100 protein-coding genes, 3 tRNA genes and 4 pseudogenes (2 of these 107 running past the window's edge) are annotated in these 115,343 nt (G+C 45.1%); 46 read left to right on the top strand and 61 right to left on the bottom strand.

Translation table 11 applies throughout. The features are described 5' to 3' along the window. The 5 genes from BDI_RS03790 to BDI_RS03770 all read left to right on the top strand — a co-directional run. Positions 1 to 195: the 3' end of a linear amide C-N hydrolase gene (locus tag BDI_RS03790; protein WP_005857563.1), read on the top strand. Its footprint begins 792 nt before the window's first position; only the last 195 of its 987 coding nucleotides appear in the window; its start codon lies off the left edge, out of view; it ends in the stop codon at positions 193 to 195. A gap of 99 nt (positions 196 to 294) precedes the next feature. Then, positions 295 to 1,176 carry a helix-turn-helix domain-containing protein gene (locus BDI_RS03785; protein WP_005857566.1) on the top strand — a complete coding sequence of 294 codons (882 nt, stop codon included), beginning with the start codon at positions 295 to 297 and terminating at the stop codon, positions 1,174 to 1,176. A gap of 95 nt (positions 1,177 to 1,271) precedes the next feature. Further along, a complete protein-coding gene (locus tag BDI_RS03780; protein WP_011966160.1) occupies positions 1,272 to 3,653 on the top strand; it encodes a hybrid sensor histidine kinase/response regulator in 2,382 nt (793 codons plus the stop codon). Between the two features lie 83 nt (positions 3,654 to 3,736). Next, positions 3,737 to 5,257: a sensor histidine kinase gene (locus BDI_RS03775; RefSeq protein WP_005857570.1), complete on the top strand. Its 1,521-nt coding sequence runs from the start codon at positions 3,737 to 3,739 to the stop codon at positions 5,255 to 5,257. 24 nt (positions 5,258 to 5,281) lie between these two features. After that, complete coding sequence (locus BDI_RS03770) at positions 5,282 to 5,965, top strand: response regulator transcription factor (protein WP_008772374.1); 684 nt, start codon at positions 5,282 to 5,284, stop codon at positions 5,963 to 5,965. Here BDI_RS03770 and BDI_RS03765 read toward each other — a convergent pair. Further along, positions 5,955 to 6,212 (bottom strand): TIGR03905 family TSCPD domain-containing protein, encoded by a 258-nt coding sequence (locus BDI_RS03765; RefSeq protein ID WP_005857574.1) that lies wholly within the window; start codon positions 6,210 to 6,212, stop codon positions 5,955 to 5,957. The two genes, BDI_RS03770 and BDI_RS03765, sit on opposite strands and share 11 nt — an antisense overlap. Positions 6,213 to 6,295: 83 nt before the next feature. Between BDI_RS03765 and BDI_RS03760 the strand changes: the two genes are divergently transcribed. The 3 genes from BDI_RS03760 (at position 6,296) to BDI_RS03750 (ending at position 10,605) form a co-directional block, all read left to right on the top strand. After that, complete coding sequence (locus tag BDI_RS03760; protein WP_011966159.1) at positions 6,296 to 7,615, top strand: bifunctional folylpolyglutamate synthase/dihydrofolate synthase; 1,320 nt, start codon at positions 6,296 to 6,298, stop codon at positions 7,613 to 7,615. 23 nt (positions 7,616 to 7,638) lie between these two features. Further along, complete coding sequence (locus tag BDI_RS03755; protein ID WP_005857578.1) at positions 7,639 to 9,054, top strand: MFS transporter; 1,416 nt, start codon at positions 7,639 to 7,641, stop codon at positions 9,052 to 9,054. A 444-nt stretch (positions 9,055 to 9,498) separates the two neighbouring features. Further along, positions 9,499 to 10,605 (top strand): site-specific integrase, encoded by a 1,107-nt coding sequence (locus tag BDI_RS03750; RefSeq protein WP_011966158.1) that lies wholly within the window; start codon positions 9,499 to 9,501, stop codon positions 10,603 to 10,605. A 267-nt stretch (positions 10,606 to 10,872) separates the two neighbouring features. Here BDI_RS03750 and BDI_RS03745 read toward each other — a convergent pair whose 3' ends face one another. The 11 genes from BDI_RS03745 to BDI_RS03695 form a co-directional block, all read right to left on the bottom strand. Then, positions 10,873 to 11,628 carry a S1C family serine protease gene (locus BDI_RS03745; protein ID WP_011966157.1) on the bottom strand — a complete coding sequence of 252 codons (756 nt, stop codon included), beginning with the start codon at positions 11,626 to 11,628 and terminating at the stop codon, positions 10,873 to 10,875. After that, complete coding sequence (locus BDI_RS03740) at positions 11,615 to 12,247, bottom strand: membrane protein (protein ID WP_011966156.1); 633 nt, start codon at positions 12,245 to 12,247, stop codon at positions 11,615 to 11,617. The genes BDI_RS03745 and BDI_RS03740 overlap by 14 nt, the downstream gene beginning before the upstream one ends. Before the next feature lie 2 nt (positions 12,248 to 12,249). Next, complete coding sequence (locus BDI_RS03735) at positions 12,250 to 13,878, bottom strand: hypothetical protein (protein WP_011966155.1); 1,629 nt, start codon at positions 13,876 to 13,878, stop codon at positions 12,250 to 12,252. 9 nt (positions 13,879 to 13,887) lie between these two features. Further along, positions 13,888 to 14,811, bottom strand: coding sequence for a hypothetical protein (locus tag BDI_RS03730; protein WP_011966154.1), 924 nt, complete (start codon positions 14,809 to 14,811; stop codon positions 13,888 to 13,890). Between the two features lie 6 nt (positions 14,812 to 14,817). After that, positions 14,818 to 18,210: a cell division protein FtsA gene (locus BDI_RS03725; protein WP_011966153.1), complete on the bottom strand. Its 3,393-nt coding sequence runs from the start codon at positions 18,208 to 18,210 to the stop codon at positions 14,818 to 14,820. Positions 18,211 to 18,217: 7 nt separating this feature from the next. Further along, positions 18,218 to 19,612: a hypothetical protein gene (locus BDI_RS03720; protein ID WP_011966152.1), complete on the bottom strand. Its 1,395-nt coding sequence runs from the start codon at positions 19,610 to 19,612 to the stop codon at positions 18,218 to 18,220. Positions 19,613 to 19,623: 11 nt separating this feature from the next. Beyond that, positions 19,624 to 20,082, bottom strand: a complete 459-nt coding sequence (locus BDI_RS03715; RefSeq protein ID WP_011966151.1) for a hypothetical protein — start codon at positions 20,080 to 20,082, stop codon at positions 19,624 to 19,626. Positions 20,083 to 20,085: 3 nt separating this feature from the next. After that, on the bottom strand, positions 20,086 to 21,273 hold the full coding sequence (locus tag BDI_RS03710) for a hypothetical protein (protein WP_011966150.1): 1,188 nt from the start codon (positions 21,271 to 21,273) through the stop codon (positions 20,086 to 20,088). A gap of 259 nt (positions 21,274 to 21,532) precedes the next feature. Beyond that, on the bottom strand, positions 21,533 to 22,741 hold the full coding sequence (locus BDI_RS03705) for a site-specific integrase (RefSeq protein ID WP_011966149.1): 1,209 nt from the start codon (positions 22,739 to 22,741) through the stop codon (positions 21,533 to 21,535). Between the two features lies 1 nt (position 22,742). Beyond that, positions 22,743 to 23,165 carry a conjugal transfer protein MobA gene (gene mobA / locus BDI_RS03700; protein ID WP_011966148.1) on the bottom strand — a complete coding sequence of 141 codons (423 nt, stop codon included), beginning with the start codon at positions 23,163 to 23,165 and terminating at the stop codon, positions 22,743 to 22,745. Between the two features lie 280 nt (positions 23,166 to 23,445). Next, the gene (locus BDI_RS03695) at positions 23,446 to 23,913 is read right to left on the bottom strand and encodes a DUF3408 domain-containing protein (RefSeq protein ID WP_011966146.1); all 468 of its coding nucleotides are present in this window, start codon (positions 23,911 to 23,913) and stop codon (positions 23,446 to 23,448) included. Positions 23,914 to 24,366: 453 nt separating this feature from the next. On the opposite strand from BDI_RS03695, the gene BDI_RS03690 reads away from it, so the two are divergent. Further along, a complete protein-coding gene (locus BDI_RS03690; RefSeq protein WP_011966145.1) occupies positions 24,367 to 24,678 on the top strand; it encodes a helix-turn-helix domain-containing protein in 312 nt (103 codons plus the stop codon). A 39-nt stretch (positions 24,679 to 24,717) separates the two neighbouring features. Continuing rightward, positions 24,718 to 25,011 carry a helix-turn-helix domain-containing protein gene (locus BDI_RS03685; protein ID WP_011966144.1) on the top strand — a complete coding sequence of 98 codons (294 nt, stop codon included), beginning with the start codon at positions 24,718 to 24,720 and terminating at the stop codon, positions 25,009 to 25,011. Positions 25,012 to 25,243: 232 nt separating this feature from the next. Here the strand turns inward: BDI_RS03685 and BDI_RS03680 are convergent, their stop codons facing one another. The 7 genes and pseudogenes from BDI_RS03680 to BDI_RS03650 all read right to left on the bottom strand — a co-directional run bounded on the left by BDI_RS03680 (position 25,244) and on the right by BDI_RS03650 (position 30,864). Beyond that, positions 25,244 to 25,618 (bottom strand): hypothetical protein, encoded by a 375-nt coding sequence (locus tag BDI_RS03680; RefSeq protein ID WP_011966142.1) that lies wholly within the window; start codon positions 25,616 to 25,618, stop codon positions 25,244 to 25,246. Between the two features lie 28 nt (positions 25,619 to 25,646). Beyond that, the gene (locus BDI_RS03675; RefSeq protein WP_011966141.1) at positions 25,647 to 26,858 is read right to left on the bottom strand and encodes a site-specific integrase; all 1,212 of its coding nucleotides are present in this window, start codon (positions 26,856 to 26,858) and stop codon (positions 25,647 to 25,649) included. 13 nt (positions 26,859 to 26,871) lie between these two features. Next, a pseudogene (locus BDI_RS03670) lies at positions 26,872 to 27,567 on the bottom strand (site-specific integrase); the annotation flags it as partial. 89 nt (positions 27,568 to 27,656) lie between these two features. Further along, a complete protein-coding gene (istB, locus tag BDI_RS03665; RefSeq protein ID WP_011965959.1) occupies positions 27,657 to 28,412 on the bottom strand; it encodes an IS21-like element helper ATPase IstB in 756 nt (251 codons plus the stop codon). A gap of 11 nt (positions 28,413 to 28,423) precedes the next feature. After that, positions 28,424 to 30,022: an IS21 family transposase gene (gene istA, locus BDI_RS03660; RefSeq protein ID WP_011965960.1), complete on the bottom strand. Its 1,599-nt coding sequence runs from the start codon at positions 30,020 to 30,022 to the stop codon at positions 28,424 to 28,426. A 100-nt stretch (positions 30,023 to 30,122) separates the two neighbouring features. Beyond that, positions 30,123 to 30,476, bottom strand: a pseudogene (locus BDI_RS03655) (ArdC family protein); the annotation flags it as partial. Between the two features lie 160 nt (positions 30,477 to 30,636). Beyond that, entirely contained in the window at positions 30,637 to 30,864 is a 228-nt protein-coding gene (locus BDI_RS03650) for a hypothetical protein (protein ID WP_041525546.1), read from the bottom strand. 100 nt (positions 30,865 to 30,964) lie between these two features. Here BDI_RS03650 and BDI_RS03645 point away from each other — a divergent pair, with 100 nt between their 5' ends. After that, positions 30,965 to 31,315: a hypothetical protein gene (locus BDI_RS03645; RefSeq protein ID WP_011966138.1), complete on the top strand. Its 351-nt coding sequence runs from the start codon at positions 30,965 to 30,967 to the stop codon at positions 31,313 to 31,315. A gap of 179 nt (positions 31,316 to 31,494) precedes the next feature. Here BDI_RS03645 and BDI_RS03640 read toward each other — a convergent pair whose 3' ends face one another. The 5 genes from BDI_RS03640 to BDI_RS21450 form a co-directional block, all read right to left on the bottom strand. Further along, on the bottom strand, positions 31,495 to 31,893 hold the full coding sequence (locus tag BDI_RS03640) for a hypothetical protein (RefSeq protein ID WP_005648588.1): 399 nt from the start codon (positions 31,891 to 31,893) through the stop codon (positions 31,495 to 31,497). A 22-nt stretch (positions 31,894 to 31,915) separates the two neighbouring features. Beyond that, positions 31,916 to 33,424 carry a Fic family protein gene (locus BDI_RS03635; RefSeq protein ID WP_041525649.1) on the bottom strand — a complete coding sequence of 503 codons (1,509 nt, stop codon included), beginning with the start codon at positions 33,422 to 33,424 and terminating at the stop codon, positions 31,916 to 31,918. A 129-nt stretch (positions 33,425 to 33,553) separates the two neighbouring features. Beyond that, positions 33,554 to 34,192 carry a recombinase family protein gene (locus tag BDI_RS03630; RefSeq protein ID WP_011966136.1) on the bottom strand — a complete coding sequence of 213 codons (639 nt, stop codon included), beginning with the start codon at positions 34,190 to 34,192 and terminating at the stop codon, positions 33,554 to 33,556. Continuing rightward, entirely contained in the window at positions 34,189 to 34,905 is a 717-nt protein-coding gene (locus BDI_RS03625) for an Abi family protein (protein WP_011966135.1), read from the bottom strand. The genes BDI_RS03630 and BDI_RS03625 overlap by 4 nt, the downstream gene beginning before the upstream one ends. Before the next feature lie 99 nt (positions 34,906 to 35,004). Continuing rightward, positions 35,005 to 35,292 (bottom strand): hypothetical protein, encoded by a 288-nt coding sequence (locus BDI_RS21450; protein WP_011966134.1) that lies wholly within the window; start codon positions 35,290 to 35,292, stop codon positions 35,005 to 35,007. A gap of 224 nt (positions 35,293 to 35,516) precedes the next feature. Here BDI_RS21450 and BDI_RS03615 point away from each other — a divergent pair, with 224 nt between their 5' ends. Further along, on the top strand, positions 35,517 to 36,275 hold the full coding sequence (locus BDI_RS03615; protein ID WP_005842209.1) for a ParA family protein: 759 nt from the start codon (positions 35,517 to 35,519) through the stop codon (positions 36,273 to 36,275). A gap of 4 nt (positions 36,276 to 36,279) precedes the next feature. Beyond that, entirely contained in the window at positions 36,280 to 36,537 is a 258-nt protein-coding gene (locus BDI_RS03610; protein ID WP_005648607.1) for a hypothetical protein, read from the top strand. 188 nt (positions 36,538 to 36,725) lie between these two features. Here the strand turns inward: BDI_RS03610 and BDI_RS03605 are convergent, their stop codons facing one another. The 3 genes from BDI_RS03605 to BDI_RS03595 are packed head-to-tail and all read right to left on the bottom strand — an operon-like array spanning position 36,726 to position 40,040. Beyond that, on the bottom strand, positions 36,726 to 37,847 hold the full coding sequence (locus BDI_RS03605; RefSeq protein WP_011966133.1) for a fimbrillin family protein: 1,122 nt from the start codon (positions 37,845 to 37,847) through the stop codon (positions 36,726 to 36,728). Positions 37,848 to 37,890: 43 nt separating this feature from the next. Further along, complete coding sequence (locus BDI_RS03600; RefSeq protein ID WP_007856438.1) at positions 37,891 to 38,811, bottom strand: DUF5119 domain-containing protein; 921 nt, start codon at positions 38,809 to 38,811, stop codon at positions 37,891 to 37,893. Next, positions 38,808 to 40,040 carry a DUF3575 domain-containing protein gene (locus BDI_RS03595; RefSeq protein ID WP_162467694.1) on the bottom strand — a complete coding sequence of 411 codons (1,233 nt, stop codon included), beginning with the start codon at positions 40,038 to 40,040 and terminating at the stop codon, positions 38,808 to 38,810. Before BDI_RS03595 ends, BDI_RS03600 begins: the two co-directional genes overlap by 4 nt. 1,301 nt (positions 40,041 to 41,341) lie before the next feature. Between BDI_RS03595 and BDI_RS03585 the strand changes: the two genes are divergently transcribed. The 3 genes from BDI_RS03585 (at position 41,342) to BDI_RS03575 (ending at position 42,686) form a co-directional block, all read left to right on the top strand. After that, positions 41,342 to 41,542, top strand: a complete 201-nt coding sequence (locus BDI_RS03585; RefSeq protein WP_007659485.1) for a winged helix-turn-helix domain-containing protein — start codon at positions 41,342 to 41,344, stop codon at positions 41,540 to 41,542. Between the two features lie 124 nt (positions 41,543 to 41,666). Beyond that, positions 41,667 to 41,903, top strand: coding sequence for a winged helix-turn-helix domain-containing protein (locus BDI_RS03580; RefSeq protein WP_007659486.1), 237 nt, complete (start codon positions 41,667 to 41,669; stop codon positions 41,901 to 41,903). 351 nt (positions 41,904 to 42,254) lie between these two features. Beyond that, positions 42,255 to 42,686, top strand: a complete 432-nt coding sequence (locus tag BDI_RS03575) for a hypothetical protein (protein ID WP_224205128.1) — start codon at positions 42,255 to 42,257, stop codon at positions 42,684 to 42,686. Positions 42,687 to 42,768: 82 nt separating this feature from the next. On the opposite strand, the gene BDI_RS03570 is transcribed toward BDI_RS03575, so the two are convergent. From BDI_RS03570 to istA (BDI_RS03545), 6 genes are all read right to left on the bottom strand, one after another. After that, the gene (locus BDI_RS03570) at positions 42,769 to 43,074 is read right to left on the bottom strand and encodes a hypothetical protein (protein ID WP_005783170.1); all 306 of its coding nucleotides are present in this window, start codon (positions 43,072 to 43,074) and stop codon (positions 42,769 to 42,771) included. 492 nt (positions 43,075 to 43,566) lie between these two features. Then, on the bottom strand, positions 43,567 to 44,022 hold the full coding sequence (locus BDI_RS03565) for a DUF4425 family protein (protein WP_007659490.1): 456 nt from the start codon (positions 44,020 to 44,022) through the stop codon (positions 43,567 to 43,569). A gap of 18 nt (positions 44,023 to 44,040) precedes the next feature. Further along, entirely contained in the window at positions 44,041 to 44,547 is a 507-nt protein-coding gene (locus BDI_RS03560) for a conjugal transfer protein TraO (RefSeq protein WP_005842170.1), read from the bottom strand. Between the two features lie 4 nt (positions 44,548 to 44,551). Next, positions 44,552 to 45,259, bottom strand: coding sequence for a hypothetical protein (locus BDI_RS03555; RefSeq protein WP_007659494.1), 708 nt, complete (start codon positions 45,257 to 45,259; stop codon positions 44,552 to 44,554). A 134-nt stretch (positions 45,260 to 45,393) separates the two neighbouring features. Next, entirely contained in the window at positions 45,394 to 46,149 is a 756-nt protein-coding gene (gene istB, locus BDI_RS03550; RefSeq protein WP_011965959.1) for an IS21-like element helper ATPase IstB, read from the bottom strand. Between the two features lie 11 nt (positions 46,150 to 46,160). After that, positions 46,161 to 47,759, bottom strand: a complete 1,599-nt coding sequence (istA, locus tag BDI_RS03545) for an IS21 family transposase (RefSeq protein WP_011965960.1) — start codon at positions 47,757 to 47,759, stop codon at positions 46,161 to 46,163. Between the two features lie 764 nt (positions 47,760 to 48,523). On the opposite strand from istA (BDI_RS03545), the gene ispE reads away from it, so the two are divergent. The 4 genes from ispE (at position 48,524) to BDI_RS03525 (ending at position 53,774) form a co-directional block, all read left to right on the top strand. Next, entirely contained in the window at positions 48,524 to 49,339 is an 816-nt protein-coding gene (gene ispE / locus BDI_RS03540) for a 4-(cytidine 5'-diphospho)-2-C-methyl-D-erythritol kinase (protein ID WP_008779736.1), read from the top strand. Beyond that, positions 49,336 to 49,917, top strand: coding sequence for a class I SAM-dependent methyltransferase (locus tag BDI_RS03535; protein WP_005857587.1), 582 nt, complete (start codon positions 49,336 to 49,338; stop codon positions 49,915 to 49,917). The genes ispE and BDI_RS03535 overlap by 4 nt, the downstream gene beginning before the upstream one ends. Before the next feature lie 11 nt (positions 49,918 to 49,928). Next, positions 49,929 to 52,421, top strand: coding sequence for a S9 family peptidase (locus BDI_RS03530; protein ID WP_009017272.1), 2,493 nt, complete (start codon positions 49,929 to 49,931; stop codon positions 52,419 to 52,421). Between the two features lie 198 nt (positions 52,422 to 52,619). Next, entirely contained in the window at positions 52,620 to 53,774 is a 1,155-nt protein-coding gene (locus tag BDI_RS03525; RefSeq protein ID WP_005857592.1) for a carboxymuconolactone decarboxylase family protein, read from the top strand. Positions 53,775 to 53,858: 84 nt separating this feature from the next. On the opposite strand, the gene BDI_RS03520 is transcribed toward BDI_RS03525, so the two are convergent. Further along, complete coding sequence (locus BDI_RS03520) at positions 53,859 to 54,860, bottom strand: malate dehydrogenase (protein WP_005857595.1); 1,002 nt, start codon at positions 54,858 to 54,860, stop codon at positions 53,859 to 53,861. A gap of 154 nt (positions 54,861 to 55,014) precedes the next feature. Here BDI_RS03520 and BDI_RS03515 point away from each other — a divergent pair, with 154 nt between their 5' ends. Beyond that, positions 55,015 to 56,865, top strand: a complete 1,851-nt coding sequence (locus tag BDI_RS03515; RefSeq protein ID WP_011966128.1) for a YgiQ family radical SAM protein — start codon at positions 55,015 to 55,017, stop codon at positions 56,863 to 56,865. A gap of 126 nt (positions 56,866 to 56,991) precedes the next feature. Here the strand turns inward: BDI_RS03515 and BDI_RS03510 are convergent, their stop codons facing one another. From BDI_RS03510 to BDI_RS03500, 3 genes are read right to left on the bottom strand one after another with little or no spacing between them, the layout of a single operon-like run. After that, positions 56,992 to 57,372 carry a RidA family protein gene (locus tag BDI_RS03510; RefSeq protein WP_005862903.1) on the bottom strand — a complete coding sequence of 127 codons (381 nt, stop codon included), beginning with the start codon at positions 57,370 to 57,372 and terminating at the stop codon, positions 56,992 to 56,994. Positions 57,373 to 57,399: 27 nt separating this feature from the next. Then, on the bottom strand, positions 57,400 to 58,146 hold the full coding sequence (gene rlmB / locus BDI_RS03505; RefSeq protein ID WP_008778406.1) for a 23S rRNA (guanosine(2251)-2'-O)-methyltransferase RlmB: 747 nt from the start codon (positions 58,144 to 58,146) through the stop codon (positions 57,400 to 57,402). Positions 58,147 to 58,195: 49 nt separating this feature from the next. Next, a complete protein-coding gene (locus tag BDI_RS03500; RefSeq protein WP_005857603.1) occupies positions 58,196 to 58,786 on the bottom strand; it encodes a thymidine kinase in 591 nt (196 codons plus the stop codon). 283 nt (positions 58,787 to 59,069) lie between these two features. Between BDI_RS03500 and BDI_RS03495 the strand changes: the two genes are divergently transcribed. The 5 genes and pseudogenes from BDI_RS03495 (at position 59,070) to BDI_RS03475 (ending at position 66,292) form a co-directional block, all read left to right on the top strand. Next, the gene (locus BDI_RS03495; RefSeq protein ID WP_011966127.1) at positions 59,070 to 60,110 is read left to right on the top strand and encodes an efflux RND transporter periplasmic adaptor subunit; all 1,041 of its coding nucleotides are present in this window, start codon (positions 59,070 to 59,072) and stop codon (positions 60,108 to 60,110) included. A 5-nt stretch (positions 60,111 to 60,115) separates the two neighbouring features. Next, positions 60,116 to 63,157 carry an efflux RND transporter permease subunit gene (locus tag BDI_RS03490; protein WP_011966126.1) on the top strand — a complete coding sequence of 1,014 codons (3,042 nt, stop codon included), beginning with the start codon at positions 60,116 to 60,118 and terminating at the stop codon, positions 63,155 to 63,157. Between the two features lie 9 nt (positions 63,158 to 63,166). After that, positions 63,167 to 64,477 carry a TolC family protein gene (locus BDI_RS03485; RefSeq protein WP_005857609.1) on the top strand — a complete coding sequence of 437 codons (1,311 nt, stop codon included), beginning with the start codon at positions 63,167 to 63,169 and terminating at the stop codon, positions 64,475 to 64,477. A gap of 3 nt (positions 64,478 to 64,480) precedes the next feature. Further along, the gene (locus BDI_RS03480) at positions 64,481 to 65,521 is read left to right on the top strand and encodes a sensor histidine kinase (protein ID WP_005857611.1); all 1,041 of its coding nucleotides are present in this window, start codon (positions 64,481 to 64,483) and stop codon (positions 65,519 to 65,521) included. Next, positions 65,514 to 66,292: pseudogene (locus BDI_RS03475) on the top strand (LytR/AlgR family response regulator transcription factor). Before BDI_RS03480 ends, BDI_RS03475 begins: the two are co-directional and overlap by 8 nt. Here the strand turns inward: BDI_RS03475 and BDI_RS03470 are convergent. The 10 genes from BDI_RS03470 to rpmB form a co-directional block, all read right to left on the bottom strand. Next, a complete protein-coding gene (locus BDI_RS03470; protein WP_008779727.1) occupies positions 66,289 to 66,921 on the bottom strand; it encodes a hypothetical protein in 633 nt (210 codons plus the stop codon). The pseudogene BDI_RS03475 and the gene BDI_RS03470 sit on opposite strands and share 4 nt — an antisense overlap. Positions 66,922 to 66,996: 75 nt before the next feature. Then, positions 66,997 to 68,661 (bottom strand): DNA repair protein RecN, encoded by a 1,665-nt coding sequence (gene recN / locus BDI_RS03465; RefSeq protein ID WP_008779726.1) that lies wholly within the window; start codon positions 68,659 to 68,661, stop codon positions 66,997 to 66,999. 7 nt (positions 68,662 to 68,668) lie between these two features. Continuing rightward, positions 68,669 to 69,580 (bottom strand): DUF4835 family protein, encoded by a 912-nt coding sequence (locus BDI_RS03460; RefSeq protein WP_005857619.1) that lies wholly within the window; start codon positions 69,578 to 69,580, stop codon positions 68,669 to 68,671. Beyond that, on the bottom strand, positions 69,577 to 70,782 hold the full coding sequence (gene coaBC, locus BDI_RS03455) for a bifunctional phosphopantothenoylcysteine decarboxylase/phosphopantothenate--cysteine ligase CoaBC (protein ID WP_011966125.1): 1,206 nt from the start codon (positions 70,780 to 70,782) through the stop codon (positions 69,577 to 69,579). Before coaBC ends, BDI_RS03460 begins: the two co-directional genes overlap by 4 nt. 49 nt (positions 70,783 to 70,831) lie before the next feature. Beyond that, on the bottom strand, positions 70,832 to 71,983 hold the full coding sequence (locus BDI_RS03450; RefSeq protein ID WP_005857622.1) for an iron-containing alcohol dehydrogenase: 1,152 nt from the start codon (positions 71,981 to 71,983) through the stop codon (positions 70,832 to 70,834). 4 nt (positions 71,984 to 71,987) lie between these two features. After that, a complete protein-coding gene (locus BDI_RS03445) occupies positions 71,988 to 72,758 on the bottom strand; it encodes a 3'-5' exonuclease (RefSeq protein WP_005857624.1) in 771 nt (256 codons plus the stop codon). Positions 72,759 to 72,768: 10 nt separating this feature from the next. Next, a complete protein-coding gene (gene dnaN, locus BDI_RS03440) occupies positions 72,769 to 73,893 on the bottom strand; it encodes a DNA polymerase III subunit beta (protein ID WP_005857626.1) in 1,125 nt (374 codons plus the stop codon). Positions 73,894 to 74,113: 220 nt separating this feature from the next. Next, on the bottom strand, positions 74,114 to 74,266 hold the full coding sequence (locus BDI_RS20085; RefSeq protein ID WP_005638125.1) for a DUF4295 domain-containing protein: 153 nt from the start codon (positions 74,264 to 74,266) through the stop codon (positions 74,114 to 74,116). A 16-nt stretch (positions 74,267 to 74,282) separates the two neighbouring features. Continuing rightward, on the bottom strand, positions 74,283 to 74,471 hold the full coding sequence (gene rpmG / locus BDI_RS03435; protein WP_005857628.1) for a 50S ribosomal protein L33: 189 nt from the start codon (positions 74,469 to 74,471) through the stop codon (positions 74,283 to 74,285). A gap of 19 nt (positions 74,472 to 74,490) precedes the next feature. Next, entirely contained in the window at positions 74,491 to 74,730 is a 240-nt protein-coding gene (gene rpmB / locus BDI_RS03430) for a 50S ribosomal protein L28 (protein WP_005857630.1), read from the bottom strand. 234 nt (positions 74,731 to 74,964) lie between these two features. On the opposite strand from rpmB, the gene BDI_RS03425 reads away from it, so the two are divergent. From BDI_RS03425 to htpG, 11 genes are all read left to right on the top strand, one after another. Then, positions 74,965 to 75,567: a nitroreductase family protein gene (locus BDI_RS03425; protein ID WP_008772394.1), complete on the top strand. Its 603-nt coding sequence runs from the start codon at positions 74,965 to 74,967 to the stop codon at positions 75,565 to 75,567. A gap of 14 nt (positions 75,568 to 75,581) precedes the next feature. Then, on the top strand, positions 75,582 to 76,931 hold the full coding sequence (lpdA, locus tag BDI_RS03420; protein ID WP_005862949.1) for a dihydrolipoyl dehydrogenase: 1,350 nt from the start codon (positions 75,582 to 75,584) through the stop codon (positions 76,929 to 76,931). A 28-nt stretch (positions 76,932 to 76,959) separates the two neighbouring features. Then, positions 76,960 to 77,703 (top strand): lipoate--protein ligase family protein, encoded by a 744-nt coding sequence (locus BDI_RS03415; RefSeq protein ID WP_011966123.1) that lies wholly within the window; start codon positions 76,960 to 76,962, stop codon positions 77,701 to 77,703. Positions 77,704 to 77,806: 103 nt separating this feature from the next. Next, positions 77,807 to 79,141 (top strand): dihydrolipoamide acetyltransferase family protein, encoded by a 1,335-nt coding sequence (locus BDI_RS03410; protein WP_011966122.1) that lies wholly within the window; start codon positions 77,807 to 77,809, stop codon positions 79,139 to 79,141. Between the two features lie 22 nt (positions 79,142 to 79,163). Then, positions 79,164 to 81,197 carry an alpha-ketoacid dehydrogenase subunit alpha/beta gene (locus BDI_RS03405; RefSeq protein WP_005862955.1) on the top strand — a complete coding sequence of 678 codons (2,034 nt, stop codon included), beginning with the start codon at positions 79,164 to 79,166 and terminating at the stop codon, positions 81,195 to 81,197. A 33-nt stretch (positions 81,198 to 81,230) separates the two neighbouring features. Next, complete coding sequence (locus BDI_RS03400; RefSeq protein ID WP_005857641.1) at positions 81,231 to 81,734, top strand: flavodoxin; 504 nt, start codon at positions 81,231 to 81,233, stop codon at positions 81,732 to 81,734. Positions 81,735 to 82,058: 324 nt separating this feature from the next. Then, a complete protein-coding gene (locus tag BDI_RS03395) occupies positions 82,059 to 82,499 on the top strand; it encodes a MarR family winged helix-turn-helix transcriptional regulator (protein ID WP_005857644.1) in 441 nt (146 codons plus the stop codon). Beyond that, positions 82,480 to 83,799, top strand: coding sequence for a TolC family protein (locus BDI_RS03390; protein WP_008772398.1), 1,320 nt, complete (start codon positions 82,480 to 82,482; stop codon positions 83,797 to 83,799). The genes BDI_RS03395 and BDI_RS03390 overlap by 20 nt, the downstream gene beginning before the upstream one ends. Before the next feature lie 15 nt (positions 83,800 to 83,814). Continuing rightward, positions 83,815 to 84,885, top strand: coding sequence for an HlyD family secretion protein (locus BDI_RS03385; RefSeq protein ID WP_011966121.1), 1,071 nt, complete (start codon positions 83,815 to 83,817; stop codon positions 84,883 to 84,885). Then, a complete protein-coding gene (locus BDI_RS03380; RefSeq protein ID WP_011966120.1) occupies positions 84,882 to 86,486 on the top strand; it encodes an MFS transporter in 1,605 nt (534 codons plus the stop codon). Before BDI_RS03385 ends, BDI_RS03380 begins: the two co-directional genes overlap by 4 nt. Before the next feature lie 170 nt (positions 86,487 to 86,656). After that, positions 86,657 to 88,711, top strand: a complete 2,055-nt coding sequence (htpG, locus tag BDI_RS03375; RefSeq protein ID WP_005857652.1) for a molecular chaperone HtpG — start codon at positions 86,657 to 86,659, stop codon at positions 88,709 to 88,711. A gap of 57 nt (positions 88,712 to 88,768) precedes the next feature. On the opposite strand, the gene BDI_RS03370 is transcribed toward htpG, so the two are convergent. Then, positions 88,769 to 89,092, bottom strand: a complete 324-nt coding sequence (locus BDI_RS03370; protein WP_005857654.1) for a thioredoxin family protein — start codon at positions 89,090 to 89,092, stop codon at positions 88,769 to 88,771. A 112-nt stretch (positions 89,093 to 89,204) separates the two neighbouring features. Here BDI_RS03370 and BDI_RS03365 point away from each other — a divergent pair, with 112 nt between their 5' ends. The 5 genes from BDI_RS03365 (at position 89,205) to nrfA (ending at position 93,479) form a co-directional block, all read left to right on the top strand. Further along, on the top strand, positions 89,205 to 91,523 hold the full coding sequence (locus BDI_RS03365; protein WP_005857656.1) for a patatin-like phospholipase family protein: 2,319 nt from the start codon (positions 89,205 to 89,207) through the stop codon (positions 91,521 to 91,523). Positions 91,524 to 91,599: 76 nt separating this feature from the next. Further along, a tRNA-Arg gene (locus BDI_RS03360) sits at positions 91,600 to 91,676 on the top strand. A gap of 27 nt (positions 91,677 to 91,703) precedes the next feature. After that, positions 91,704 to 91,777 (top strand) — tRNA-Arg (locus tag BDI_RS03355). Between the two features lie 28 nt (positions 91,778 to 91,805). After that, a tRNA-Arg gene (locus tag BDI_RS03350) sits at positions 91,806 to 91,879 on the top strand. 196 nt (positions 91,880 to 92,075) lie between these two features. Next, the gene (gene nrfA, locus BDI_RS03345) at positions 92,076 to 93,479 is read left to right on the top strand and encodes an ammonia-forming cytochrome c nitrite reductase (protein ID WP_317194545.1); all 1,404 of its coding nucleotides are present in this window, start codon (positions 92,076 to 92,078) and stop codon (positions 93,477 to 93,479) included. Here the strand turns inward: nrfA and BDI_RS03340 are convergent. Then, positions 93,476 to 95,791: a sensor histidine kinase gene (locus tag BDI_RS03340; RefSeq protein WP_011966118.1), complete on the bottom strand. Its 2,316-nt coding sequence runs from the start codon at positions 95,789 to 95,791 to the stop codon at positions 93,476 to 93,478. The two genes, nrfA and BDI_RS03340, sit on opposite strands and share 4 nt — an antisense overlap. A 100-nt stretch (positions 95,792 to 95,891) precedes the next feature. Between BDI_RS03340 and BDI_RS03335 the strand changes: the two genes are divergently transcribed. Together BDI_RS03335 and BDI_RS03330 are read left to right on the top strand one after the other, a co-directional pair. Further along, entirely contained in the window at positions 95,892 to 96,353 is a 462-nt protein-coding gene (locus tag BDI_RS03335) for a hypothetical protein (protein ID WP_008772406.1), read from the top strand. A gap of 97 nt (positions 96,354 to 96,450) precedes the next feature. After that, the gene (locus BDI_RS03330) at positions 96,451 to 97,722 is read left to right on the top strand and encodes a phosphoglycerate kinase (protein ID WP_005862970.1); all 1,272 of its coding nucleotides are present in this window, start codon (positions 96,451 to 96,453) and stop codon (positions 97,720 to 97,722) included. A 91-nt stretch (positions 97,723 to 97,813) separates the two neighbouring features. Here BDI_RS03330 and pulA read toward each other — a convergent pair. Both pulA and dnaB read right to left on the bottom strand, forming a co-directional pair. Further along, a pseudogene (gene pulA, locus BDI_RS03325) lies at positions 97,814 to 99,811 on the bottom strand (type I pullulanase). A gap of 129 nt (positions 99,812 to 99,940) precedes the next feature. Next, the gene (gene dnaB / locus BDI_RS03320; protein WP_008779715.1) at positions 99,941 to 101,458 is read right to left on the bottom strand and encodes a replicative DNA helicase; all 1,518 of its coding nucleotides are present in this window, start codon (positions 101,456 to 101,458) and stop codon (positions 99,941 to 99,943) included. 90 nt (positions 101,459 to 101,548) lie between these two features. Between dnaB and BDI_RS03315 the strand changes: the two genes are divergently transcribed. Together BDI_RS03315 and BDI_RS03310 are read left to right on the top strand one after the other, a co-directional pair. Next, complete coding sequence (locus BDI_RS03315; RefSeq protein ID WP_011966117.1) at positions 101,549 to 102,442, top strand: immunoglobulin-like domain-containing protein; 894 nt, start codon at positions 101,549 to 101,551, stop codon at positions 102,440 to 102,442. 377 nt (positions 102,443 to 102,819) lie between these two features. After that, complete coding sequence (locus tag BDI_RS03310; RefSeq protein WP_008772410.1) at positions 102,820 to 103,746, top strand: magnesium transporter CorA family protein; 927 nt, start codon at positions 102,820 to 102,822, stop codon at positions 103,744 to 103,746. A gap of 93 nt (positions 103,747 to 103,839) precedes the next feature. Here BDI_RS03310 and BDI_RS03305 read toward each other — a convergent pair whose 3' ends face one another. The 10 genes from BDI_RS03305 to BDI_RS03260 form a co-directional block, all read right to left on the bottom strand. Next, positions 103,840 to 106,083 (bottom strand): GH92 family glycosyl hydrolase, encoded by a 2,244-nt coding sequence (locus tag BDI_RS03305; protein ID WP_011966116.1) that lies wholly within the window; start codon positions 106,081 to 106,083, stop codon positions 103,840 to 103,842. A 40-nt stretch (positions 106,084 to 106,123) separates the two neighbouring features. Further along, a complete protein-coding gene (locus BDI_RS03300) occupies positions 106,124 to 108,301 on the bottom strand; it encodes a glycoside hydrolase family 20 protein (RefSeq protein ID WP_011966115.1) in 2,178 nt (725 codons plus the stop codon). 127 nt (positions 108,302 to 108,428) lie between these two features. Continuing rightward, positions 108,429 to 108,674 carry an RNA recognition motif domain-containing protein gene (locus BDI_RS03295; RefSeq protein ID WP_005857680.1) on the bottom strand — a complete coding sequence of 82 codons (246 nt, stop codon included), beginning with the start codon at positions 108,672 to 108,674 and terminating at the stop codon, positions 108,429 to 108,431. A gap of 605 nt (positions 108,675 to 109,279) precedes the next feature. After that, positions 109,280 to 109,624, bottom strand: coding sequence for a 50S ribosomal protein L20 (gene rplT / locus BDI_RS03290; protein WP_005857682.1), 345 nt, complete (start codon positions 109,622 to 109,624; stop codon positions 109,280 to 109,282). 105 nt (positions 109,625 to 109,729) lie between these two features. Next, on the bottom strand, positions 109,730 to 109,927 hold the full coding sequence (rpmI, locus tag BDI_RS03285; protein WP_005857684.1) for a 50S ribosomal protein L35: 198 nt from the start codon (positions 109,925 to 109,927) through the stop codon (positions 109,730 to 109,732). A gap of 55 nt (positions 109,928 to 109,982) precedes the next feature. Beyond that, positions 109,983 to 110,609 carry a translation initiation factor IF-3 gene (infC, locus tag BDI_RS03280; RefSeq protein WP_008779711.1) on the bottom strand — a complete coding sequence of 209 codons (627 nt, stop codon included), beginning with the start codon at positions 110,607 to 110,609 and terminating at the stop codon, positions 109,983 to 109,985. 33 nt (positions 110,610 to 110,642) lie between these two features. Further along, the gene (gene thrS / locus BDI_RS03275; RefSeq protein ID WP_009017253.1) at positions 110,643 to 112,598 is read right to left on the bottom strand and encodes a threonine--tRNA ligase; all 1,956 of its coding nucleotides are present in this window, start codon (positions 112,596 to 112,598) and stop codon (positions 110,643 to 110,645) included. A 90-nt stretch (positions 112,599 to 112,688) separates the two neighbouring features. Further along, positions 112,689 to 114,812, bottom strand: coding sequence for a tetratricopeptide repeat protein (locus BDI_RS03270; RefSeq protein WP_011966114.1), 2,124 nt, complete (start codon positions 114,810 to 114,812; stop codon positions 112,689 to 112,691). A 41-nt stretch (positions 114,813 to 114,853) separates the two neighbouring features. Further along, positions 114,854 to 115,186, bottom strand: coding sequence for an acetyl-CoA carboxylase biotin carboxyl carrier protein subunit (locus BDI_RS03265; protein ID WP_009275044.1), 333 nt, complete (start codon positions 115,184 to 115,186; stop codon positions 114,854 to 114,856). A 12-nt stretch (positions 115,187 to 115,198) separates the two neighbouring features. After that, positions 115,199 to 115,343: the final stretch of an acyl-CoA carboxylase subunit beta gene (locus tag BDI_RS03260; RefSeq protein ID WP_005857693.1), read on the bottom strand. Its footprint extends 1,403 nt past the window's final position; 145 of the gene's 1,548 nt are visible here — the last part of the coding sequence; the start codon falls outside the window, past its right edge; its stop codon occupies positions 115,199 to 115,201.

Here is a 115,343-nt window from a genome sequence, read left to right as displayed (position 1 = left end):
AACCTGATTTATTTCTTTGAGTCGAGCCTGACCCCGAACACTTTCTGGGTACGACTGAGAGACATGGACTTATCGGAGGGTGCGCCGGTACTTAAACTATCCATCGCCAACGGTGAGACCTATCATGGCAACACTTCAAAAGACTTTAAGCCGGCGCAACCATTCAAGTTTATGGGTGTAAAGGATCTTATTTAGTCTTGGCTAACTATTTTTTGGGATAATATGTTCCATATTTCCTTTTACAACATTTGAGTTTCAATTAATATTTATATTTGACGTCAAAAATCTTACAATATGGATAAACAGTTCCTCTGCCTTGATTCACCTACAGACTTTATGGTTGGTAAATACATATCCGCCGATGAACTCAAGGAGTTTATAAATATTCCTTGTAAGATAAAAGCCGGGGTCTTTATCCTTTGCATGGAAGGGCAAATACGCTCAACTATCAATATGTCAGAATTGACCACCTCGAAACTCAATGTTGTAACGCTATTGCCCAATAGTCGCATACAAATACATGAGATATCCCCCGACATCTTGATCTATTTCATAGCGTTCTCTTTCGATTTTATGTGTTACGCAAATTTTATCAAGAGCACGATGGGTTATCTACTTATGATTTACAGGTATCCGATTATAAAAATATCCCAAAACAGGGCCAACCTGATCACGAACTTCTACGAGCTTCTCTATCAATATGCCGTATATCCCGATATCTTGAACAATAAAGAGATGATAAAGGCCATTTTCATGATGTGTAGTCAAGGTATCGCAGAAATATACAGTAAAAATTACCCATTAGAGAAACAGGAACTTACACGTCCGTTACAAATCTATCAAGAGTTCCTAAATATGGTATTAAGATACTATACAAAAGAGCATAACGTATCGTTTTATGCCGAGAAGTTGGGCCTCACGTTCTCCTATTTCTCGACATCCATCAAAAAAGCGATCGGCGAGACTCCCCAAGAGATCCTCACGCAAACAATAATCATAGACGCTAAGACACAGTTAAAAGGGACTAACCAAGAAATCAAAAACATAGCGATGGACCTCGGCTTTAATAATCTATCGTTCTTTAATAAGTTCTTCCGTCGAAATGTAGGCATGACTCCACAAGAATACAGGGGTAAATCGTATACCTATTCTTGTTACCAGAAAACATCCGACTAGCCGAAAGCAAAAACGGAACATATTATCAAAAAGAAGAATTTCAAGGGTACCTTTTATAATTTTTACTTTTGTAGAATAATATAAAAAGACATACGATGGAAGGGCGAGAGACGGATCTAGAATACAACTTATTGATGGGGCTTACGGGAGCTAGCGTCAGCAAACATTTATTGGATGAGCATTTCACACTTTTATGGGCAAATGACTTCTATTACGATATGATAGGTTACCCCAAAGAAGAATATGAAGCTCTTTTCCACAATAAACCCGATTTGTATTTTAAAGGTCATGATGAAGCTTGGAATATATTATCCAAGAATGTTTACGAGACGATAGCTAATAAAGCCAGCGGTTACGAAACCGTTATCCAGATGCCAACGAGAAAAGGGAAAAGATGGACTAAAATCACCTCAACGTTTACCGACCAACTACAAGACGGCATCCCTATCTCCTATACGGTAATGACCGATGTAGAGGACGTAATGCGAAGGCGGATCGAGCAAACGATCACTTATGATAATATCCCCGGCTTCATATCCAAGCATAAGGTACATAAAGACGGCAGTTTTACATTGCTGGAGGCAAATGATAAATATATGGACTTCTCTGGTATCGATAAAAATTCTTTTTTATCTTTCAGTCCTTTCTCCCGTTTAGATGAAACAAGCCGTAATACGATGAACGCACATATCCCCTGTATGCTAAAAGGGGAACCTGTACATTTCGTTATCCAGTCGAAAGACAAAAACGGCAACGGCGCTTGGCTACAGTTGAACGGGGAATGTATCGGCTGGGAAGGTGACGAGCCTATCTATCTTATCGTTTACATCAATATCACCGACATTACCGAACAGAGGGAGTTGCAAAAGAAACTGGAGAAACAGTCAAAGCAACTTAAAGAAGCACTAAAGTCGGCGGAACAAGCCAACCAAGCCAAATCTGATTTTCTCGCCCGCATGAGCCACGATATCCGTACACCCATGAACGCCATCATGGGAATGGCGACTATAGCCAAAGCCCATGTAGATGAACGTGAAAGAATATTAGATTGTATGGAAAAAATCAATGGAGCCTCTAAATTATTATTGAGTCTGATTAATGAGGTTCTCGATATGTCCAAGATCGAAAGTGGCAGGTTAATTCTTTCGGAGGATGAGTTCAATGTGGGTGAGCTCTTGCAAGACTTGGTCGTTATGATGCAACCGGAGATCAAAAACAAACAACAAACTTTAAATATACACGTCAAGAACCTTAGGCATGAGAATGTAAAAGGCGATACGCAGCGTATCAAACAGGTATTGATGAATATCCTCTCGAACGCAATTAAGTATACGCCGGAGAATGGGCGAATCACGATAGAAATCTACGAGAAGGACCCTCATAACGGCATCGGAAATTATCAATTCGTGTTTGAGGATAACGGAAGAGGTATGAAACCGGAGTTTCTGGATAAGATTTTCGAGCCTTTCGAGCGTGCGAGCGATGATGAGATCAAGAGGATACAAGGCACTGGCCTCGGGATGTCGATCAGCCATAAGATCATTCAGATGATGGGAGGAGATATCAAGGTGGAGAGTGAATATGGCAAAGGTTCCCGCTTCACCATTGACATGCCATTGGTTTGTCGGGATCAGAAGCCCGATGATAAGATAGAGGTAGAAGGTTTAGAGGTTCTTGTGGTAGATGATGATAAGATCGCTTGTCTAAACACGTCTAGCTGTTTGCGAGAGATCGGGATAAACAGTGAATGCGTATATTCAGGTAGCGAAGCTATAGAAAAAGTACGACAGCATCATTTAGCGGAGAAAGAGTATTTCGCCGTGATCATTGACTTGAAGATGCCTCAAATGAACGGCATTGAAACAACCCGGCAAATCAGACGTTTCGTGGGAGCGGACGTACCGATCATCATTCTCTCCGCATACGATCTTGAGGAATATGAGGCAGAGGCTAAGGAGGTTAAGGCCAATGGATTCATCACCAAGCCTCTCTATAAGTCCAAGCTACTCCAAGTATTGAGATCTTTCCTTGACGAAGGAGACCAGCCGGAACCGATCCGCCCATTCAAGTTATCAAACGTCGATTATTCCGGCAAGCGCATCTTGCTGGTGGAGGATAACGAGTTAAATCGTGAGATCGCCGTAGAGATCATCGGCAGCACCGGTATCACTATCGATACGGCGATAAATGGGCTCGACGCCGTACATAAAGTCGCCCAATCGGAAGAAGGATTTTACCAGATAATACTGATGGATATCCAGATGCCTATCATGGACGGTTATGAGGCGACCCGGCAGATTCGTTCCCTCCAACGAAGGGATATCGCACATATGCCAATTATAGCCATGACCGCCAACGCTTTTTCCGAAGACGTGACAAACGCTATCAAAGCGGGCATGAATTATCATTTGGCTAAACCGATTGATATTGGGGCGTTGATGGGCATCCTTAGTAAATATTTACAAGCGCCCGCATAAAGTTTATCTTGCGTATTAAAAGTTCATGTAATAAAATTGTCTATTTTTAGCGATCAATTCGATTATAAGCATAAAGAGACTTCATGAACATCAGACTTCGTTTTAAGTTAATCGCTTTGTTGATCGTCCTATCGCTGGCCGGGCTTTTGGTTTTCCAAGGATACTGGCTGAAAGGTTTATATGATACATTATATAAACAGATGGAGATCAATATAGAGGAAGCGATGAAGATCGCCGACTATAAGGAGTTGTTCCTGCGCATCCGATCTATCAAAAAAGAACAGGGAGCGCTGGGACCTCAAACCCAAGATGTGTACTTCAGCTCAGAGCTAGATCCGTCTAATAAGCAGAAGATGGACGCAAAAGCTTCGATCCATCCGCAGAAAGAAGATCCTGACCTTAACCGGGAAGATATCTTCAAGACGGCAAATCCCGACTCACACATGAAACTACATATCGATTACGGGGATGAGGAGGACTTTAGCTCGATAGACTCTACCCTAACGGATTACCTATATGTAATCGGCGAGGTGGAGGACATGGTGCAGCAAGCGATGCACGCGAATATAGATTCTATAAAACCAATTGATTTCAAGACCTACAACAAATTATTAACCTCGGAGCTGGAGGCAAGAAACATCGTAACGGAACATGAGCTGGTAACGATTTATAAACCAAACAACGGGGACGAGAAGGGTTGGATGCATCTGGACAAGCCGGAACGATTCACTACGTGGAAAAACCCCGTGCATTTCGATTACCCGCTCCATAACGAGAGCACGTTACAATATCGCCTGTTCCTCAAATCGCCGGCCAGCGTGATACTCACCCAGATGAAAGGCATCCTGATCTCCTCCTTCCTATTACTTTTGCTGATCATTTGCGCTTTCATATACTTACTCCGCACCATCTTAAAGCAAAAGACCGTGGAAGAATTGAAGACCGATTTCACCAACAATATGACGCATGAGCTGAAAACCCCGATCAGCGTCAGCTATGCCGCCGTAGACGCATTATTGAACTTTAGCGATCCCGTCAACGAGAAACAGAAGAAATACCTGACGATCGTTAAAGACCAACTTATCCATCTTACCGGATTGGTGGAACAAATCTTGACACTCGCCGTAGAGAACCGCAGTACCTTCCGCCTGCGCCCCGAAACCATCTCATTAAACGAGTTGGTGAACTCCCTCATCGAGCAATACAAACTGAAAGCGAGCAAACCCGTGGAGTTTACTTGCTCCATCCCCGAGGATATAGAATTGGTGGCCGATCGTACCCACCTATATAATATGTTGAGCAACCTTATCGATAACGCGATCAAATACGCCGACAAGGAACCTTGCCGCATCGAAGCGACAGCCCGGCAAGACAATCACGAAACGACAATCTCCATAACCGATAACGGCCCGGGTATCAGCGAAGCCAACCAGCGGCAGATATTCGACAAGTTCTTCCGGGTTCCCAGCGGGAATATCCACAACGTGAAAGGTTATGGCCTAGGATTATATTACGTAAAAGACATGATGGGTAAACATGGAGGAACAGCCCGTGTGGAAAGCGTCCCCGGCAAAGGCTCCACCTTTACCCTGCATTTTAAATAATAATCCGAAAATAAAGTATCAAATATGGAAAAGATAAAAGTACTACTAGTAGAAGACGAGCCTACATTGGCCATGATCATCAAGGATACGCTGGATGGGAACGAGTTCGATATCACCCTAGCTGCGAATGGCGAGGAGGGCCTCTCCCGTTATGCGGAGATCAACCCGGACATTATCGTAGCGGATATCATGATGCCCAAGATGGATGGTTTCACGATGGTCAAATTGATCCGTAAGACGGATACGCACACCCCTGTCCTATTCCTATCGGCCCGTTCCGCGGCCAACGACGTGGTAGAGGGCTTCGAGCTGGGCGGCAACGATTACTTGAAAAAGCCTTTCGGCATGGCGGAATTGATCGTGCGCATCAAGGCGTTACTGCATAAGGTGTCCGTCCAAAGACCGGAAGCCACCTCTTTCCGTATCGGGCTTTATACGTTCGATTCCATCACGCAGACATTGGTCTACCGGGGAGAGAAACAACTCCTCAGTAACCGGGAATCCGAGATATTGAAGCGCCTTTGCGACAATAAGGACCAAGTATTACCGATGAAAGAGATCTTGATAGACCTTTGGGGGGATGATTCTTTCTTCAACGCACGCAGCCTGCATGTCTTTATCACCAAGCTACGTCATAAGTTATCGAAAGACGAGTCTATCAAGATTTTGAATATCCGGGGAATCGGATATAAACTGATCATTGATTGAATTGCTTCAATGCCTGTGCCATCTGGTCCGGGCATGAAGTTCCCCTTCCATGACAATCGATGCCAGACAAACGACCGATAGCGTCTTCGATGCGCATACCTTTCAATAAGGCGCACATGCCTTGCCCGTTACCGTGGCAACCTCCTACAATCTGCACATTCTCGATCACGCCATCCTTCGCGTCGATCACCATCAACTTAGAACAAACACCTCCTTGAGGCGTATAGGTTATACGTCGTGTTTCCATTTTCTTTTTCTCTCCTTTTTATAAACGAGTCGCAAAGGTATAAATAAAATTAACTACATTTGTAGCATCTAATTTACAAAAACATGACATACGAGGAAACGCTACACTATCTATATACCAGCATCCCGGTCTTCCAACACAGCGGAGCTTCCGCTTACAAACCCGGTCTTGGTACAAGTATCGCCCTAGATGATTATCTGGGAAATCCGCATAAAGCCTATAAGACCATCCATGTAGCCGGGACAAACGGCAAAGGCTCGGTCAGCCATCTATTGGCGGCCATTCTCCGGCAATCCGGTTTCAAGGTCGGGCTTTATACCTCTCCCCACTTAGTGGACTTCCGGGAACGCATCCGGGTGAACGGGAAAAAGATCTCCCAAGATTACGTGGTTGATTTCGTCGAGCGTCATCGTTCTTTCTTCGAGCCTCTCCATCCTTCTTTCTTCGAGTTAACGTCCAGCATGGCTTTTGAGTATTTCCGCGACCAGCAGGTAAATTACGCGGTTATCGAGGTCGGGCTTGGCGGTCGTTTGGACAGTACGAACATTATCACTCCGATCTTGAGTATTATCACGAATATCAGTCTGGATCATACGCAATTCTTGGGAGATACGGAGGAGAAGATAGCGGCGGAGAAAGCCGGCATTATCAAGAAAGGCGTACCGGCACTTCTTGGGGAAGCCGAGAAACAATCGGTTTACGACGTTTTCAAAAACAAGGCGGAAGAAGTTGGCGCACCTTTCTACTACGCCCAACGAATGGACATGGTAAAAGACGAGTGCAGGCTGACGGTCGGTGGCAAATGGTTCTTCCCTTCCGTTGAATATGGAGAAATCCAAGGAGAACTTGGCGGTGAGGTGCAGGTAAGAAATGCTGTCACCGTATTATCCGCCATCCATATATTACGAACGGAATTGGGTGTAGATATCATCCCGGAAGCGGTACACGAGGGTTTCGCCCACGTAACGAAACTGACGGGATTGATGGGACGTTGGCAAACCTTGCGATCCAAACCGACCGTCATTTGCGACACGGGGCATAATGTAGGAGGCTGGGAGCATCTAGCGGAGCATCTGAAAGTCTTGCGTCAATATTGCGGGCAAATCTATATGATCGTCGGCATGGTAAACGACAAGGATATCGATGGCGTATTATCCTTGATGCCGCAAGACGCTTTTTATTTCTTCACGCAAGCCTCCGTGGAGAGAGCGATGCCCGTAGAGGATTTCGCCGTGAAAGCCATGCGTCACGGACTGTCCGGTACCCTTTGCGATACGGTGCAAGACGCTGTCGAGAAAGCGTTAAGAAGGGCTCGTGAGAACGACCTGATCTTTATCGGAGGCAGTACGTTTATCGTAGCGGACGCTCTCCCCTTGTTCATGAAAGAAGACGAATACAAATAATATAACTCTATAAAACAAATATCATGATAGAAAAAATTCATCAGAAACTAAGCGACTCGAAAGTCGCACGCTGGAGTGTACTCGCTTTGGCGGCATTCACGATGCTTTGCGGATACTTCCTTACGGATGTAATGGCTCCGCTTAAACCGATGTTGGAAGAACAGCTAAGCTGGACGAGTACGGAATATGGTTGGTTCACCAGCGCTTACGGCTGGTTCAACGTATTTCTCTTCATGTTGATCATTGGTGGTATCGTTCTGGATAAGATGGGTGTCCGTTTCACGGGTGTCGCTTCCTGTATCTTGATGATTATCGGTTGTTCCATTAAATATTACGCCATCTCGGATGCGTTTACGATGGAAGGAGAGCTTTTCGGATGGAAAGCGCAAGTGATGGTGGCCGCCCTCGGATACGCGATCTTCGGTGTCGGCGTGGAGACCGCCGGTATCACGGTATCTAAGATTATCGTACGGTGGTTCAAGGGAAAAGAGATGGCGTTGGCTATGGGCTTGGAGATGGCTACGGCTCGTTTGGGTACGGCCTTGGCTTTATCTATCACGGTTCCCGCCGCCAAGTACTTCGGTAGTATCTCCGCTCCTATCTTGCTTTGTCTTTGTATGTTGTGTATCGGTTTGATCGCCTTCCTCGTATTTTGCGTGATGGATCGCAAGCTGGACGCTTCGATGGACGCTATCGAGCAAGCCGAGGAGGAAGAGCCTTTCCGTTTGAAAGATATCTTATTGATCGTTACCAATAAGGGTTTCTGGTTGATCGCTCTGCTTTGCGTATTATTCTATTCGGCCGTATTCCCCTTCTTGAAATACGCTACGGACTTGATGGTCAATAAATATAACGTAGATCCGGAGTTGGCGGGAAATATCCCGGCTATCTTACCTTTCGGCACGATTCTTCTGACTCCGTTCTTCGGTAATTTATACGACCGCAAGGGTAAAGGGGCGACGATCATGATCTTTGGCGCCTTGATGTTGATCGGCGTGCATTTATTATTCACGCTTCCGATCTTGAATCAGTGGTGGTTCGCCACGATCGTGATGATCGTATTGGGTATCGCTTTCTCCTTGGTCCCATCGGCGATGTGGCCATCTGTTCCGAAGATTATCCCGGAGAAGCAATTAGGCACGGCTTATGCCTTGATTTTCTGGGTACAGAATATCGGTCTGAGTATGGTTCCCTTATTAATCGGCTGGATATTGGATACGTATTGCAAGATCGACAATGGTACGGGCAAACCGGCTTACGACTATACGATACCGATGGCAGTCTTCACCTGCTTCGGTGTACTCGCCCTCTTCATCGCCTTGATGTTGAAACGTGAGGACCGGATCAAAGGCTACGGCCTTGAATTGCCGAACATCCAAAAGGACGCCGATAAAGCCGAGGCCGAGATAATCGCTAAAGAGATGATCGCGGAGCCTTAATAAAGCTCATAACCCTAAATAAATGGAAGGCGCTGTAAACTTGATTTACTGCGCCTTTCTTTTTGATGACTGAAAACCATCGTCATTGGAACACACAAAAAGTTCGTTTGAAAAAGAGGAGTAGCGAAACAACTACAATATGCCTTATTCATAAAATCTTTTTTAGCGGTAATATTAATAAAAAAGTCGGAGATTTTTAGAAATAGTTGCATAATGGCGACACACCGCTTGAATTCAGCGAATTAATGGGATTGTTTTTCACTTCCATTTGAAAAACGACGCTGCAAAAAGCACATTTGAGCATGAGTTACGTTACCTAATCGTTACCTTGTCCAAGTCTATAAAACAGACAATATAAGCAGTTATTTTTCAATTGTTTGCATTATTCTTCATAGCTTAAAACAACTCGATAAATAGTAATTTTGTAACAAAAATAATCGAGTTATGAGGAGTACCTTTCGAGTTCTGTTCTACACCAAGAACCAGGCCATAAAAAATGGCCGTGTCCCTGTCATGGGGCGTATTACCGTCAACGGAACGACGGCGAGTTTCAGCTGCAAGCGTGATGTTCCCCTTGCCCTTTGGGATGCCAAAGGCAACTGTGCCAAAGGCAAATCCGAGGAGGCAAGACGGCTGAACCGGGAGCTGGAGAACATCAAGGCACAGATCGGCAAGCACTATCAATATCTCTCGGACCACGATTCGTTCCTGACAGCCAAGAAGGTCTATGACCGCTATAACGGCTTTGGCGAGGAGATCCATTCGTTGATGGAGATCTTCAATATCCAGATCCGGGATTACAAACGGCAGATCGGCAAGACGAAAGCCCAAAGCACCTACCGGGGGTTGGTGGACGAGTACAAGTGTCTGTCCTGTTACCTGAAGGACAAGTTGGGTACGGAGGATATCCCCCTGATGTCGCTGGACATGGATTTCATCAAGAACTATTACAACTGGATGCTTTCCGTGCGCGGGCTGGCCAAGTCAACGGCCTTCGAGCGCGTCAACACACTGAAATGGCTGATGTATCTGGCAATGGACGAGGGATGGATCCACAAGCACCCGTTCAAGAAGTTCGTGTGCAAGCCGGAATACAAGAAACGTCCTTTCCTCTCGGAGGAGGACCTGCAACGCGTTATCAGCGTCAAGCTGAGCTACAGGCGGCAGCAGGCCATCCGGGACATGTTTGTTTTCATGTGCTTCAGCGGCCTGGCCCATGCCGACCTGAAGGAACTTTCTTACCGGAATGTCCACACGGATTCGGACGGGAACACCTGGCTGGTTGGAAACCGTGTGAAGACCAAGGCACCCTATGTTGTCAAGCTGCTCCCGATAGCCGTCGAGCTGATCGAGAAATACAGGGGGGTGAACGAATTCAAGGTTTCTCCGGACAGGGTGTTCCCCGTGGGGGAAATAGGGAGTATGGAGGACAGTCTGAAACGTATCGGCGAGAAGGCCGGCTGCAGTGTCCGCGTCAGCCCGCATGTCGGAAGGCATAGCGATTTTTCTTTCTTGCTAAGATACAATGTATTACAATATATTTCGGCTTGATAGGTAACGATTTAGAAACCAGCGAAATTCCGTGTTTTACCTCGTTTTGCAGTAATTCAAAAGAACGCTTTTTCTAAATGCAAAGGTAATATTATTATTTTGAATAATCCACTGTGTTATCATAGAACTGAGCAAACCACATCACTTTCTTAGATTATATAATCAAGCTAAATGACAATCACCTATATCGAACAAGAGTCGCAATCAAAAAAAGCAATTACTGTTATTATTAATATGAGAACTCTAATCAATGCCTACAAGCCTGCATTATTTGTTTTTTACATATGGTTTTATCACATCAATGCTCCATGCATAATTTAGATTGGCTTGTGAGCCGTCTGCAAACGAACCGGATGTGATACCGACTACTTCTCCGTATTCATTTATCAATGCGCCACCACTGCTACCGTGATCAATTAAAGCAGAAATTTGCATTAAATTTTTGTCACGCCATTGCGATACCTCTCCTGAAGAAAAGGTATTTTCAAGTCCACGGGGGCTACCAATAGCATAGACTTTTTCACCCACATTCGGTTTGTATTTGGCAACGGGAATAAAATCTGTATTGGAAACATCTACACGGAATAGAATAAAATCTTCATTTTCACTGCTCATGATCACTTCCTCTACTTTGTACACCTTATCGCTTCCAGCTAATTTAATCCCTTCCTCACCAATGCCAGTTCCTTTGAACACATGATAATTGCTGACAGCCAAACCATCTTTGTTGATAAAGAATCCAGAACCTTGGTACATATTGTAGCCATCCGAAGTAAACACCATAAAAACTGACGTATTATATTTCGAAAAAATTTGAGAACCATCAAGCTTATTTTTATCACCACGATTATTTACAACTGATATTGTGACGTTCCTTGCTTTTTTATTAGGAGACACTAGTACTGACTGTGACTGTTGTGAAGTTACAATCTTATCATTCCTTTCACCATGTCCTGATTTATGAGCGCATGAATACAGACATATAATAGAAACTGTTGATATTATGAAATTATTTATTTTCATTGTTTTCAAAAATGTTTTTTGGCAATATATGAATAAGGAAACGCTGATTCTCTCTTTCGTCATTTGTTTCTCGCATAGAATGAGTATCAAGTTTGCCATCTCCACTGCCAGATATTAGAATTTCGCAATTACTCCCAAATGTAATACGTGAATCTTCAATCCAAAAACGCATAAGTGCTAATGCCCGTTGGTAACTTAATTCATAATTATAAAGGAAGTTGTCTTTTGACGCTTGCCCCTCTATTATAAGAATATATTGATTCTCACTATGGTTTTTTAAGAAATCTCGTATTTCGCGTCCTGCCGCAGCCAATTGACGTAATTGGGCTTCTTTATCCGTAGATACAATATCATTCAAGTCAGACTTTCCGGCAGGATAGCGAACTTGAATTGTTAGAACATATTTTTTGTAATCTGAACGATATTGAAAATAATCTCGACTTAAATCTTTTGTTGATTGCTCAACCTTTTTAATCTCTTGTAACTGAGCTTCTGTTGCCTCCATACGCTTATGTAGAAGAACAATTACAAGAATGAATAATACTAACATGACAAAAAACAAACTTGTCATCAAGTCTGAGTAACTTGTCCAAAAAAACGATTCCTTTTTCTGAGCCATAATTACTTTTTATTATTATCTTTAATAGAATCTGTTGTATTTAAGACCGCATCAGTAGTATTTTCTGCTTGTTTATTAACTATTTGCATCGGCAACTCTGTTGGCTGAATATGGATTTGTTGTGGCTGGCTCTTATCCTTTTTAACGGGGAAAAACATAAACACGATATTTAAAATGCAGGTAATGGCAATGATTACTAATGCAGCCCATCCTGAGACTTTCATCCACGCTGGTATGGAATCGCCAACACGAACACTATCATTTGTATCAAGTATTTTATTTACCTTTGTGGTCATCAAGGTTTGTTTGATAGACTGGGATATGTCATTCGCTAAACGGATGTTTGACATTTCTATTTTTTCAATCAGCTTGTCAAGTCTGACAGGAATTGCTGAAATTTCTTCCAATTGTTCAGACAATTGTGGCATTTGTGTCATTTGGGCACTAAATTGAGCCTTTAAATCATTTGTAAATTGTTCAAATGACTCTCGTTCAGATTTAAGAATTTCTTTGAATGACTCACTTTGTTCAATAAACCTTTTGTGCAGTTCTTCGACATTTGATGATGTAGATTCCTTTATATTTTGGAGAGACTCTTGAAGTGTCCTGTCTGCATCAGCTGTTGTTTTAGCTATTTCTCCTTTATGACGTCCAAAGAAATCTCTTATTTCTTCAAGTATGTGGATTCGATTTGCTTGTTCATTATACAATGATTCAAATCTATGTATAGCTTCGGTGTATCCTTCAATATCATTGAGATATTGATTAAATACTTCCAATTTGTCTGTGCATTGTTGTAATTCTTCAAGAACACGCACATTAGCTTTTGCCATTTTCATAACATCCATGTCATGAACCGCTTTTATTATATCCGCTTGTATTGCATAGGACTGATTAACGGCATTTAGCGTATTCCCAAGATTTGATGTGTTTTGTGCGAATGTATTGTTGAATTTATTGAGATTTCTTACGAGATTGTTAAGTGCCTCGGATGTATCAGATGGTAATTCAGGAAGAAGTTCTGATTGCATCCAAGCAAAAAAAGAATTTTTCCCGTCTTCCTCATTAAGTTTGCATCTTTTGAAGAGAAGAGAATTGACTGTCGTAAGCAGAATACCACAAATAGAAGCCAGCATTGCCCATGCGACACCACTTAAAAGAGAATTAATTCCAGAAGCGGCACTCTGTGAAGCATTATCGATAACTCCGCCACCGCTGCTCATAAGAGTCATTATTGCATTAGACTGTAACAAATCCCACAATCCCATAATAACACCAGCCATTGTACCAGCCAATCCCCAATAAAGTGGAATAGGTGTCTGTGTAGCTATGTCATTTTCTACAGAATCACAGTGACGGTCAACCGCATCTTTCAGAAGACCAAAATCAATAACTGAACCGGAGTTATTTCCAAGATATTTATTGATGGATGTAATAATGCCGATAAATATTTTGTTACCATCCCCATATATGCCATCCACAAGAGAGGTTTCTGCATTACGTCTTATTCGCCATGAAGTTGTACCAGTAAAGATGTTACTGAATTGGCGCATACGCAAAAAGTTCTTCACAAAGAAAAACAATTGCATAAATATGATAATAATAATTATTATAGGTACTATTGAATGCATAATAGTTGATTATTTTTTTAAAGTTATAACTGCTTTTTTTACAATAATCCATTTATCTCCTATTTGTTGAGCCAGTCCTTTGTAATGAACGGACATATCAGTTGCCTCATTTTTAGATACCCCTTCAAATTCTACAGCCAAGTCCATATAGTCGCTGGATTTGATAGAGGAAAGAGATGCTATAGGCTCAAAATTAGCTGAACCATCAATAATTTGTGCTGAAAATCTTGCATCACTATCTTTTGATTCAAGTACTTTTTTAAAATACCCTGTGCCGTTTTCACCACTTATAGCTGTTCCAAAGTAACCTATTCTAGTTGGTTTTATCGGTGGGGTAATTGTAGATGGAGTCGGTGTTCCATGAACAAGAGTAGTCTTTTGTATTTTTAAAAGTTCATTCTCTAAATGTTGTATTTTTCGAGACAAATCAGAGATTTCATTATTGGGTATCGATGACGAGGCTGAATAATTTGTACGTTTAGTACCAGTAACATTTGGTTCAAATCGACGCTCATTTAATAGCTGTCTCAGTGATTCGATTTCTTCACGATGACGACTTAATCTATTATTACATTTCCCTGTTTTTCCAAATGCAAAAATTGATACTATCAAACCAAGCAATCCAATACCTCCACCAATAAGAATATACCATTTATTCGTTGCTTTTTCATCATTGATTTTCTTATTGTCCATTTTTACTTCGCTTAATTCCTGATAAACCTTTTCATATTTTTCGGTTAAATCCATTATTTTTTCTCGTAGATTGTTGATAGAATCAGTTATCGCTTTTTTATGCTTCTCATCAGATTGCGTTATGGAACTCTTTTTATGCATCTCTTCTAGAGAAGTGTTGGCAGCCACATCATTGCCACAACTACACAAGCAGATGTCCGCCAAGGCTAATGTGAGTAATGAGATTATAATTTGTTTCATGTGCTCTTATGATTGTTGTAATTCGTTATATATTTCTGCTGAAATTGCATTTAACACCCCTTTTATGGGATAATAGAAGAATGTTTCCTCTATCATATCTTCCGCCTCAGTTTCTTCACAACGCTGACTTATTCCTTTTTCAAGGAACGTGAGAAGATCTTTCTTTGCCATTTCTTGTGCGATACGAATAGATGATGGTTTAACTCCGAAATTTTTATCAAAATTGAATGCAGAATTCATATCAACAAGTACGAACTTGAAGAAATCCTCAACTGCGGTAACTGTACGCCTCTTGTAATCATCTTTAATGTTGGCATAGGTATCTTTTGGTGTCACTAATCCTGTACAATCACTCTTGAAAACAATAGTCTTATCTCTGTTGTCTTCATCTTCCGTACCGATAATGCCACCCTTACAAGTTGATTCTTTAGGGTTAGAGTCTTTTTCAAGACCCAGCAAATCCAATTCCTTACCATACGGTTTTCCGAGCAGTTTTTCAAATACCATTTTGGTATATCGCGCGAGTAATTTGGAGTCGGTTGTAATAACACGTATTACCTTGCTGCCATTGCCACTAAAAGAGATATGACGAGGAACTTCAAGGTTAAGTGACTTAACAATTTGCGCTATGTGATATACTATTGCCGTATAGAAAATAATAAATACAATCTTAAAATCTTCATCTTCTTGGAGTATATAATTAAAATCAATAGCTTTGACATTAACTCCGGCTCTTTGGGGAATAGTGTTGTCTTTAAGACCGAATAGGAATGATGCCATATTAGCAGGTTTGGTGTTATTCGGGCTATTGAACACGCGAATAAGATCCATTAAATTCTTCTCTTCAAGAAGTTTCAGAATTTCATTCTTATGCCAGTCAACTATACCGTTATCTTCATCAAGTTCTGAAAATGAATTTTCAAACAGAGTATTTGATGCAAACCGAAATGATGTCACATGACTTATATTCTTATCTTTCGCAAACGCAATATCAGTAGTGCCTCCACCAATGTCAACATTGATTAAATCCGTAGCCGTTGAATATCTCTTGAAGAAATATTGAATTGGTGCGGAAGATTCCGTCATATATCCAGTAACACCATTTCCAAAATATTTTTGGTAAGCATCATCCCATGTAGATTTCAATCTACGCAATCGCTTAGGTGCCATACTTATAGGATAAAACCATGTGATTTTAGTATGCTGCAAATCGCCATTATTAAGAAGGACCTTATTCCTAATGATAAGCATAAGGCATCTGACATACGACTCCATCACACAAAGATCATCACCATTACCCCATTTGATGTTACATCTGAAATTGTTGTAAGACAACTCACTGCGCTTATCATAAGTAAATGGAAGATTCACAAGCGTAAATGGTTCGACTACATTTGTCCAATCTATTGTCTTTGCGCAGGAAAGCACAGTCCGAGTTGGAAAATGAAAATCGGACAAGCCGATTTCTGAAGGAATAAAATCTTTCTCTATAAGTTCGGTTTCTTCAATCAAATCTTCAATTGAACCATATTCATTCTTTATAGGGATGAACATTTCACATAACTGTCTATCCTTAGCCGTGAAAGTAAAAACCTCTGGTTTTTCATTTCCTTTGCGGAACTCTATGTGGGTATTAGATGTACCTAAATCTATAGCGAACTCAAACCGTTCAACATTCCTTTGCTGTTTGAAAATCGGCAGCAAAATACCACAATATCCATGTGTGTTACGAACTTGAACGAAATCAAAATTCCTTTTTTCCAACAAATAATTATCAGCCTTAACCATAATCTGTTGGTCTTCATTACGACAAGTGCAGCTTTTTGGTAGGATTTTTTCACCATCACTAAAAAAACGGAATTCGTTTCTTCCTGTTGCAGACTGAACACATGATACAGTATAAATAGCGTCCTGTTCATTGTTGAATCTAACTTGCGGCATAATGAATCCTGTGAACTTAAATTCAGTCATTCCACCCTCATTATTCTGTACATCTGCACATCTATTATTATAGTAAAGCCGTATGTATTCAACGTATCTGATATTTCCAGCTCCTTTAATGGGTACACGGAGTGTAACCTTTACACCTGAATTACCTGCAAGTGTTTGCATCTCAAACATTGGTTTTCCATCCATCATATTTCCTCTTATCTCTTCCGGGGTGAAATATTCAAACAACAGAGGTTTTAAAGGAAGCAGATATGACAATTCTTTTTCTTCTAGTTTCAAATTTCCATCAAAATAATTTTCAACATTCAGACTATGAGGAACTCGAATAATTGTATCTTCCAATAAGTCACTAATTGTCAGATATGGATTAAGAGAACCATCAAACGGAAGTGTTCTTTTCATTAAATCCAATTCCGAATCAATATACGGAGCAACATTAGTCTTACCCCATTTGCTTGTGGTATACTGAAGGTCGCCATAGCGGTTTCCCGCCTCTATTGGGAGAACTAATGGAGAGAACTCACATTCTTTCGTGGTTTTTATGGTAAAATCACTAGTTGTCGTTACAGGGCGAGAAGTCTTTTTGTATAGTGGATAGCCCAAAACTTCTACAATGTCATTTTGTTGTACATCAACGACAGAGATTGAAGACAACTGATCAAGTACAGTTGATGTTATAGAAAGTAACTCGTTCTTCTTTCTTTGGTCTGTGATTGCTGAAAATGTTTTTGTGAGATAGGTGTCAAATTCAGGGAACAATCCTGCAAAATTGGGTATGTTCTTTCTTAACGCAAAGAAATATTTAACAAATTCAAAATCTCGTCTGTACAATGGTTGGTAGTTAGAATCAAATGGTTTATCCTCTCCAAAGAATATATCATTAACATATCCTAAATCATTGGCATTGCTAAAAAATAACGTAGCTGGTGATGTAGCACCGATAATATTTAATTCATCTGGCCCTTCTACATAATTTAATAAATATATGTTTCTCAGTGCTTCGAAGTTGTACGTTTTGGAGTCTGAGGACATATACTTACGGAGTGCATCTGCAAAATAACGATGACCAGAAATGCCAGATTGGTCAAGTTCAGTAAGCATAATTGACCAATCCCATTTAATGATTTCTACTTTACCATTGAATTTATCGATATTGAAAAATATTTCCGCAACATCAAGAGTATCAGATACCATCTTATGAAAAATGGTATTGCCATCAAGATTGGACAAATTATTTTTCCCTGATTTACAAACTTCCTTAAAGGCGGCTTTTATCAAATCAATCCGGGCGAATGGAGATGGTATTGAAGTTATTTCATGGCAGGCTGATGCTCCATCAGGATCCTCAATGGTATCACGACTTGCTGAATTATATGGGAACGCAGGACTATTGTTCCAGTCTTCATAAGTTGTTGTTCCCTCTTTATATAATCTGAATACTTTTGACATAGTGAAATTAGTTACTTAATTTTTCTGATACAAGTTTTTCCGTTCCGAGAAAGAACATTTCAAGAAACTTATCTTCAACACCTTTACTCTTGCAATTTTTTACAGCACTATTTAAGCGGTCTGTCATCAAGTTGTAATCTGAAAATTTGCTAAAAATCCGCTTAGGTTTTACACCTGTTACTAAGTCAAAAGGCTTATTTCCACAAGCAAGATTGAACAAATCAAGAGAACGCTTATTATCTTTCATCTCCCTTAACCATTCCTGATACTTTTTCAAAAATGTCGCTAAGTCACTGAAAAAAACTCCAGAATAAAAGTTCTCAAAATTACCCTTATTTGCGTTAAAACCACTGGAACGATAAACATCAAGTTTCTGAGTCAACGCATTAGCTGTCATCGTAAATTGAACCAACGGGTAGTAAAGCATTTCATACATCTTACGATAGAATGAATCAAATGATACAGCTCCAGATGTCTCTTTTATCCCAAGTTCCATATTTGCCGGGGTATCAAACTTTGATTTAGAGAAATCAACGATAGCCGTAGCTCCCAAAAATTCGATTAAGTGAGCTGCGTTTTGTTGGGCTGAACCTCCTTCGTGATTATCGTATGTACTTACCACATCGTCAGCAAGATAATATAAAGCATCAATACTTCCATTTTTACTTATGTTATTCTCGTAATACGCTAATGCTGACTTTGTTTTAGAAATAAAGGTTGACGAATCTATTTCACTTTCATCATTCGGCTTTAGCTTAAAATATGGAAGTATAGTTACAGCACCTATTGTGGCTTTGTTGATGAGGTCATAATTGGGAAAATGTTTCCCCTCACGTAGTGTTTTTAAAAGTAATGGAAATCCGCTCGCACCAGTTCCTCCAAAGATAGAACTTATGATGAATATCCTATCTCCGTCGCTAAAAGAATTAGCGAAATCATTAAAATCTGCTGAATGGGCTATTTGATTTAACACCACACTCCCAATATTAGGATTACCTTTGAATCCCACTTCCATTGATGATTCAAGATTTTTGTCTGAAAACAGCATCTTGGTCATTGCTTTATTAGGCTTTGACATTGAGGCGTATTCGATAAACTGTTGAAACGACTTATCATCGGTGTCGTTAATACGGAGAGTGTAATTAGGTAAAATTCTTTCTATTTCAGTATGAAAGAACCTACTTCTATTGTCGTTACTAAATTGCAATTTTTCTCTGATTGCAGTATAATTATTTAATAATGATACAGTTCTAGTAAGATCTGCGTTTGCAACATCTGGGTCAATTATTATGGGTACAATTTCATTGGCTCCGAACTTTACTCCAGAGGCTAACATCATGGCAAGAGAGCGAAGGATTCTTGACCCCGTCCCCCCTATTCCGAAAACAAATATTTTAGACATAACTTCTACGATTAGAATGGTGCACCAGAGCAGTTGGGACTCCACCATTTGAATATAAATGTGAAAACTATAAAAGCTAAGACAGAGAGAAACATATTGGAAACTCCAAAACAAATTATCTCTGCTCCACCAATATTGAGAGGAATTTGTAAATCTGTTGCTGGATCAATTGTTACCATCTTTCCTCCATAATAGTCTTTAAGCACCAATTGCCAGCCCACAATAAAGTTTATTAGAGCATTTACCATAAGGAAAATCCCCCATCCCCACCAATGGTTCAAGCGAGGGTGATTGATTGCATAATAAAATATTAAAACTATTGCCAAGCTTATGCCAAGCATTGTCCAACCAATTCCTATATAAGAGTTAGTCTGAGATAATGGAGAGGACTGTCCCCAAAGATAGTTCGCTAGTTCTATTCCAAAGAATTCTTCAAACCAGCAATAAATACTTCCAAATAATTCGCCCATAATTTATTTTCGTTTAACAGTGAATTTAAGCGTAGTTAATACATTATCTTTTTTATAAGCATCAGAGACTCCTCCGATTAAATATTTTATACCTGTCGTTTTATCGAGATTACCCTTTACATTTTCCCCAGATTCATCGTTCGATTCAAGAACCCAACTTGGCATATTCGGAGCCTTCAGTATCAAGTAATCTTCTGCAATATTTACTCCTTTGGGTATTGTAATATTAATAAAATGAGAATATTCTCTCTCAGTCGCTATTATCGGTTTAATATTTTCTATTATGAGGTTCTGATTATTAAAAGAATAATTATCAAGATTCAGCAGAACATCTTCTGATTGTAATGTTGTACAAAAGTCGGCACGAATAGTTGCATTATAATCACCTTTGATGGGATTAATTGTCTTGCTTATTAAAGCTCTGTTTGTTATATCATATGGTATAGAGGTTTTTGGGCAATATGAGATAATATTATCATATCCATATTTTTCCAATCCCTTGAAAAGTACTTCCGTATTTAATTTAGCCAGTACGTTGCTATTACCAAAAATCCAAATATAATATGGTCTTTTTACGTTGGTCAGAACTTCACTTCCTCCATTCTGATAAAAATACTTACCATTAAAATCAGATTTCATCTTCAATATTTCAACGCCAAGAAGAGGAATATTTTTTCTGCCTTTATTTATAGTATTCTTAATTGATATTTGACAAGTACTTAGAAATCTCTGTGCATCAGAGACAGGAAGATCTAAGATGCAATCCGACACAAATATACTCACTGTAGAATCAGTCATCGCGTCCAATACTGTACTTAACATTTTACTTAAATCCGAATTGGATCGGTTGCCACCAGCCTTTTGGAATGTTATTGGATTCATTGTCTTAATATATTGCTCCAAATCAGCATGATATGGTATAACACGATTGTTTATATAATATAATTGAGTCGTATCTACACAAGTGCTCAAATCACTTACATAATCAAAAATGGCATCTTTCAATTGAGACCCATCGCACATATAACCATCCATACTTCCAGAGTTTTCAATATAAACCTTGAGTATAGGTTTTATATCACTAATTTGATTTGGATTATTATCCGAATTGACTATAATTTCATCTCCACTACAACTAAGCAGTAGTATAAGAGTACTTATAGCAGTGATTGCAAATATTTTGTTGTTCATTTAATGTAATTATATAAAGTTTATATATAGTCTCTTGCCAAGAGACGGATAAGCATCTTTATCTCGTTGATAATGAGTAATATTTTACTTTTGCAAAGATAACTTCGCAAAACATCTGATATTTTTCGCAAAACAAAAAGAACATAATAGATAAGATTTTCAGCGTTTTATAACTTAAAAATCATTATTTTGCGTAACTTTGCATTGTAATATCCGTCTCTTGGCAAGCGTTGGACAGATTCGCTAAACATCCACTGCCTCACAGCAGATCCAGTATTTTCTTATTGGCTTTATCTACCACGGTGGTATCCAACGATGCAAGATAAATCTGCGTAGTGTTCTCAGAATCATGCCCCATACCTTCGCTGATGACAGAGATAGGCACATTACGGCTCTTGGCAATACTTGCCCATGAATGCCGACCGACATACATCGTCAAGGGTATTGGCAAATCCAGCAGTTTCCCGATTTTCTTCAACAGATGGTTTACCCGATGAAGTTCGTTGGTGTATTGTTTCCGATAATCTTCATCATGTTTTGTAATGATAGGCAAGAGGTATTCCGTTTCGTTTATTGGATATTTATCAACAATCTCCTGCATACATTTTTCCCATTTGATGAACAGTTGTTGTCCTGTCTTGCGTCTACGATAGGAAAGAGTGCCATTCAGCAAGTCTTTCTTTCTCAGATAAGCCATGTCAATGAACGACATTCCCCTTGTATAGAAACAGAACAGGAACATATCGCAGGCATAGTCAAGATTGGGCTTCAATGACAAGTCCAGTCCTTTGATACGTCTGATGTCATTGAGTGATAAGGCTCGCTTCATGGTTTTCTCCACTCCCGTGTAGACAGACTTGAACGGATGCCGTTGCTCCGTCAGTCCATTTTCCACCGCACGGTTATAGACGGCTTTCAGAATTCGCATATAGAATGATATGGTGTTGGGCGTATTTCCCCTGCCTTTCAAATAAGCCTCGTACTCCGCAAACAAATCCGCATTAAGTTGGTCAAATAAAACCTCTGTGTCATTCATAAAACTGCTGAAACTTCTGAGTGCGGCTGTATAAGTCTCCGAGGTGCGTATCTTCCCTAAACGTTTCAGTCTCGCTACCTGCTGGCTGATGTAAGCGTTGAATGACAGTTCTTGCCTGTTTTCATGAAAGCGCATGACTACATCATCCGTTACGAATGTGCCGGATTGAGATAACGTGTGTATAATCTTATTCAACCTCTCCTTGTCCCATCTGATACGGGAACCTATCGAAAGCAGATAGTTGTTTCGCTCTTGTTCGTTCGGAGTACAATGCATGGCAACCGCTTCGGAATGTATATCCCATTCCGAAGCGAAAAGCTTATAGTCGGTATATATCTGTCTGACCACGCGGTTGTGAATCACCTGATAGTAAAGTGTACCCTCCTTGCCGACTATGGTAGAAGGGCGAAACTTGACTTTTACCGATGCCATATCAGTCGGATTTTGATTGGTAACACTTCTCCATATTCCTTGAAAGTTCTATAATCTTCCGACTTAACTTCACAAGTTCAATGGTACATCTTTCCAACTTATAAAGCAAAGCCATCGCTTTCTTCTCAGAAAAATGACAACGCAGCTCTTTTACGGCTTGATTATAATTCGTGCCGATGGCACGGAACTGGGCGTGGAAATCGGACAGCTTGGTTGTGTAGTCCACCATTGCCTTGTCTACCTTCAACACCTTGAACTTCTGCCCGAAGAAGTGCGCCTTCAGAAAGACAGCTTTCGCGTACACCTGTGATTCCTCATACATCGTGAGAAATTTGTTCCATTCCTCATCATCGAAGCGCACCATCACGCAGTGCGTCTTCGGGTTCAACTTGGGATTTCTCCCGTACTTGTTGTTCTTTTTCATGCTTCTTATTCTTTCAATTTTATAGTTTATCCTTTGTTTAATCTTTGATTAAGGAACCCCGAAATTATCCGACTTCGGAGGATAATTCTGCCCACGGCGGTGCAAGGGTTTTTAGTTACTCCGGAACATCCGAGTAACTGAAAACATACCTTGCTGTGTCTTTGAGGACACAAAAATCCTCCGCCTATCGGATTGATTTCCGAGTGTAATAACTCACTTTGTGTATCGGTCGAACCGATGGAGTGCATCCAACGGCTCAACCTGTTCCACCGTAATCCCGTCAGAGTTTGCGCCACTGCTCGATGTCATTCCGGTAGGCATCGAGGTGCAGGCGGACAAGGTTCTCTATAAGTCCGGATGCGCTCATGCCCTTCCCTCCGAGGTAGCGGACAACCCTGTCCAGCTCGTCACGCACCGTCTCACTGACGAACACGGGCTTGCGGTTGATAATTTTGGGAACTTTGAGATAAGTGGTGCGGTACTCATCCAAAGACAGCCTGCGCTGTTTGCTGCTGATGCGCTTCTGCGGCATTGCCGCTTCTCCGGTCGCCACTCCTGACGGTTCATCTGCCATAGGAATTTCTGCTTCTTCCGTGACGGTCTTGCCGAGCTGTTCCGGCTCCTCCGGTTCCAGACCGATACTCCTGTAGAAGTCGTCTATCGACTTGGAGGTGTAGGGTTCCCTGCGCCCCATTTTTTCCACGATTTCACGAGCCTGCTGCTCTGTAATGTTTGGTTCTTTTTTCATTGTAAAAACAAATTGATTAAGTTATTGAATGTGGTCTTGGTCTATACCTCGACCGATTATCGGGAGCGAAGTAAGGTGCTTTAATGCAGTCAGTCAAGTACTTGGATTTTCTTAGGCATTTTTGTACGGTTTTGCTTTATGGAGACTGACAAATCGGTGCGGACTTCACCGATTTACCGGATATGAATAGCTGAAAGGACAAAGGTACGATTGGGGGCTATTTTAAATTAAGCCCTTATTTTGGCTGTGGCTTCCTTATAAAAAATGGGAATTAAAGGCTGAACGGAAATCGTATTCCACCGGCTTGCTCACAGATAACCGGCAAGCAGTACCCCGGACAATGACTACCGTATCGGCGCAACACGCTGCCACTTTTTGAAAATCCATTGCATGACAGCAGATAATGTATTTCTTTGTGGCAAAAGAAACAGTAACAATTAAAAGAAAGGCAATATGGAAATTGTATCAATCGAAAGAAAGACCTTTGAGGCAATGGTCGCCAAGTTCGACCGTTTCGTCAGCCGTATGGATGCCATCTGCCATCGGCACGGGGAAAAGAAAATGAGCGAATGGATGGATAATCAGGACGTGTGCCGTATGCTCAACATCAGCCCTCGCACGTTACAGACGCTTCGGGATAACGGCACGCTGGCTTATTCACAGATAAACCACAAGACATATTACCGTCCCGAAGACGTGGAGTTCATTGTCTCCGTTGTGGAGGATAGAAGAAAGGAAGCGAAGTTCAAAGGAAAGACTATATGAATTAAATATAATGACAACACCCACTAAATCCAGAGTAATATGAATGAGTTGATTAACAAGGACAACAAGTGGATAATCCACTTTATGGGCAGTCTTGACCGACTGCTTGATAATGTAGAGCATCTGACCGCCAATTACCGCCCGACATTGGGCGGTGAGCGTTTCTTCACTGACAAGGAGGTGTCGGCACGGCTGAAGGTGAGCCGCCGGACACTTCAGGACTACCGCAATGAAGGGCATATAGCCTATATCCAGTTGGGCGGTAAAATTCTCTACCGTGAATCCGACATCGAACGGATGCTGAATGACGGCTACCGCTCCGCCTACCGATAGAGGATAACTTGATTTTTCTTGAAGGAGTGTAGTTTGCCGTATGCCCTGTATTGCGGCAGCAATAGACTTTCGACAAAAAGAAAAAAGGAACGGCTTACGGATGAAGTGTCAATACTGCGCTTCGTCTGTAAGCCGTTCCTTTTCTGCTCTTTACCCATCAGTTGCTTATTTTTCGTTGCCGGATGCCTTTCAAACGTGTGGCAACGGAAACAAGTGGCTGACGGGATGAACCTCAACTATACCATCGGTTATTACTCCTGCCACAGGAAACAAACAACGTAACAGGCGTTTCTCTTTTGGTGGTGCTGATTTCATTTATTATAAACCGTCTGAACAAAGCACTTTCTTTACTGCATATCCTGAATGCAATGGCTATAACCATTTCAAGGTTGTAAACGTCATAACTGATACCATCCGGTTGCCTGATATATCGCATCGTATCGGCTTCATTCAGTTCATTGTTCTTATAGATTGCCCGTATCGTCTTGCGGACATCGCACGAGAACACCCCGAACAGGTCGGCAATCTCAAATTGCATCATCCATACGGGTGCGGTCGGCATAGTGACTGCACCCGTTTCACTGATTGTTATTATGCCTCTGCTCATAATTCCTTTATTTTATGATGATTATTTGCTATTTCTTCTTTTCGCCAGCCGATATTTCCTTTCTTCGTTCCATCAGTTTGTCCATATCTTTGGAAATTTTATCATCGGTTATCCGTGCATATCCCTGTGTCGTCCTGATATTGGAGTGTCCCATCATCTTGGCGATACTCTCAATCGGTATGTCCGCCGAAATCAAAAAAGTGCCGAAGCTGTGCCGACTTTGGTGATAGGTCAAGTTTTCCTCTTTCCCTATGGTTATTCCCAATTCATGAACCTCAAACCATAAGGCATCACGGTTGGGAAGAGGAAACACGGGCTTCTCGTCATCGGTCGTGTTATACAGCGACAATATCCGCTCCGCTATGGGATGTAAGGGTATGAATGCCTCTACCTTTGTCTTTTTCCGGTTGATGCGGATGTACCGTCTGCCATCAGCGTTTGTTCCGATATGGTGGGGATGAAGAAGTTTGATGTCCACATAAGCCAGTCCCGTCAGGGTGGAAAATATGAAAGCCCGTCTTGCCAGTTCCATACGCTTGTCATACATCGGTGTGGAAAGTATCTTCTTGAACTCCTCACGGCTGATGTACCTGTGCCTTGCTTCCGGCTTTGTCTCATACTCCAAGTCCTCACAGGGATTTACACGAAGAATCTCCTTATCGACTGCCAGATACAACAGGCGGTTCAACCAACGCAGGCAATGGTTGGTCTGGGAAACCCCGAAGTTCTTGCATTTCTTCAAGTGGGCTTTATAGGACTTGCCGAAATCCTCCGTCACTTCTTCAAGGGGAATGTCCTTTTTACCGATGGACGTAAGAAAATCCGTCAGGTACTTCTGATAATACATTGAACTTCGATAGGAAGAAGTCGAGTCTATTTCTTCGGAATGTTTCTTCAACCGCTCACGTTCCCATTCACCCATCTGTAGAAGAGTGGTCGGATGGATGTTGTTCAAGGATATGTGGTTCTTCAAAATCTCGGCACTGACCACGCCTTGCGATTTCAGTATCTCATTGTAGGCTTCCTCTGTCAGTCGTAAATATTCTCGTAAACGGTTATTTTCCCTTACGGATTTAATCTCGTTTTTCTTGCTGTTCCATTCTTCCGGTCGGCAATAAATCCCCGTACTGATGGCAGTCTGTTTGCCGTCAATGGTTATGCGGCAGAGTATGGCAGTCGTACCGTCAGCCTTTACTTTGCTGCGGTTAATGTAGGGTAAAAGTGAAAATGTACTTCGCATATCGTTTTCTGTATTAAAGAATTAATTGAAAATCTTTGGTGGCTTCTATGAACTTGTCCATGTCCTCGAAAAGTTTCTTCGGGCTGACACGGGCATAGACCTGTGTTGTAGAAATGTCGGAATGTCCCAGCATCCTGCTGATGGTTTCTATCGGCACACCTGCTTCAAGCGTAATCAGCGAGGCGAAGCTGTGCCTCGCCTGATGATAGCACAAATCATCCTTGATGCCTGCCAGTGCCGCCAACGCTTTCATGTGTCGTCTGAGATTTGACCAATGCAGCAAAGGGAACAGGGTGTCCCTATCCCCACTATGATATTTTTCAATCAGCGCAATCGCTTCCGGTAACAGTTTCACACTGGCACGAAGTTCGTTTTTCTTTCTTCGATACTTCAACCACAAAGCACCGTCCTCATCCGTATATAGGTTCTCGTGGGTAATCGAGACAACATCCGCATAACAGACCCCGGTGTAGCACCCGAAGAGAAACATATCCCTTGCCAGTATATGGGATTTGCGGTAAGCGGGTATTTCCACATCACGGATTCTCTCAAACGATTCACGACTCAATGCCCGTGGTGTCGTTTCTGTCTTCTTTGGTAAGGTAAAATGCTGGAAGTGGATTCTGTCGGCATATCCCTCCTTATACGCCAGACGGCATATCTTCTTCAGGATGGCAAGATGATGGCGGACGGTATCAATCGCATAACCTGTAGATACTAATTGAAAAGTGCACCGTATTTTAATTGAAAAGAGCTCCATCCATACTTGTTACAAAATTACATATAAGTTTAAAATCTTCATTTATCTTGTCTCATTTTTTGTGTTTCTTTGAGCCTATAAGAGAGTCCGGTCATATTTACCAGATAGGCTTTATGTGTAAGCCTGTCGACCATTGCCGCTACAAGCACCTTGTCCTTTATGATTTCATTCCATCTGTTAAAAGCCAAATTAGTAGTAATGATTGTAGCTTTTTTCCCGGCCCTTAAGGACAAGTGGTTAAAAAGCAGTTCTCCTCCTTCCTTGTCACAACTGACATATCCGAATTCATCACAGATAACCAGATCGTATTTTTCAAACCGTAATTGCAACGCCCGCAGTGTCTTTGCGGATTTGGCTTCCCTTATCTGGGTAAGCAAGACAGGGACTGAAGTAAACAATACGGTAAAATCCTGCTGGCAGGCCTTTATTCCTAAAGCCGTAGCAATATGAGTCTTTCCCGTCCCCGGATTTCCATACAGGACTATGTTTCTTCCCTCCCTGATGAAGTCCAGTGTTTCCAATTCAGGCAATATTATCTGTGCCTCTTTGGGCATGTCTTCCATGACAAGTTCATGCAGATACTTCATTTGTGGGAATCCCGCAGATTTTATCCTTGATTTTCTTCTACATTCCCTTCTTCTGACACTTTCCTTTCCAAGCAATTCGGTCAAGAAATGCAAATGGCTCCAGTTTTCTCCGGCTGCCAATGAAAGGGTGTATTCCAGTTCCTCTTTGAAGGCCAGCAGCTTCAGTTCTGTCGCATAGTCATAAATGGTTTCTTTTTCTGATTTCATATATTATAAACTTAAATGGTTGGTATTATATCATGCGCTTCATTGTATCCTGTCATGAGTGCCGTAATGCCTTCAAGCATATCCACGGCTTCTCTTTCTATATTCTCTTGTTGTGCCGGAAGAACAGGCGACTCCATGGATTCTTCCATCTCTTCCTGTGCGTTGCCATGCAACATGGCCTTTACCTGTTCCGGAGATATCTTTCTGACACCACGTCCGGTCAGTTCCCTGCATGCCCTGATGATGTCTGTCCCGGAAAAACCATTTTCCCATGCATAGTCCAGCAGCAGGACGAATGCCCTGTTGTCATTCTTGAAATAGCTGTCATACAGTCTTTTCAGTTCTTCCGGTGCTCTTTGCCAGACCACAGAATGAGGTAATGCACCCGGTTTACGGGAAAGTGTACGCAAGTAGTGCTCCAGCTTGATGCACCAGTCGCCACCACAATAACTGCGTTGGTGCGAGGCCACTTTCTCCTTCCCGTACAGGATGACGATTTTTTCACTGTAGACCTTGACATGTACTTTTTCTCCTACAAGGGAATCAGGTACGGAATAATGAACATTTTTCATGCTGACAGTCGACCACTTGTCCACGATGTACTCATTGACCTCAAAACAGCCAAGGTTGCCGGGAAAAGGCTTCAGCGATGACAAATCAGCCTCCAGACGCGATGATTTCTCCGCTGTTGAAAGACTGCCCTGCTCGTTGTTGACCTGCGTACACATTCGGTTCAAATGCTCCTGGGCGGAACGTATGTCATTGAAATGGTCAGTCAGGCAGAAAGCTTTCCTCCTGACATATTCCACGCTGCGTTCCACATGCCCTTTCTCCCATCCGGCCCGTACATTACAGAAACGGTACTCAAAACAATAGAAACCGGACATCTTCATCAGGGCTTCCGTAGGCTTCTTGTCACCACCGACAAAGCTCTTGACGGCTACACGCATATTGTCATAGACCATCATGGCGGGGACACCATGTATATCCCTGAAGAAGTTGCGGTGGGATTCCATGAAGGCAAGCGTATTCTGATGCCTGAAAAGGTAGGCGTATCTGCCATTGCTATGCCCGAAAGTGAATACGGCCAGATAAAACTTGGTCTTGACACCGTCAATAAAAAGAAGGACTTCACCCCAGTCAAACTCAACAATGCATCCCGGCTCATAGAACAACCGGATAAAGGCTTCGCTCTTTTTCTTCTCTTTGTATGACTCTATATTTTTTATATAACTGCACACTGTGGCATAACTGATGGTATATCCTTTGGATAACAGAAACTGGTGGATATCCTTCTTCAGCATGCGCTGCTTGCGAAGCCCCGTAGCTACCTTAACGGCATTCTTCTTCAGGCAAAACCCGATCTCGTCCTTAATCTCTTGTGTAAGGCGGCGAGGGCGGCGTTTGGAACTGTCATACTTGGGCTGGACGGTAAGCAAATCACTCAAAGCCTCTTCCGGATTATCAGTACGGATGGCTGATTCGTATTCTGAAAGAATATTGTCAACGGTATGACGGCTGACATGAAGTTCACGAGAGATACGCCGTTTGCTATAACCGCATACTCTATACATGTGTATTATTGATTGTCTTTCTACCATAGTCTTCATTTTACCTTTGTATTTGGATGATACAAAGGTCATTATACTTATCCTATGGCGGCGCACTTTTCAATTGGAATATTGGTGCACTTTTCAATTAGTATCTACACTTGTATTCCTCAAAGGTTATTTTCTTGCGTGTTTCCTTGTGGTACACGTAGAAAAGGAAGTAATAGACCGGAAACGATTTCGATCCTTTCAGCACGGAGATCCCGGCCTCTTTCGCCTGGTTGAATGTCATAAATACGGGTGTCTGGTACTGGAATTTCTCGCAAAGGAAAAGGAGTAAAAAGGCGTTGCCTCCGGTGTACCTGCGTCCTGTGAGGTTCTGCGGAAAGAAATTGCGTGTATTCGCCGCAATGGTGATCCAGGGCTTTTGCCAATTGTCCTCTACCTGCTGGATCTTCTCAATCATCAAATTTGCAAACTGTTGCGCTGCCTTGTCGAAATAATCAGTTTTCATAACTACGTCCCCCGTTCTTTATCCTGGTGGGTGAGCCAGTTCTAAAGGTTGTTATCTCTTTTTCTATACCTCTAAGATAGCACTTTTATTTGAGATATGCAAGTATTTAAACAACATTTAACTAACTATTTATCAGATAATTATATGAAAAAGTAGTATTTTAGTATATACTAAATTTAGTATTTACTACCTGATTTTTTCCGATAGTAAACTCCCCACCTCGCACCCTCTCCCCCCCCAAAAAACCTTGCGGATGCCTAAGATTCCGATGTTTTTGTATCAAGACAACCTCATTTTGGTTTTTCGGGGCTGTCGGTGTGGTCGTCTTGCGTTTACCTTGAGTTCCGAGGGGTTTTTGTATGAGAACACCCCAAACGGTTTTTTCCATAGCACAAGTTTTTTAGGAAAAATACTACCTGGCTTTAGCCAGGCTGGAGATTTTTTCTAAAAGCCGCTTGCGGCTCAACTTGGGATATGGAAAAAGCCGTTTGACCTTTGCAGACAAAAACCCCGGTCAAGGTAAACGCAAGGCGGCCACACCGGAAAAACTAAAATACCTCTCTCCCCTGAAAGGGGGTTTAAAACCGGGTTCGACAATCGGCTACCGGAGTACCCGGATTGTGCCGATCAGTGAAAAGTCAGGCGGCTTTTATCCGGCTGGCTTCACCGAACGGCTCTATCCGGAAATAGCCTACCTTAATCGGGTGGGTGGGGGTATTCATGCGTTAGGGATTGCAGTGGAAAGCCCACAGCCTTTAGGCGAGGACTTGGAGGCGGAAAGCCCGACCGTTTACGGGAACGCCCAAATCCTCCAAAAGAAAAGCGTACTAATATACTAAAATACTAAAAGTAGTAAATACTACATTCCAGGGAACAAGCCTCTATTCTTTTTAAAATCAATCCAGAAAAGCCATAAAATCCTTGTATAAACGAGATATACTCCCTATATTTGCGTAGTAATCCCCTGTTGTCCCTGTCGCAAGACAAACTCCAGGGTTTTGTTTTTATATACTCCCCCCTATACGGTAGCGTATGGATCTTTTTCCTGAATCACCTTTTTAATCTTGAACAGCCGTTCTTTGGTTAGCGGCTTTATAGTTTCCGGATCCTCACCGTCGAATGTTTCCCCGAAGATCAGATCGTCCACCTCCAGGCCATGATTAAAATTCTCCCTGATACAGTCCCTTAGCAACCAAAGGTTTTTGAGGTTCACCCAATCGGCCGTTATGTTCCTGATCCTTCTAAACATGATTATCGCAGTACGAAAATAATGCCCCACATGATCGTAATCATGGCAAACCCGTTTATCCAGATAATAAACATCTATTTCCTGGTTTTCTTCATCCTCCGCGATCCGGCAAAGGCAGAACGGGATCTGCTCCAGTTTATCCCATTCGATATATTCCGTTGATTTCATATTGTCATTATTATAAATATCATTACTTGACCAGCGAGGCTATCACTTTGGCAAATTCGGAAATATCCCCCTCCACGCTGGCCTTTTCCAACGCTTTCATATATTCTTTTCTACGCTCCACCGGAACAACCGTCCAGTTATAGCCTCCAGACGCAAGCATGGCGTTCAAGACGAACCGTCCCATTCTCCCGTTCCCGTCCATATAGGGGTGAATATACACGAAAAAGAAGTGTCCCAGGACAGCCCTTACCGCCGGGTGCGGCTCATTCTTCAAGAGATCGAAAAGGACGGGCATAGCGTCCCTGACCGCTTTCGGGTTCAACGGGATATGTTGCGATCCCCGTATATAGACCTGCCCGGTACGATAACCCACAAGATCCTCCCTTTGCAAGATCCCCACCGTAACGAACGGCATCCACATCTGCATATACCAGAGGGGATGATCCGCCCTTACCGCTTCCCCTGCGTTCTTTCCTTTCAGTATATCGGAGATCGTCCCCCTGACAGCCTGGAACGCCTGGTAATACCCACGTGCCACCAGTGCGTTTTTATGCTCCTTATCTTCTTCCTCCGGCTTCCAGTTCCCGACACGCACTTTCTCGATCAGTTCCGGGGAAACCCTATATCCCTCGATCGAGAGAGAATGATAAGCGTCCTCCGAATACTTTTCATCGACGGATCTCAAATACCCCTCCACGTCATCAATCTTTCCAGGGGCTTCGGGAAACAGTTCTACAACCTTATCCCTCATGTTCTCCCACATCAGGCGCAAGCGTGTGACGTAAGGCGACACCTCATAAACAAGGGGCGTTCGTGGCTGATCCTCGAACGGATCTTCTTCTCTCACGTCATACCCGAACCCCCGCATCGTGGAAACGATGCTGTCGGCGATTTCGCTGTTCCCGATGTTCCGGAACGCCCCGGCTATTCTTCCGGCACGAAGCGAAGCCCCGTTTTTCGTCAGTACCTTTAATATATCGGCAGCGTCCCGTATCATGGCCAGGCAGGTGCGGGCTGCGATCTTCTCCACTTGGAAATATCTCGGCGTGGCATATACCAGGGCTTCGGCAAGCGGATAGAGATTAAGGCCGTATTCCGGCTCTTTATATACCTGATCCGGAATCTCGCTTTGAAACACCAAAAGCGAGGTATCATACATCAGCTTTTGCGTGTTGTTATGGCCTTTCGGCGACTTGATAACCACCTGCACGGGCACGGTCGTTTTCCCCGAATACAGATCCAGCGACTGGTCGGCCGTCAAACACCACCGTTCCCCCAGCCGGACGGCCGCATATTTCGCAATAAAATACCAGAATGAGGTGTACCAGACCGTCGTATCCCCCTCTGTTCCCGGCCTGGCCGCAATATACCAGCCTTTCATTACTTCCTGCAACCAGCCGTTATCCAACAGCCGGGTTAAATGCGTCCTCCCTATCTCGGCCGTCCCTTGTAGAACGACACAGCGGTCTTTCTCCTGGAGCTTTCTTAATTCCTCCAGTGAAGCCACCATTTTCTCCGCCATTGTTGCCATACTACCGTTTTTATTTAGATTCTGATTATTTTCGTGCAAATACTCGTTTTTAGACATGTGCAAATACTCGTTTTTAATTTTGCGCATTTACTCGTATTTGTTGCAAAAATACAATATTTGTTCCGATAATCAGCTATTAATGAAGTCTTTTTTTACTTGTTGTATCGTCGAAACGGCTTTTCCCGTGAGCTTCGCCACGTTCCGGATCGAGTAGCCTTTCTTTAACAAGGCGATCGCCTCCCGGTATTCCTCTTTCCTCTGCTCGGCCGTTTTCCGGCTTCCCGGCTTCCGTCCCAGCCTGCCCCCTTTCTGGATGTACAACTCCCGTCCGCTATTAAGGCGGTCGATGATCCCCTGGCGTTCGATTGCGGCCAGTTCCCCCAATAGGGTAGTAATCAGAGAGGACAAGGGGTTTACCGTCTTGTCCGACCGTAATGTTTCCAGGTTCAGGTTTTGGATATACACGCATATTTTATGCGTGTGCAGCGTATCGAGTGCCTTTAGGATCTCCAGGGTGGAACGCCCCAGGCGTGAGATCTCGGTCAACAACAACATATCCACCCGGTTCTGCGGATCTGTGCAGTATTCCAGGCAACGGCTTAAAACCGGGCGTTCGATATTGGCCTTTCGTCCGCTTATCTTTTCCTCAAAGACCGCTGTCACCTCGTACCCCCGTCCGGCTGCGAACCTCTCCAGATCGACAACCTGCCGTTCGGTCGATTGCCTGGCCGACTGCGAGCTTACACGTGAATAGATAACCACATTCATCCCTTTTGCTTTTGCTCTTCCTTATCTATTGTTTTAATCACCTTATCCACCTCTTTCAAGGACGGCATTATTTCCGGATCTATCCAAGAAAGAAATTTGCTAATTAACCTATACATTTCCCTTACATAAGAAAAATCACATTTTTTATTTACAAAGCAAATAGGCTCATTATGATTAATGCGATTCCTCAATTCACGAACTTGTGTGATAACATCATTGACTTGTTTCCGTCCATATCCGGAAGGCAGTTTCTTAAATATGGTACAAGGGACACCGGATAATAGTATATAATGATGAACCTCATAAAAACTGTTCCAGAAGCCCAAGGTCTGTTCCGCTATAACCCTCCCTGCTGTAATCCTCGCGCCACGATCGGAAATTTTCTTTTCAGCTTTTTGCACTTCCGTCAGCAAGTATCTATTGGTTACTTGCTTCTTTGTACGCTTATTCGTGTGCGTCAAGGAAGAAGCTACCATAAACCCGTTTTTCTGATTTATGATCCAGTTCCCGTCCGAAAAATGATGCGCCAGGGCATAATGTAACTGATTCCGCAAGATAACTTCAAAGGAAGAAAGTAGCGGATGAAAAGCCTGCGCTATCTTCATATTGGCAAAATAAAGCATTACCGCCTTATTTTTATCTCCACTTGTAGCCCGATAATACTTAGCCACACGTGAATTTGAATATAACCTAACTATTTTTTTATATTTCATTTTTTGGTATTTGGAATAAGATTACTATCTTTGCATTGTAATGCTTGGTAAAGCCTCTGTTATCAAAACACGTAACCAAGTTAAGGATATACCCGTTCATCAAGAACGGGTTTTTCTTTTTATCCTCTTAGCGTTAACAAATGTAGCAAAATGATTTTCAAGTTCTGATACGCCATTCGCCTTTTTTACCGAAAAAGCTGCGTTCTTACCTTTAATCCAATATTCTATTGGCAGAATAGCATAATTAGTAGTATATCTTTGTTTGCCGTCATTACCCACATGTTCCAAAATGGAACATATGCTATCTATATCAAGTTCAACACTTTTATAAACACTGTTCAAATGCTTGGTAATATTGGCATAGTATGATTTTTCTTTGTTGTTCATTTCTTATTAGCTTGTTCAGTCACAAAGATAATGAAATAATTCTTTGATTAATTCCGGTACAGAAACAAAACGTACCGAAAGACGGAAACAGGATTTATTTCGGTACGCTTCCCCGATCGGCACAAAAAACACGCAAAAAACGAAAAATACTACTTTTAGTATTTTAGTATATTAGTATTTTAACTATATTTGCGGACATGACAACCATTTAAAAAACTGAATTTATGAGCAAAGCAAAAGTAATCTCCGTATTGAATCACAAGGGGGGAGTAGGAAAGACCACAACCACGATCAACCTGGGCGGTGCGTTACGTCAAAAAGGGTACAAGGTTCTTTTGATCGACCTTGACGGGCAGGCCAACCTGACCGAATCGCTGGGCTTCTCCGCGGAGCTTCCCCAAACGATCTACGGCGCGATGAAAGGCGAATACGACCTGCCGATCTACGAGCATAAGGACGGTCTTAGAGTCGTTCCCTCCTGCCTGGATCTCTCGGCCGTTGAAACGGAGTTAATCAACGAGGCCGGGCGGGAACTTATCTTAGCCCACCTTATCAAGGGCCAAAAGGAAAAATTCGATTATATCCTGATCGACTGCCCCCCCTCGCTGTCGCTGCTCACGCTTAACGCACTGACGGCCTCGGATCGGTTGATTATCCCGGTTCAGGCTCAATTCCTGGCAATGCGTGGAATGGCCAAACTTATGCAGGTCGTCCACAAGGTGCAGCAACGTTTGAACTCGGATCTTTCGATCGCCGGGGTCCTGATAACCCAGTACGACGGAAGAAAGAACCTGAACAAGAGCGTTTCGGAACTGGTACAGGAAACATTCCAGGGCAAAGTGTTCAGCACCCATATACGCAACGCCATTACGCTGGCCGAAGCCCCGACACAAGGGCAGGATATTTTTCACTATGCCCCAAAATCTGCCGGGGCAGAGGACTACGAGAAGGTATGTAACGAACTGCTAACAGAAATAAAGTAACCATATGGCAAAGAAGAACGATTTAAAAAACAGTATGTCGGCCGGGCTGACCGGGGGATTAGACAGCCTGATCCAATCCACGGCCGGGCAAAAAGAGGCTCAAAAGCCGAAGAAAGCGAAAACCGTGCATTGTAATTTTGTCATGGACGAAACCTATCACCAGAACTTAAAGCTGATCGCGATCCGCAAAGGCGATTCGCTAAAATCGGTATTGCAAGAGGCTATATCTGACTACTTGGATAAAAACAGTTCCCTGCTATAACAGCGTATCGGGAATATACAGGGCAAACACTCCACAAAAGAAATTCTCCAGGAAAAAGGTACGCAAAAAGCACCCCTACACATCAAAAAGTATATTGAAAATGCGATTCCCTATAAAAAACCCGTTGGCAGGGTTAATCTTGCGTATGTTTAACCTGCCAACGGGTACGATATTAATAAACGTTTGGATTAAGGTTGGACGTTTACGTCTTTATCTGCATCAACCCAGCCTGTTGTCTCTGCATCAAACTGGATCGGATTCAACACAGCCTCTCCCTGATCATCATAACCACCACCGAAAATCAACGTGTAGATATGACGCTTGCCCTGTTCCCATGTATCTCCGAACGGAACATAAATTGTTTTGTATTCGCTTGCTGAACCCAACAGATAAGCTCCGGACTGCCGGATTTTGCAGGCGATCTCCAGATAACATTGCTTCGCATTATCGGCCTCCAACTTGCTTTTGGTGGCTGTTTCGGAAACTTTCCAAGCAGTCAGCTCCTGTGGTATATTCAGCATAGGAGTATTTGTGGTAATATCGGTAGCTTCGGTATTGCTATTGACCGTGATGTTTGCGTTTTTCACTACGGTAAATGCGTGTGGAAATGCTAAATCAGACGAACTCCAACTTCCCGTTCCATCGGCTGCCGCAGGCAATGTGAAGGCGCCGGCAAATTTGAAATTATGAATCTTGATCACGTCGATGTCCACCTGCATGTTATCGTATTGGGTCTTTGCTTTGAATACGACCTGTGACAGAATATGTTTGAAATTAAATTTCACTATTCCGTTGTTCATGTCTTTTGTCTGGCCTTTGGCCATGGCATACATCACGTCGTAGTTTGCATGAGTAGTACCGCTTCCATACTCATCCATGCAGGTATAACTTATCTTTTGGACATCCTTGGTGGCTTCCCAACTATAAAACGCCATCATGTCTTCACTAACCGTTCCGGGATTGAACGCGTAAAAGTCCAAAGCCTCGGTAGGCCAATAACGAAGGTCGCTCGCATTGTCATAATCCCACTTACCATTTTTGTACACGATCTTCACTCCGTCATGTTCAAATTCCGTGTCGTTCTTTCCCATGAAGGCAGTACCATCCGCCGTAAAAGCGAACACGTCGAAATCGGTGTTCTTCAAGTTGGTGTTGGTAGTAGGGGTAGCCCTCGTTTCCGCCGCATTACTTAACACGTTAAAACCAATCGCATTTCGTGAGGAGGTTTCCACATTCGCAATCTCCTCTTCTGAGCAACTCATCAGTAGTACTCCAAAGATTGCCCAAAGCATTATTGTACTTTTTTTCATAAAATGAATAAAATTGTTAATAAATATAATTAATAAAACTCGATTACAACACTATATCCACATTCACATCATCCCAATCATCAACGTCCACATCAAATCCCGGACCGCCACTTCCCGGCTCGGATGGTACCTCATAATCAAAATTCAACACCAGATGCACATCACCGATATGCCCCGCTACCGGGACATCATGCACTTGGTCGCTCACGTCCTGTTCCAATACAGACATGCTGCCTGAACGGTTCTTGAGATACAGCCGGAAAACATTGGGCTCTCCTTCAAGTGCGGAATGTCCAAACGTATAGAATCCGCCTATAATCTGATTCCGTGAAACCATTCCATCAAAGAGCAGGCTCTCCGAAAGATCGGCGGGCAAACTGTCGCCGGACATGTTAAGCGAGCCGGACATGCCGGAAAGAGCGGCCCGCAAATCCGCCACCCTGTCCAGTCCCCGAATTCCGTTCACCTCATACGTGTAGTGACATACCATGTTTACGGGAGTTAGCCGTATTATCTTCGTGCTTCCTTCCGGAATGTCCTTGAGGATAACTCTGTCTATATGGTCGCCACACAGCCAGGGTGGGGTGACGGCCATTGTCTGGTTATCCGGCGACCGAACATCACGCGTATCGGCAGTAAAAAGCGTGTAACTGCCGTTTTCTTTCCAAACCATCCCGTCGGTATCGTAGTTGAAGCAAATTACCCGGTAATCATTCTCGGGGAGCTCCACTTCCCCATCCTCTCCTCCGGGGAAATCAAATATCCACGTGTTGCTTTCATCATCGGTCGGATAAAATACGACCCTCATGCCTTCAGGCTTGTCATGATTGGAAATCTTGGTCCAGTCGAATACTACCCGCACCGTGGCAAAGTGCGGATGATCGTAACATAAATCCTTATGCTCACAAGCCGTCAGTCCCATCCATAAAAATATGAACACCAGACTAAAGCGTATCAGTATCACTGCCTGCCTCCTTTCTTCCGGCTATAATTCCCCCGCCCGATCAACCACACCAAAGAGATACCCGCCTTGGTCGGGCCGAACCAGCGGCGTTTTTTAGTGGTCTGCCATACATAGTGACCGTCCAAAGGGATGTACTCCTTGTACAATCCTCCAAGGTAGCCGATTCCCAACGTGAAATCCACATTGAACCGATGTCCCACAGGTAACGAGTAGCCGTAAGCCACGCCTCCCCCGTAACTCCATTTATCCCCCAAGTAACCTTTCCCACCCAATTCGAAATCATAGGTGACGATCTGCCCGTACAATCCGACATGATGCCCGGAAAACGGTTTTTCCACCGCTCTCCGACCGAACCAGCGGCGCAACTCCACATCTCCCCCATAGATACGCCAATAATTATGCTTCCGATCACTTTTCCACCAGGCATACATCCAATTCCCGGCCACAGACCAGTTCTTTCCGACGTAAAACTCCACCCCTATATTCGGCACAAGCAACGCATCATAAAGCATGTTCGTTTTCACGGCCATGTAAAAAGGCCCATGTTTTTCCCCAGACTGGAAACCGCCCGTTTCTCCACCGAACGGAGAAAGCTTACAAGGTAAGTACAATGTATCATGCAGGTGGGAGATAACCTGCATGGCAGGGAACGACTTCCGTTTCGATTCATACCAAATATACAAACAAGATGCACGAAGATCCGGAAACAAATTCCGATACATGTACCGATATGGGATGCCGTACCGCAAGCGTTTCAATTCATTTATCTTGTTCTCCCCGTTTCCACTTGCTTCCACCTCGGAAACAATACCTTGCAGAAGCTCCACCGTTTCCGATTTACCGGGCATTCCGGGATCATTCTCCACCAAACGCAGCAATCCCCTCCAGTCACGCCCCACGAATACCGACGTTTTCAGCGTGTCGGGTAGCGGCGAGTAACCGCACACGTGATCGAACAAACGTTTCGCCCTTAGTTCAGACAAACGCCTGTTCAGTTCGATGCTCCCCTCGGGGGACGCCGCACCGACCACCATAATCTTGCAGATAGAGAAAGCCGTGTCCGGCCTGTATTCCAATATCCGGCGGCTGATCTTCTCTAACGACCGCCTGTTATCCCGTAAAGAGAGATCTATTTCCGTTCTACCCTTGTGGAAATATATTTTCACGGAATCCCGTGTCTCTTGAGCGGAAACGAAAAGAACGGAACACGATAAAAAAGAAAGGAGAATTACCTTGAAAAGTCTTAAATATAGGTTTCTACACACACTCGTGTGTGTGTGTGTGTGTGTGTGTGTGTGTGTTTATAAAAAAAATCAATATTTCCAACTTTTTTCTGTTTTTTTTGCATATAACTTACTATAAAATATCTGCTACCCCAGAAAGAGCAACTAACCAAAAACCTTTATACTTTTGAAACCTAATATTTTAATTATAAATTCTATACTTACAATTTTGAAAGCCGCAAAGATACATCATTTTTCGAAATTAACAGTTAATACGCAATATTTTCTACATAAAGATACAAAAAAAGAAAGCGATATCGGGGCGTTACACCATAAAAACAACCTATCGGTTATTATAAAATGATATTGCGCACCCGGCTGATCGGTACGGTTCTCCCACCATGCGGACAACATTAAGGTACTGCAAAAGTATCTTTTCATCTGCAAACAAGGATGTTCAAAAAGAACTTGGTATTTCATAAACACTGAATTTAAGATAATAGGGCAAAAAAATAAAAGGTTCGTAAACCCTTTTAGCCAACAATTTGTTATCTTTGTGCGGTCGTAAACCGACCGTGTTTTTACATTTTGAGAAAAAAAGCGTTTAGCTGATTTCTGTGCAAGCGAAAAGTCCAAAAATTGCATTATACACAGAGAAACAGATAAATGCTCCCCGTGATATGCGGGGGGTATCTCCTGTTTGTGTGTATAGGGCTTGGACTCCCTCGCTTGCGGATAGGCGAATGCCCTTCCGCTTTTTTTATGTTTATTGGCTTGGTGTAGGGCACAAGCGAAATCCTTATAGCAATGGAAAAGACACAGCGAAAACAGTCCCTAAACTGCTTGTCAAACACTCCTAAGCTGTTTGACCTCAAAGAACTACTTAGTTCGCTTAAGATCACCCCCGGACAAATGGGAAACATGAAAGGGTTGATATACATCGAAGGGCTGACGGAAAAACAAGTACGCCAAAAATTAAGCCATGCAAAGATCATCGGAACAAATAGATTCGGCATTAATTCCTGCCTGTATTATATCTTCTTTGAGGATGTAAAGGGGAGATATTTGTGCCTGTTTAACGGTGACAGGGAATGTTTCAGAGCGTTGTTTTTCAGTAAGGTATTACTAAATTAACCCCCTATAAGATAGAGTTGTAAAGTTCTTTTCATCCGCAAAATGAAATGAATAGAACGTAATATCTATATTGTTAAAATTTATTAACGGGGTAAATTCTAATTTGTATTTCTACACGCTTTGAATAATAAAATATATACATATTTTTGAACCATTAAAATATAAACTTTATCATGGAAAAAGCAAATATAGGATTTAAAGCCGGGATCATCTTTGAAAAATTAGGAGAAACCGGACTTATAACCATTGCCGAGCTTGCGAGAAGGCTAAATTTTGCGGCTGATGAAACCGCACTCGCCGCCGGGTGGCTCGCACGTGAGAATAAGATATACATCGAACGGCGAAACGGTTTGCTGTATATCAGGAAAGAGTGATACAACGTATCAAAAGGATAAACGATAAACGCTGGAATGTTTGCAGTGCGTAACACTATTGATGTAAAAGTGCTTTTCATTATCCATTTGAAACCATTTATCAATTTATAACAAATAACAAAGTATGGATAAGCACATCATCGGAGAGAACGCAGGGAAACTCTGGCGCTTATTAAGCACAGACGTACACCGAAAATGGACTTTACAAGAAGTCAAGGATGCAACAGGGTTCAATGACCTGGAAGCTGCCAGCGCAATAGGTTGGCTCGCACGTGAGGACAAAATCCAATTCGAACTTGAACACCACAGCACTAAGGATAAGAACGTCTTTTTATACCTTATGCTGAACGTGTATTTTTAAAGCCTGTTTAAAAATATTGCCCCCGGCGGGGTTTTCGCTGGGGGCTTCCTGCATTTGCATATATAACCTCAAAGGCAAGTCAAATCGGACGGGGTGGCGGTCGGACGGCTGAAAAGTCGAAAACGTAACACAGGCGTGTTACTACTTGTCTTTGACAAGGCATTTTTTAGGGGTGCTGGCATACAATCCGAAAGGGGCGGGAACGGCTGTTCCCGTTTGTTCTCCCTGCAACCTACAGGATATTAACCTTAAATCATTAAGTGATAAACACTATATTTAATAAACCCTTTTAGCCAACAAATTGTTATCTTTATGCGGTCGTAAACAAAAAATAAGCTTATGAAAACTGCTATGGAAAAAAAAGAAATCGGCTTAATGAGACAGATCGGTTATCTCTCTTTTGTCGTTGTTTTGTTGTATGGGCTTACGCTATTTGCGGTTTCTTGTGACAATGATGAAGATCCTCCTCTTCCTCCCGCAGTGGAAAAAGTAGTGCTGGCATTTGGTGTGGATCAGGGTGAAGGTCAGCTTTCGGCTAAACCGGAGTTGGAAAATACGGCTGCGGAAAAGATAGGAGAATTGATCTCTCCGGCTGAAATAGCGAAAGGCACAACGGTGCATTTTCGTGCTACCCATTCCAAATCATGGACAATCATGTATTGGAAAGTCAATGGCGTCATTATTCGTTCTGTGGAGCCGGAGCAGACTTTCGTCATCGATGAGCATAAGGAGGTTCGGGTTGCTTTCAAGCCTTACAAGTCACCGGAACCGGAGGGGCTGTAAAACAAACTGTGTCAGCAAAGCAATAAAATATTAATTTTGCTGACACAGTTTAATTGAATTCTCTTTTTGCTGTTCATTTGCTTTATTTCAGGACTTCGCCCTTCTCGTTGAAGAACACTTCGCTGTCCGTGCCTTCTGCATCGGTAAATGTCACCTTGTAGGTCTTTGTGCCTTCCTCGCTTTCCTCAACTGCGGCTTCCTTGATTGTCAGGTCTGCGAAATCCTTCTTGATCGTGTCCTGAACCGCCTGCGGCAGATCCTTTACCTCGATTGGCTTATAATCGTTCACCATTACCACAATCTCAACATCCGATACCATGTTGCCGGCGAATGCCACTGAACTACCCAATCCCATAACAAGTGCTACTGCAAATAATACCTTTTTCATAATCCAATCTATTTAAATATTTAACATATGGTTTCTGAAAGACAAAGAACAAACATTGTGCCAAACAAATAAACAAGTCATATATACCTGATAATCAAAAGCATACAAAAAACACATATATTTATTGAAGAACTGTTATCTGTGTATCATTTCCACAAAATGTGGAAATGATACACAGACTTTCTATAATTGCCTCCGGCGGGGTTTTCGCCGGGGGGCTTCTTGCATTTGCACATACAATAAGCAAAAAGAAAGCAATATCGGAGCGTTACACCATAAAAACAGCTAGCCGGTTATTACAAAATGATATTGCGTGTCCGGCTGATCGGGGCGGGTCTCCCACCATGCGGACAAATCCCGGTAACAGAATGACAAAGCGGACACCCAAAATTGCGTTAGGGATTGCAGGGTAAAGCCCGACCGTCCCACGGGAACGCCCAAAAGAAAAAGAATCCCCCGAACATTCATCCGGGGGACATTCAGGCCGTCACGTCAATTATAATACAGATTCAGATCATCCGTACTTATCTCCTTCCCGTCCCGGAAAACAAGGCTCTTTTTCTCGATCTCCTTTCCGTTTTTGTAAACGGTCACTACCCACTGCATCGGCTCGTTCACAACGCCGTCCTCTCCGTCCACGACACCACCGGAAACGGCAAACTCGATCGCCTTTCCCGTCGTACTTAACGTCACCTTTTCGACGGCCAGTTCTTCATCGCTTAGAATCACCGGGCTTGCGAGGCTTTCCCCCGTCGCCCCGTCTTTCAACTGCGTACCGTTGGCGACTACCACGACCGACTTAATGAAGCTGCGGAAATCTCCCGACTGCTCGATCGTTACCTCATACATCGCCCCTTTTCCTCCCGGTTCGTCGTCGTCCTTGCTGCAACCGACGAAACACAATGCCATGCACACGCATACGGCTGACAAATACAAATACTTTCTCATACCTTCAATTATTTAAGTTTATAAATAGATCACGCACCCCAGGCCGACATGGTTGTTATTCCGGAGAATGGAGTTAAACAACATTTCAAACCTGTATTCGGCAAAAAGAGCCACTTTCGGGCTTAGCAACATTTCCGGCCTTATCCCGACCTCGTACCCATACACGAAAGCCTTGCTTTTCTCCAGGTACACAAGATCGCTTTTCGCCTTGGCTTTCTGGTAGCCGATCGTCCCGGCTGCGATCCCCAGGAGCGAGAATTTCCGTCCTTTCAGGGCGTAATAGGCCAGCTCCGGGCCGACCGTCACGGTGTTTGCCTTTACCAGATCCCGGTTTAGATTCCGGTAATTAAGGTTTGCCCCCACCTTGAAAGCCTTGTACACCTTTCCAAAACCGAACGTCCCCTGCACCTGACTTTCATCCACGATATAGCCCAGCTTCACGTTCATATACTGGCTTCCGATATATTGTGCCCTGCACACGGCCACCAGGCACAAAAAGAGCGATAATACGGCAATTTTTCTCATAACCTCATTGATTTACTTGTATCGTTACATTCTCTTTCACTGGCAGACCGTAACGGCTTGAAACGGTAAACTCGATCACCGCCTGCCCGGTCGCATCCGGCCGGAACGTCACCAGGTTGTTTTTTTCCAGTGCCACGCCCTCGCCCCTTGTCGCATCATACCCGGAAATATACACCCGGCCGCTTCCCTTTACGAACCTGGCCGACGCTTTCACCCCGTAAAGTTCCGTATCAAGCTGCAAATAAAATTCCGCTTCCTCCGATACCAGCATAAGATCCGGCACGTTCTGGAAACGTATGTTTATCTCCGGGCTGGAAACTTTCAGTTTGATGCTGTCGGATCGTGTCACAAGTTCGCTGGCTACCCCCATGACGATATACGCCTCTCCCTCGGTTGCCGGGATAAAATCGAAATCCAGCCGATTGTTTGCCTTGAAATCATATTCAAACGTTTCTCCGGGGCTGTATTCGTTGTTATCCACCAGGATAACGCCGTCCCCGTCCCTGACCTCAAAGCGTGTCAATATCTGATCCCCGTTGTCCGGATCAAGATCCGAGATCGTAAGGGTGCAATTAATGGGCTTCCCCACTACGGCCGTATTGCCGTCTATACTTTTCAGCGTCACGGAAAAATCCCGGCTGACAAGTTTCAGTTCGTCGTCGCAAGACGACAAAAAGACCAAAGCGCACAAGGCGGTAACTAATTTTCTCATACGATTTATTTTATTTGTTCACGATAATACGGTCAAACAGAGCGTTGTAGATACTAATTGAAAAGTGCACCGTATTTTAATTGAAAAGAGCTCCATCCATACTTGTTACAAAATTACATATAAGTTTAAAATCTTCATTTATCTTGTCTCATTTTTTGTGTTTCTTTGAGCCTATAAGAGAGTCCGGTCATATTTACCAGATAGGCTTTATGTGTAAGCCTGTCGACCATTGCCGCTACAAGCACCTTGTCCTTTATGATTTCATTCCATCTGTTAAAAGCCAAATTAGTAGTAATGATTGTAGCTTTTTTCCCGGCCCTTAAGGACAAGTGGTTAAAAAGCAGTTCTCCTCCTTCCTTGTCACAACTGACATATCCGAATTCATCACAGATAACCAGATCGTATTTTTCAAACCGTAATTGCAACGCCCGCAGTGTCTTTGCGGATTTGGCTTCCCTTATCTGGGTAAGCAAGACAGGGACTGAAGTAAACAATACGGTAAAATCCTGCTGGCAGGCCTTTATTCCTAAAGCCGTAGCAATATGAGTCTTTCCCGTCCCCGGATTTCCATACAGGACTATGTTTCTTCCCTCCCTGATGAAGTCCAGTGTTTCCAATTCAGGCAATATTATCTGTGCCTCTTTGGGCATGTCTTCCATGACAAGTTCATGCAGATACTTCATTTGTGGGAATCCCGCAGATTTTATCCTTGATTTTCTTCTACATTCCCTTCTTCTGACACTTTCCTTTCCAAGCAATTCGGTCAAGAAATGCAAATGGCTCCAGTTTTCTCCGGCTGCCAATGAAAGGGTGTATTCCAGTTCCTCTTTGAAGGCCAGCAGCTTCAGTTCTGTCGCATAGTCATAAATGGTTTCTTTTTCTGATTTCATATATTATAAACTTAAATGGTTGGTATTATATCATGCGCTTCATTGTATCCTGTCATGAGTGCCGTAATGCCTTCAAGCATATCCACGGCTTCTCTTTCTATATTCTCTTGTTGTGCCGGAAGAACAGGCGACTCCATGGATTCTTCCATCTCTTCCTGTGCGTTGCCATGCAACATGGCCTTTACCTGTTCCGGAGATATCTTTCTGACACCACGTCCGGTCAGTTCCCTGCATGCCCTGATGATGTCTGTCCCGGAAAAACCATTTTCCCATGCATAGTCCAGCAGCAGGACGAATGCCCTGTTGTCATTCTTGAAATAGCTGTCATACAGTCTTTTCAGTTCTTCCGGTGCTCTTTGCCAGACCACAGAATGAGGTAATGCACCCGGTTTACGGGAAAGTGTACGCAAGTAGTGCTCCAGCTTGATGCACCAGTCGCCACCACAATAACTGCGTTGGTGCGAGGCCACTTTCTCCTTCCCGTACAGGATGACGATTTTTTCACTGTAGACCTTGACATGTACTTTTTCTCCTACAAGGGAATCAGGTACGGAATAATGAACATTTTTCATGCTGACAGTCGACCACTTGTCCACGATGTACTCATTGACCTCAAAACAGCCAAGGTTGCCGGGAAAAGGCTTCAGCGATGACAAATCAGCCTCCAGACGCGATGATTTCTCCGCTGTTGAAAGACTGCCCTGCTCGTTGTTGACCTGCGTACACATTCGGTTCAAATGCTCCTGGGCGGAACGTATGTCATTGAAATGGTCAGTCAGGCAGAAAGCTTTCCTCCTGACATATTCCACGCTGCGTTCCACATGCCCTTTCTCCCATCCGGCCCGTACATTACAGAAACGGTACTCAAAACAATAGAAACCGGACATCTTCATCAGGGCTTCCGTAGGCTTCTTGTCACCACCGACAAAGCTCTTGACGGCTACACGCATATTGTCATAGACCATCATGGCGGGGACACCATGTATATCCCTGAAGAAGTTGCGGTGGGATTCCATGAAGGCAAGCGTATTCTGATGCCTGAAAAGGTAGGCGTATCTGCCATTGCTATGCCCGAAAGTGAATACGGCCAGATAAAACTTGGTCTTGACACCGTCAATAAAAAGAAGGACTTCACCCCAGTCAAACTCAACAATGCATCCCGGCTCATAGAACAACCGGATAAAGGCTTCGCTCTTTTTCTTCTCTTTGTATGACTCTATATTTTTTATATAACTGCACACTGTGGCATAACTGATGGTATATCCTTTGGATAACAGAAACTGGTGGATATCCTTCTTCAGCATGCGCTGCTTGCGAAGCCCCGTAGCTACCTTAACGGCATTCTTCTTCAGGCAAAACCCGATCTCGTCCTTAATCTCTTGTGTAAGGCGGCGAGGGCGGCGTTTGGAACTGTCATACTTGGGCTGGACGGTAAGCAAATCACTCAAAGCCTCTTCCGGATTATCAGTACGGATGGCTGATTCGTATTCTGAAAGAATATTGTCAACGGTATGACGGCTGACATGAAGTTCACGAGAGATACGCCGTTTGCTATAACCGCATACTCTATACATGTGTATTATTGATTGTCTTTCTACCATAGTCTTCATTTTACCTTTGTATTTGGATGATACAAAGGTCATTATACTTATCCTATGGCGGCGCACTTTTCAATTGGAATATTGGTGCACTTTTCAATTAGTATCTACACTCCATGAAATCATAAAGGATAAATAAGTATCGATTATAGAGACCGTAAGCGAAAATGAGATAATCTTGACATTATGATCGAAATAACAGAATAACGATGTCAAGACCTTTTTACAAATAGAGAAAAAGAGGGAGAGACCTATGATGAAATCATACGTTTTCCCTCTTTTTCTTGCCTAAATACCCCTGTTTGGACTCAAAAGTAATAGAGTTAGGTAACACAAAAGGCTGTATTAGGCAACACGACCGTATGTATTAGGTAACGCAACCGTATGTATTAGGCGATACATACGGAAGAAACAGCCCTCGCATCCTATAGAATTGATCGATACACCCGTATAAAATGGCTATTTTCACCTAAAAATATGAGATACGATGAATTAATCTCGCTAGAATAAAAAGGCCTATTTCCATAAAACACTACAAGACAACCAGATGCTATTATTCTATGCCATTTTCGGAAGCAAGGCATACCTTAGCCCGGAAAAAACGCTTCTCCGGGAGTTTAGATTACAGAATGTCAAAACGTCAAACCTACTCTTTTACGCGTGATGCCCATCGTGGGCCCCTTATTAAAGCCATATATAGTTCACCCTATAAAACAGAACGTTTATAAGGATATCTTCTTATCTTCGCGTATCACATAAAACAAACATTAAATACTATGATCTGTTTCCCGAATGCCAAGATAAACCTAGGTCTGAACGTGGTAAGCAAACGTCCGGACGGTTATCATAATATAGAGACCATCTTCTATCCGATCCCCGTGAGGGATGCCCTCGAGATCGTCGCCTCGGATCGGACCTGTTTCACGCAAACCGGAATCCCGGTAGACGCTCCCCAAGAGAAGAACCTCGTCATAAAAGCACTGAACGCCCTAAAGACGAGATACGAGATTCCCCCGCTAGAGATCCATTTGTTGAAAGCGATACCTTTTGGCGCCGGGCTTGGAGGAGGTTCCGCCGATGCCGCTTTTATGTTGAAGCTGGTCAATGATTTCTGCGGTTTGGATATTCACCCGGATGAGTTGGAGGCGATAGCGTCCACCATCGGAGCCGATTGCCCGTTCTTTATCCGTAACACGCCGGTATTCGCGACCGGCACGGGAAACCAATTCGAGCCCGTGGACTTGTCCTTGAAGGATTATTATCTATGCTTGGTAAAACCGGATGTAGCCGTCTCCACCCCCGAAGCCTATTCGATGGTAACACCCGCCGCGCCCGAGACCTCCTTGAAAGAGATCATCCGGCTACCGGTATCCGAATGGAAAGAGCGGATGGTGAACGATTTCGAGCGAAGCGTATTCCCGAGACATCCCGTGATCGAGCGGATCAAGGATACCTTATACGAGGGAGGCGCCTTATATGCCGCCATGTCCGGCTCCGGATCGTCCGTGTTCGGTTTGTTCGAAAAACCAACCCATTTCAAGGAACAATCCCTGTTCAGCGATTGTTTTCTATGGGAAGGACAATTATCATGAATCAAATAGAGACTTTTTTTGATACGATGGCGGAACGCTGGGACGCTGTCTGCGTACATGATCCGGGAAAGATCCGGACGATATTGGATCGTACCAACCTGCGGCAGAACGCCCGCATCCTCGATGTCGGTTGCGGCACGGGGATATTGGAAAGTTACCTGCTGCCGTACGAACCCCGCCAAATCGTAGCTATCGATATAGCGGGCCAAATGATCGAGAAAGCACGCATGAAATATCCGGATCATCCGCTCATAGAGTTCCTCCAAGAGGACGCTATGAGCTACGAGGGGAAAGGATTCGACTATATTATCCTATATAGCGCTTACCCGCATTTCATGCGGCCGGAACGGTTGATCGAGCATATGAGCGGCTTGCTCGCGCCCGGCGGTAAATTGGTTATCTGCCACAGCGAGAGCAAGGAAAAGATCAATACGCACCACCATCGGCACGCCGATCGATTATCGCTGCCCTTGCCCCCGGCCCGAGAGGTGGCGGCATTGATGGAGCCTTATCTTCTTCCGCTCGTCGTAGAGGATACCGAACAGCTTTACATCGTTTGCGGAAAACGTTTATCCTAAACTAATTATATATGGACAGAAAAACTAACTTAATTCCGGCATTGCTTCTTTCCGCCCTTTCGCTTTACGCCATGGAAGACGTGAAAGTAACGCAATTCCAGCACGCAGGCCCGTTCACGGTCAACAAGCCGATCCTAGCGGACAGCCTCAACGTAAACGGCAAGCCTTTCGAGGCGAAGAATCTATTAAAAGCGACCTTACCGTTCGAGCAAACGCTTGCGAACGCCACGGTACTCGACGCTGACACGGCAGGCGCAATCACCTTCGCTGCCCCGCGAAAAGGATATGCCCTGCATCTATTCTCTTTCTTCTTGAACAGCGACCGATACGTAAAAGGCACGCTCGATATATCGGGTCCCGGGGCGTTCGAAGTATTCGTCAATGATAAACCGGTCGGAGCCTCCTCCGAGTTGGTGATGGAACCCCGCCGCTATCAAGTAGTCGTTAAATACCTGACAGCGGAAACAGACACTTGTCCTCCCAGCCTAAAGGCTACCTTCAAGAGCGAGGCGGAAGCGAAAGTCGTAGCTTCCTTGAACCCGGAGAAACGCTACACCCTTCTGAATATCCTAGAAGGAAAGGATTTCCAAGGCGTAAGTGTCTCCCCGAACGGAAAGTATGCCTTGGTAAAATACGTCAACCGGTTCCCGGAGAGCAAGAGCGAATCGTACGGGCAATTGATGGATGCCGCTACGGGACGGGTCTTATTGCAAGACGGAGGTTTCTTGACAACCGCCAAATGGATGCCTAAAAGCAACCGATTGTATTACACCCGCACCGGTCTGGACGGTACGGAGTTGGTAACCGTAGATCCGTCTACCTACCAACAAACGGTATTAGTCCCGAACCTTCCGAAAGGGCGGTTCGTATTCACCCCCGATGAGTCCACGCTTCTCTATACCGTAGAAGAGGAAGGTCCCAAGGAAGGGACGGACTTGATCCGTGTATTAGAGCCGGCAGACCGCATCCCGGGTTTCCGTGACCGCTCCTTCATCTGGCGTTATGACTTAAAAACAGGTTTGTACGAGCAACTTACTTTCGGGCATACGGACACTTATATCAATGATATCAGCGCTGATAGCCGCTATCTATTGTTCAGCACCAGCGACCGGGTGTACACCTCCTTGCCGCACTCCCGCAACTCCCTTTATAAATTGGATTTGCAGACCATGGCGATCGATACGATCTGGGAGAAAGCCCCGTACGTAAACCAAGCCGCCTTCTCGCCCGACGGTAAACAGTTATTGGTAGCTGGGGCAGGCGACGCTTTCGACGGGATCGGACGAAATATCAAGCAAGGACAGATCTCCAACTCGTACGACGGGCAGTTATTCCTATACGATCTGGCAAGCCGTAAAGCCTCCCCTCTCACCAAGGACTTCAATCCGAACGTGATCGATGCCGTATGGAACCGCTTCAACGGGCAAATCTATATCCTCTGCGAGGATGAGGATTATCAACGGATCTATACGTGCGACCCAGCAAACGGGAAGATCAAGCAAGTAGCCGCCTCCGAGGATATTATCATGTCGTATGCGTTGGCCGACAACGCTCCGGTTCTCTTCTATTACGGACAGAGCGCGTCCAACGCCAACCGCCTTTACGCTTACGACCTGAAAGGAGGAAAGAACCGCTTGGTGTATGATCTCTCGCAAGATAAATTAAAAGATATCGCCTTAGGAGAGGTACACGACTGGAACTTCAAGTCGGATGACGGGACGACTATCCAAGGTCGTTATTACCTGCCGCCTCATTTCGATCCGAATAAGAAATATCCGATGATCGTTTATTACTATGGCGGTACTTCCCCGACGAACCGTGCGCTGGAGATGCGTTATTCCATGCATATGTACGCCGCCCTCGGATACGTGGTCTACACCTTGAATCCGAGTGGAACAACGGGCTTCGGACAGGAATTCGCCGCCCGCCATGTGAACGCATGGGGCCTGAAGACCGCCGATGAGATCATCCAAGGTACCAAGCTGTTCTGTAAGGAGCATTCGTTCGTGAACGAGAAGAAAATCGGTTGCATCGGTGCCAGCTACGGCGGATTCATGACACAATACCTACAAACCCGTACGGACATTTTCGCCGCCGCTATCAGCCATGCCGGTATCAGCGCGTTGAGTAGCTATTGGGGAGAAGGTTATTGGGGATATGGCTATTGCTCCGTAGCGAACGCCGGGACTTATCCTTGGAACGCCCCGGAGTTCTTTACCAAGCAAAGCCCGTTGTTCAACGCCGATAAGATCAATACCCCGCTCCTATTGCTTCACGGCAACGCCGATACGAACGTACCCATCGGGGAAAGTATCCAGATGTTCGCCGCCTTGAAGATCCTAGGAAAGACCGTGGAATTCGTGCAGGTAGATGGCGAGAATCATGGTATCGTAGGTTATCAGAAGCGTATAGGCTGGCAAAATACCATCTACGCATGGTTCGCCAAATGGCTGAAAGACGAGCCGGAATGGTGGAAAGCCTTATATCCGGATCGTACTTTATAAGAATATTTATTTGAACGAAAGCGCCTGTGTCTCCCGCGAGGGAATCGCAGGCGCTTTATTCGTTTGCCCAACCCCGGCTGTCATCCGGATCAGCTCCGTTTACGAACGGTAATTTTGATACAAAGATCCGTAATATGTATACATGCGCCTGAGATAAATCCGAATATCTTTGTAATGTTAAACAATAATGATATCCTTATGAAAACAAAAGCAATCGCACTCTTCCTGCTAGGCTTCATACCAGCCTTCGCACAAGATATCCCAACTTCTAAAACAGAACAAAATATGGACAGAATCGAACGCTGTAAAAAGAATTACACCGAGCTATTCGGAGGCGAGGCATTGACCGGACAAGGAACAGATCCGGAAATGATGGACATTCTCCAGAAATTCATCTTCGGGGAGGTATTCCGCACAGGAGATCTTGATAAAAAGACCCGGGAGCTTATCACTTGCACCGTATTAGCCACGATGCAAACCTTGCCCCAACTGAACGCCCACGCCAAAGCGGCGCTAAACGTAGGCGTCACTCCCATCGAGCTACGGGAGGCGATATACCTATGCGCTCCGTTTATCGGTTTCCCGAAGACATTGAATGCCTTAAATACCATCAACGAAGTCTTTAAGCAACAAGGCATCGCTTTGCCTCTGGAGAGACAAGCTACCGTTACGGAAGAAGATCGCCACGAGAAAGGACAAGCCATACAAAGCCGGCTTTACGGCGAGGGAATCAAAGAGGCCATGAGGAACGTCCCGGGAAATATGGGTCCGGAAGTAGAGCGATTCCTCACCGAATTCTGCTTCGGAGATATCTATACTCGCAACGGGCTAGACCTGAAAACCCGGGAGTTACTGGCTTATTGCATACTAACGACCCTTGAAGCCGAAAGCCAACTACACTCGCATCTCGAAGGGAACTTACTGGCCGGCAATAGCAAGGAGACCTTAACGGCGGCGGTTATACAATGTCTTCCTTATATCGGCTTCCCTTCCGCTATCAAAGCGTTGAAAATCATTAAGGAATCCTCTCAGCCCGCCCCAAAGAAGAACTTAGTCCGCCTATCCAAGATCACGGTCGATCCCGCCCAGTTGGAGCGTTATAACGCCTTTCTGGAAGAAGAGATCGAGGCTTCCATGCGTCTAGAGCCGGGTGTTCTTACACTGTATGCCGTATCGGAGAAAGAACATCCAAATAAAGTAACCATCCTAGAGATTTACGCAGATCAAGACGCTTATAAAAGCCATATCCAAACGCCCCATTTCCAGAAATACAAACAAGGAACATTACAGATGGTGCAAGAGTTGGAGCTGGTAGATAGCACGCCCCTGATCCCCGGACTAAAGATAAAATAAAACAAGAATCCCCGCTTTCCGGCACGAAGCCATCTAAGCGGGGATTTCATATATCCGTGAAAATCTAAATGACTTGTTATTCGATCATTTGATATTCGGATTCAATTTATGCCATTCGGAAATAGCGGGAAGCACGCCCATAGCGATCACCTCGTCACGTAAAGCGCAAAGGTGCTTGTAGCTCTTCTCCAAGGCAGCCTCTTCTTCCGGTGTACCGTGCACCTCTTTCAACGCTACGCCGTCTTTCGTAATTGAGGTCTCCCAAGCCATCATGATATGATCGAACTTACCGTTTGATACATAAGCGCCAGCCGGCCAACGGAACGGTTTACCACCCATCGCAGCTGCGATCATCTCGATAGATACATATGACGGGCTTTGGAAGGAAGAACGGCCCCGCAAAGCGATAATGTTAGCGCCGCCCTTCGTAACCTTGGTTTGTATCTCCGCCCATTGATCTTTCGTCAAGGCATCCGTACCGATAAGTTCCGTCAAAGGCTTGCCATCCACCTTAGCGGTAGAGGCGAAAACAGCCATTTGCTCGCCATGACCGCCATACGTACGACAATTCTCAACCTGATCCATAGAGATACCGAAATGTTTTGCCAACTCACTGCGTAAACGAGTTGAATCCAATGCGGCCAACGTCGTAACCTGAGAAGGTTTCAAGCCGGAATACAATAAGGTAATCAAACCGGTAATATCCGCCGGGTTAAAAATAACCACGATATGCTTTACGTCCGGGCAATAAGCCTTTACGTTCTTGCCGAACTCCTCGGCGATAGCGGCGTTTCCTTTTAGGAGATCCTCACGGGTCATACCTGCCTTTCTTGCGGCACCACCGGAGTTAACGATATATTTAGCGCCCGTCAAAGCCTCCTTGATGTCTGAGGTAAAAGTGATGTTTACACCCTCGAAACCACAATGGAATAATTCCTCGGCGACTCCCTCCAAACCCGGTGCGTAAGGGTCGTACAAACAAATGTTAGAAGTTAGTCCCATCATAATAGCGGTCTGTGCCATATTAGAACCGATCATACCTGCTGCGCCGACAATCGTCAGCTTCTCGTCTGTGAGTGTTTTCATAAGAAACCTTGTTTTTAAATGTTTATTTTTCTTTTCGACACAAAGATACGAGATTGAGAACTCTTGTCCTAATCATAAAAACGAATCCCCCATAAATAAAAGTTATGAATAGCGTCTCTATGATTATTCCAAGATTATCACGTACCTTTGCATTATGAAAACATTTAAACTAGACAATTGGTTGCCCACAACGAAGAAAGAAGTCGAGGCACGGGGATGGGATTACCTCGACGTGATCCTTTTCTCTGGAGACGCCTATGTGGATCACCCCTCTTTCGGGGCGGCCGTGATCGGTCGTGTATTGGAAGCGGAAGGATTACGGGTAGCGATCGTACCGCAACCGGATTGGCGGGGAGATTACCGGGATTTCAAGAAGCTCGGCGTTCCCCGGCTTTTCTTCGGTGTATCCGCCGGTGCCATGGATTCAATGATCAATCATTATACTGCCAATAAGCGATTACGCAGCGACGACGCCTATACGCCGGACCAACGTCCGGGAATGCGCCCGGATTATCCGAGCATTGTCTATACTAAAATACTGAAAGAATTGTATCCGGATGTCCCCGTCGTATTGGGTAGCATCGAGGCCTCATTACGCCGGCTTACGCATTACGATTATTGGCAAGATAAGCTATTACCGGGAATCCTTGCCAGTAGCCCGGCCGATTTATTGATTTACGGCATGGGCGAGAAGCCGATCAAGGAGTTGGTGCGCCGCCTAAAGTCCGGCATTCCTTTCAACGAGATCAAGGACATCCGCCAAACGGTTTATCTGGCAGACAAAGAGGATGCGAAAGACGATGATATCGTGCTCTTCTCACACGAGGAATGCCTAAAAGATAAATTGAAACAAGCGAAGAATTTCCGGCATATCGAAGAGGAATCCAACAAATACAATGCCTCACGTATCTTGCAAAAGGTAGGAAAACAGGTGATCGTAGTGAATCCTCCTTTCCCTCCAATGACGGAAGCGGAGATAGATGCTTCCTACGACCTTCCCTACACCCGCTTGCCGCATCCCAAATATAAAGGGAAAGTGATACCGGCTTTCGAGATGATCAAGTTCTCGGTGAATATCCACCGGGGTTGTTTCGGAGGATGCGCGTTCTGTACCATATCGGCGCATCAAGGGAAGTTCATCGCCTCCCGAAGCAAGGAATCGATCTTGAAGGAAGTGAAAGCGATTACCGAAATGCCCGATTTCAAAGGATATCTAAGCGATTTGGGAGGCCCTTCCGCCAATATGTACCGTATGAAGGGGAAAGATGAGCGAATTTGCGCCAAATGCAAGAAACCGTCTTGTATCTCCCCCGTCGTTTGCAAGAACTTGAGTGCGGACCATACGCCGCTACTGGATATCTACAAAGCGGTAGATAGACTTCCCGAGATAAAGAAGTCGTTTATCGGAAGCGGCGTACGCTATGACCTGTTATTGCACCGTTATGCGGATGAGTCTTTAAACAAGGCAGCTCAAACCTATACCGAGGAATTAATCGCCCGCCACGTATCCGGCCGTTTGAAAGTGGCCCCAGAGCATACGCAAGACGAGGTGTTGAAACAAATGCGTAAACCGTCTTTCTCGCAATTCGGACAGTTCAAGAAGATATTCGATAAGGTAAACCGGCAATACGGGTTGAACCAGCAACTCATCCCCTATTTCATTTCCAGCCATCCGGGATGTACCGAGGCGGATATGGCGGAGCTGGCGGTGATCACCAAGAGCTTGCATTTCCAGTTGGAGCAAGTACAAGACTTCACGCCTACGCCGATGACATTGGCTACGGAGATGTATTATACTGGATATCATCCTTATACGTTGGAGAAAGTATATACGGCCCGCTCAAAAGAACAGAAGTTGGCACAACGCCAGTTCTTCTTCTGGTATAAACCCGAGTCACGCCGTCAGATCATGCAAGTATTGCAAAAGATGGGACGAAAGGATTTGATTGAGAAATTATTCGGTCGGAATGGTGGTACGAATCCCGCTCCCAGAAAAAGAAGATAATAGACTTTTGAGATTAGCTGTATCGATGAATTACGAGAGTAATCGCATCATATCACGGGAGTAGTCTTGATGGATAACGAGAGTAGTCTCAACAAGCGATGAGACTACTCTCGTTATTCCTTATGATTATTCTTTCACGGCGATCACCTCGATCTCTACCAAACCATTCTTCGGCAGTGTCTTAACGGCTACCGCTGAACGTGCGGGAAATGCGCCTTCGAATTGAGAGGCGTATACCTCGTTCATAACGGCGAAGTCGCCCATATCCGCTAAAAACACGGTTGTTTTTACGACATCATTGATGCTATAACCTGCCTCTGCCAAGATAGCGTGAACATTCTTGAACGCTTGGGCGGTTTGTTCCTTTACGGATCCCTCAACGAAAAGTCCCGTAGCAGGATCGATACCCAGCTGTCCGGAAGCGAACAGCATATTACCTACTTGCACCGCTTGGCTATACGGACCGATAGCGGCGGGAGCGTTTTTTGTAGCGATAACTTTCTTCATTTTCTTCTTTAGTTTATATACATATTATTATTGTTGCTCGTTCATACGTTGGCGAACCACTTCGTACACCAGAATAGAAGTGGCTACAGATACATTCAAGGAGCCGATCGTTCCGAATTGCGGAATCTTTACCATATTATCGCAGATGCGCAAGTTCTCCGGAGACACACCCGTATCCTCCGCTCCCATCACGATCGCTACCGGTCCTTCATACTTCACCGCCGTATAATTCTCCGCCGCTTTCTCGCTGGCGGCAAATACCTTCACCCCGCTTTGCTGCAAGAAACGGATCGCTTGGTTGATACTCTTCTCCTTACAAACCGGCAATACATGCAAGGCACCGGCAGAGGTCTTGATCGCATCGGCGTTCACCGAAACGCTTCCTTTTGCCGGAATCACGATCGCATCGACTCCCGCACACTCGCAGGTACGGGCAATAGCGCCGAAATTACGCACGTCCGTAACCCCATCCAGCAATACGATGAAAGGATCTTTTCCTTGCTCATACACAAAAGGAATGATATCTTCCAAGCTCTGGTAGGTAACCGCCGACATAAAAGCGATCACCCCCTGATGATTCTTTCGAGTCAAACGATCCAAGCGTTCAGCCGGAACACGTTGTACCGGTATCTCACGGCCTCTCAGTACCTCAAATAACTCTTTGGATAGATCCCCTTGTAAATCCCTTTTCACAAGGATCTTATCTACCTCCTTATCAGCCTGTATAGCCTCAATCACGGCACGAATGCCGAACACCATCTCGTTTTCTTTCATACTTTATATAACGCAAAACTATTAATTTCACAAATGTAGGGATAAATAATCAATTCTTCAAACCTTCAGCCTTCGCATAGCATTCCCGGCATAAAGGCTCGTATTCGGATTGTTCCCCTAAAAAGACCCGTTTATCATTTCCCACGATACGATGGGATACGTAAGCCAAACGTCCGCATTTCACGCAGATGGCATGCACTTTCGTCACCTCATCGGCGATAGCGCATAGCTCCGGCATAGGACCGAAAGGAACTCCCTTATAGTCCATGTCCAACCCAGCCACGATCACCCGGATACCGTTAGCGGCCAATTGATTGCACACGTTTACCAATCCCTCATCGAAAAACTGGGCCTCGTCTATCCCCACCACATCGATCTCGGAAGTGAACAATAGGATACTGGAGGAAGAATCCACCGGAGTAGAAGGAATCGAATTACTATCGTGCGAGACCACGTTATCCTGCGAATAGCGGGTATCAATCGCAGGCTTGAAAATCTCCACCCGCTGCTTGGCGAATTTAGCCCGCTTCAAACGGCGGATAAGCTCCTCCGTCTTACCGGAAAACATGGAACCGCAAATCACCTCGATCCGCCCTTGTCCCGGATACTGGAATATATGTTCTTCTGAAGGCAATGTCATTACTTTCTCCTTTTTTGCCGGCAAAAGTACATAAAAAAGCGGAACCGCGGAAGCTTACTCACCGTATCACCGGTTCTAATTGTCACTGCACAGGCGTTGCAGTGGGCATTGCCTATAGTGATACACGGTATAAGGCATCCATCGTCCGCCTCGTTATAAATTAAGGTTGGGCCGGTCTATTTTCCAGTTGAGCGACGGTATCTTCCGATTCAGTAAAAATCCGCCTTATTCCTTCATCCATTGCCTCTATTTTTGCCCGGTAACAAATAACTAGGTATATCTTATGAGAAGAATTTCATACATCCTGCTTCTGGGCATCCTTTTATCGGCATGCCAAAAGAACACAAAGTCCGAAGGCACGAACTTACCTGTCGAGGTGATCTCTCCAATAAAAAAGACAGAGATCGGCAGAAGTCGTGAATACACCTTTTTATCAAGGCCCTACAATGAGACGGTCCTATCTTTCCGCATCAATGGCCCCGTCTTAAATTTCGACTTACGGCCCGGACAAGCGTTCTCCAAAGACAGCACGATCCTCTCGATCGATAACCGTGACTTCTTGATTCGCAAGCAGCAAACAGAGGCGCTCTACTCGCAAACCAACCAAGAGTATAAACGGATCGAGGCCCTTTACAAAAAGAATAACATCTCCGGAAGTAATTATGAGAAGGCAAAAGCGGATTTCCTTGTCGCCAAATCCAATTACGAGACCGCCGTCAACGCCCTAAGCGATACCCATCTGAGCGCCCCTTACGACGGGTATATCCAAAATATCCATATCGAACCTTTCCAAGACGTGAAAGCGACCGAGCCAATCCTTACCTTCATAGAACTGGACAGGCTCAAGATCGAGACCTATATACCAGAGGAAGTCGCCTTACACTTATATGATAAAGAAAAACAGAAGCTATGTCAAATAGGAATCCATTTCGATACGGCTCCCGAACGGACAATCACCCCTTCCGATTTATATGTGTCTAAAAGTACGACAAACAATAACCTCTCTTATCTGCTGACCGCCATTGTCCCAAATCCAGATATGGAATGGCTGGGCGGAATGAGTGGAATCCTCTCGATCGACCTACCCAAAGAAGAGCGGTCTCAAAATCTATGGCTTCCCTTAACGGCTATCTGTCATCGCCCCCAAAAAGGAGATTATGTATGGGTGGTTAAAGGAGACAAGGTTAACTCCGTTCCCGTCAAACTCGGTGAGCAAAGAAATAACCAGATAGAGATCGTGGAAGGAATCACGGAAAATGACCTTGTCGTATTGACAAGGCAACGTTTCCTTTCCGAAAATAGTACCGTAACCATCCAAAAATAAGTAAGATGCAAAAATTCATCAAATATTTCCTGAAAAACAAAGCGGTTACATGGCTCCTGCTAGTCCTGATCTTGGCAGGGGGACTGTTCTCTTACGCAAAGATGGGAAAACTGGAAGATGCCCCGTTTACGATCAAGCAAGCCTTGGTACTTACCCCTTATCCCGGCGCCTCCCCCTCGGAAGTTCAGTCCCAAGTGACGGATGTGCTGGAAGAAGCCATTCAATCCTTAGGCGAGTTATACTATCTGAAGACAGAGAACCGGGCTGGACTTTCCAAGATCACGGTCTACGTGAAAAAGGAAATCCGGGCCGACGAGATGCAGCAGTTATGGGATAAACTACGCCGAAAGGTAAACGACGTACAAGGCAAATTACCTTCCGGAGCGGGAACCTCCATCATCAATGATGATTTTGGCGATGTATTGGGTGTTTTCTACGGATTGACCGGAGAATCTTATACCTACCGGGAACTGGAGGATCAAGCCAAACTGATCAAAGACGATTTACTGAAAGTAAAAGACGTGGCAAAGGTAGAGATCTACGGCATACAAACTCCCGTAATCGATATCCGGATAAACCCCACGATCTTATCCAATCGGGGTATTACGACAGCTGATATCAAACGGGCGTTCGACGGACAGAATAAAGTGGTAGACGCCGGGAGTATTCGCAACGGGGACACTCGCATACGTATCGAATCCACCGGTAATTTTTACTCCTTGGATGATATCCGTAACCTTACGATCGTATCTCATTCCGGCGAGCATTTCCGGCTAGGCGATATCGCCCGTATCGAAGAGGGTTACCAGACTCCGCCCCAAAACTTCATGCGCATCAATAACAAGCAAGCGGTCGGTATCGCTATCTCTACCATACCGACCGGGAACGTGGTCGATATGGCCAAAGCCGTGAAAAAGCGTATTCAATCATTTTCGGAGACCATGCCCAAGGGTTTTGAGCTCACCTCCATATACGACCAAGGATATGAGTCCGCCGTGGCCAACCAAGGATTTATCTTGAACTTGATCATCTCCGTCGTGACCGTAGTAGCGATCTTATTGTTCTTTATCGGTTTCAAAAACGGCCTTTTGATCGGTAGCGGATTGGTTTTCTCTATCTTCGCCACTTTAATTGTCATGTTCGCCAACGGGATCGCCTTGCAACGAATGTCTCTTGCCGCTATCATCATCGCGATGGGTATGTTGGTAGATAACGCCATCGTAGTATCGGACTCTGCCTTGGTAAATATGCAACGAGGCATGCGCAAACGTATTGCGATCATGAGGGCTTGCTCATCCACCGCCCTGCCTCTACTGGCGGCTACGGCTATCGCGATCCTCACGTTCTTGCCCATTTACTATTCACCGCATATCACGGGCGAATTACTTTCATCCTTAGTGATCGTGATCGGAGTATCCTTGATGTTCAGCTGGGTGTTCGCGCTTACGCAAACCCCATTCTTCATCCAAGAGTTTGTACGGCGCCCCAGACCGGAAGAGTTAACAGGGGAATTATTCTCCGGAAAATACTATGATTATTTTCGGTCTTCCCTACGCCTTGTCATCAAATACCGATACGCTACAGTAGGTATCTTATCCGTTCTATTGGTTATCTCCGCATGGAGTTTCCAGTTTATCCCGAAAGTGTTCGTGCCCTCGCTCGATAAGCAGTATTTCACTTTAGATATGTGGCTACCGGAAGGTACAGCCATCGAGGAAACCGATCGATACGCTACCGATATGGCCGAATCCATCCAAGAATATTCGCAGACGGAAATGGTTTCCTCTTATATCGGACGGACACCGCCCCGTTATTATCTATCGAACGTTAGCTTCGGTCCCCAACCAAACTATGCCCAATTATTGGTAAAATGTAAGACATCCGGAGAGGCCCGGGAATTGCATGCCTTGCTACAAGACTCTATTCGCTTAAAATATCCGGAACCGCTCATCAAGGTGAATAAGTTTGAGCTGAGCCCGCTTACGGAAGCCTTGATAGAAGCCCGTTTCCTCGGGCCGGACCCGGCGGTATTGGACTCTTTGGCTGGAGTAGCTATCGACATTATGCGAAGGAACCCGAAAGTAACCGATGCCCGGAATGAATGGGGTAATATGACCTATATGATACGCCCGGCATACGATCCGGTAAAAGCCGGTTCCTTAGGTATCACCAAGGCTCATTTGATGGAATCCGTCAAATCCATCGAGGAAGGTGCGGTTATCGGGATTTACCGGGATGAGGAAAAGAAAGTCCCGGTCTTATTGAAATCGGAGACGAGCGGGATCAACGACCCCCGTTCATTAGGTGATTTCTCGGTGTGGAACGGAGAGAAATCCGCGCCCTTGTCGCAAGTAACCCGACAGGTAACCTCCGCATGGGAATATCCGCAGATCAGGACCTACAACCGGCAATTGTCTATGGCAGCGATGTGCGGCGTGAAAAACGGTTACACCATGTCTGAGGTACACGGTGAGATTCGGGAAGAGATCGAGAAAATGAACCTGCCCCAAGGATATAGCTTCTTCTGGGATTCACAATATAAAGACCAGACAGAGGGATTGCAAGCCCTTGTCAAATTCTTCCCGCTGGCTTTCTTGATGTTGGTTGTTATATTGGTCGCTTTATTCTCCAATTTCCGTCAACCGATAATCATCCTTTGCGTGCTCCCTCTCTCCTTAATCGGGGTAGCGATCGGTATGTTACTTACCGGGTTCGATTTCGGCTTTTTCCCGATCGCCGGATGGTTGGGGCTCTTGGGTATGATTATCAAAAACGTAATCGTATTATTAGACGAGATTAACACGCAACGTCGTAACGGTATCTCTCCATACGACTCGATCATAGAGGCAACCATCTCAAGGACTCGCCCGGTCTTGATGGCGGCTACCACGACTATTTTAGGAATGGTGCCTTTACTTTTCGACGTAGCGTTCGGTGGAATGGCGGCGACTATTATCTTCGGACTCACCTTCGCCACCTTACTTACGTTATTCGTAACCCCGACGTTATACGCATTGTTTTACCGGATTCATTCACCTCACAAATAAACGATAAAAATGGACAAAGTATATATTATCAGCGGTCTCTTATCCTTCCTATCCTTCCCGTTAATCGCACAAAACAGCGATTATCAAGCGCAATATAGGGAAAAAGTCTTGGAATACAACCAAGACTTGAAAGCAGCGGGATACAACGAGGCCATGAAACAGGAAATGATCAAATCGGCCCGTGCGGATTTCAAACCGAAACTCTCGGCGGAAGGTAATTTCAATTATACCGGTAATCCGCTAGAATTATCGATTGATTTGCCATCTATGAATTCCCCCCTTTATTTTCAAGGTAAAGATCTGAAATATGGGGCGACTCTCTCCCTCTCGCAACCGATTTATACCGGAGGCGGCATTCGTGCCAACTACCAAAAAGCACGGCAAGAAAAAGAGTTGGCATCCAATGAATCCGATCGTATAAAAAGCAATACCCTACACGACGCCGATATCTACTATTGGAATGCGGTAGCCCAGCACGAGCTGGTTTTCGTGGCACAGGCATTTCGTACATCCATACAGCAACTGGTGGACGTCGTACGCCACCGGGTAGAAGTCGAATACATCGATCGAAACGATCTTCTTATGGCGGAGGTAAAGCTAAACGATGCAGATTTCCAGTTATTGCAAACTCGTGATAACGCCGAGATCGCACGTTTGGCCCTTAATTCTTTCGCTGGTGTAAACCCGAGCGATACCTTGCCGATCGATCATTCCGTAATCGCCCTCAAACAATTTATCCCTTTATCGGATGAGATAGATAACGCGATAACCAGCAGGCCGGAATACCGGATCGCCAAAAACAAGATCGAGTTACAGGAATCATCCCGGAAAATAGCGGATGCCCATTTCTTACCCCAATTCCATATTGGAGTAGATGGAAGTTATTCCTCACCGGGCTATAACTTCAAATCCGACCTAGATCCGAACTATGCGATCTACGCCAAGCTCAGTATCCCGCTCTTCGAATGGGGAAAACGTAAGAGTACCCGCAACGCTTCCTCGTACGCCATCAATATGGCTCAACAGAATCTCAGCAAGACGCAAGATAAGATCCGGCTGGAAATACAAACCGCCCATTACAACTATAAACAAGCTATCGATAAAGTCGAACTAACCGAGAGCTCATTATCAAAAGCATCCGAAAGTGAGCAAATGGCCATGGAGCGTTATAAGGAGGGGAATGTTTCCATCGTCGAGGTTATCAACGCTCAATTATATCATCAGCAAGCTCAGGTTAATTATATACAATCCAAACTAAACGCACAGATGGCGAAGACGGATTTCGAACGGGCAATTTATTATCTTCGCGAAAAAGAATAGGTCATGAAAGAAATATCATACGGGAAATCGGCATGTATCCTTTTGTTTTCGGCATTAGGGGTCTTTTCCTATTTCTTGCTGTTATATCATACGGAGCTACAAGAGCGCATCCCCGATATAAAGATCTCATTGATCGCTTTGTCCATCACGATAGCGGTATTCAACTTGTTCGGTTTCAGTTTACTGGTCAGCAGCCATTGGATGGCTACCAACTATCCATTATATTATATCGATAAAAGCCGGATGTTATGGCATTATCTGCTGGTAGCGATCCTATTGCTACTTATGAATTGTACCCTGTTTATCTCGTTGAAATGGATCACAAGCATTGGCGATCCTTTCGTGATCCGGGCAAAAGGGGCCGGTTTGGTAATAGCCGTCTGGTTCGTGGAGATGATCATTTTCAGCCTTCTCTTGATTAATTATTCGATGCGTTATACATTGAATTTATATAAGGAGAAACAAAGATTGGAAGCAGAATCTATACAAGCTAAATATACCGCTCTCCAAAGCCAGCTAAATCCTCATTTCCTATTCAATAGCTTGAATACATTGATAGCAGAGATAGAGTATGATCCGGCTACGGCAGTCAAGTTTACGCAGCATCTATCCGAGGTATACCGTTACGTGCTCCGCCAGCAACAGTGCCAGATCGTCTCTTTAAAAGAGGAGCTTGATTTTCTGGATTCCTATATATTCCTCCATCAAGTCCGGCTGGGAGATTGTTTGTCGTTGGAACGCGATCTTCCCGACAACGTCATTGACCATCAATTGCCCCCTCTGACACTGCAACTACTAGCCGAGAATGTCGTGAAACATAATTATATCGACGATTTTAACCCGATGACCATACGGGTATATACTGAAAGGAACAGTCGATATCTATGCGTCAGCAATACATTACGGCCTAAAAAAGTCTCAAACGCATCCGGTAAAGGATTAAAGAATTTGTCGGAGCGTTATCAATTACTATGTAAGCAGGATATCCAGATCCGAAAAAATGATCACCAATTCACCGTATCAATCCCACTTATTTATGAATAATATCCAAGTAGCCATTATCGAAGATGAGAAACCGGCCGCCCGGTTACTGGAAGGTATGATAAAGAAATTACGCCCGCAATGGGATATCATCAAGATACCCGGAAGCATCGAATCATCCGTGGCTTGGTTCGCTTCCCATCCGCATCCGGATATCGTTTTTCTGGATATCCAGTTGTCGGATGGAAATTCTTTTTTATTTATAGAACAGGCTTGTCCTACAAGTCTCATTATCTTTACGACCGCTTACGATGAATATGCAGTCCGGGCCTTTACGGTAAACAGTATTGATTATCTACTCAAACCGATACGACAAGAGAGATTGGAGGAAGCCATCCAAAAATTCGAGCATGTCACGTCTAAGTACAACCAGAAGCTCTTAGAGCAAAATGATTTATTGGAAGTACTCCATTCCCTCACGTATCCCGGCAAGAAATACAGGACCCGTTTCCTTATTTCCGGCAACGAGAAACTGATCACTTTACAGGTGGAGGATATCCCCACTTTTATTCATTAAACAAGATCACCTTCGCTGTCACACGCCAAAACAAGGAGTACATAATCGATTTCCCGCTGGATAAACTCATGGAACAATTAGATCCCGATAAATTTTTCCGGACGAACCGGCAGACGATCATAAATATCGAATCCATCGTGAAAATAGAGCCCTATTTTCAGAATAAGGTCATTGTCCACATAAAGCCGGAACATAAAGAGAAAATATTGGTCAGCAAAGAAAAATGGGCCTCTTTCAAGCTATGGTTGAATTATTAGACCTTTCGCCCATTGCTATAATACCGTTCTTTTCTATCGTCCCGATCCTTCTTATTCTTTTTAGGTTTGGGCTTATCCGGTTTCGCTGGTTTCCGATAGTCATGACGATGGTTGTCACGATCCCAATGTCTATCTGAGTCATGCCGGTCGTCTCTCCAATGATTGTCATGGTGAATGGTACCCCAGCGGTAATTCCAATAGTTATCCTCATATCGACGGCAGTCATGGGACGGGCGGCGATCCGGATATCTCGGATTCGCATACCATCCCCGATAATCATGGATACGTTGCGGATGCTCCCTTACAAAACGGACATATAGATTGAACTGGGCCGGAGTCAATAGACGTTGGATCTTACGATCCCTTTCCATACGCAAATCGTAAATACGGCGAGCCGCACGGTCCCAATACCGATAGTCACGGCGGGCCTCCTTCTCTATTTTCTGTCCGTACTTATGGATAATCTTATGGTATTCCGCTGCTTGGCGAGCGGGCAAATGCATCGCTTGCTCCATCCAAAGACAATTTTGACAATGCGGTTCATTCCACCCAAAACTGATCCAAAACTGGCTGTAAGCGGGTAAACTGCACAATATAGCCAACACACATAGTAAGCTGAATCGTTTCATGTCTTTTCAATTTTAAGTTAATAATAAAGCGAATCGTTTGTTCTTTTATCTAAGACTGCCCTACTTCAGAAAGGTTTAATCCTTGATACCCAACAAATCTTTCGCATTGGCAAGAGAAGCCTCTGTCAACGAGGCTCCGCTCAACATACGGGCCACCTCGTTCACACGTTCCTCCCCCTCTAATTGCTTGATACGGGTCAGCGTACGGTCTTTGGTATCCTTCTTATAAACAAAATAATGAGCTTGCCCCTTCGCCGCTATCTGAGGTAAGTGAGTGATAGCGAAAACTTGCATCTTTGTTCCGAGTTCTTGCATGATATCCCCCATTTTATCGGCGATATCACCCGATACCCCCGTATCTACCTCATCAAAGATAATAGTAGGTAAAGCGGTGAACCCGGCAATCATAGCCTTAATGCAGAGCATCAACCGGGAGATCTCACCTCCGGAAGCGGTTTGGGCTACCGGCTGCAATTCCGCGCTCTTATTGGCGGAGAACATAAATCGGATATCGTCCATTCCATCGCTCTCCGGCTCTTTGCGAGGAAGGATGTCCACACGGAAACGGGTATTCGGCATCCCCAACGGAATAATCATCTTGACCAATTGCGAGGCCATCGCCGTGGAAGCGACTTTACGCTGCTCGCTAAGCACGGAGGCCTGTTGAAGCAACTCTTTATACGAGGCATCCAATTGACTTTCTAACAAACCGATTTGCTCATCGAAAGAATCGATCGCACGCAATTGCTCTTGGTATTGATCCCGTATAGCAATCAATTCATCCACGGTGGAGACACGGTGTTTTTGCAGAAGTGTATAAAGGATATTCAAGCGTTCATTCACCCATTCCAATCGTTCCGGGTTGAACTCTACATCTTCCTTTAAAACGTCTGTCTCGGAAGCCAGATCATTCAAGTCGATATAAGCCGAGCGGATTCGCTCGGAGATCTCCTTGGCTTTCGGGAAATATCTTTCTAAGGAATCCACGGTGGAAAGGGCTTCCTTGAGTATTTGGATGGCTCCTTGCTCCTCGCCGTCCAAGAGTTCGGTTACCTTATATAAAGAGCTTTTGATCTCCTCCGCATGCGAGAGAGTTTCTTGCTCTTGCTCCAACTCATCCTGCTCATCCGGTTGAAGGTTGGCTTCGTCCAATTGTTCCAATTGAAAACGGATATAGTCCTCCTCCTGCTTGCTTTGAGCCGCTTTGTCCCTCAAATCTTTCAGTTCCCTTCGCAACGCCTGATAACGAGTAAATTCCTTCTTATAAAGAATGAGCAAGATCTCATTTTCGGCCATTACATCGATCACTTTCAGCTGGAAACGGTTGTCGCCCAACAATAGGTTCTGATGCTGCGAATGGATATCAATCAAGCGGCTTCCCAACTCTTTTAAGATCGTAAGGGAAACCGGAGAATCATTGACGAAGGCACGGGATTTGCCGGAGGCATAAAGTTCCCGACGCAAGATACAGCTATCCGCGTCGTACTCAAGGTCGTTACTTAGGAAGAAAGGCTCCAACTGATATTTTGAGACATCAAATACGGCCTCGATCACACATTTATCCGAACCTTTCTTTATACTCTTGCCATCCGCACGCTGTCCCAGCACCAAAGACAAGGCTCCTAATATAATTGATTTTCCCGCTCCGGTCTCACCCGTTATCACCGAGAAGCCTTTATCAAAGCGGATATCCAAATTGTCTATCAAGACAAAGTTCTGTATAAATAAGGATTTCAACATAACTATTTTACCTTACTGGTTTTTGAAGCTCTTCCAAGCGAGTGGATTGTGCCGGATAGATCTCGAACAGCATCTTATAGCCCTCTTGCCGCTCTTGTGTGGTCGCTTTCGAATAAATTGCGATAATCTCATCTAATTTAGCGTCGGCGAACATTTGTAGAAGCACAGAGGTAGGCCGGGCTTTCTTTACTTCCTGCAAGGCGGGAAGCGCACTAATGATCGTCGTACGTCCACGATCCGGATTTGCTGCCATTTCATCGAGTCCTTTCCGGTGATACGTGTACCACATTTCCCGGAAAGCGTCGGATGCGTTATCTTGCAAAGCCGTCGCTACGGCATGGCGGTTCTGGTTGCTATCAAAAGCTTTCCAGCCCGTCCACGACATCTCAGACTGGGCCATGTTCACGATTTGCTGGGCTTGTTGTATATAGGTAGTTCCACCTTTCGGAGCGAAACTATCGAAATCAAGCCCCAAGATCACATAGACGTAAAACACGATAGTGGCCGTAAGATTGCTGGTCAGCGTATTTGAGTTATAGTCCAACGGCTCGCCCTCCGTATACTCAAAATCCAACTGTTGATCCCTGAAATTCAGAAGAGTAGTTGTATAACTGGAATTATAGACCGGACGGCGGGCTTGTATCTGGATCTCGCTCTTGAAGTTCGTCTCATCCAATTCATTCACGATAATCGTCATCGTACAATCGATCTTCTCATTGACGGCAAACGTGGCATCCGTCCATTTCCGGTTATTCACGAACTCAGTCAAGGAGTTCTGTAAGGTCGTGAAGATTTGCTTGTTAGCGGTCGCAATTTTGTCTCCGTTCACCGTGATACGGGCGTTCAACTCTTGCGCCTTCCCACAAAAAGGAGCGGCGCAAAGCATGAATAGATAAAACAGTCTTCTTACTTTTCTCATTTCAATAATGTTACCAACTTATTTACGATATCACAGGCTACCTCCCGCTTCGTTTTGAGCGGATAGCTCGTTACTCCTCCGGCATTGTCGATAATCGTGATCTTATTGGTATCGCAACGGAAACCGGCACCTTGGTCTCGTAAAGAATTCAAGACGATGAAATCGAGATTCTTCCTCTTCAGTTTACCTTCGGCATGAGTAGCCTCGTCGTTCGTCTCCAAGGCGAACCCCACCATGACCTGTCCTTCCCGCTTGATCGCACCCAAAGAGGCGGCGATATCCGGGTTCGGAACCAAATGAAGCGTCATCTCTCTCTCCGTTTCCCGTTTGATCTTCTGCTCGGAAGCATTCTCCGGACGGTAATCGGCGACAGCGGCACATAATATGGCAGCATCGCTACTCGGGAATGCGGTCATCGCCGCTTGGTACATTTCCCCGGCAGACTCAACATCGATTCGTTTAATAGCTGGATGATGTGTTTTTAAAGAGACTGGACCAGCGACCAAAGTCACCTCCGCCCCTCTCTCCGCACAAGCTTCCGCTAAAGCGAACCCCATCTTACCGGAAGAGTAATTACCTATAAAACGTACGGGATCTATCTTTTCATATGTCGGACCTGCTGTTATTAAGATCTTTTTTTTTTCAAGATCTTTTTGAGCGGAAAAGAAGTCTTCCAAAACCTCGATAATCTTATCGGGTTCTTCCATCCGGCCTTTACCAACCAAATGGCTCGCCAATTCCCCCTCGGCAGGTTCGATAATCCGGTTACCGAATGAACGCAAGCGCTCCAGATTCTGTTGGGTACTCGGATGAGAGAACATATCCAAATCCATGGCCGGAGCCACGAATACAGGGGCTTTACAAGAAAGATAAGTAGTTATCAGCATATTATCGGCGATTCCGTTCGCCATCTTACCGATCGTGGAAGCGGTAGCCGGAGCAATCAACATGGCATCCGCCCAAAGCCCCAGATCCACATGACTATTCCATGTACCATCCCTATTGGAAAAAAACTCGCTGATTACAGGGTGGCTACTCAACGTCGATAACGTAAGCGGAGTGATAAACTCTTTTCCCGCCGGCGTGATAACCACTTGTACCTCGGCTCCTTTTTTCACCAATCCCCGGATGATATAAGCGGCTTTGTATGCGGCTATACTCCCCGTAATCCCTAATATAATATGTTTATCTTTCAATATCATATATCGAATCAATTTATCTTTGCCAGTAGAGACGTAGCACGTTGCGTCTCTACAACCTCAACAAAAGAATCTCTTTGGCTACTTTTGAGTTTATATTGCCATATTCGCCAAGTTTCCATCCCATTCGATCGATAGGTTCCACCAAAGCATCCAAGTCGGACTCCTTGATCCCATAGTCGGAAAGACGGGTCTTTAATCCCATGAAATGGAAAAAATCTTCCGTAGCCTCTATTGACTTTTGCGCCTTTTCATCGGCAGATCCTTCGGTAATACCAAATATGACCTCTCCCATCCGGATCAGTTTCGCCGCTTTCTCCTTACGCATATAGGTCATGACACCCGGCAAGATAACCGCCAAAGTCTGGGCATGATCCAAGCCGAACTGCGCCGTCAATGCATATCCCATACGGTGTGAGGACCAGTCTTGGGGTACTCCTTGGCCGATCCAACAGTTCAAGGCATTCGTAGCCGCCCACATCAAATTAGCACGAATATCATAATCATTCGGATTTTGCAAGACCTTGCGGCCTTCTTCCACAATTGTCTTCATCAATCCCTCGGCAAAATAATCTTGAACCTTAGCGTTCACCGGATAAGTCAGGTATTGCTCGACCACATGGATAAACGAGTCAACGACACCGTTAGCCACCTGTCGCTCAGGTAAAGAATAAGTTACCTGCGGATCTAAGATAGCGAACTTAGGGAACACCAACGGAGACATGAAATTTAATTTCTCATGGACAGATTCCCGGGAAATTACCGCCCGTTCATTCATTTCCGAACCGGTAGCGGCCAAAGTCAGCACTACTCCTAAAGGAAGCGCTTTCTTTATCACGCCACCTTTCGACAAGATATCCCAAGGATCTCCCTCGAAAAACGTAGCCGAAGCGATAAATTTCGTAGCGTCGATCACTGATCCGCCGCCTACCGCCAGCAAGAAATCGATATTCTCCCCCTTCACCAACTCAACAGCCTTCATACAAGTCTCATAACGGGGATTCGCCTCAATACCACCAAACTCATAGGTATGGAAGTCTTTCAAAGCTGCCGTCACCTGCTCATAAATGCCATTTTTCTTAATGCTACCGCCACCGTATACCACCAGAACCTTACTTCCTTCTGGAAGTAACGCAGACAAACGGGCAATACTTCCTTTGCCGAACACAACCTTTACAGGATTGCAAAACTCAAAATTATTCATCGCCTTATTTTGAATTAAAGTCTCTCAAACGGATCTCTGTCAACATTTTCTTCGTATTCAACGGGAAATCGCCATTCATGATCCAAGAATAATAACCCGGATCCGACTTCAAGATCTCCGTTACCAAACGGCCTTTATACTTACCGAAGTTAATAACCTCCTCGCCTTTATCGTTGTAAACCATACGTCCGGCGAAATCCACATTATTCGAGTAGCAGGAATATTGGGAAAGGAAAGCAACGTCATTCTTCAAATCCGGATAGCGATCCAGCTGCGCTTTCAACACCTCATATGTAGCCAACGTATCAGCCTCAGCCGTATGAGCGTTCTCCAAGCTTTTATTGCAATAGAATTTATAAGCGGCAGATAACGTACGTTGCTCCATCTTATGGAAAATCGTCTGTACATCGATAAATTTGCGCCGGTTCAAATCGATATCCACACCCGCACGCAGAAACTCCTCGGCAAGCATGGGTATATCAAAACGGTTGGAATTATATCCGGCCAAATCACAACCCTCGATCTGGGTTGCCAAAGATTTAGCGATCTCCTTAAAGGTCGGACAATCTTTTACATCTTCATCGGTTATGCCATGAATAGCGGTAGATTCGGGGGGAATAGGCATACCGGGATTTATCCGGCGTGTCTTCGTTTCTTCTTTCCCATTTGGGAAGACCTTCACGTAGGAAATCTCTACGATACGGTCCTTTACGATATTTATACCCGTGGTCTCTAAATCAAAAAAGACCAGCGGGTTCCTTAAGTTTAACTGCATTATTTATTTATTAGTCATTCAACATCATCGGCATCAGCAACATGAGCAAGTCCTCGTCCTCATCATTCTCAGAAGGAACGATCAAGCCGGCACGTGAAGGGTCCGCTAATTCTAATACAACCTCTTCCGAGCTGATATTTCCAAGGATCTCGATCAGATATGTAGCCTTAAAACCGATGCTTAACTCCGTCCCGTCAAACTGACAAACAATACGCTCTTCCGCAGAAGTGGAGAAATCGATATCTTGGGCGGAAACCGTAATCAAGCTATCCTTCAAGTGCAACTTCACCAAGCTGCTCGCCGGATTAGAAAAGACAGAAACACGCTTTAAAGCATTCAAGAAAGAGATACGATCGATCGTTACCTTAAACGGGTTTTCTTGAGGAATCACACTATTATAGTTCGGGTAACGCCCCTCGATCAAACGACAAACCATCTCGAAGTTCGTGCAAGTAATATACGCATTGTTATCATCAAACTTAATCAATACTTGCTCCGACTCCTTCGCCAACAAATTCTTCAATAAATTAGCCGGCTTCTTCGGCAAAATGAAAGAAGCCCGTTCCGGGGATTTCACCGCCAAGTTACGCAAGCGAACCAATTTATGTCCGTCTGATGCCACGAACGTCAAATCATCCGTATGGATATCGAAATAGACACCATTCATTACAGGGCGAAGCTCATCATCGGCCGTGGCGAACAAGGAACGACTGATGCCGTTTAACAGCATCTGGGCATCCATCGAGATAGAGATAGCGTTATCATTCAACGGCTTCTGCTGCGGATATGTGTCCCCTTTCTGACCGATAAAATTATACTTACCATTCTGGAAATGAATGAAAATCTCCAAATTCTCATCATTGATATCAAAAGTAAGCGGTTGTTCGGGAAGCTCTTTCAGCGGATCGAGCAGTATCTTGGCGGAAACCGCAAAGAGTCCGGCACCTTGGGCATTCATGACGTCTACGGAAGTCACCAACCGGGTCTCGGCATCGGAAGCTGTCACCGTAAGCGTATTTCCTTCTAGGTTAAAAAGGAAGCTGTCCAGAATCGGTAAAGAGTTCTTGGAAGCGATAACCTTGCTTATAGACTGTAAACGTGATAATAACGCAGTGCTGGATACATCGAATCTCATAGCTTTAATTATTTTATCTTGTTATATTATTATTTCACACAAACTACCATTTGGATAGGAAGAGACGCGGCATGCCTCATCTCTACAAATTAACCCAACAAAATTAAGAAAATATTTTATTTGTAACCAACTATACTTTCAAAAGTTTAGGGTACAAAAAAAGCTTCCCTCCGCTTTATCGGAGAGAAGCCTCTTATATTCTTTATTATTCGCTACTTAATTATTTAGCGAAATAATCTTTTACCGCTTCGTTAGGGATCATTTCTTCTTGGAAGATGTATGCACCTGTTTTCGGAGACTTAACCATTTTAATCACTTTGGAATAAGTACGACCGTCACCTTTCTTAAATGTTGCAACTGCTTTTTTTGCCATCGTTTAAAATCTCCTATTACTTAATTTCTTTGTGTAACGTCATCTTCTTCAAAACCGGATTGTATTTCATCAATTCCAATCTCTGAGTAGTATTCTTTCTATTCTTCGTAGTGATATAGCGAGACATACCCGGCATTCCACTTTCCTTGTGCTCTGTACACTCAAGGATTACCTGTACTCTATTTCCTTTTGCTTTTTTTGCCATTTTCTATATCCTCCACAAATTATGCGTTCAAATAACCTTTTTCAGCCGCCATCTTGATAGCCGCATCCAAACCTAACTTATTGATTGTACGTAAGCCAGCCGCAGATATATTCAAGCTAACCCAGCAATCCTGCTCTACCCAGTAGAACTTCTTCGTAAACAGGTTGACATTGAACTTACGCTTCGTTCTTCTCTTTGAGTGAGAAACGTTGTTTCCAACCATTGCTCTCTTTCCAGTAATTTGACAAATTTTAGACATTTCTAATCTGTTCTTTTAAATTATACGAAATTTAAGTCAACTCCTGCTATGTGTCTTCCCTTTCTGAACTAGCATCATGAACAAAAACGAAGATTCTAATAGAGTCTTATCTTTACAGGGTGCAAAGGTAAGAATTATTTTGATTTATCCGCAAGAATTCTCAAATATTTTTTCCTCAACAAATCATGTCTTAAATTAGTTATAGGTATATAACAACATAACATGATATTCATTATGGCAAGAAGTTTTAAAGAAGCGATCCAGCATCGCCGGACACATTATGGAATAGGTAACAACTCTCCCATTTCCGACAACGAGATTCATGAGATTATTAAGACAGCGGTCACTCACGTTCCCTCCGCATTCAATTCGCAGTCTACGAGAATCGTACTGCTACTGGGTGAAAGCCACAAGAAGCTTTGGGAAATCGTAAAAGACACGCTTCGTAAAATCGTCCCCGCCGAAGCCTATAAGGCTACCGAGGTAAAGATAGATAATTCTTTCGAGGCTGGCTATGGCACGGTCCTCTTTTTCGAGGATACAGCGGTAGTAGAAGGCTTACAGAAGCAATTTCCTTCTTACAAAGAGAATTTCCCGGTATGGTCCCAACAGACATCGGCTATGCATCAATTCGCGGTATGGACTATGCTGGAAGACGCCGGCTTCGGCGCTTCTTTGCAACATTACAACCCGTTGATCGACGAGGCGGTCGCTAAACAATGGCATATCAATCCGAACTGGAAACTGATCGCCGAGATGCCGTTCGGAACCTCTACCCAGGAACCGGGAGAAAAACAATTCGCCCCATTAGAGGAACGAATTTTAGTATTCAAATAATTATAATAATGTATATGGAATATGACATAGCAATCATAGGCGGTGGACCTGCGGGTTACACCGCCGCCGAAAGGGCTTCGGAGAATGGATTAAAAACGATCCTTTTCGAGAAGAACGCTATCGGTGGCGTCTGCCTAAACGAGGGATGTATCCCGACAAAAACTCTTTTATACTCCGCCAAGATACTAGACAGTATCAAAAGTGCCTCCAAATATGGTATAGTGGCGATGAAAGACCCAAGTTTCGACTTGGCAAAGATTATCGACCGGAAGAACAAGACCGTCCGTAAACTTACGCTCGGGGTAAAAGCCCGGCTTACGGGTAACGGCGTCACCATCGTAGAAGGAGAGGCACGAATCACCGGAGAGGAGTTTGGAAATATACGGATTCACTGCGATGGAAAAGAGTATTTAGTGAAGAATGTGTTAGTATGCACAGGCTCTGAAACCGTGATCCCTCCTATCAAAGGGTTATCAGAGGTCAAGTATTGGACTTCCCGGGAAGCCCTTGATCTCAACGATTTGCCAAAATCGTTAGCGATTATCGGTGGTGGCGTGATCGGAATGGAGTTCGCCTCATTCTTTAACAGTATGGGCGTAAAGGTGAAGGTAATCGAGATGCTACCCGAGATATTAGGGAATATGGATAAAGAAACCTCAGCGATGCTTCGATCCGAGTATAAGAAAAAAGGCGTAGAGTTTTTCTTGAATACCAAAGTTACAGAGGTATCGGCAGAGAAAGTCTTTGTTGAGAAAAATGGCAAGGCAGACACGATTGAAGCCGATAAAATATTGGTGAGCGTGGGCCGCCGTCCGATTACAAAGAGTCTGGGACTCGAAAATCTAGCGATCGAAATACAAGGGGCCGGTGTAAAGGTAAACGAACATATGCTGACTTCCCATCCACATGTATATGCGGCTGGAGATATTACCGGTTTTTCCCTGCTGGCACATACGGCTTACCGGGAAGCGGAAGTTGCCATACACCATATCCTAGGCATACCGGACGAGATGAGCTATAAAGCCATTCCGGCGGTAGTTTATACGAATCCGGAATTGGCGAGCGTGGGTAAGACAGAAGAGGAATTGATAGCGAATGGGGAAAGTTTTCGTGTTCAAAAGATCCCGATGACCTATTCCGGACGTTTCGTCGCAGAGAACGAGAATGGTAATGGTTTATGTAAACTGATCACGGACGACGAGGATCGTATCATCGGTTGCCATCTACTAGGGAATCCGGCATCCGAGATTATCGTCACCGCCGGAATCGCTGTCGAGAATGGTTATACAGTCGATGAATTTAAGAAAAATATTTTCCCGCATCCGACAGTCAGTGAGATCCTCCACGAAAGTTTATATATCTAATAAAACGCCTAACTAAAACAGTTTCCTGATGCTTTGCATTCACAATACACAAACGGATCCATACTTCAATTTGGCCGCCGAAGAGTATCTGCTCAAGAATTTCAAAGAGAATATTTTCATGCTTTGGCAGAATGAACCATCAATCGTGATCGGTAAGCATCAGGATGTATGGGCCGAGGTAAATCTCAAATTCGTACAAGACCAACAAATCAAGATAGCACGCAGGTTTTCCGGTGGTGGTGCCGTTTACCATGATCCGGGAAACCTGAATCTTACATTTATAGAGACCGGCCAGATTATGCAGACCGACAAATATACCATCCAGATCATGAATTTTCTCAAGACATTGGGAGTACATGTCGAGGTGGATGAACGGAAAGGATTAACTATCGGAGGATTTAAAATATCGGGTAGCGCACAGAGTATCCATAAGAATCGGTATATGCACCATGCGACCTTATTGTTTTCCACCGATCTGGATAGGCTTGTCACCTCCTTGAAAAGTACATCCCGTCAAGCACCAGAGAAAACAGGAGGTAAACGATCGACATTCGTTAAATCTGTACGGAGTCCGGTCACGAATATCAGCGCCCATCTTCCGGCTTCTATCTCTATCCAGCATTTTAAGAAAGCGCTTCTTTACTATTTCACGATCAATAATCCCGGCATACAGGATTATTCCTTCACACAAGCAGACTTGGAAGCCATCTATCGGCTTAAAGAGCAGAAATATGCTACAGCCAGCTGGAACTTTAACACTTATACACTATAATACAGAAACTTACCTTCTTGATCTTTGTTCTTATTATATACCGTTTGTAGAGACGGGGCACGCCCCGTCTCCCACTATATAACAGTAATTAAAAAATCAAAATATGGCTACATTTGAGATAAAGATGCCTAAGTTGGGCGAAAGTATTACAGAAGGAACCATCATCTCATGGTCGGTAAAGGTAGGTGATACCGTAGAGGAAGATGATGTCCTTTTCGAAGTAAGCACAGCGAAAGTAAGCGCTGAGATTCCATCCCCCGTTGAGGGAAAAGTAAAACAACTTCTTTTTAATGAGGGAGACACCGTAGCGGTCGGTACAGTCGTAGCGATCCTTGAGATCGAAGGTGAAGGAGAGGATAACGGAGCTCAGCCGGAAACCTCGGAGGCTACTCAACCGAAAGAACAAGTCACCGCTCCCGCCTCAGAGGAATTATCAAAGAATTCCCAAGAGGAAGATCGTTGGTATTCTCCCGTCGTATTGCAATTAGCGAAAACGGCCGGTGTATCGCAAGATGAACTGGATCATATTCCGGGTACCGGATACCTAGGACGTCTCAGCAAGAAAGATATTCAAACGTATATCGATCACAAAAATAAAGGTACGGAAATGCCGAAGCCGAAACAGGCTCCTGTTTCTTCCATGCAGCAAACGGCTACGAGCACGCCAACAATTACGGTAGCGCCGCCGACCGCTCCTTCCATGCCTATGACAGCGGCCACTCCATCCGCTCCACTCGCCCAAGGAGACGAGGTGAGAGAAATGGATCGTGTACGTAAGATCATTGCGGACCATATGGTATTATCGAAAAAAGTATCTCCGCATGTGACGTCGGTTATCGAGGTAGACGTGACCCGACTGGTTAACTGGCGTAAAAAAGTGAAGGATCAATTCTTCAAGCAAGAAGGCATCAACCTAACTTATATGCCGGCTATTACCGAAGCGACCGCCAAAGCGTTGAAAGCCTATCCATTAGTAAATTCATCCGTGGACGGTTACAATATCATCCTAAAGAAGCCTATTAATATAGGTATAGCGGTTTCCTTAAACGACGGAAATTTAATTGTCCCGGTTATACACGATGCCGATAAGCTGAACCTAAGTGGCCTCGCCTCACAAATAGATACCTTGGCGGCTAAAGCCCGTGAGAATAAGCTCGCCCCGGATAGCATCCAAGGCGGAACGTTCACGATTACGAATTTCGGAACCTTCAAGAGTCTGTTCGGCACCCCGATCATCAATCAGCCTCAAGTAGCGATCCTAGCCGTCGGTTATATCGAGAAGAAGCCTGCGGTAGTAGAGACGCCCGAGGGAGACACGATCGCTATCCGTCACAAGATGTACCTCTCACTCTCCTACGATCATCGTATCGTGGACGGAGCTTTGGCGGGAGCCTTTTTACGTTCCATCGCCGACGAACTAGAGAATTGGAACGCTTAATACATTATTATAATAGAACAACATGAAAAAGTATGATATAAAAACAACAGATAAGGAGACTCTCAGGAAATGGTTTTACCTTATGACGCTCGGAAGGGCGATCGATGAGAAGGCTCCCTCCTATTTATTGCAATCTCTCGGCTGGTCTTATCATGCCCCGTATGCCGGGCACGACGGGATACAACTCGCCATGGGACAAGTATTCGATAAGGATACGGACTTTCTCTTCCCCTATTACCGGGATATGTTGACGGTTCTCTCGGCGGGAATGACCGCCGAGGAGATCATCCTGAACGGTATCTCCAAGGCGACCGATCTGACCAGTGGCGGCCGCCACATGTCTAACCACTTCTCTAAGATGGAATGGCATATCGAGAACGTTTCTTCCGCTACGGCGACTCACGATCTCCATGCCGCCGGCGTGGCACGGGCGATGGTTTACTATGGACAGAAAGGCGTAGCGATTACCTCGCACGGTGAATCGGCCGCTTCCGAAGGCTATGTGTATGAGGCAATCAATGGCGCCAGCAATGAGCGACTGCCGGTTATCTTTGTCTTCCAAGACAATGGATATGGTATCTCTGTCCCCAAAAAGGACCAGACGGCCAATCGTAAAGTTGCCGATAACTTCTCTGGCTTCAAGAATTTACGTATTATCCATTGCAATGGAAAAGACGTGTTCGATTCCATGAATGCCATGACCGAGGCCAAAGAGTACGCGATCGCCAACCGGACTCCCGTAATCGTTCAGGCCAATTGCGTACGGATAGGCTCCCACTCAAACTCCGATAAACATACCTTGTATCGTGATGAGAACGAGCTTACCTATGTAAAATCCGCCGATCCTTTATACAAATTCCATCGCATGCTGATTCGTTACGGACGTTTCACCGAGGAAGAATTGAAAGAGATCGCGGATCTAGCGGCTAAAGACCTGAAAGCCGCCAATCGGAAAGCGATGGCCGCCCCCGATCCCGATCCGTCTACCGTCAAGGATTACGTCCTCCCGGAACCTTATCAACCTCAAAAATACAAAGAAGGTGTTCAAAACGAGGAAGGAGAGAAAGAAACGCTAGTTACGGCGATCAACAAGACGTTGAAAGCGGAGTTCCGGCACAACCCGGATACGTTTATCTGGGGACAGGATGTAGCCAATAAAGAAAAGGGTGGCGTATTCAACATCACGAAAGGCATGCAGCAAGAATTCGGTATCGAGCGAGTCTTCAACGCCCCTATCGCCGAGGATTATATCGTAGGGACAGCGAACGGTATGTGCCGCTTTGACCCGAAGATCCATGTAGTGATCGAGGGCGCGGAATTCGCCGATTACTTCTGGCCGGCCGTCGAGCAATACGTGGAATGTACGCATGAGTATTGGCGCAGCAACGGGCAATTTACCCCAAACATCACTTTGCGCCTAGCCTCCGGAGGCTATATCGGAGGAGGGCTTTATCATTCCCAGACCATTGAGGGCGCATTGACCTCATTACCCGGTGCCCGGATTGTTTATCCCTCTTTCGCGGATGATGCCGCCGGACTGTTGCGGACGAGTATGCGTTCTAAAGGCTTTACGCTCTATCTGGAACCGAAAGCGCTCTACAACGCGGTAGAAGCCTCCACCTTTGTCCCCGAGGATTTCGAGGTTCCGTTTGGGAAAGCCCGTATCCGCCGTCCGGGAAAAGATCTGACAATCATCACTTATGGCAATACGACCCATCTTTGCCTCAACGTAGCCGAGCTTCTTTACAAGGAGAAAGGCTGGGAACTGGAGGTTATCGATCTTCGTACCTTGATACCATTGGATAAAGAGGCGATCTTCAACTCGGTGAAGAAAACCAGTAAAGTATTGATCGTACATGAGGACAAGGTCTTCTCTGGCTTCGGAGCGGAAATTGCCGGCATCATCGGCTCGGAACTATTCCAGTACTTGGATGCTCCGATCCAACGGGTAGGTTCCCTATTCACTCCGGTTGGTTTCCATCCGGTCTTGGAACGGGCCATCCTCCCCAACGAGGAGACCATCTATCATGCGGCAAAAGAACTGCTGCTTTATTAGATCCACATTCGTTAAATCTTTAAAAGCATCACAATGAAAACAGGATTATTTTACGGAACGGGCACAGAGAAAACAACCTTTGTCGCCAATAAAATAAGAAAAGCTTTCGGGGAGGATCAGATCGATATCATCCCTATTGAAAGCGCATGGAAAAGAGATTTCGAGGCTTACGACCATATAATCGCAGGAACCTCTACTTGGTTCGATGGCGAGCTTCCCACCTATTGGGACGAGATCATCCCGGAACTGGTCACTTTAGACCTTAAAAATAAGAAGGTCGCTATTTTCGGTCTTGGAGATCAAACGAATTATCCGGATAATTTCGCCGATGGAGTCGGCATATTGGCGGACGCTTTCACCTCCTGTGGAGCGACTTTAGTAGGCGAGACCTCTTCGGATGATTATTTCTTTAATGCCTCCAAAGCCTTGAAAAATGGCAAACTACTAGGCTTAGTCCTCGATTTGGAAAACCAACCGGATCAAACCGACAAACGAATCGAGCGATGGGTGAAGCAATTGAAGGAGGCGTTTGGATAAAGAAGAATGCATCTTAAACTCGTAAACGAGAACTAAACAGAAAGCGTAACGAATCACTCCACGGGTTTGTTACGCCTTCATTCTATACACCTGTCTTTCATACACATACTGTGCCAACATCTACCATCGCCTTGGCACAGCTGTGCCACGCTGATGGCATACCCGTGCCATAGTGATGGCAAGCCCGTGCCACGCCGATGGCAAAGCTGTGCCACCTAGATGGCAAACATACTTTATTAGCGAGACACTAATTAGTTAAACATTTGACTAATCCGAGAAAAAACGCTATCTTCGCGCCCAGCAAGTTTAAAAGAATTATAAGTAATGGTAGAAGGTAAAGAATTCCGGGAACTTATGTTACAAGTTGTCCGCACACGCATGGCATTTCGTCGGTCTATGCAACGAACGCTGAAAAAGAACAACGCCGGTATAACATTTGAGATGCTTCAAATCTTGAGTTGCCTATGGCACGAACAAGGTATCACCCAACAGGTCTTGGCAGAGAGAACGGCAAAGGATAAGGCTTGTCTGACAAACCTAATGAACAATTTAGAGAAGAAAGGCTACGTCCATCGGAAAGAAGATCCCGAGGACCGGAGGAACAAACTGGTTTTCCTAACCCCGGAAGGAGAAGAATTCAAAAAGCAAATTCGCCCGATCCTTGATCAGGTTTATGTACATGCGGAGCATATTATCGGAATAGAGAACGTAGAAACCATGTTATCCGAATTAAAAGCAGTACATAATGTCCTTGAGAATATATAAAAAGCACGTATTGAGCCTCTTTTGTATGACGGTCGCTACATTTCCGGCAATCGCCCAAACCGATTCGCTCTTCTTGACCATCGACCAGCTTTTCGAGAGAGGCGTACGGCATAGTCTGCAGATCCAAGCAGACGTCTTAAAAGAATCGATAGCGCAAGAGAGAACCCATACGGCACGTTCCGCACAATTGCCAGACCTGCAAATCGGCTTGAAAGGTGGATATGTAGGGCAACCGATCCTCTTTGAGCAAGGACTCGCCCATCCGACTCGCCCGGAAGCGCCCGATTGGTCCCAGAACTATGCCATCGACCTTACCCAACCGATATACCAAGGCGGTAAAATCCGGTATTCCATCCGGAAAGCGGATCTGGAGAAAGAAGTCGCCTCTTTACAAACGCTCACAGACCAGAGTGAGATCAAGCTCGGTCTATTAAATCAATACATCGGTCTTTTCAGCCTGTTTAAACAACGTGAGGTGCTTTCCCGTAATATCGAGGAATCGGAACGCCGCCTACAAGATATCCGGCGTATGAAAAAAGAGGGACTGATAACCAATAACGACGTATTAAGAAGCGAGATGCAATTAACCAACGACCGCCTATCCTTGCAAGAAACGGATAATAGCCTCATACTGGTATCACAGCAATTGGATATCCTGATCGGTCTCGATGAGAATCTATTGCTCAAACCAGATACCACGTTACTGGACCAAACCGTATCTTTAGAAACTTACGAAGATTATGTAGCCCAAGCCTATTCCAATGATCCGGCGATACGTCTACTCCGGAAACAAACAGAGTTAGCCCAAAATGATATACGTTTGACTAAAGCCTCCTCGCTACCCAGCCTATCGCTATATGCGTCGAACACATTGGCACGTCCAGTCTCCCGAACATTAGCGGATATGTACAATAACAACTGGAACATAGGACTGTCGCTCTCCTACCCTTTATCCTCTTTATATAAAAACAACCATAAAATAAAGGAAAGCAAATGGATGGTCTCGTTACATAAAAACGAGGAGGAACAGAAAAAGCAGAAAATCCGCATGGAAGTACGCACCGCGTTCTTACGTCATAAGGAGGCCCTACAAGAAGTGGAAGCCTTGAAGTTATCCGTACGGCAAGCTCAAGAGAACTACAGGATCATGCAAAACCGCTATTTAAACCAATTGGCGATCCTAACCGACTTACTCGACGCGAACTCGGTTCTCCTCAACGCGGAGCTACAGCTCACGAATGCCCGTACCCACGTGATTTACACTTACTATCAACTACAGAAGGCTTGCGGCCGTCTCTAAAAAGAAACAACGACTATGGCAAACGAATTAAAAGAGAAACATCAAAGACTAAAGAAAGTAAGGACACGGAATATAGTATTAAACTCCATATGTATCCTTTTAGCCGGTTCCGGCATTTGGTGGACAGCCAATTATTTCTGGCGTTACATCAATTATGAGGTGACAAACGATGCCTTTGTGGACCAATATATCGCCCCACTAAATATACGTGCCTCCGGCTACATAAAAGAGGTCCGTTTCAAGGAACACCAGTACGTTCACCAAGGGGACACACTTCTCATACTGGACGATCGGGAATATCGGATCAAGTTAAAAGAGGCAGAGGCCGCGTTGATCGATGCCCAAGGATCACAAGACGTACTTCGTTCCGGTATCGAGACCTCCCATACGAACATCGCCGTACAAGACGCCAACATCGCCGAAGCTAAAGCCAAGCTTTGGCAACTGGAACAGGATTATCACCGATTTGAGCGGCTGCTGAAAGAAGAATCGGTCCCCGAGCAACAATACGAGCAATCCAAAGCCGCTTTCGAGGCGGCGCAAGCCCGATATCAGGCGTTGGTGGAACAAAAGAAAGCCGCTTTCTCCCAATTCACCGAAACCAGCAAGAAGACAACAGGAGCCGAGGCGGCGATCTTACGAAAAGAAGCGGATCTGGATTTAGCGAGGTTAAACCTTTCCTATACCGTTATAACCGCCCCTTACGACGGTCATGTAGGCAGACGGACCTTAGAGCCCGGACAATACGTGCAAGCCGGACAAACGATATCCTACCTCGTACGAGATAAAGACAAATGGATCACGGCCAATTACAAGGAGACCCAGATCCCCCACATCTATATCGGGCAAAAAGTACGTATCAAGGTAGACGCGTTGCCGGGAAAGATATTCAACGGGGAGGTAACCGCAATCTCCGACGCCACAGGCTCCAAATACTCATTGGTCCCGACCGACAATTCCGCCGGAAACTTCGTCAAGGTACAACAACGTATCCCGGTACGGATAGACTTGGAAAATCTATCGCAAGAAGATACGCAATACTTAAGAGCAGGCATGATGGTTGAAACAGAAGCCTTACGCAAATGATCACGATGAAAGAGCTTGGGGCACCGATCCGCCAATGGGTGCCGGACTGGTTAGGATTGATTTGCATCTTCATCGTTATCCTTCCGGTTACGATGCTAAACGGTTCGTACACCGGCAGTATGCTGGAGGTATCAAACACGCTAGGCACGAACACCGAGGATATAACCATGGGATATTACGCGGCAGCGGCGGGAATGGCGGTATCCTATCCGATTATTCCGAAGATATTAGAAGCCTTCTCTATAAAATTCTTATTGTTAGCGGATTTAGTCGCCCAGTTCTTCTTAAGCTGGATCTGTGCCCGCTCCCAGAACGCCGACATATTGATCGTCTGTAGTTTCGCGATCGGTTTCCTGAAAGGGTTTCTCATGCTGTGGTTTATCCGGTACGCACAAAAGATATTCAGCCCTAAAAATATACGTAGCCAATTCTATTCCTACTTCTATCCTTTTGTTTTCGGAGGGGGACAAGCGTCCATGCTTGTTACCGCACAGTTAGCCTACCATTACGACTGGAAATATATGTATTACTTCATGATGCTAATGATTTTATTGGCCATAGTAATGGTAATCATCTGCTTCCGCCATAACCGGCCGATCAAGTCCATCCCCTTGGCCGATCTACACATCCGGGAAATGTTCATCATATCCACCGGATTGTTAATGCTTATGTATGTCATTAATTACGGGAAAGTACTCGACTGGATGGCATCCCCCAAGATTTGCCTTTATATCATGATCGCCCCGATATTGATCGCTTTATTTATTTGGTATCAATATCATTCGGAACGTCCGTACGTGAATCTGGCGCCTTTATACCAGCCGAAAGCCATTATCGGTTATTTCTATATGATGCTTGTCATGTTTTTCAGTACTTCGACTACCTTGTTGACCAGCTACCTGACCAGTATCTTAAAGGTAGACAGTACCCATACCTATTCCCTTTATACTTATTTGCTTCCGGGATATGTCTTGGGGGCGTTCATCTGTTTTTGGTGGTTCCGGTGGCAACGTTGGCGGTTTCGTTTCTTGATAGCGGGAGGAATGAGTTGTTTCGTCCTGTTCTTCGGGAGCCTTTATTTCGGGATCTCACCGGATAGCAGATACGAGATGCTCTACTTTCCTATATTCCTCAGGGGATTGGGCATGATGATTCTAATCATAGCTTTCGCCTTATTTGCCGTGGAAGATTTAAATCCTAAATATTTATTGTCAAACGCTTTCTTTCTCATCATTTTCCGTTCGGTACTATCCCCTATCATGGCGACTTCTTTTTACAGTAATATACTATATCGCTTGGAACAAAAATATATGTATTCCTTATCAGAAACCGTTACGCTGGCCGATCCTCTAGCCGCCTCACGCTATAATCAGGCGCTTGGCAACGCCTTGACCCAAGGGCATCCCTACGACGAGGCAGCGCAAATGGCTACCAATACACTCTATAATACGTTACAGCAACAAAGCTTATTATTGGCGTTAAAAGAGATACTGGGGTATTTATTAGTCATCTCCTTATTCATAGCGATCGTATCTCGTTTTATCCCATTCCATAAAACCATCCGTGTTACATTCGCCAAGACAGGAGATGATATGGTTTGATCAAACTATGCCCGGCTGCAAATCTATCAGCCGGCATCTGCCTTTTTGTCATTTATAGTTTATCCGAAACATTTTGGCATTCGTTTTGTATAGGAATAGGCGGATCTTGAGAATGATCAGGATCAGGAATACGCACAAAATAACAATAAAAATAATAAGATATTCAGACTATGAGCAGTAAACAAGGTAACATCGGAGTAACATCGGAAAACATCTTTCCGATTATCAAGAAGTTCTTATACAGTGATCACGAAATCTTCCTTCGTGAACTTGTTTCTAATGCGGTAGACGCTACCCAGAAGTTAAAAACGCTTTCTTCCGTAGGCGAGTTTAAAGGCGAACTCGGTGATTTGACCGTACAGGTTAAGTTCGATGACAAAACGATCACGATCTCTGACCGGGGTATCGGTATGACAGCCGAGGAGATCGATAAGTACATCAACCAGATCGCTTTCTCCGGCGCCGAGGAGTTCGTTGAGAAATACAAGAACGACGCCGCTTCTATCATCGGTCACTTCGGTCTTGGTTTCTACTCCTCTTTCATGGTTTCCAAGAAAGTAGAGATCGTGACGAAATCGTACAAAGAAGGCGCTGTTCCCATGAAATGGAGCTGCGACGGTACACCGGAATACTCCTTGGAGGAAACGACGAAAGAGGATCGTGGTACCGATATTATCCTGTATATAGACGACGAGAATAAAGATTTCTTGAACAAGGATAAGATCAATGGCTTATTGACAAAATACTGCCGTTTCTTACCGGTTCCTATCGCATTCGGCAAGAAGCAAGAGTGGAAGGATGGCAAATATGTAGATACGGACGAAGATAACGTAATCAACGACACCAAACCGGCATGGGTTCGCAAACCGGCCGATATGACCGACGAGGATTACAAGAAGTTCTATCGTGACTTATATCCTATGACGGATGAGCCGTTGTTCTGGATTCACTTGAACGTAGACTATCCGTTCAACTTGACCGGTATCTTATATTTCCCTCGCATCAAGAGCAATATCGACTTGCATCGTAACAAGATCCAGTTATATTGCAACCAAGTATTCGTTACGGATTCCGTAGAGGGTATCGTTCCTGAGTTCTTGACATTATTGCATGGTGTATTGGATTCGCCGGATATCCCGTTGAACGTATCCCGTTCCTATTTGCAAAGCGATCAGAACGTGAAGAAGATCTCCAACCACATCACGAAGAAGGTGGCAGACCGCTTGGAAGAGATCTTCAAGAACGACCGCCCGCAGTTCGAGGAGAAATGGGATAGCTTGAAACTATTCATCCAATATGGTATGTTGACTGATGAGAAGTTCTACGACCGTGCGGTTAAGTTCGCCTTATTCAAGGACGTCGAAGGCAAATACTTCACTTTCGAGGAATACAAGAACTTAATCAAGGACAACCAGACAGACAAAGAGGGTAACTTAATCTATCTGTATACCACCAATAAAGACGAGCAATACAGCTATATACAAGCCGCAAAGGACAAAGGTTACAGCGTCTTGGAAATGGACGGACAATTGGATGTACACTTGATCGGACAATTGGAGCAGAAGTTCGAGAAGAGCCGCTTCGTTCGTGTGGATAGCGATACGATCGATAACCTGATCCGCAAGGAAGACTCGAATAAGGTAACCTTGAGCGAGGAGCAGAAAATGGCCATGCAGGAAGTATTCAAGAGTCAGATGCCGAAATTGAACAAGACCGAGTTCTACGTAACATTCGAGGCATTGGGCGAAAACGCGAACCCTGTCATGTTGACACAAAGCGAGTATATGCGAAGAATGCGTGAGATGTCCGCTATGCAACCGGGTATGTCTTTCTATGGCGAGATGCCGGATAGCTTCAACTTCGTATTGAATACGGATCATCCGTTGATCAAGAAAGTATTAACTGAAGAGGAGCAAGCTTGCGACGAGAAGTTAAAACCGATCCTTAGCGATATCAAAGGATGGGAGGCTCGTCAAGCCGACTTACGTGAGGCTCAAAGCAAAAAGAAAGAAGATGAGATCACGGCGCAAGAGAAAGAGGATATGACCAACACCAACCATAAGCTGGATGAGCTTCGTGAGCAACGCAACCAAGTTCTCGCCGAGTACGCCGGTACGAACAAGACAGTTAGTCAGTTGATCGACCTTGCTTTGTTAGGAAACGGTATGCTGAAGGGAGAGGCCTTAAGCCAATTCATCAAACGTAGCGTAGAACTGATCGGATAAACCAATCCTCACATATATAAAAAACCGTTCCTTCTCGGGGGAACGGTTTTTTTAGTTTCAGCCCACGACATCCTCGACCACTTTCCGCAACCTATCCAAGTTCATCTCGCCGGATTGTCTCCACAAAGCCTCCCCTTTCCGTAGCAGGATAAAAGTAGGAATCGATTCCACCGTATACAAATCGGCAAGAGCGCTCTCCTCCTCGATATTGATTTGTACCACTTCTAATTTTCCTTTCTCCAATTCCTTGAACTCCTTCACGATCGGCATCATTTTCTGGCAATGAGGGCACCAATCCGCATAAAACTCAGCCATGACCAAAGCACCAGTCTCCATAACGGTCTTATTCCGCTCTTCCCTATTCAATTCTTTCTCTTTCATAACATCTTCTGTTTTAATTGTATTGATAACTCAACAATACGAAAAAACAAAATGTTTATGTTTCTAAAGAAATACTTCTTACATTTGGAGAAGAAAAACAGATTGGGTTCATATGAGGAAAATAACAGTTATCATAGCCTTATTCCTTGCTGCCATTCAGATTGTTTCCGCCCAGAAAGTAGGGTTGGTACTCAGTGGCGGCGGTGCCAAAGGAGCGGCACATATCGGAGTGATCAAGGCGCTGGAAGAAAATAATATACCGATCGATTACATTACCGGTACCTCCATCGGGGCGATTATCGGTAGTTTATACGCCATGGGGTATTCCCCCGAGGAGATGCTGGAGCTAATGCTTTCCAAGGAGTTCTCCTATTGGCAAACAGGTACGGTGGAGGAGCAATATACCTATTATTTCAAGGAGCCTTACCCGACCCCGGAATTCGCGCATTTCTCCATCGATATGTCCGATTCCCTACAGATCAAGGCTAGCTTCTTACCGCAAAGCTTGATCAATCCCATACAGATGAATCAGGCGTTCATGGCCTTGTTCTCGCAGGCGACGGCAAAGGCGGGGTGGAATTTCGACAACCTGTTTGTCCCTTTCCGTTGCGTGGCCTCGGATATATATACTAAAAAGCCGATCATCTTTAAGAATGGGGATCTGGGAGACGCCGTACGTGCCTCCATGACTTTCCCGTTTTTCTTCCAGCCCATATGGAAAGACAGTATTCCTTTATTCGATGGAGGTATCTACGATAATTTCCCGGTAGGCCCGATGAAAGACGCGTTCCACCCGGATTTCATTTTCGGATCGACGGTATCGGGAGGGAATAAAAAGCCTTCGGAGAATCCTTATAACCAGATCGAGACCATGATCATGCAAAAGACCGATTACGAGGTACCGGAGGAAGATGGCATGATGATTAAATTCAGTTTTCCCACCGTCTCCTTATTGGATTTCCAGAAAGGTAAGGAGCTTATGGACATCGGGTATAAACGTACCCTTTCCATGATCGACTCCATCAAGCAACGGGTTCCCCGGGAAGTGCCTTTAAATGAGGTTACCGAAAGAAGAAAAGCCTATAAAGAGAACCTTCCCCCGCTGATCTTCCGCAATATTTACGTGACGGGCGTATCCGAGGCCCAGCGTAAATACATAGAGGCCCAATTACACAGGGATATCAATAACGAGTTCTCCATGGAAGAGTTCAAGCGGGCTTATTTCAAGATGCTGACCTATTCCAAGATTAGGGAAATCATGCCGCATGCCGTTTATAACCGGAAAGAGAAGAAATTCGATCTTTACCTGGACGTGAAGATGAAAGAAGAGATCACGGTTGGCTTCGGTGGAAACGTATCGTCTCATCAAGCGAATCAATTATACCTAGGATTGGGGTATCAATATCTGGGACGGTTCGCCGCCGACGTAAACTCGAACTTTCAAGTGGGTAACTCCTTTAGTGGTGTCATGTTGAGTGGCCGGATGTACCTGCAAACGCAAATCCCCACTTATTTAAATTGGCAAGGAGTCTTCTCGGACAAGAAATACACGGAAAGCCAATCCCTCTTTTATGAGGATATAGTGCCCGCCATGATTAAGCAGAAAGAACTGTACATGAAACTAAAATTAGGCTTCCCCTTCCTCAACCACGCGAAAGCGGAGATCGGGTTCGCCTACGGACGGTTGAACGATTTCTATTTGCAGAGCACCACGATACCTTTCCCGAATGCCTCTTTCGACCATAGCTGGTACGATTTATTCAGCGGCTCGTTAAGTATCGAGCAAAACTCACTCAACACCAAACAATACCCGATAAGCGGAAAACAGCAATTCCTAATCGCCCAATACGTAACCGGTACGGAGAAGTATACCCCATCCCCCACTTCCGCCACGACGGAAGCCCCGATTGGTCGCAAAGTGCATAGCTGGCTGCAACTGAAAGGGCGCTGGAACCAATACCAGACGCTGAGCAACCGTTTCAACTTAGGTTATTTGGCGGAAATGGTCATATCCAGCAAGAACCTCATGAATAACTATACGGCTAGCGTATTACAGGCCCCGGCGTTTACCCCGACACCCCATAGCGAGATTGTATTCAACGAGGCGTTCCGGGCGAACCAATATGTGGCTTTTGGGCTTTCCCCGATCTTGAAGTTAAGCAAGCTTCTGCACTTCCGGTTGGATATGTATGGCTTCGCTCCACTCTATGAAATACAAAAGACGGTGCCGGAAAACAACCCGTATGTCGGAATCCCGCATTATGGTAAGTTTTTGCACTCGTTTAATTATATGGGTGAAGCGGCGGTCGTATTGCAATTGCCATTCTTATGTATCAGTCTGTACGCCAACGGATACAGTTATCCGAAGGAGAATTTCAACTTTGGCTTAAACATTGGTTACCTGATCTTCAATCCAAAAATGTTAGATTAAATTCGCAAAAAAGTAGTCGAAACGTTTGCATATTTAAAACAAAAACGTACCTTTGCACTCGCAATCACGAAACAATGGCCGCGTAGCTCAACTGAATAGAGTAGCTGACTACGGATCAGCCGGTTACAGGTTTGAATCCTGTCGCGGTCACCATTCGAAGATAGCAATAGAATATATCTTGGCTCCTTAGCTCAACTGAATAGAGCATCTGACTACGGATCAGAAGGTTAAAGGTTTGAATCCTTTAGGAGTCACTTGAATATTCAAATTCATTTACAGATTGGCTCGCTAGCTCAACTGAATAGAGCATCTGACTACGGATCAGAAGGTTATAGGTTTGAATCCTATGCGAGTCACTTGAGAATCCTTATTTCATCCAGCGTCTTCGGAAGCAATGAAATAAGGATTTTTTCAATTTCTACCGGTCGTATCATTATTATTCATATATTCGCAGTTAATACAAAGAATATTTTATTTAAGATAAAAGGTAAACACTTGAAAGCACACTATAAAACTTCTATAGCCATAAGTCTAATCGTCATTATCGTATTAGTGATCTTACGTACCACTGTTACCGGACAAGATAGCATCAAATTCATCGACGATACCGATGATCAGCCAATCGATCAACAAAACAGCGACTCTATAGACCTTCGTTATTCCAATGAGTACCAAAGTTGGAAACAAACCTCGGACACGACTTTCCGCAGTTTGTTTAATGGGAACCAACAAGCTGATATCTTGGCCGAACATCCCGGAATGATGGTATTATGGGCAGGATACGCTTTCTCCAAAGATTATCTAAGTCCCAGAGGGCATATGTATTCCATAGAAGATCTATACAAAAGCCTGCGGACCGGCGCTCCCATGACCCCGACGAGTGGTCCCCAGCCTGCCGCATGCTGGGCATGTAAAAGTCCGGACATACCCCGCTTATTAACGACCACCGATGCCAAGACCTTATATAAGAAGAAATGGGCGGAGCTAGGCAACGAGATCGTAAATCCAATCGGATGCGCAGACTGCCATGAACCGCAAAGCATGGGATTGCGCGTGACCCGCTCATTCTTGAAAAGTGCCTATAAGCGCAACGGATTACGTATAGAGGACGCAACCGAGCAAGAGATGCGATCTCTAGTATGCGCCCAATGCCACGCCGAATATTATTTCCAAGGAGAAGATCGTATACTAACCTTACCTTGGGATCAAGGTTATACGGTAGAAAATATAGAAGCCTATTACGATAGCATAAACTTCACCGATTTCACCCATAAATTAAGCCGGGCACATTTGATAAAGGCGCAACATCCGGATTTCGAGTTATTCCAGATGGGCATTCACGGGCAAAGAGGCGTTTCCTGCGGAGAATGCCATATGCCTGCTGTCGGGGAAGATGAGAACCGGTACAACAACCATCATATCAAAAGCCCGTTGGCGATGATAGACCGTACTTGCCAAGCCTGCCACCGGGAAAGTGAGGAGACCTTACGCAAGGATGTTTATGAACGGCAAAACAAAGTCTACGCCATACGCATGCGTGTAGAGGAAGAATTGACAAAAGCCCATATAGAAGCGAAATTCGCTTGGGACAAAGGCGCTACGGAATCTCAAATGAAAAACGTATTAAAACTGCTCCGGCAGGCACAATGGCGTTGGGACTTCGCCGTGGCCTCACACGGGGCGGCTTTCCACGCGCCCCAAGAAGTCACACGTATCTTGGGCAGCGGACTCGATAAGGCTACCCAAGCCCGCATCCAGATCATGAAGGTCTTAGCGCAGCTAGGCTATACCCAAGATGTTCCGATGCCGGATATCTCCACAAAAGCGAAAGCCCAGCAATATATCGGCCTCGATATGGAAGCCGAGCAACAGGCCAAACAAAAGTTTTTAGAAACCGTCATCCCCCAATGGCAGGAAGAAGCGAGGGCCAATAAACGATTCATCGAAGGTAATTAAGTTCTTTCCTCCAGCTCCAATCCCGGGGTATAAGGTAGCGAGATCGTAAACATACTACCTACGCCAACCTCGGATTCCAGCGATATGCTTCCATGAAACGTATGAACGATACTCTGGCAGATCGCTAACCCCAAGCCTGTACCTTGGGCAAACTCATCCAGTTTCTGGAAACGCTCGAATACCTTTTCCTTTTTATCATCAGGAATGCCCTTACCCGTATCTTTCACGGAAATAAGGATCGATTTTCCATCTGCGCTAAGTTCGTATCCGATCTCGATATATCCCTTAGCGGTAAACTTCACCGCATTATTAATGAAATTGGTACAAACCTGCGTCAACCGGAAATGATCCGAACGGATGATAAGAGGTTCATGGGGAACCCTTATCTTTAACTCCACTCCCTCCGGCATCATCAATTGATGCGTATGGAAGATATCTCCCATCAGTTTACTCAGATCGAGGTTCTCATAAGAGAAAGACATGCTACCGGATTCTATGCGTGATAGATCCAAGATATCGTTGATCAGCTTAAGCAACAGGTCACTGTTTTTGGTAATCAGATCTATAAACTCCGCCTTTTCCTCCGGTTCCAAAGGCATATCCGAATTGAGCAATTGGGAGAAGCCTACGATCGCATTCAGAGGCGTACGTATCTCATGGCTCATATTCGCCAGAAAGACTAATTTCATCCGATCGGATTCCTCCGCTTTCCGGCGGGCGGCTATAAGGCTATTCTCCGTGTCTTTTATCCGCTGGATATTCAAGCATAAGCCACTTACCTCAACAGCTTCGTCACCGGAAACCAAATCTTTCTCATTCTTATTTTGGGCATAGCGAAATTCCCACCACTCATACCCCTTCTTATTAAAGTTACAACGACGTTGCGTCACTTTCCGGGATAGAAAGCCACTATCCAGCAGATTCCGGTCTCGAAGGAAATTATCCAGTTCTTCAGGATGTATAGCATCCTGAAACTCCTCGATTTTCATCGGCACACAGGGCATACCTAAGTAATGGTAGAATCTATTATCAAACTCGAATACCCCTTTGCTATACCGAAAAGCGAAAATGTTGCCGCTATCCAACGCAAAAGAAAGAAAAGTCTTCTCCCTTTTTAACTTCTCCTGCGCATCCTTCTTATGTAAAGCCTCCTGTATATATCGCTTTCTTTGGTAACTAAAAAGCAGAAGCAACATCACCACCAGAACAAAGCCGGCAGCCCATATATAATATTTATATTGAATGACAAACGGCATATTCGCGATAATAGCTCCTTCCGGCAATTTACTACTATCAATGCCCCAACGTTCTAACACACCGTAATCAAAAACATAAGCCTTGTTACTCTCTTCGATTTGCGGAAAATCGGACAGGGGCGTTCCTTTCAAGATAGAGACGACCCGGTTTACAGCTGCCTCTACCTCATCCTTAAAGACAGTGACATACCCGCCAACTACGCCATTCTGATTACCGATCAACTCATTGATCACGGAAAAACATGGAAAGGCGCTGAGCCGCCCCAACGAGATTGTCATATAATCCCTCTTGGTTGCCAGATACGCTTTATTATAATAATTCTCGCCAAATCCCTTAATCAGGGCATTCGCCGATTTCGTACTGAGTGTGCTTATATACATCGTATCCGGCTTTATCTTAGGTATATCCGATATCGAAATCCCGTTCTTTCCGGATAAACGTACCCGATCCAAGGAATATATATTGTTCACGGCACAAATATCCTGAATCTGCGCATTCATGTCCGCCAGCATCATATTATCCTGAAAGGTATCGTCCGAGACTCTTATGACAATGCAATTACCAACAAGCCGCCGTATCAATTCTATATTCCTCTTATAATCCGGTTTATCATAAAAGCCCGTCATATTCGGATATTTCCGGATGATCGGGATATTGGGATAACTAACCCCCATAAACACGACCGGGATCGATTTAGCGAGGGGATGCCTGCTATTTATCAAAGCGTTCAAGGCTTGATCGTCATTGACCAGAATAATATCCGGGTTCCATGTCGATAACTCATTCAGTTTCTTGAATAATTTCTGTCGCTGTTGCTTCTCCGAATATTGCTCACAATCCAAATAAAAAGAATAGACACTCGCATGTATCCCCTTCTTCCGCAAATCACTCGACATGATTTCCTTCATCTTCTCATAGGCGGGAAAATGTTTTTCGTAAGATTGAATCACGAGTATACGCTTCTCCTCCGATAAGTCTGTAGAGGATTTACATGATATACAGGTAACAAAGAGAAATATGATGGATATTATTCCAAATAAGCGCTTAGCTGGCATATCGTTCCTTTAAGGTGTTTTCTATGACTTTACAAAACTAAAGATTTATTTCGTACATTTGAGCATATTTTTCACGAAATACAATCAAAACATCAAATATATGAAACAAGAAATCCAACTGAACGAACACAACAAGCAAGAGTATCCTCCTATGCACACGGCGGAACATATCTTAAACCAGACAATGGTACGGATGTTCGGATGTCCCAGATCCAAGAACGCGCACATAGAGAGGAAGAAGTCTAAATGCGATTATCTATTGGCGGAAGAGCCCAGCGCGGAGGTCATGGCCGAGGTTGAGAAGAAGATAAACGAGGTGATCGACCGGCACCTGCCCGTAACCATCGAGTTCATGCCGAAAGAAGAGGCCGGAGATATCGTGGATTTAAGTAAATTGCCCGACGATGCCAGCGATACATTACGTATCGTACGCATAGGCGATTACGATGCCTGCGCATGTATCGGATCGCACGTGGCGAATACATCCGAGATCGGACATTTCAAGCTGTTGAATTACGACTATGCCGACGGGAGATTACGGCTACGTTTCAAATTGGTATAAAATTTAAAGCAAGCGCAAACGGTCAAATAAAAATATTTTATGTAAGTTTGCAAGCGATTAAAGGAACATTTTAATACAGACATTAAATACAATAGTTATGCAAACAATTGACAATTTCAATTTTGCCGGCAAAAAGGCATTTGTAAGAGTTGACTTTAACGTTCCATTGGACGAAAACTTCAACATCACCGACGACACTCGTATGCGTGCCGCTCTTCCTACATTAAAGAAGATCTTAGCGGATGGTGGTAGCGTAATTATCGGTTCTCACCTAGGTCGTCCGAAAGGCGCTACTGATAAGTTCTCCTTAAAGCACATATTGAAGCACCTTTCTGAGTTGTTAGGCGTAGATGTTCAGTTTGCAAACGACTGTATTGGCGAAGAAGCCGGCGCTAAGGCTGCCGCTTTGCAACCGGGCGAAGCTTTGTTGCTTGAGAACCTTCGTTTCTACGCTGAGGAAGAAGGCAAACCAAGAGGTTTGGCTGAAGACGCTTCCGACGAGGAGAAGAAGGCTGCCAAGAAAGCCGTTAAAGAAAGCCAGAAAGAGTTCACGAAGAGATTGGCCTCTTACGCTGACTGTTATGTAAACGACGCATTCGGTACCGCTCACCGTGCTCACGCTTCTACGGCTTTGATCGCTGACTACTTCGATACGGACAACAAGATGTTCGGTTATTTGATGGAGAAAGAAGTGAAGGCTGTCGATAAGGTTATGAACGACATCCAACGTCCGTTCACGGCTATCATGGGTGGTTCTAAGGTTTCCTCTAAGATCGAGATCATCGAGAACTTGTTGAACAAGGTAGACAACTTGATCATCACGGGTGGTATGACTTATACTTTCACGAAAGCGCAAGGCGGTAAGATCGGTAAGTCTATCTGCGAGGACGATAAGTTGGATCTTGCTCTTGATTTGATCAAGAAAGCGAAAGAAAAAGGCGTAAACTTGGTATTGGCTGTTGACGCTAAGATCGCTGACGATTTCAGCAACGACGCTAAGACTGATTTCGCTCCGGTAGATCAGATTCCTGATGGTTGGGAAGGTCTTGACATAGGTCCGAAGACCGAGGCTATCTACGCTGACGTTATCAAGAACTCTAAGACGATCCTTTGGAACGGTCCTACGGGTGTATTCGAGTTCGAGAACTTTACGCACGGATCTCGCACGGTTGGCGAGGCTATCGTTGAGGCTACGAAGAACGGCGCTTTCTCTTTAGTAGGTGGTGGCGACTCTGTTGCTTGCGTTAACAAATTCGGTTTGGCTAACGGCGTATCTTACGTTTCTACAGGTGGTGGCGCTCTTCTTGAGGCTATCGAAGGTAAGGTTCTTCCGGGTATCGCAGCTGTAAAAGGCGAGGCTTACAAATAATCAGATAAGTAAGTGATTTAATAAAAAATCCCCCGGGACGCTCGGTATTCATCGAGATGTCCCGGGGGATTTTCTTTGATTTAGTTCCGTATTAATCTTGTTTCAAGATCAAGGCGGAAGAGGCGCTTACGGTAGTTTTACCCTGTACGGAACCTTTACCGTCCAGATAAATCCGACCGTCTTTACAAACCGGAATCCATGTTCCTTCCGGCAGAGAAACCGTTACCGCCTTCCGGTTCCCGTTAAAGATAACCATAATCTTCTTCCAACTATCCCCGTTCGCATGTTCCCCTAAGGTATACGCTACGACACCGGGCTGGTTCACTTCTTTGAATTGAAGGGCCTCCCTCACTCCCTCGGCCGTGGCGATACGGAAAGCCGGGTGTGACTTACGAAGGGCGATCAAATCCTTGTAATAGTTGAAAACATCCTTGTTTTTTGCCTTCAAAGACCAGTCGATCTCATTGATTGAATCGGGCGATTGATAGCTGTTATGTACGCCCTTCTTATCGTGCAGCAACTCCTCTCCTGCCCGCATGAAGGGTACTCCTTGCGAGGTGAAGATGATGGTCTGGGCCAGCTTGCCGAATCGTATCAACTCATCCGGGGTAGCGTCTTTCGGGGCCGAGAGCTTCAACTTATCCATCAAACAAAGATCATCGTGGCAAGAGACATAGTTGATCACTTGCGTAGGCTTGTTCGCATAAGGCGCTTTGCAATATAATATTTGGTTATAGTCGATTTGCGGATGGCGGATAGCGCCTACAATACCGAACTTAATAGACTCCTCGTTACCTTCCGGCTTTCCGGAGGCGAAACCGGCCTGTGTAGTCTCGAATACGCTTCCTTTTAAAGCATCCCGCAGGTCATCGCTAAATACGGCCACATCATTCAGTTTCGGGGCGTTTACCTTGATCGCCCTCTGGCCCTCCGGTAGCGGGGAATCGCTGGCGGTCCAGCCCTCGCCGTATACGAAGATGGAAGGATCTAGTTTAGCTAACTCGGCTTTTACCTCGTTCATGGTCTCTACGTCATGGATGCCCATCAAGTCGAAACGGAAACCATCCACGTGGTATTCCTCGGCCCAATATTTCACGGACTCCACGATATAACGGCGTACCATCGCCCGCTCCGAAGCGGTCTCATTACCACAGCCGGAGGCATCCGAATAGCTTCCGTCCGGTTTATGACGGTAGAAGTAACCGGGGACGGTCAAGCTGAAATTCGACCCGTCACCCACAAAGGTATGATTGTAAACCACGTCCATGATCACACGGATACCATTCCGGTGCAATCCCCGCACCATCTCCTTGAACTCACGGATACGAGCCTCGGGATTGTAAGGATCGGTGGAATAGCTCCCCTCGGGGGCGTTATAGTTCTTGGGATCATACCCCCAATTGTACACATTATCTTGCAAGCGAGTCTCGTCCACCGAGCCATAATCATAGGAAGGAAGGATATGGACATGGGTAACGCCCAACTCCTTCAGATGATCCACGCCGGTAGCCACGCCGCCCGGCCCTTTCGTGCCCTCCTCCGCCAAGGCGAGAAACTTACCTTTATGCGTCACGCCGGAGTTCGCGGCGATCGAGAAATCCCGATGATGCATCTCGTAGATGATAATATCGGAGAAGCTTTTCAACTCGGGAGATTTATCCGCCTCCCAGCCCTCCGGATCGGTAGCCGCCCAATCGATCACGGCCGCACGGTTTCCGTTCACCCCGACGGCTTTCGCTCAGATACCGGGAGTCTCGTCCAGCCACTTATCGCCGATACGGATCTGGAAGGTATAGAAGGAGCCTTTCAGATCCTCGCTCACGGAGATACGCCACGTACCCTTGTCCGAGGATTTCATCGGCAACCGGCGGACAGGCTCCCCTCCCTCACCGGAGGCGTAAAGATTCAAGCGGACCTCTTCCGCCGTCGGGGCCCAAAGGGTGAACACGGATTTCGTGGGGGAATAGAACAACTCCAGATCGTCTCCCTCATAGGAAGGGTATTCATCAAAGGATTTGTATTCTTTCGGCGAGTTGCAGCTAAGCAACAGCGACAGGTATATAGATACCGGAACTAAGTGTCTCGTCATGGCTGATTCAGTAATTTGTTTTCAATCACAAAGATAGAAGATTCGAATCGGATTCGCCAACGAAACAGAAAAGAAGAGGCGAAAAATCTACCGCAAACGTTTTCGCCTCTTTCGTTCATTCATGCTATATTAAAACGGAACCTCGTTACTGCTACCTTGACTCAAGAAGTCAGCTCCCGGCGATGGGATCGGGGGCATCGGGTCTCCACCGTTCATGGTTGAGGAGAATTCCCTTACCGCTATATCTTCCTCTACGTTCATAAACTTGGCGAACTCGCTCTTAAAGCGCAGCCGGACATCCCCCACGGCACCGTTACGATGCTTGGCGATAATGATCTCGGCGAGGCCGATCAGGGAATTTCCCCGCTCGTCTTCCGTAATCTTATAATATTCGGGACGGTGGATGAAACATACCATATCGGCATCCTGCTCGATAGCTCCGGACTCACGCAAGTCGGCTAGCTGCGGACGCTTACCTTCCACGCCTTGACGGGCTTCCACACCACGGTTCAACTGCGACAAGGCGATGATCGGGATATTCAATTCCTTAGCCAATCCCTTCAACGAGCGGGAGATCGTACTCACCTCCTGCTCACGGCTACCGAAGTTCATACCGCTGGCGTTCATCAACTGAAGGTAGTCGATAATGATACATTTAATGCCATGCTCACGCACCAGACGACGGGCTTTCGTCCGCAGCTCGAAGACGGACAAGCTCGGGGTATCGTCCACGAAGATCGGGGCGTCGTAAAGCTCCTTGATCTTAAAATCCAGCTGTTCCCACTCGTAGCTCTCCAAACGTCCGCTCTTGATCTTCTCGCCCGGTATCTCGCAAACATTCACGATCAGACGGTTTACCAACTGCACGTTACTCATCTCGAGCGAGAACAGGGCGACAGGCGTATTGAAATTCACCGCCATATTCTTCGCCATGGAAAGGACGAAAGCCGTCTTACCCATGGCCGGACGGGCGGCGATAATGATAAGGTCTGAATTCTGCCAACCGGAAGTCATCTTATCCAACCCCTCGAAGCCCGTACGCAATCCGCTCAGACCTTCCTTCTGGAGGGCCGCCTTTTGCAACATCTCCATAGCGTCCTTGATGACGGGGTTGATCTGGGTGACATCCTTCTTTACGTTACGTTGCGAGATCTCGAACAACTTGCCCTCCGCCTCTTGCATCAGGTCCTCTACATCGAGCGTCTCATCAAATGCCTTTCCTTGGATCATCGCCGTGAAAGAGATCAACTCCCTCGCCAGATATTTCTGGGCGATGATACGGGCGTGATACTCGATATGGGCGCTGCTGGCCACCTTGCTGGTAAGTTGAGAGATATAGAACGGTCCGCCTACATCCTCCAATTCTCCCCGTTTCTTCAATTGCTCCGTTACGGTAAGCATATCCACGGGACGTTGGCTCAACGCCAAGTCTACGATAGCGGCATAAATCTTCTCATGCGCTTTCTCATAGAAACACTCCGGCTTCAAGATCTCGCTGACGATCGAGTACGCATCTTTCTCCAGCATCAACGCACCCAACACAGCCTCCTCCAACTCACGGGCCTGTGGCTGAAGACGCCCCATATCGGGGAGCATCTCCACAGGCTTTTTCCTTCCTCTTCCTGTATTTCTTGTTCCTTCTGCCATCATTCTTTCTATTTGGGGAGTCAAAGGTAATATCTTTTACCCATTTCTGAAAAAGATTCTTTATATTTAGGAATTAAAACCTGTCGAATCATGAAAGCGTATTTTATCGGATTAGTTATCATGGGCGGCTGCCTATTATACGGCTGCCATACCAAACAAAAGAAAGGGGAAAACAGTAGCGACTACTCAGCCGACTCCCAATCCATAGCACGGCAAGATACCCTACCGTTACCGACTGATACCCATGCCGCATCTTCAGTTTCCACGGAAGGATGGACCGCCAAGCAGATACGGGACAGCATAGAATTGTTCTTCGGCAAGGAATACGATACCCTTCCCCCGCATCTCCGGAAGATCCGCAGAAACATGGCCTCCCTCTGGAACACGGACGACTCCGTCTTCCTACAGCTTATCATAGTGGAAGCTCCGTATGTAAAAGCATTTAAGACGTACGTATTCGACTCGCCCCTCATCCGGATCGGCGGAGGCCCTTACGACCGGCCACCCGAGGAAGCTATCAGCATGGACACCACCCACTTCTCCATGCGAGTAAGACCGAACGTCTACCCAACCAACATCGAGCGGATCGAGATCGCTATCACCAACCATACCGACCTGGAAGGGATGGGAGGCGAAGAGTATTTCATCGAGCGTTTCGACGGGAGGGCATGGAAAGGAATCCCGCAACCCACCGCCTTCGTCGCTCTCGGCTATCCGATCTTTCCTAACCAGACAAGAGACGATTTCTCGGCCACCTTGCTACCCGAACTCAAGGAAAACCCACCGGGATTGTACCGGGTGCATAAGAGCGTCAGCACCGGACATGGCGCCGGCCTCGTCCATTACCCTTTAACCGCCACATTCTACCTATCCGATAACCCGGAAGATTATGAGGAATACACACGCTTCGCCAGCCGGCTCCACGAGCCTCGCCCCATGGCCGAGTTCAAGGGAGGAAGAGAAGCCATGGCCCGGTCAGCATAGATACCGGGCTCTTCTTCTACTTCAACGAAGAGGGAAAATGCGGGATTGAATAGACGGCCAGTACTTCCTAAGAAGTATTGGAGTACTTCTTAGGAAGTACTCGGGTACTTTCGTGAAAGTACTCCAGTACTATTACCAGAAGTATCGCAATACTCTCAGAGAAGTAAGCCTATGCTAACGTAAACTGGCAACAATATTGCTGTCAGCATACAGCGACATAACTTTACTTACGTAAAAAAGTATTATCTTTGCGCCGTAATAAGTAATTATCAAATTATGGACGACAGTATCCCGCTAGAAACAAAACAGAGTATGAACTAACGAGGCGGAGGGTTTCATTGATCCTCTGCTCGGATTAAACACGAAAGGAGGCAATAATGAGACAATTTCTTTATTGTGAGGCCGGTTATGTGGAGAAGAACCAATGGCTTCCTAACAGTTGGGTAAACGTAGAGTGCCCGACTCCCGAAGATCTTCAATTCTTGATGGATCGATTTAACGTACCCGAATCATTCTTGAGCGATATAGCCGATACGGACGAGCGTCCCCGTATCGAGTACGAGGGGAATTGGTTGCTTACCATCTTACGTATCCCGTTGCAGAACCAAGATCATGACATCCCGTTCAATACGGTGCCGATCGGTATCATCACGAACAATGAGATCATCGTAAGCGTATGTTACCATAAGACGGACTTGATCCCCGATTTCATCCGCTATACCCAACGGAAGGAACTCCAGATTAAAAACAAGTATGAGTTGATCCTCCGGCTGATCCACTCATCGGCCGTATGGTTCCTTAAATACCTGAAACAAATCAATTACGCCGTCACCGAGGCGGAAAAGGCGTTAGAGAAAAGCATCCGTAACGAGGATCTGCTAGCGTTGATGAAGCTGGAGAAGAGCATGGTATTCTTCAACACCTCCATCCGCGGGAATGAGGTGATGCTGGCCAAGCTCCAGAATATTTTCCAAGAGCCGCAATATATCGACAAGGATTTGGTGGAGGACGTGGAGATCGAGTTGAAACAGGCCCATAACACGGTAAATATCTATAGCGATATTCTTACGGGTACGATGGACGCTTTCGCCTCTATCATCTCCAACAACGTGAACACGATCATGAAACGTATGACATCACTTTCCATTATCTTAATGGTTCCGACATTAATCGCTAGCTTCTACGGGATGAACGTCCCGATCTACATGGAGGATATGCCGCATGGTTTCGTGGTTATCATCTTGCTCTCGATCTTGCTATCCGCTACGGCCTTTTTTATATTCAGGAAGATCAAATGGTTCTAGGATATCAAAAAATAAACCGGACGCAGATCACCCGTGCTTGTCGGTGTCATCTGCGTCCGGTAAATATCAAATTCGGTATATCTTTATCTTGGCTTACTTATGCGTATCCTCGAGGATATAACGCAAGGTTCCGGCATTCACCAATTCCTCTTGCGAGATGGTGTAGCCCTTTAGCTTTTTATCGCCGGCGAAAACGTCCTTGATGTAGATCGCTTCCGGATTACTATGCTTAGACTCGATTACCAATTCGCCTTTAGGATAGAATTTCTTGTCGAGCTGGATCGTAACCTTATCGAAAGTCGGGGAAGTCAATACATAGTTCACGTCGCCCGGACAAGCTGGGTAGAAGCCCATCATGGAGAAAATAGCCCAAGCGGACATCGTGCCTGTATCCTCGTTACCCGGGACACCGTTCGGGGCGTTATGATAGCAATCCTTCAACAACTGACGGACCAACTTCTGGGTACGCCAAGCCTCTCCCTTGAAATAGCTAAACAAATAAGGATAAGCGATATCCGGCTCGTTGGCGGGATCATAATTGCCGTCATCGAATACCTTCTGCAAATGATCGACAAATTTCTTATCGCCTCCCATCAATTTGGCCAGTCCCTTGATATCGTGAGGAACATAAAACGTATAATTCCATGCGTTGCCTTCATGGAAACCGGGACTAGGCTCGAAGTTCTCGCCTTGTTTCGGATCGAACGGAGCGTAGAAGGTGCCGTCCGGCAAGATCGGACGCAGCGTTCCGAACTCCTTGCTATAATAATGCTTGTAACCTAAAGAACGGTCACGGAATAACTTGGCATCCTCTTTCTTACCCAAGGCTTGAGCGAAATTAGCCAAGTTCCAGTCGGCGATATAATATTCCAGCGCATGAGATACGGAGTTATCGTATTGCTCACGCAAAGGAACATAGCCCTTGCTGAAATAATCGTTCGCGTCCGGACGAAGCAGGTTGAACTCTCCCGGGGTAGTAGCGCCTTTACGCATCGCCTCATAAGCGGTTTGCTCATCAAAGTCACGCAAGCCGCGCATCCATGCGTCTACGATATACGGGATCGAGGGATCGCCCTCCATCGTAAAGGTCTCACGTCCGTAAAGCTCCCATTTCGGTAACCAACCGTTTTCCCGGTACATATCCAGCATCGTACGGATAATATCTAATTGACGCTCCGGATAGAGCAAGGTCATCAGGGTACTTACGTTGCGGTACGTATCCCACAGGGAGAAGACCGTATAACGGTTTCCGGTGGTATGGCCTACTTTCAGGCTCTCCATCATCGGGTACTCGCCGTTCACGTCTTGCAGGATATTCGGATGGATCAGCAAATGATACATACCGGTATAGAATATCGTTTTCTCGTCTTTCGTACCCCCTTCCACTTGTACCTTGGAAAGATCCTTGTTCCACATCGTACTAGCCGCCGTACGGACCTTGTCGAAATCGAAGCCGGGCTGCTCCGTATTCATGTTCAGGCGGGCGTTCTCGATGCTCACGTACGAGATACCCATCTTCACCTCGATAGCCTCGCCCTCGTCCGTATCGTAATCGAACCATACGCCGACATCGTCTCCGCTCATCTCACGGGTATAACTGGTATATAACTTATACTTGCCGGAGTAGATATCCCATTCGGCCTCTACCCCCTTCATCTCACGTTGTTTCTTCCAATAACCCATCTTCTTCGGGGCCTTGTTTACCTTCATCACGAAGTAAACCGGGAATACGGCCTGTGGATTATAGCAGAACGTACCTAAAAGCTTACTCCCCTCGATCTCCGTATCATTCACGATACGTACCGTGGCGCCGGTCTCGTTCGTCAAGCCCTCGCCTAGGTTCAAGAGGATATGGCTCTTCCCTTTCGGGAAGGTAAAACGGCTCAAGCCCGTACGCATGCTGGCAGTAGCCTCCGCCTTGATATTATACTTGGTCAAGGTATTGCTATAATAACCGGGGTGAGCCACCTCGTCCTTGTACTCACTGCCGTAAGCCTTATAGTCCACGTTCAACTCGCCCGTTGTCGGCATCAATAGCAAACCTCCCAGCTCCGGGCATCCCACGCCGCTCAAGCTACCGTGGGCGAATCCCGTAAAGAATTTATTGTCTGCCGAGTAAGGAGTAGACCACCATTGACTATCCTTGTCAAAACGATTCTTCTCCGACCCCATGACGTTGAAAGGAACCACGCTCATCATACCCTGCGGACAAACCGCGCCGGGATTCGTCGTACCGTAATTGCTCGTACCGATGAAGGGGTTCACATAATCTACCGGTTGCTGTGCCGTAGCGAACAGGCTACCACACAACAGGAAGGTCATTAGCTGTTTCTTCATTTGATAAATGTATTTTAGTTGATAATTAATTGATTCATACTTACCAGATCACGATCTCATCCGTGAAGATGAAACCCTTATTCGCCTCTTTTGCCTTGATACGGATATAACGGGCTTTCCAATCGCCGTTAAACGTGTATTCCTGAAAAGACAGGTCTTTATCCGTATTGGATATCGTAGTAGGGATAACTCCCTGCGAGATATAGCTCTCCCCGTCTTCCGATGTCAGCAACTCCACCTCTCCCGGTTGGTACACGCCCGGGCCGATCAATTGCATAAAGCGGGACGATACCTTATGGATATCCGTCACCTCGCCCATGTCCACCACGCAATCCAAGTCATTCAAATAACCCTGCCAACGACCGTCCAGATAAGTCAAGCCTCCCCTGTAACCGTCCAGCAAGGCGTTCATGCCACCCGCCATATAACCGCTATACAGCTTACTATTATAATGTATAGGCTTATTGATACCCCGGTGATAATCCACCTTCTTCTCGGTAGGCGTTCCTTGAAGCTGCCCGTCACGGAAGATAGCGGCCTTGATATCAGCGGAGTCTTTCACCACGATCGGGCCGTTATAGACCCGGGAAGAGGCGGTGGGAATAGAGCCGTCTGTCGTGTAACGTATCTCCGCCGGATATTTCTCCGCATCCAACATGACCTTGATCTCTCGCCGCAAGGTATCTACCTCCATCGTGGTCTCAATCTCGTCCGAGAGCGTGAACGTATGGATACCCATCCGTTGCAGAACCGGGATATTAGCGTTCATACGAGGCTTAAAATCCTCCCAACTACGATCCTCTTGCGGAGTCCATCCAATCTCGGCGACCGCCAAGGCACGAGGGAACATCATATACTCCAGATGCTTCTCATCCTTGATATACTCCGTCCATGTATTCGCCTGTACCCCTAGGATATGCTTACTTTCCTCGGCAGTCAACGAATCCATAGGCACCGGATTATAACTGTACGCCCGCTTAATCGGCGTATAACCGCCGATGGCATACGGCTGTGTCTTCGGATCGGCTTGATAGAAATCGAAATACATATAACCACCCGGTGTCATGACCACGTTGTGTCCCATGCGAGCGGACTTGATTCCCCCTTCCTCACCCCGCCAAGACATGACGGTAGCCTCCGGAGCCAAGCCCCCTTCCAGAATCTCATCCCAACCGATCAATTTGCGGCCTTTGGAAATCAGGAATTCCTCGGCACGATGAATCATATAGCTCTGCAACTCATCCACGTCCTTCATCCCGTTCCGGCGCATCAAGCCTTGACATTTCGGGCAGGTCTTCCAAGCTCCCTTCCCGGCCTCGTCTCCCCCGATATGGATATATTCGGAAGGGAACAACTCGATCACCTCGGACAATACATCCTCCATGAACGTAAACGATTTCTCGTTGCCGATGCAGAAATCACCCGTCGTATAAGGTTTGCCGGCACAACTCAACTCCGGGTACGCCACGAACACCTCGTCCGAATGCCCCGGGAATTCGATTTCCGGTATTATATTAATATGCCGGGCCGTAGCGTAATCCACGATCTCACGGATATCTTCTTTCGTAAAATAACCGCCATATGCCCCCGGAGTTCCTTCCGGCAGATACTTGCGATCCTTTCCATCCCACCATTTCTGCCAATCGGATTCCGTACGGAAAGCCACGTCCGTAGTCAGTTTCGGGTATTTATCCATCTGGATACGCCAACCACCGGCATCCGTCAAATGCATATGAAGCGTATTCAATTTATAATAAGACATGACGTTCAATAACTTCATCACCTCCTCTTTCGGGAAGAAATGACGGGAGACATCCAGATGCAAGCCACGATACGGGAAACGGGGATTATCTTGGATCGATACGCAAGGAATCCCTTTCGACGTATACAGCTGGCGCAACGTTTGTTCCCCGTAAAACAATCCGGATTTAGAGGCGGCTCTCAACTCAATCCCCTTCTCGGTCACGTCCAACGCATATCCTTCCGGATTCCCGCCATTAAAAGACTCATCGACCACGTAACGGATCGTACCCGATTGATCATTCCCGAATATGAGATTACTATCTACTTTGAAATAACCGCCAGTCACCTCGATATGGGCCGGCTTAGGGATTAAATTCACCTGCGGAACCTCCTTGGGAGCACAGGAAAAAAGTAGTGAGGAACAAGCGAGAGCAAGTCCGGTTACTTTCATGCAAGACCGTTTTGGCAACGTCATAATACTTATTTTTTAGTTGTGTTATTCTTGGTGCGTAAATATACAACAATAATAGACAATATCAAAAAAGCGGAAAGACTATCGTCTCCCCGCTTCAGAGTTATTTTAAGATGTATATCTTCTAAAATTAACGTCTAGGAATTGCTTCTTTTACAACCATCTGACGACCTTCGTACTCAGCTTGGTTTAATTCCTCGATAGCTTTTTGAGCCTCATCAACGTTAGGCATTTCAGCGAAAGCGAAACCCTTAGAACGTCTAGTATCACGATCAACAATTAACTTTACTGAATCAACAATACCATACTCTTCTAATACTTGTTGCAAATCAGATTCTCTTACTCGATAACTCAAGTTTCCAATGTAAATATTCATACGAAAAAAATTAAAAATAAATTAATAATAAAACAAGTGATGTTAGTGAAGATCGATTTCTAGAAGAATATATTATCATTACTGAGAATAGAAACTCGAAGATAAAGAGCAAGACAAACTATCTTTTGTTTGTTGCTACAAAGGAAAGCATTCTTTTTGGATTACCAACTATAAAACCTAATTTATTTTCAAAATAATTCACTTTATCTTCAGAAGACTACTTATATGAGCTAACGAGACTATCTGCGTGAACCGCATAAAAAAGAAGAGAATCTAATTAAAGATCCTCTTCCCTATTTGAAAAAGCCGCACTGTAGATATGAACAAACTCCGTATGACAGGATTTGAGTGCTTTGCCACCTTTGTAATCCGCCGTGCTAAGCATACCCCGAAGGGCGCGGCCCGCCATTGGCGACAAGAGCTATGTCTCGGAATTAAAATAAACTGATGAGTTTCCCAATCGAACAAGTGCGGCTTAACTCATTCCCTGTTTATCTTTTTTCTTGTTACAAAGATATGTAATCGTATCGACATGACCAAACAAAAACAACAAAAAAAGAGCCTCCTTTTCGGGGAGGCTCTTTATTAACTATATAGCAAAAATCTTATTTTACTTTAGCTACGATAGCCTTGAATGCTTCCGGATGGTTAACGGCCAAGTCTGCCAAAACCTTACGGTTGATCTCGATACCGGCAGCGTGCAAAGCACCCATTAGGCGAGAGTAAGACAAACCTTCCATACGAGCGGCAGCGTTGATACGCTGAATCCACAAAGCACGGAAATTACGTTTCTTGTTACGACGGTCGCGGAAAGCATAAGTCAAACCTTTTTCCCATGTATTCTTCGCTACGGTCCAAACGTTCTTACGTGCACCATAATAACCGCGGGTTAGTTTTAAAATCCGTTTTCTTTTTGCTCTTGAAGCAACATGATTTACTGATCTAGGCATAATTCTAATCTGTTTTGAATGTTAGCGTCATCTCGTAGGATGAACTTGATTGCTAATGCATTCGGTTAATAAAAATCGTTATAAAACTCGCTTAATGAATAAAGATTACTTCATGCAAAGCATCTGCTTTACGTTGCTTACGTCAACACTAGCTACCAAACCCGTGTGAGTAAGATTTCTCTTTTGCTTCTTAGTCTTCTTTGTTAAGATATGACTCTTAAAAGCGTGTTTTCTTTTGATCTTTCCTGATCCGGTAAGGGCGAACCTCTTTTTGGCACCGGAATTAGTCTTCATCTTAGGCATTTTCCAATTATATTTTAATTATTAAACTTAACCTCCCTTCTATCAGGGACGGATTTTATTCTTCTGTTTTCTTATCACCCTCGCTTTTAGGCTTAGGTGTCGTAATCACTTTCTTTACAACTTTCGGAGCTGCGGCCGCAGCCGGGGCTGAACCAGTGCCCGCTTTCTTCGGAGTAAGCATGATAATCATACGTTTTCCCTCTAAAACCGGCAACTGCTCTACTTTTCCATAATCCTCCAAATCGTTGGCAAAACGAAGCAGCAAGACTTCTCCCTGTTCCTTGAAAAGGATAGAACGGCCTTTAAAGAACACGTAGGCTTTGACCTTCGAACCTTCCTCCAAAAATCCCTTAGCGTGCTTCAATTTAAAATTGTAATCATGATCATCTGTCTGAGGTCCGAAACGAATCTCCTTCACGACCACTTTCACAGATTTCGCTTTTTGCTCTTTCTGACGCTTTTTTTGCTGATAGAGGAATTTTTGGTAGTCGATTACTCTACAAACGGGGGGCGCAGCATTTGGTGAAATCTCGACTAGATCCATCCCCTGCTCTTCCGCTATTTTCAGCGCTTGAGCGATCGGATAAACACCCGTCTCAATATTGTCACCTACTAAACGAACTTCACGAACACGAATACGTTCGTTGATTCTATACTGTTCTTTCAGATTGTCATTCTTCATTCAAAAAGATTTATTCTCCTCGTTATTAGTTATTTAATCATTACTTTTTTGCCAGCGATTCATCATTTCCTCTACCTCGCCATTCAAAAGCGCTGCAAAGGTAGCAATTTTCATCGAACCTTTATCACCTTCGCCCTGTTTTCTTACAGAAACTTCACTATTTTCTGCTTCTTTTTCTCCAACGATGAGCATATAAGGGATTCTTTTCAATTCATTGTCACGAATTTTACGACCGATCTTCTCATTTCGGTCATCTACGATAGCACGGATTTCCTGATTACCCAACTCACGCGCGATTTGCCAAGCGTAATCATTAAACTTCTCGCTGATCGGCATGATACATACCTGCTCCGGAGTCAACCACAACGGGAACTTTCCGGCGGTGTGCTCGATCAATACGGCAACGAATCGTTCCATGGAACCGAACGGCGCGCGGTGGATCATAACCGGACGGTGCTTCTGGTTGTCGGCACCCGTATATTCCAATTGGAAACGTTCCGGTAAGTTATAGTCTACCTGAATCGTACCTAACTGCCAACGGCGGCCGATAGCGTCTTTCACCATGAAGTCGAGTTTCGGACCGTAGAAAGCGGCCTCTCCATATTCGATCTTAGCTTTCAAGCCTTTTTCCTCACAAGCCTCTACAATCGCTTGCTCAGCCTTCTCCCAATTCTCGTCGCTACCGATATATTTCTCACGGTTCACCTTGTCACGCAAGGAGATCTGAGCCTCGAAGTTCTCGAAATTCATCGTCTTGAATACGATCGAGATGATGTCCATCACGTTCAAGAATTCCTGCTTTACTTGATCGGGGCGGCAGAAAATATGAGCATCATCCTGCGTAAAGCTACGTACACGGGTCAATCCGTGCAACTCTCCGCTCTGCTCATACCGGCAAACCGTACCGAACTCAGCGAGACGCAACGGCAGGTCCTTATACGAACGAGGAGAGTTTTTATAGATCATACAGTGATGAGGACAGTTCATCGGTTTCAAGAAGTATTCCTCACCCTCCTCAGGTGTATGGATCGGTTGGAAAGAATCCTTTCCGTATTTAGCGTAGTGGCCGGAGGTAATATACAATAATTTATTACCGATCGGCGGACACATTACCTCTTGATAATTATAACGAGCTTGGATACGACGCAAGAACTCTTGCAGACGCAAACGCAAGGCGGTACCTTTCGGCAACCACATCGGTAAGCCCTTACCTACCGTATCGGAGAACATGAACAAGTCCATTTCCTTACCGATCTTACGGTGGTCACGTTTCTTGGCCTCCTCCAACAATGTCAGATACTCATCCAACATCTTCTTTTTCGGGAAAGTGATACCATACAAACGAACCAATTGCTTGCGTTTCTCATCGCCACGCCAATAAGCGCCGGCTACGCTCAATATCTTGACAGCTTTCAGATAAGAGGTATTCGGTAAGTGCGGCCCTCTACACAAGTCCGTAAAAGAACCCTGTGTATAGGTAGTGATCGTACCGTCTTCCAACTCACTGATAAGCTCTGTTTTATACTCTTCACCTCTATCGCCGAACATCTTCATGGCATCCGCCTTGGTAATGTCCTGACGTTTGATCTCTTCTTTCTTGGCTACCAGCTCAAGCATCTTAGCCTCGATAGCAGCGAAATCACCCTCTTTGATCACGGCCTCGCCCGGATCCACGTCATAATAGAAACCGTTCTCGATCGCCGGACCGATACCGAATTTAATACCCGGATATAATTCCTGCAAAGCCTCTGCCATAAGGTGAGCGCTGGAATGCCAGAACGCATGTTTACCTTCCTCGTCTTCCCACTTCAAAAGTTTCACCGTAGCGTCGTCGTTGATAGGACGGCTTAAGTCCCAAACCTCCCCATTCACGCTTGCGGCTAGGACTTCCTGTGCCAAACGAGAACTAATGCTTTCCGCTATCTGCATAGCAGTCGTTCCCTTTGCATATTCTCTTACGGAATTGTCCGGAAATGTAATCTTTATCATATTCTATTCTCTAAAATTCTTTATATTCAGCCCACAAAGTTAATATTTCTTTTCTATCAGCGAAACATTTAACTCGAATAATTTGCGTTATCACCGGCTTGTCATTCGCTTGATGATACTATAGGCGTTGTAGATACCCAATTCCCCTGCCTTGCTCAAATCGGCGATGCCCCGGTTCACGTCACCTTGCGACAGACGGGCTAACCCACGGTTGTAGTAAGCCTCGGCAAATTCAGGGTCTCGCTCGATCGCCTCGTTGTAATCAACGATAGCGGCACGGAAATCACGCTGGGCGCAACGCAGGTTCGCACGGTTAAAGTAGGCGTACACAAAACCCGGGTTCAGCTTGATCACCATATCGTAATCCCTCATGATCTGCTCATGCTCATAGGCTCGCTTATTATCCTTCAACATAGCGCTACGAGGGTCTACCGAGGTGTTGGCGTTTACCTGCGACTGTGCGGACTTACCGATATTCAAGTTCATCCCCGAGCCACTCAAGTCGTATGTATCCTTGTTTGCCTGCTGGGATTGGGTGTACATCAATTGCTTATAACGTTCTACGGCACGATTGAAATAGGCCATCGTGAACGAGGGGTCTCGCTCGATCGCTTCCGAGAAACTCTTGATCGCCTCCGAGAAATCCTGCACCAACATGAAGTCCATCGCACGACCGAAATAAGCGTTAGCGTTGTTCGGATCACGCTCGATCTCCGCCGAATACTCGTCGATGGAGGCGAAATGCACGGCGATCTGGTCCTCGGTCAAAGCGGCCTCCTCGTTCGTGATACGCAATTTACGCTTCAAGACCATCTGGCCATTGTAATCCTCCACCATCTTGTCGTAATAAACAAGTTTCTTTACGGGATCCGCCTTCTCGTAATAGGTCAAGACAAACTGGGGTTCCAGATCCACATGGACATTCCGGTCTTGTACACGCCCACGGACCTCGCTTTGGTATTTACTTTTACGCTCCTGCTCCTTATCGTATACCACCAAGCGGTTGAACTTATTGATATTCTTATCGGATTGCTCACGAGTATTCTCCTCCGAATCGTCCGTCTTGGCATCTCCGTTCACCGCTGTATTGGAACCCGAAGACGATGTCTTCGGGATCTGTCCGTTCTTGGCCTGCTCCTCCATCTTTATGGCCGCCCAATAATCACGGTCTGCCCCCACGTTATCCCCCAGCTTACGCTTTGCTTCCGAACGGCTCACAAAGCCTGGCAGGAAAGTAGGATATTGCTTCAAGACCACGTCGTAATCCTGCACGGCCCCCCGGTAGTCGCCCGTCTCGAAACGGAGCAACGCACGGTTGTAATAAGCCATATAGTTATCTGGCTCTTGCTGGATAACGACATCGAAGTCTTCGATAGCACGGTTATTATCCCCGACTTGGAACCGAAGCAAACCTCGGTTGAATCGTGCGATCAAGTTCCGGCTATCCATGCTGATCACCTGATCGTAATCGGCCATCGCACCTCTCAAGTCATTCATCTGATAACGAACTAGCCCCCGGTTAATATAATATCCGCTCTCACGGGTATCCAGACGTAGAGCCTCGTTCAAATCGGCCAAAGCGTCCTTGTAATCATCCATTTGATAATGAAGGATCGCACGATTGCCATACGCCGGCGCATAATAAGGATCCATCTCGATCGCCTTATTATAATCGGCCAAGGCTTTCAACGTATCCCCTTTCTCCAGATACATAGCGCCCCGTGTCATATAATTCATGGAATATTTCGGATGGGCGGTCATTAAATCATCGAATGTCTTCTCCGCCCCGTTGTAGTCTTTTTTCTGGATAAAAGCCACCGCCATATTCACCAGCATCTGGCGGTCCTCGGGTTTGAACTCAAGTCCTTTCTGGTAATCGTCGATCGCCTCGTCGTATTTCTCCTGGCTTTGACGGGCGATGCCGCGAGCGTAATACGCTTGCGTTAAAAAAGGGTTCCGCTGAAGACATAAAGTACAGTCTTCCTCGGCCCCCTTAAAATCGTCCAGATTTATCTTCGCCACCGCACGGTAAAAATAAGGTTCCGCCAACCAAGGTTTGGATTTGATAACCTGATTGAAGTACTGAATGGAAAGAACATAATCCTCAAAATAAAGGGCGTTCCTGCCAATGGCCAATACACGGTCCGTATTAATCTGCGCAAAAAGCGAAATCGTAAATATCTGTAATATCAAAAAGAGTGTTGCCTTCTTCATCCTATTAAAAATGATTGAGAGGCAAAAATAAGTAAATTATCTTACTTAGACTCTATTTTTACCATTAAATGATTCTTCGTTATCTTATCGCCCTCTTTTACATTGAGCTCGACAACGACTCCCGATATGGGAGCGATCACCCGGTTCTGCATTTTCATCGCCTCATGGATTAGCAGAAGTTGCCCGGCCTCCACAGCCTGTCCTTCCTCTACCATAATCTTGATAATCGTTCCGGGAAGATGAGAAACCACGTCACCAGCCGACGGCTTATGCCACATCGGTCGGCTCTTATACTTCGCTGTCAGCAACGTCTTATATTTACGTGCCGTCACCACAAAGTCTACATATTCTTCTTGCTGGTGTTTCTTTTCCATACTCTCATCAATTTAGAACGGAGGCAAACCGTGCTTCTTGGCCGGTCTGTATTCCTCTTTTAGAATGGAAAGCTTCAGTGCGTGTAGCAATAATGAACGGGTTTCTTTCGGTTCGATCACAGAGTCGATAAATCCCTTGGAAGCCGCCACGTACGGG

The organism is Parabacteroides distasonis ATCC 8503 (assembly GCF_000012845.1).
Taxonomy (GTDB): domain Bacteria; phylum Bacteroidota; class Bacteroidia; order Bacteroidales; family Tannerellaceae; genus Parabacteroides; species Parabacteroides distasonis.
The sequence above is the reverse complement of the archived record's forward strand: the minus strand, read 5'-3'. Positions and strand labels throughout refer to the sequence as shown.

What these genes read in the sequence shown, in the direction of transcription:
- BDI_RS03785 (WP_005857566.1), top strand. Translation starts at nt 295, where the DNA reads ATGGATAAACAGTTCCTCTGCCTTGATTCACCTACAGACTTTATGGTT.
- BDI_RS03780 (WP_011966160.1), top strand. Translation starts at nt 1,272, where the DNA reads ATGGAAGGGCGAGAGACGGATCTAGAATACAACTTATTGATGGGGCTT.
- BDI_RS03775 (WP_005857570.1), top strand. Translation starts at nt 3,737, where the DNA reads ATGAACATCAGACTTCGTTTTAAGTTAATCGCTTTGTTGATCGTCCTA.
- BDI_RS03770 (WP_008772374.1), top strand. Translation starts at nt 5,282, where the DNA reads ATGGAAAAGATAAAAGTACTACTAGTAGAAGACGAGCCTACATTGGCC.
- BDI_RS03765 (WP_005857574.1), bottom strand. Translation starts at nt 6,212, where the DNA reads ATGGAAACACGACGTATAACCTATACGCCTCAAGGAGGTGTTTGTTCT.
- BDI_RS03760 (WP_011966159.1), top strand. Translation starts at nt 6,296, where the DNA reads ATGACATACGAGGAAACGCTACACTATCTATATACCAGCATCCCGGTC.
- BDI_RS03755 (WP_005857578.1), top strand. Translation starts at nt 7,639, where the DNA reads ATGATAGAAAAAATTCATCAGAAACTAAGCGACTCGAAAGTCGCACGC.
- BDI_RS03750 (WP_011966158.1), top strand. Translation starts at nt 9,499, where the DNA reads ATGAGGAGTACCTTTCGAGTTCTGTTCTACACCAAGAACCAGGCCATA.
- BDI_RS03745 (WP_011966157.1), bottom strand. Translation starts at nt 11,628, where the DNA reads ATGAAAATAAATAATTTCATAATATCAACAGTTTCTATTATATGTCTG.
- BDI_RS03740 (WP_011966156.1), bottom strand. Translation starts at nt 12,247, where the DNA reads ATGGCTCAGAAAAAGGAATCGTTTTTTTGGACAAGTTACTCAGACTTG.
- BDI_RS03735 (WP_011966155.1), bottom strand. Translation starts at nt 13,878, where the DNA reads ATGCATTCAATAGTACCTATAATAATTATTATTATCATATTTATGCAA.
- BDI_RS03730 (WP_011966154.1), bottom strand. Translation starts at nt 14,811, where the DNA reads ATGAAACAAATTATAATCTCATTACTCACATTAGCCTTGGCGGACATC.
- BDI_RS03725 (WP_011966153.1), bottom strand. Translation starts at nt 18,210, where the DNA reads ATGTCAAAAGTATTCAGATTATATAAAGAGGGAACAACAACTTATGAA.
- BDI_RS03720 (WP_011966152.1), bottom strand. Translation starts at nt 19,612, where the DNA reads ATGTCTAAAATATTTGTTTTCGGAATAGGGGGGACGGGGTCAAGAATC.
- BDI_RS03715 (WP_011966151.1), bottom strand. Translation starts at nt 20,082, where the DNA reads ATGGGCGAATTATTTGGAAGTATTTATTGCTGGTTTGAAGAATTCTTT.
- BDI_RS03710 (WP_011966150.1), bottom strand. Translation starts at nt 21,273, where the DNA reads ATGAACAACAAAATATTTGCAATCACTGCTATAAGTACTCTTATACTA.
- BDI_RS03705 (WP_011966149.1), bottom strand. Translation starts at nt 22,741, where the DNA reads ATGGCATCGGTAAAAGTCAAGTTTCGCCCTTCTACCATAGTCGGCAAG.
- mobA (WP_011966148.1), bottom strand. Translation starts at nt 23,165, where the DNA reads ATGAAAAAGAACAACAAGTACGGGAGAAATCCCAAGTTGAACCCGAAG.
- BDI_RS03695 (WP_011966146.1), bottom strand. Translation starts at nt 23,913, where the DNA reads ATGAAAAAAGAACCAAACATTACAGAGCAGCAGGCTCGTGAAATCGTG.
- BDI_RS03690 (WP_011966145.1), top strand. Translation starts at nt 24,367, where the DNA reads ATGGAAATTGTATCAATCGAAAGAAAGACCTTTGAGGCAATGGTCGCC.
- BDI_RS03685 (WP_011966144.1), top strand. Translation starts at nt 24,718, where the DNA reads ATGAATGAGTTGATTAACAAGGACAACAAGTGGATAATCCACTTTATG.
- BDI_RS03680 (WP_011966142.1), bottom strand. Translation starts at nt 25,618, where the DNA reads ATGAGCAGAGGCATAATAACAATCAGTGAAACGGGTGCAGTCACTATG.
- BDI_RS03675 (WP_011966141.1), bottom strand. Translation starts at nt 26,858, where the DNA reads ATGCGAAGTACATTTTCACTTTTACCCTACATTAACCGCAGCAAAGTA.
- istB (WP_011965959.1), bottom strand. Translation starts at nt 28,412, where the DNA reads ATGAAATCAGAAAAAGAAACCATTTATGACTATGCGACAGAACTGAAG.
- istA (WP_011965960.1), bottom strand. Translation starts at nt 30,022, where the DNA reads ATGAAGACTATGGTAGAAAGACAATCAATAATACACATGTATAGAGTA.
- BDI_RS03650 (WP_041525546.1), bottom strand. Translation starts at nt 30,864, where the DNA reads ATGGAAAAAACCGTTTGGGGTGTTCTCATACAAAAACCCCTCGGAACT.
- BDI_RS03640 (WP_005648588.1), bottom strand. Translation starts at nt 31,893, where the DNA reads ATGAAATCAACGGAATATATCGAATGGGATAAACTGGAGCAGATCCCG.
- BDI_RS03635 (WP_041525649.1), bottom strand. Translation starts at nt 33,424, where the DNA reads ATGGCAACAATGGCGGAGAAAATGGTGGCTTCACTGGAGGAATTAAGA.
- BDI_RS03630 (WP_011966136.1), bottom strand. Translation starts at nt 34,192, where the DNA reads ATGAATGTGGTTATCTATTCACGTGTAAGCTCGCAGTCGGCCAGGCAA.
- BDI_RS03625 (WP_011966135.1), bottom strand. Translation starts at nt 34,905, where the DNA reads ATGAAATATAAAAAAATAGTTAGGTTATATTCAAATTCACGTGTGGCT.
- BDI_RS21450 (WP_011966134.1), bottom strand. Translation starts at nt 35,292, where the DNA reads ATGAACAACAAAGAAAAATCATACTATGCCAATATTACCAAGCATTTG.
- BDI_RS03615 (WP_005842209.1), top strand. Translation starts at nt 35,517, where the DNA reads ATGAGCAAAGCAAAAGTAATCTCCGTATTGAATCACAAGGGGGGAGTA.
- BDI_RS03610 (WP_005648607.1), top strand. Translation starts at nt 36,280, where the DNA reads ATGGCAAAGAAGAACGATTTAAAAAACAGTATGTCGGCCGGGCTGACC.
- BDI_RS03605 (WP_011966133.1), bottom strand. Translation starts at nt 37,847, where the DNA reads ATGAAAAAAAGTACAATAATGCTTTGGGCAATCTTTGGAGTACTACTG.
- BDI_RS03585 (WP_007659485.1), top strand. Translation starts at nt 41,342, where the DNA reads ATGGAAAAAGCAAATATAGGATTTAAAGCCGGGATCATCTTTGAAAAA.
- BDI_RS03580 (WP_007659486.1), top strand. Translation starts at nt 41,667, where the DNA reads ATGGATAAGCACATCATCGGAGAGAACGCAGGGAAACTCTGGCGCTTA.
- BDI_RS03575 (WP_224205128.1), top strand. Translation starts at nt 42,255, where the DNA reads ATGGAAAAAAAAGAAATCGGCTTAATGAGACAGATCGGTTATCTCTCT.
- BDI_RS03570 (WP_005783170.1), bottom strand. Translation starts at nt 43,074, where the DNA reads ATGAAAAAGGTATTATTTGCAGTAGCACTTGTTATGGGATTGGGTAGT.
- BDI_RS03565 (WP_007659490.1), bottom strand. Translation starts at nt 44,022, where the DNA reads ATGAGAAAGTATTTGTATTTGTCAGCCGTATGCGTGTGCATGGCATTG.
- BDI_RS03560 (WP_005842170.1), bottom strand. Translation starts at nt 44,547, where the DNA reads ATGAGAAAAATTGCCGTATTATCGCTCTTTTTGTGCCTGGTGGCCGTG.
- BDI_RS03555 (WP_007659494.1), bottom strand. Translation starts at nt 45,259, where the DNA reads ATGAGAAAATTAGTTACCGCCTTGTGCGCTTTGGTCTTTTTGTCGTCT.
- istB (WP_011965959.1), bottom strand. Translation starts at nt 46,149, where the DNA reads ATGAAATCAGAAAAAGAAACCATTTATGACTATGCGACAGAACTGAAG.
- istA (WP_011965960.1), bottom strand. Translation starts at nt 47,759, where the DNA reads ATGAAGACTATGGTAGAAAGACAATCAATAATACACATGTATAGAGTA.
- ispE (WP_008779736.1), top strand. Translation starts at nt 48,524, where the DNA reads ATGATCTGTTTCCCGAATGCCAAGATAAACCTAGGTCTGAACGTGGTA.
- BDI_RS03535 (WP_005857587.1), top strand. Translation starts at nt 49,336, where the DNA reads ATGAATCAAATAGAGACTTTTTTTGATACGATGGCGGAACGCTGGGAC.
- BDI_RS03530 (WP_009017272.1), top strand. Translation starts at nt 49,929, where the DNA reads ATGGACAGAAAAACTAACTTAATTCCGGCATTGCTTCTTTCCGCCCTT.
- BDI_RS03525 (WP_005857592.1), top strand. Translation starts at nt 52,620, where the DNA reads ATGAAAACAAAAGCAATCGCACTCTTCCTGCTAGGCTTCATACCAGCC.
- BDI_RS03520 (WP_005857595.1), bottom strand. Translation starts at nt 54,860, where the DNA reads ATGAAAACACTCACAGACGAGAAGCTGACGATTGTCGGCGCAGCAGGT.
- BDI_RS03515 (WP_011966128.1), top strand. Translation starts at nt 55,015, where the DNA reads ATGAAAACATTTAAACTAGACAATTGGTTGCCCACAACGAAGAAAGAA.
- BDI_RS03510 (WP_005862903.1), bottom strand. Translation starts at nt 57,372, where the DNA reads ATGAAGAAAGTTATCGCTACAAAAAACGCTCCCGCCGCTATCGGTCCG.
- rlmB (WP_008778406.1), bottom strand. Translation starts at nt 58,146, where the DNA reads ATGAAAGAAAACGAGATGGTGTTCGGCATTCGTGCCGTGATTGAGGCT.
- BDI_RS03500 (WP_005857603.1), bottom strand. Translation starts at nt 58,786, where the DNA reads ATGACATTGCCTTCAGAAGAACATATATTCCAGTATCCGGGACAAGGG.
- BDI_RS03495 (WP_011966127.1), top strand. Translation starts at nt 59,070, where the DNA reads ATGAGAAGAATTTCATACATCCTGCTTCTGGGCATCCTTTTATCGGCA.
- BDI_RS03490 (WP_011966126.1), top strand. Translation starts at nt 60,116, where the DNA reads ATGCAAAAATTCATCAAATATTTCCTGAAAAACAAAGCGGTTACATGG.
- BDI_RS03485 (WP_005857609.1), top strand. Translation starts at nt 63,167, where the DNA reads ATGGACAAAGTATATATTATCAGCGGTCTCTTATCCTTCCTATCCTTC.
- BDI_RS03480 (WP_005857611.1), top strand. Translation starts at nt 64,481, where the DNA reads ATGAAAGAAATATCATACGGGAAATCGGCATGTATCCTTTTGTTTTCG.
- BDI_RS03470 (WP_008779727.1), bottom strand. Translation starts at nt 66,921, where the DNA reads ATGAAACGATTCAGCTTACTATGTGTGTTGGCTATATTGTGCAGTTTA.
- recN (WP_008779726.1), bottom strand. Translation starts at nt 68,661, where the DNA reads ATGTTGAAATCCTTATTTATACAGAACTTTGTCTTGATAGACAATTTG.
- BDI_RS03460 (WP_005857619.1), bottom strand. Translation starts at nt 69,580, where the DNA reads ATGAGAAAAGTAAGAAGACTGTTTTATCTATTCATGCTTTGCGCCGCT.
- coaBC (WP_011966125.1), bottom strand. Translation starts at nt 70,782, where the DNA reads ATGATATTGAAAGATAAACATATTATATTAGGGATTACGGGGAGTATA.
- BDI_RS03450 (WP_005857622.1), bottom strand. Translation starts at nt 71,983, where the DNA reads ATGAATAATTTTGAGTTTTGCAATCCTGTAAAGGTTGTGTTCGGCAAA.
- BDI_RS03445 (WP_005857624.1), bottom strand. Translation starts at nt 72,758, where the DNA reads ATGCAGTTAAACTTAAGGAACCCGCTGGTCTTTTTTGATTTAGAGACC.
- dnaN (WP_005857626.1), bottom strand. Translation starts at nt 73,893, where the DNA reads ATGAGATTCGATGTATCCAGCACTGCGTTATTATCACGTTTACAGTCT.
- BDI_RS20085 (WP_005638125.1), bottom strand. Translation starts at nt 74,266, where the DNA reads ATGGCAAAAAAAGCAGTTGCAACATTTAAGAAAGGTGACGGTCGTACT.
- rpmG (WP_005857628.1), bottom strand. Translation starts at nt 74,471, where the DNA reads ATGGCAAAAAAAGCAAAAGGAAATAGAGTACAGGTAATCCTTGAGTGT.
- rpmB (WP_005857630.1), bottom strand. Translation starts at nt 74,730, where the DNA reads ATGTCTAAAATTTGTCAAATTACTGGAAAGAGAGCAATGGTTGGAAAC.
- BDI_RS03425 (WP_008772394.1), top strand. Translation starts at nt 74,965, where the DNA reads ATGGCAAGAAGTTTTAAAGAAGCGATCCAGCATCGCCGGACACATTAT.
- lpdA (WP_005862949.1), top strand. Translation starts at nt 75,582, where the DNA reads ATGGAATATGACATAGCAATCATAGGCGGTGGACCTGCGGGTTACACC.
- BDI_RS03415 (WP_011966123.1), top strand. Translation starts at nt 76,960, where the DNA reads ATGCTTTGCATTCACAATACACAAACGGATCCATACTTCAATTTGGCC.
- BDI_RS03410 (WP_011966122.1), top strand. Translation starts at nt 77,807, where the DNA reads ATGGCTACATTTGAGATAAAGATGCCTAAGTTGGGCGAAAGTATTACA.
- BDI_RS03405 (WP_005862955.1), top strand. Translation starts at nt 79,164, where the DNA reads ATGAAAAAGTATGATATAAAAACAACAGATAAGGAGACTCTCAGGAAA.
- BDI_RS03400 (WP_005857641.1), top strand. Translation starts at nt 81,231, where the DNA reads ATGAAAACAGGATTATTTTACGGAACGGGCACAGAGAAAACAACCTTT.
- BDI_RS03395 (WP_005857644.1), top strand. Translation starts at nt 82,059, where the DNA reads ATGGTAGAAGGTAAAGAATTCCGGGAACTTATGTTACAAGTTGTCCGC.
- BDI_RS03390 (WP_008772398.1), top strand. Translation starts at nt 82,480, where the DNA reads ATGTCCTTGAGAATATATAAAAAGCACGTATTGAGCCTCTTTTGTATG.
- BDI_RS03385 (WP_011966121.1), top strand. Translation starts at nt 83,815, where the DNA reads ATGGCAAACGAATTAAAAGAGAAACATCAAAGACTAAAGAAAGTAAGG.
- BDI_RS03380 (WP_011966120.1), top strand. Translation starts at nt 84,882, where the DNA reads ATGATCACGATGAAAGAGCTTGGGGCACCGATCCGCCAATGGGTGCCG.
- htpG (WP_005857652.1), top strand. Translation starts at nt 86,657, where the DNA reads ATGAGCAGTAAACAAGGTAACATCGGAGTAACATCGGAAAACATCTTT.
- BDI_RS03370 (WP_005857654.1), bottom strand. Translation starts at nt 89,092, where the DNA reads ATGAAAGAGAAAGAATTGAATAGGGAAGAGCGGAATAAGACCGTTATG.
- BDI_RS03365 (WP_005857656.1), top strand. Translation starts at nt 89,205, where the DNA reads ATGAGGAAAATAACAGTTATCATAGCCTTATTCCTTGCTGCCATTCAG.
- BDI_RS03340 (WP_011966118.1), bottom strand. Translation starts at nt 95,791, where the DNA reads ATGCCAGCTAAGCGCTTATTTGGAATAATATCCATCATATTTCTCTTT.
- BDI_RS03335 (WP_008772406.1), top strand. Translation starts at nt 95,892, where the DNA reads ATGAAACAAGAAATCCAACTGAACGAACACAACAAGCAAGAGTATCCT.
- BDI_RS03330 (WP_005862970.1), top strand. Translation starts at nt 96,451, where the DNA reads ATGCAAACAATTGACAATTTCAATTTTGCCGGCAAAAAGGCATTTGTA.
- dnaB (WP_008779715.1), bottom strand. Translation starts at nt 101,458, where the DNA reads ATGGCAGAAGGAACAAGAAATACAGGAAGAGGAAGGAAAAAGCCTGTG.
- BDI_RS03315 (WP_011966117.1), top strand. Translation starts at nt 101,549, where the DNA reads ATGAAAGCGTATTTTATCGGATTAGTTATCATGGGCGGCTGCCTATTA.
- BDI_RS03310 (WP_008772410.1), top strand. Translation starts at nt 102,820, where the DNA reads ATGAGACAATTTCTTTATTGTGAGGCCGGTTATGTGGAGAAGAACCAA.
- BDI_RS03305 (WP_011966116.1), bottom strand. Translation starts at nt 106,083, where the DNA reads ATGAAGAAACAGCTAATGACCTTCCTGTTGTGTGGTAGCCTGTTCGCT.
- BDI_RS03300 (WP_011966115.1), bottom strand. Translation starts at nt 108,301, where the DNA reads ATGACGTTGCCAAAACGGTCTTGCATGAAAGTAACCGGACTTGCTCTC.
- BDI_RS03295 (WP_005857680.1), bottom strand. Translation starts at nt 108,674, where the DNA reads ATGAATATTTACATTGGAAACTTGAGTTATCGAGTAAGAGAATCTGAT.
- rplT (WP_005857682.1), bottom strand. Translation starts at nt 109,624, where the DNA reads ATGCCTAGATCAGTAAATCATGTTGCTTCAAGAGCAAAAAGAAAACGG.
- rpmI (WP_005857684.1), bottom strand. Translation starts at nt 109,927, where the DNA reads ATGCCTAAGATGAAGACTAATTCCGGTGCCAAAAAGAGGTTCGCCCTT.
- infC (WP_008779711.1), bottom strand. Translation starts at nt 110,609, where the DNA reads ATGAAGAATGACAATCTGAAAGAACAGTATAGAATCAACGAACGTATT.
- thrS (WP_009017253.1), bottom strand. Translation starts at nt 112,598, where the DNA reads ATGATAAAGATTACATTTCCGGACAATTCCGTAAGAGAATATGCAAAG.
- BDI_RS03270 (WP_011966114.1), bottom strand. Translation starts at nt 114,812, where the DNA reads ATGAAGAAGGCAACACTCTTTTTGATATTACAGATATTTACGATTTCG.
- BDI_RS03265 (WP_009275044.1), bottom strand. Translation starts at nt 115,186, where the DNA reads ATGGAAAAGAAACACCAGCAAGAAGAATATGTAGACTTTGTGGTGACG.